The sequence below is a fragment of the Streptomyces diacarni genome, from assembly GCF_003323715.1.
In the GTDB taxonomy this organism is placed as follows: Bacteria; Actinomycetota; Actinomycetes; order Streptomycetales; family Streptomycetaceae; genus Streptomyces; species Streptomyces diacarni.
In genome coordinates, this window is record NZ_QOIN01000055.1 from 1 (window position 1) to 113466 (window position 113466).

Consider the following 113466-nt stretch of genomic DNA (forward strand, 5'->3'; position numbering starts at 1 on the left):
GTACCGGGCGGTGGCCAGCCGCTACGACAAGCGCGACTACATCTTCAACGGCACACTCGCCGTCACAGCGATCAACATCTGGCTCCGCGACACCGTCCAAGAGCCATCAGAAACGGCCTAGGTGTGTCGTCCCAGCACGTTGGTGACAGGCGACACGCCTCGGGCGGTCCTTGCATGAGCTGAGGGACCGGCGGGCCAACCGCCGGCGCGGAGGCGGCGCGGGCGGTGGCCGGCCCGCCTGATTCGACCAGGAGCATCACCGGCGCCGGAACGAAGCCGAGCTGACCGCCAGCCGGCTCGAGGAGCTCCCGGGCGGTCGCCACCCGTCACGACAAGAGAGCCTGTGTCTTCCACGGCACAGTCACCGCGGCCGCGATCCGGCTGTGGCTCCGATCATGTTCCGCCGGACAGGTCCTAGCCGTTGCGGGGTGAGGGGAGCGCGCCGGGGCGCGGATCGTGGCGGTCGAGGCGCTCGTGGCGGGGGTCCCGCCGGGGTTCGGGCCGGGGCTCGGGGGCCGGGGCCGGCGAGGCGGACTGCTGCGGTGGGATCGACCGGGCGACGGGCACGGCCGGACGCGGACCGGTCACCGCGCCGGGGGAGCCGGGGAGAGGGCGGGGGGTGGCGGGTACGACCGGCACGGCTTCCGGCTGCCGGGCGGCGGGCGCCTCGGTGTTCTCCGGGACACCTCGTGCGGCCCCGCGCCGGGAGGAACCGTACCTGCGGTGCACGGCCTGCTTGGTGACGCCCAGCGCCGAGCCGACGGCGTCCCAGGAGAAACCCAGTGAACGGTCGAAGTCGACGGCGGCGGTGACCAGCGTTTCGACGCTGTCGCGCAGCTCTTGGGCGAGCCTGACGGTCGGCGCGGGAGCGCGACCGTAGACGACGAAACCGGCGGAGGGGCCGGTACGTCGGGGGCGATAGACGTTGCCGAGCTGCGCGGTGAGGGTGCGCAGCGCGTCCACCTGGCGGCGGACCCGCTCGATGTCCCGCACCAGAAGATGCAGGCTGGCCCGCGCCTGGGCGTCGTGCGTTGCGTGGTCGGCCATGAAGAAGCCTCTCGGACCGGCTGAAAGGGGGCGTTTCAGCTGTCGTGCTGGATGGGGGTGACTGGGGGCTGGGGGGCTGGGTGACTGGGATGTGAAGTGTGGTGGGGAAGAGGGGGTGAGGAGAAAGGGGAGGGAGGGGGGAAGGGGGTGGGAGCGGGGCCGCGGCGCCTTCGCGGGGCGGGGCGGGGCGGCGACTCGATCCGGTCAATCTGACTTGACCAACGCGACGATGGGCCCTCGGGTCACGCTGCGGGGGCGCGGACGGAGTGTCGGCAGGGCGCGCGGGAGCCCGTACGCCCCCTCCGGCCCAGGCCTGACGATGACCGTAAACTGGGGCGTCTTTCCGCGTGTGAGAGGTAGTTCGCCACCGATGAGGCTCGTCTTCGCAGGCACACCAGAGGTCGCCGTCCCGGCGCTCGATGCCCTGATCGCTTCCGAGCGGCACGAGGTCGCCGCCGTGGTCACCCGGCCCGACGCGCGGGCGGGACGCGGCAGGCGGCTGGTGCCCAGCCCCGTGGCCCAGCGGGCGCAGGAGGAGGGCATCGAGGTGCTCAAGCCCGCGCGCCCCCGGGACGAGGACTTCCTGGCGCGGCTGCGGGAGATCGCGCCCGACTGCGCGCCTGTCGTCGCCTACGGCGCGCTGCTGCCCCGCGTCGCGTTGGACGTTCCCGCCAGGGGCTGGGTCAATCTGCACTTCTCGCTGTTGCCGGCCTGGCGCGGCGCGGCGCCGGTGCAGCACGCGTTGCTCGCCGGGGACGAGATGAGCGGCGCCACCACGTTCCTCATCGAGGAGGGGCTGGACTCGGGACCCGTCTACGGCGTGGTCACCGAGGAGGTGCGGCCCAGGGACACCAGCGGCGATCTGCTGACCCGGCTCGCGTTCGCGGGCGCGGGGCTGCTCGCCGCCACGATGGACGGCATCGAGGACGGCAGCCTTCAGGCGGTGCCGCAGCCGGAGGAGGGCATCTCCCTGGCGCCGAAGATCAATGTGGAGGACGCCCGTATCGACTGGTCCGCGCCCGCGCTCCGGGTTGACCGGGTGGTGCGCGCGTGCACGCCGGCGCCCGGAGCGTGGACCGTCTTCCGCGGCGAGCGGCTCAAGGTGCGCTCCCTGGCGCCGCTGTCCGCGACGGCCACGACCGCGGGCGGGGAGGGACTTCCGCCGGGTGGGCTGAGGGCCGGCAAGAACGCGGTGCACGTGGGTACGGGGTCGCACCCGGTCGAGCTGGAGTGGGTGCAGCCGCAGGGCAAGAAGCCCATGCGGGCGGCCGACTGGGCGCGGGGCAGCCGCATCGAAGAGGGTGCCGGGTTCGAGGCGTGACAGTTTCCGGTCTCCGACCCTCCGGACGCGGTGAGGGGGCGTGGGGTCGTAGGGTGGAGGTCTTGATCCCTCGTTACGCGGAGCACCTTCAGCTGTGAGCACCCCATCCCGTCACGGCGGTCAGCCGGGCAGGTCCACCACACCGGGAAGAACGGGCAAAACAGGCAAGACAGGCCAGGGTGGCAAGTCGGGCAGGCCCGGGAAGCCGTACCGGCGGCCGCGCAAGGACCCGGTCCGTATCCTCGCCTTCGAGGCGTTGCGCGCTGTCGACGAACGCGACGCCTACGCGAACCTGGTGCTGCCGCCGCTGCTGCGGAAGGCCCGCGAGAAGGACCCCGACGAGGGCGGTCTGGACGCGCGGGACGCGGCGCTGGCCACGGAGCTGGTGTACGGCACGCTGCGGTGGCAGGGCACCTATGACGCGATCATCGCGGAGTGTGTCGACCGCCCGCTGCGCCAGGTCGACCCGCCGGTGCTGGACGTGCTCTCGCTGGGTGCCCATCAGCTGCTGGGCACCCGCATTCCGCAGCACGCCGCGGTGAGCGCCACGGTGGAGCTGGCCCGGGTGGTGCTGGGCGACGGGCGGGCGAAGTTCGTCAACGCGGTGCTGCGGCGGATCACCGCCGACGATCTGGAGGGCTGGCTGGAGCGGGTGGCGCCGCCCTATGACGAGGACCCCGAGGAGCACCTGGCGCTGCGCCACGCCCACCCGCGGTGGGTGGTCTCCGCGCTCTGGGACGCGCTGCCGGCGCGGGCCCGGCAGGGCGGCGGCCGTGCGGACATCACGGCGTTGCTGGAGGCCGACAACGAGCGGCCGGAGGTCACGCTGGTGGCCCGCCCGGGCCGGGCGTCCGTCGAGGAGCTGAGTACCGGCGAGACGGCGCCGGGGCGCTGGTCGCCGTACGCGGTGCGGATGGCCGAGGGCGGTGAGCCCGGGGCACTGGACGCCGTACGTGAGGGCAGGGCGGGGGTGCAGGACGAGGGCAGTCAGCTCGTCGCGCTCGCGCTGGCCGACGCGCCTGTGGAGGGCGGGAGCGACCGGCACTGGCTGGACGTCTGTGCGGGTCCTGGCGGTAAGGCCGCCCTGCTGGGGGCGCTGGCGGCCGGGCGGGGGGCGACGCTGTTGGCGGCCGAGAAGCAGCCGCACCGTGCCCGGCTGGTGGCCCGTGCTCTTCAGGGCAATCCGGGGCCGTGGGCAGCGGTCAGCGCGGACGGGACGCGGCCCGCGTGGCGGCCCGGGAGTTTCGACCGGGTGCTGGTGGACGTGCCGTGTACCGGACTCGGCGCGCTGCGGCGCAGGCCGGAGGCCCGGTGGCGGCGCACTCCGGAGGATCTGGCGGGGTTCGCGCCGTTGCAGCGCGGGCTGCTGCGGCAGGCGGTGGCGGCGGCCCGGGTGGGTGGCGTCGTCGCGTATGCGACGTGCTCGCCGCATCTGGCGGAGACCCGCGCCGTCGTCGACGACGTGCTGCGCGGAATGGAGAAGGATCCGCGCGGCCCGGCGGCCGAACTCCTGGACGCCCGTCCGCTGCTGCCGGGTGTACCGGAGCTGGGCGAGGGTCCCGACGTCCAACTGTGGCCGCATCTGCACGGCACGGATGCGATGTACCTGGCGCTGCTGCGCCGCACGGCGTGAAGGCCGTACGGCGTGAGAGCCCCCGGGGCGCAAGCCCCCAGGGGGCGGCAGCGCCGCCAGGCAGGCGCGCTGTGGCCGCGGCGCGCCCCACCGAGTGATCACTTCGAACGTCCACACGGAATACTGGTAACCATGGCTCAGATCAACCCCAGCATCCTGTCCGCCGACTTCGCGCGGCTCGCCGACGAGGCGGAGGCGGTCTCCGGTACCGGCGGCGCCGACTGGCTGCATGTCGATGTCATGGACAACCACTTCGTGCCCAATCTGACCCTGGGCGTGCCCGTCGTCGAGTCGCTGCGCCAGGCCACGGACACCCCGTTGGACTGCCACCTGATGATCGAGGAGCCGGACCGCTGGGCGCCGGCGTTCGTGGAGGCGGGCGCGGGTTCGGTCACCTTCCACGCGGAGGCGGCCGCGGCTCCGGTGCGGCTCGCGCGCGAGGTCCGCGCCGAGGGCGCCCGTGCGTCCATGGCGCTCAAGCCGGCCACCCCGATCGAGCCGTACGAGGATCTGCTGCCCGAGCTGGACATGCTGCTGGTGATGACGGTGGAGCCGGGCTTCGGCGGGCAGGCGTTCCTCGACATCATGCTGCCGAAGATCCGCCGCACCCGGCAGCTGATCGACAAGCACGGTCTGCAACTGTGGCTCCAGGTGGACGGCGGGGTCTCCGCCTCGACCATCGAGCGGTGCGCCGAGGCGGGTGCCGACGTGTTCGTGGCCGGCTCCGCGGTCTACGGTGCCGAGGATCCGGCGGAGGCGGTGCGTGCGTTGCGGCGGCAGGCGGAGGGGGCGGGCAGCCCGGGTCAGGGGAGCTGAGGTGAACGCTGGGTGACCAGGGTCACGTTTGTCAGGGGATCTGCAAGGATGAACGCGCGGCGCGTACGTGCCGCCAGCGCGGACACGGCAAGACAGTGAGGTGAGAGCGGTGTCGTCGGGGCGAGCCACGCGAATGGGACCCGCCGAGCTCATGCAGGCGGCGGCGATGGCCCGCCGTTTCTATCTGGAGAGCAAGTCCAAGATTCAGATCGCGGACGAGTTCGGGGTGAGCCGCTTCAAGGTGGCCCGGGTTTTGGAGACCGCGCTCGAACGTGACCTGGTGCGCATCGAGATCAGGGTGCCGGCCGAGCTGGACGCCGAGCGTTCGGACGCGCTGCGTGCCCGCTTCGGGCTGCGGCACGCGGTCGTCGTCGAGTCGCCCACCGAGGCGGTCGACGACGCGGCGGACCCGGAGAACCTCGGTGAGGTCGCCGCCGACCTGCTGGGCGAGCTGGTCACCGACGGCGATGTGCTGGGTCTGGCCTGGGGGCGCTCCACCATCCACATGGCGACGGCGCTGCGCCAGCTGCCGCCGTGCACGGTGGTGCAGCTCACCGGTGTCTACGACGCGGGCACGGCCGACCGCGGTTCGGTGGAGGCCGTCCGCCGCGCCGCCGAGGTCGCGGGCGGGGAGGCGCACCCCATCTACGCGCCGATGCTGCTGCCGGACAGCTCCACCGCGGCGGCCCTGCGCCACCAGACGGGCATCGCCCGGGCTTTCGAGTACTTCGACAAGGTGACCGTCGCCGCCGTCTCCATCGGCTCCTGGGAGCCGGGGATCTCCACGGTGCACGACATGCTCAGCGCCCAGGAGCGGGAGCACTACTCGTCGCTCGGGGTGGCCGCCGAGATGTCGGCGCACCTGTTCGACGCGCAGGGCCGGCGGATCGGCCGCGACCTGGGGGAGCGGTGCATCACCGTCGAGGCCGAGCGGCTGCGGCGGATCCCGGAGGTCGTGGCCATCGCCGGGGGGCACCGCAAGGCGGCCGCCATCGGCGCCGTGCTCCGCTCCGGACTGGTGACCAGCCTGGTGACGGACACCGCGGCCGCCGACTGGCTGCTGGCCGAGGAAGAACCCGGCCCCCGTCCGGCGTTGGAGCGTACGGATCCGGACAGCACCGCCGCTTCGTAGCAGTTCGCCGCAGGACGCTCAGCGGACCTGCGTAGTCCTCGTGGAAGGTTGAGAAGGGCAGCAGCCATGACGACCAAGAGCACCAAGCTGCCGGGGTTGGGCAAGCAGTACGACATCACCACCCGGACCGGGCGCCACATCTCGGTGGTCGCCCACCAGGACGGCCGCAGGTTCCTCGGTTTCCATCCGGAGGACGACCCGGACGCCTGTCTGGCCACGGTGCAGCTCGACCGGGAGGAGGCGGGCTCCCTGGCGGAGATCCTCGCTCCCGGCGAGAGCCCGCGGCTGGGCACGTGCGAGATGGAGATCGACCTGGTCACCGTCCGCATCCCGATGTCGGGGCAGTCCCCGTACAGCGGGGAGCCGCTGGGTGCCACGCAGGCACGCAGCCGTACCGGCGCCTCCATCGTCGCGGTGCTGCGCCGTACCGGCGCGGTGCCCTCGCCGACGCCCGACTTCCGGCTGGAGGCGGGGGACACGCTCGTCGCCGTCGGTACCCGGGAGGGAGTGGACGAGCTGACACGCATCATCTCCGGCACCTGAGCCGCCGGGGCAAGCCGCTGGACAACTGAAAGGCCCTTTGTGCACGACACCACCGTCCTGCTGATCGAACTCGGCGCCGTCATTCTGGGACTGGGGCTGGTAGGCCGCTTCGCCGGCCGTATCGGGCTCTCCCCGATCCCGCTCTACCTGCTGGGAGGCCTCGCCTTCGGGCAGGGAGGCCTCTTCCCGCTGACCGCCACCGAGGGGTTCATCGAGGTCGGTGCGGAGATCGGGGTGATCCTGCTCCTGCTGCTGCTCGGTCTGGAGTACAGCGCCTCGGAGCTGGTCACCAGTCTCAAGACCCAGTATCCGTCCGGCATCGTCGACTTCGCGCTCAACGCGGTGCCGGGCGCGGTGGCGGCGCTGCTGCTGGGATGGGGTCCGGTCGCGGCGGTGGCGCTGGCCGGTGTCACCTGGATCTCGTCGTCCGGGGTGATCGCCAAGGTGCTCACCGACCTGGGCAGACTGGGCAACAAGGAGACGCCGGTCATCCTGGGTGTGCTGGTCATCGAGGACCTGTCGATGGCCCTCTACCTGCCGCTGCTGACGGCGCTGGTGGCCGGGCTCGGGCTGGCGGGGACGAGCGTGGCGATGCTGGTCGCGGTGGGTACGGTCGGCATCGTGCTGCTGGTGGCGCTGCGCTTCGGCCGGCACATCAGCCGCGCCGTCAGCTCGAACACTCCGGAGATGCTGCTGCTCGTGGTGCTGGGGCTCACCCTGCTGATCGCGGGCATCGCCGCGAAGCTCCAGGTCTCGGCGGCCGTCGGCGCGTTCCTGGTGGGTATCGCGCTCTCGGGCGAGACGGCCGAGAACGCGCGCAGTCTGCTCATGCCGCTGCGGGACCTGTTCGCCGCCGTCTTCTTCGTCTTCTTCGGGCTCAACACCGACCCCTCCCAGATCCCGCCCGTGCTGGTGCCCGCGCTGATCCTGGCCGTGGTCACCGCCGTCACGAAGGTGCTCACCGGCTGGTACGCGGCGGGGCGTGCGGGAGTGGGCGGCAAGGGGCGGCTGCGCGCGGGCGGGGCGCTGGTGGCGCGGGGCGAGTTCTCCATCGTGATAGCGGGGCTCGCCGCGGGTGTGGACTCGCGGATCACCCCGCTGGCGACCGCGTACGTGATGATCATGGTGGTCTTCGGGCCGCTGACCGCCCGCTGGACGGAGCCGGTCGTGCGCCGTCTGAAGGGGGTGGCCGACGCGCGCCGGACGCGGCGCGAGCCGGTGGCCCGCGAGGCCGAGCCCACCGGGCCCGCTTCCGCGCACGGTCAGGAGCCCGAGCCCGCTTCCCCGCAGCAGGACCGGGCCCGAGGTGAGGTGGCCCCCGACCCGGTGAGCGGCGGCGGTCACACGTCGTAGTCGCAGTCACGCGTCGTAGTCATAGGGGGCCAGCGTCCTTGTGTGATCCCACCACGGCCGGCCGTCCACTCCGGCGGATCCTCCCCTCTCGCATGGATGTGCGGACGTGGGAGACTGAAGTACGTGCGTTTTCTCAATGATCAGCGGCCCCCGTACGACCTGACGTACGACGACGTCTTCATGGTGCCGAACCGCTCGGCGGTCGGTTCCCGGCAGGGCGTGGATCTCTCCGCGCCCGACGGCACGGGCACCACCATCCCCCTGGTGGTCGCCAACATGACCGCCATCGCCGGACGCCGGATGGCCGAGACCGTGGCTCGCCGCGGCGGGCTCGTGGTGATCCCCCAGGACATCCCGATCGACGTCGTCACCGAGGTCATCGGCTGGGTCAAGCGGCGGCACCACGTCCTCGACACCCCCATCACGCTCGCCCCCACCCAGACCGTCGCCGACGCGCTCTCGCTGCTGCCCAAGCGGGCACACGGCGCCGGCGTCGTGGTGCGGGACGGGCGGCCCGTCGGCGTCGTCACCGAGTCCGATCTGACCGGCGTCGACCGCTTCACCCAGCTCTCGGAGGTCATGACCAGCGAACTGCTCGTCGTCGACGCGGACATCGACCCCCGTGACGCCTTCAACCGGCTCGACGCCGCGCACCGCAAGTTCGCGCCGGCCGTCGGACCCGACGGCAAACTCGTCGGCATCCTCACCCGCAAGGGCGCGCTGCGAGCCACCCTCTACAGCCCCGCTGTCGACGCCGAGGGCGCCCTGCGCGTCGCCGCCGCCGTCGGTATCAACGGCGACGTGGCGGCCCGTGCCCGTGCGCTGCTGGACGCGGGCGTCGACACGCTCGTGGTGGACACCGCCCACGGCCACCAGGAGGGCATGCTCGAAGCCCTCAAGGCCGTCCGCGCCCTCGACCCGGCCGTTCCGGTCGTGGCCGGCAACGTCGTGGCCGCCGAAGGCGTGCGCGACCTGATCGAGGCGGGCGCCGACATCGTCAAGGTCGGCGTCGGCCCCGGTGCCATGTGCACCACACGCATGATGACCGGCGTCGGGCGGCCGCAGTTCTCCGCCGTCCTGGAGTGCGCCGCCGAAGCCCGCAGGTTCGGCAAGCACGTGTGGGCCGACGGCGGCGTGCGGCACCCCCGCGATGTGGCCATGGCGCTCGCCGCCGGAGCCTCCAACGTGATGATCGGCTCCTGGTTCGCCGGCACCCACGAGTCGCCCGGCGACCTCCAGCAGGCCGCCGACGGGCGCCTCTACAAGGAGTCGTTCGGCATGGCCTCGGCCCGCGCCGTGCGCAACCGCACCCAGGAGGAGTCGGCCTACGACCGGGCCCGCAAGGGCTTGTTCGAGGAGGGCATCTCCACCTCCCGGATGTTCCTCGACCCGGCCCGCCCCGGCGTCGAGGACCTGATCGACTCCGTCATCGCGGGCGTCCGCTCGTCCTGCACCTACGCGGGCGCCGGCACGCTGGAGGAGTTCACGCACAAGGCTGTCGTCGGCGTCCAGAGCGCCGCGGGATACGCGGAGGGCAAGCCGCTGCACGCCAGCTGGTGACCGCGCCCGCGACCGGCGCCGCACCCCGGGCGGGGGCGCGGCGCCGGCCGTGTCCGAGGGCTTCCGCTCCACTCCGGCGCGTGGCGTGGTCGGATAACGTGCATGAGTAGGTACACGCGCCATGCGAACACGGGCACAGGGCCGGGGGAGATCACCCCGGACGGCTGCGCCGTGGAGGTCTACGCCCGGCTGCCGGACAGCGGTGAGACCGGCATCGTCGCCTCCGCCGTGGCCGAGCCACGCGGGCTGACCCTGCTCGAACTCGGTGCGGGCTCCGGGCGGATGACCCGCCCCCTGGTCCGGCGCGGCTTCCGGGTGACCGCAGTCGACGAGTCGCCGGGCATGCTCGAGATGATCGAGGACGCCCGCACCGTGCGCTCCGCCATCGAGGACCTCGCTCTCGGCGAGCGCTTCGACGTCGTCACCCTCACCTCCTTCCTCGTCAACACCGCCGACGACGACCTGCGCACCGGGCTGCTCGATGCCTGCGCCCGGCACGTCGCCTCCGACGGCTGCGTCGTCATCCAGCGCCAGCACGACAGCCGCCACGAGGACGTCAGGCCGGGGCACGGCTGGCGCGAGGAGGGAATGACCGTCACCACCACGGACGTCGAGCAGGTCGGCGACGGCCTCACGCGCTCCCGCGTGGAGTACACCAGCGAGGGGCTGACCTGGGTGCGGACGTACTACTCGCGCCTGCTGACCGAGCCCGTCTTCGCCGAGACGCTCTCCGCCGCCGGGCTGCGCGTCGACCGCTGGCTGACCGAACGGCACGACTGGGTCCGCGCCGTACCGGTCAGTTGAAGAACCCGTTCCCCGACGGCACGTCCAGCTCCTCGCGCAGGGCGCGGGCCACCGCCGAGGCGACCAGCGCGTGTCCCGCGTCGTCGGGGTGCACGCCGTCCACCAGGTGTCCCGGACCGATCAGACCGGCTCCCGGCAGCAGCGCGAGCCGGTCGTCGCCCGCGGTGATCCGGGCCCGTACGGCCTCCTCCATCGCCGCGCGCAGGCCGGCCAGGGTCGCGCCCAGGGCGTTCGGCTCGTGCTCGGCCTCCGGACGCGGCAGCGGAGAGACCACCAGCAGCGGCGTACGGGGATGTCCGGCGCGCACCAGACGCAGGAACGCCGCGACGGTCTCGCCCATCAGCCCCGTCGAATACGGCACACCCGTCCAGCAGTTGCAGCCGAACGCCAGGGTCAGCACCGAACCGGGGAGGCCCGCCAACTGCTCGGCGCTCGCCGGCTCCCCGTGCGCGGCACCCGTGTAGCCCAGATTGACGGTGTCCAGGCCCAGCGCGCGGCCCGCGAGCGCGGGCCAGCCCAGCGAGGGGGCCGACGCCGACCAGCCCTCCGTGATCGAGTCCCCGTACACCAGCCAGCGCGGTCGCCGCGGCGCGGGCCGTGCGCCGCGCACCCCCAGCAGCACAGGCGCGTACCCCTCCGGCGGGTACAGCACTCCGGGGCCGCCCGGCCACTCCACGCGCAGCACCCTCGCGCCCTCCCGCGGTCTCTCTTGGACGGCGGTGACCCTCTCGCCTTCCCGCAGCGCCTCCCACAGCCGGCTTCCCTCCCGCAGCGCGTCCACGGTGCCCAGGGCGGCCGCGCGGTAGCGCACCTCGAACGGGCCCCGCGCGACGAACTCCAGCCGCACCCCCACCGGCATCCGGGCGCGGGCCCAGGTCGCGACCGGCAGCCGGGCCGCGTCCGCCGGGTCGGCGCGCACGCACCGGTCGCCGTCCCACCACGCCACGCCCCTCAGGAACGGCCCCGCGTCCTGCCACTCGGCCACCTCTTCAGGCACCCTCGCCCGTCCTTCCGGCCGTTCCGCGGCCCCGGTTTCCTCGTGTTCTACTGGCGCCGTGCCACAGAACGATCTCGACACCCTCGACGAACGTATCGTCCACGCCCTCGCCGAGGATGCCCGTCGCACCTACGCCGACATCGGAGCCGAGGTCGGCCTGTCGGCGCCCGCCGTGAAGCGGCGCGTGGACCGGCTGCGGGAGCGCGGCGCGATCACCGGGTTCACCGTACGGGTCGATCCGGCCGCACTGGGGTGGCAGACGGAGGGCTTCATCGAGATGTACTGCCGCTCCCGGACGGCGCCCGAGGACATCCGCCGGGCGCTCGCGCGCTATCCCGAGGTGGCCTCGGCCTCCACGGTGACCGGGGACGCCGACGCGCTCGTGCAGGTGTTCGCGGCGGACATGCGGCACTTCGAGACGGTGCTGGAGAGGATCGCGGGCGAACCCTTCGTCGACCGCACCAAGTCGGTGCTGGTGCTCTCCCCCCTGCTGCGCCGCTACAACGCGGGCCCCCCGCTGTAGGAGCGCCCCGGCCCCGGACAGCGACCGGGGGAGAGGCAGCGGCGCTCTCACGCCGCCGCGCAACAGAACGTCGGCCTTCGCGGAGATCACGCAACAGATGAAGGGTGAACCCGCAAGATCGGCAGCTTGCCGCCCGCAAAGGCGCTCCGTAGCGTCGAAGGCGTGCGTATAGCCCTCCATCAGACCCGGTCCGCGGGCCCGGACTCCCTCGACGGCGCGGCCCGCGAAGCAGCGGCGCGGGGCGCCCGGCTGCTGCTGACCCCCGAGCTCTCCCTCACGGGGTACGCCCTCGGCGCCCCGGCCCGGTACGCGGAGCCGGCGGACGGCCCCGGCGCGGCGGCGGTCTCCCGCATCGCCGCCCGCCACGGGGTGGCTGTCGGCTACGGCTACCCCGAGCGGGGCGAGGACGGCGCGGTGCACAACACCGCCCGGCTCGTCGGCCCGGACGGCGAGACCCTCGCCGACTACCGCAAGACGCACCTGTACGGCCCCTACGAGACCGCGCACTACACACCCGGGACCCGCCTGCCCGTCCAGGCGCGGCTGGAGGGGCTGACGCTCGGTCTGCTGATCTGCTACGACGTCGAGTTCCCCGAGGCCGTCCGCGCGCACGCCCTCGCGGGCACCGACGTGCTGCTCGTGCCGACCGCGCTGATGCGCCCCTACGACACGGTGGCCACCACGCTCGTTCCCGCGCGGGCCGTGGAGAGCCAGCTCTACGTCGCCTACGCCAACCGCGTGGGCCGCGAGGGGGAGTTCGACTTCGCCGGACGCAGCGCTCTGGCCGCCCCGGACGGCACGGTGCCGGCCCGCGCCGACGGTACCTCGCAGGCCCTGCTGGTGGCCGACGCCGACCCGGCGCTGCTGGCCGCCTCCCGCGAGCGCAACCCGTATCTCGCCGACCGCCGCCCCGAGCTGTACCCGGCCTGAGCCCCCCTCCAGGCTCGCCCCGGGCGCCCGTCCCCGCCCCGTACCCCCCTGCCACGCCGTCCCAGGAGCACCTCCGCATGACTTCCACCGTGCCCACCGCTGCCCACGAGCAGGACGAGCGGCAGCCCGCAGGCGAGCAGCCGGCGCAGCGCCCGCTCACGATGTTCGGCCCCGACTTCCCGTTCGCCTACGACGACTACCTGGCGCACCCGGCGGGCCTGGGCGCGGTGCCGCCCGCCGCGCACGGCAGCGAGGTCGCCGTCATCGGCGGCGGCCTGTCCGGCCTGGTGGCGGCGTACGAGCTGATGAAGATGGGACTCAAACCCGTCGTGTACGAGGCCGACCAGCTCGGCGGCCGGCTGCGCACCGCGGCGTTCGAGGGCGGCGACCCCTCGCTGCACGCGGAGATGGGCGCCATGCGCTTCCCCCCGTCCTCGACCGCGCTGCAGCACTACATCGACCTCGCCGGGCTTAAGACCACGCCGTTCCCCAACCCGCTGGCGCCCGACACCCCCTCCACCGTCGTGGACCTCAAGGGCGAGTCGCACTACGCCCGCACGCTGGAGGACCTGCCGCCCGTCTACCACCAGGTGATGGAGGCGTGGAACGCCTGCCTGGAGGAGGGCGCCGACTTCTCCGCGATGCAGCGGGCGATCCGCGAGCGGGACGTGCCCCGCATCCGCGAGATCTGGTCCCGGCTCGTGGAGAAGCTGGACAACCAGACCTTCTACGGCTACCTGTGCGACTCCCCGGCCTTCTCCTCCTTCCGGCACCGCGAGATCTTCGGCCAGGTCGGCTTCGGCACCGGCGGCTGGGACACCGACTTCCCCAACTCGATCCTGGAGATCCTGCGCGTCGTCTACACCGGCGCCGACGACGACCACCGCGGCATCGTCGGCGGCTGCCAGCAACTGCCGCTGCGCCTGTGGGAGCGCGAGCCCGGCAAGCTCGTCCACTGGCCGCAGGGAACCAGCCTGGCCTCGCTGCATCCGGACGGCGCACCCCGCCCCGCCGTCACCCGGCTGCACCGCACCGCGGGCAACCGCGTGACCGTCACCGACGCGGGCGGGAACATCCGCACCTACCCGGCCGCCGTCTTCACGGGCCAGTCGTGGCTGCTGCTCAGCCGCATCGACTGCGACGACGCGCTGCTGCCCATCGACCACTGGACGGCCGTGGAGCGCACCCACTACATGGAGTCCTCCAAGCTGTTCGTCCCCGTCGACCGGCCGTTCTGGCTCGATGAGGCTGTCGACGACAAAGGCAGGCGCACCGGCCGCGACACGATGAGCATGACGCTCACCGACCGGATGACGCGCGGCACCTACCTGCTGGACGACGGACCCGACCGGCCCGCCGTCATCTGCCTCTCGTACACGTGGTGCGACGACAGCCTCAAGTGGCTGCCGCTGGACGCCAACGAGCGGATGGAGGTCATGCTCAAGTCACTGGGCGAGATCTATCCCGGCGTCGACATCCGCAAGCACATCACCGGCGACCCGCTCACCGTCTCCTGGGAGGACGAGCCCTACTTCCTCGGCGCCTTCAAGGCCAACCTGCCGGGGCACTACCGCTACCAGCGGCGGCTGTTCACCCACTTCATGCAGGACCGGCTGCCCGCGGACCGGCGCGGCCTCTTCCTGGCGGGCGACGACATCTCCTGGACGGCCGGCTGGGCCGAGGGCGCCGTGCAGACCGCGCTCAACGCCGTGTGGGGCGTCATGCACCACCTCGGCGGCGCCTGCGACCCGGCCAACCCCGGCCCGGGGGACGCCTTCGACAGGATCGAACCGGTGCTGCTGCCGGAGGACTGACCAGGGGGCCGGGGGCGGACCAGGAGGGTGGCGAGAGGGCGGCAGGGGGCGGGCTACAGACCCGCCTCCGTGACCGCCTCCCGCAGCTCCTTCGCGGACTCGATCAGCTCCTGGGCGTCGCGGCACTCCAACTGGTTGTCCAGCAGCACCTCGCTCACCCCGGCCCGCGCCGCCCCGGCCAGGTCCTCCACGATCTGCTCGACACTGCCCTGGTAGGGGCTGCGCCTCCCCTCGACGGGGCGGTCGGTGACTCGGACGAACGCCCGTACGGTCGTGGACAGTTCGGCGGGGTCGCGCCCCACCTCGCCGGCCAGTTCCCTGATGCGGGCATGGGTGGCGGACACCTGCTCGTTGGAGACCAGCGAAGGCAGCCAGCCGTCGGCCCGCCGCACCAGCCGCCGCAACGCACGGTCGTTGCCCGCCGCCAACAGCACCGGAACGTGGGACGCCGCCGGCTTGGGGCCCACGGCCGACGGGGTGAAGCGGGTGCGCCCGCCCTCGTAGGAGGCCGGGTCGGCACCCCAGACCCGGGCGCACACGTCCAGCAGCTCGTCCAGGGCGGCGCCACGCGAGGCGTAGTCGACTCCCGCCGCCGCGTACTCGTCACGCGACCAGCCCGTACCCAGACCGGCGACGAGCCGGCCCCCGCTGGCCGCGTCCAGCGAGCCCAGCGCCCGCGCCAGCAGGAACGGCGGGCGCAGCGGACCGACCAGGACAGCGGAGCCCAGCCGTACGCGCCCGGTGACGGCGGCGGCCATCGACAGGGTGACCAGCGGATCGGCGACCGACCTGAAATACGCGGACCACTCCAGACCCGGAATCAGATACATGTCGTCCACGGGCTGTTCCGGCCGCATGATCCGCTCCAGCACCCAGACGCTGTCGTACCCCATCTCCTCGGCCGCGCGCGCCACCGCCGTCACGTCCGTGGCCAGGTCGTACGTCCCCGTCTGCGGCAGTCCAAGCCCCAGTCGCAGTGCCATCTCGCCCTCCGTCAGCTGATCGCCCGTCGTCGGCGCCCCGCGCCGGGGCCGTCCCCCGCGCCCGTGGCACCACCTGCCTACGCGATCAGGTCCCTCCGGGCAATGGCGCCTCCCCGGGCCCGACGCTCAGTGCCACAGCGGTGTCAGCAGGCAGCGGCCCGTCATGGCGACCGTCGAGTCCAGCCCGTCCGCCATGTCCTCGAGCAACTCGCCGAACGGGCGCAGCCCCCACAGGGCACGGAACGCGGCCCACGCGCCGCACCGCGCCCGCTCCAGGCTCCACGCACCGATCAGATGCGTCAGCGGATCGGCGACGTCCAACAGGTCGGGGCCCGGCATCAATTCCTCGCGGATGCGCTCCTCAAGACCCGTCAGCAGCTCACCGATCCGCTCGAAGTCCGTCTCCAGGGTCTCGGGACCCACCCCGAGCGCCTGGCAGGTGTCCACCAGCGCCAGCGGCAGGTCGTGGCAGATGTGCGCGTTGATGCCCGCCAGGGCGAACTGGAGCGGATGCACGGACGGATGGCGACGGAAGCGGAAGAGCGGACGCCAGCACGCGGGCGTGCGCAGCCCCGCGGCCTCGGCGTCCACCGCGTCCAGGAAACGCCGGGCGAAGCGCGTGCCCAGCTCGCCGGTGGCGGCACGGTCGGCGAAGTGCCCCGACACCAGCCGCCGCTCCAACTCCTCGGTCACCGACAGATACACCCGGTCGAAGACGGCCACCCCGTCCTGGCGCGGCAGCGACGCGCCGATCTCCCGCATGCGAGCCGTCACTTCGGCGATCGACGCCGACGACACCGCGCGCTGCGCGGGTACCTGGTCCGTAGAGGTCATGCCACGCAGGGTGACAGCCGGCCGCACGCCACGGGGCCAGCCCGCACCGCAGGGCCCCCGGACGGAGGACGCGCGAACCCCCGTTCAATCGGCGCGCCGCCTCACTCCTTCTCGTCGTAGCCGCTGGTGCCCTCGTCCAGCAGCGGCTCCTGCGTCTTGAGATGCGGCGGGGCCAGTGCCTTGAGGACGTGGTAGCCGGTGAGGACGACGATCGTGCCCAGCGCGATGCCGCTCAACTCGAAGGTGTCGGTGAACTTCAGGGAGACGCCGCCGACCCCGATGATGATGCCCGCGGCCACCGGCACCAGGTTGAGCGGGTTGCGCATGTCCACGCGGTTGTTGATCCAGATCTGCGCGCCGAGCAGACCGATCATGCCGTACAGGATGACGGTGATGCCGCCGAGCACCCCGCCGGGAATGGCCGCGACGATCGCACCGAACTTCGGGCAGAGCCCGAAGAGCAGAGCGAAGCACGCCGCCGCCCAGTACGCGGCCGTCGAGTAGACGCGCGTGGCGGCCATGACCCCGATGTTCTCCGAATACGTCGTGGTGGCCGGGCCGCCGAACGCCGTCGAGAGCACGCTGCCCACGCCGTCCGCGGAGATCGCGGTACCGAGCTGGTCGTCGAGCGGGTCCCCCGTCATCTCGCCGACGGCCTTCACATGGCCCGCGTTCTCGGCCACCAGCGCGATCACCACCGGCAGCGCCACCAGGATCGCCGACCACGAGAAGTCGGGGCCGTGCACCGACGGCAGCCCGAACCAGTCGGCCTGCCCCACCCCGGACAGATCCAGCCGCCAGTGGTCCACGGTCTTCCCGCTCGCGTCCTGCGAGTGGATCCGGCCGAAGACCGTATCGAAGCCCCACGACAGCAGATACCCGACGACCAGCCCCAGAAAGATCGCGATGCGCGACCAGAAACCCCGCAGGCAGACCACGGCGAGACCGGTCAGCAGCATCGTCAGCGCAGCCGTCCACTGATCCTGCGGCCAGTACGTGCTCGCCGTGACCGGCGCGAGATTGAAGCCGATCAGCATGACGACCGCGCCGGTCACCACGGGCGGCATCGCCGCGTGGATGATCCGCGCTCCGAACTTCCGCACCGCCATGCCGACGAGGAAGAGCACGGCACCGACCACCAGGATCGCGCCGGTCACCGTCGCGCTGCTGCCGCCCTGGCCGCGGATGACGGCGGCCACGCCCACGAACGAGAGGCTGCACCCCAGATAGCTCGGTACCCTGCCGCGGGTCGCGAGCAGGAAGAGCATCGTCGCGAACCCGGACATCATGATGGCCAGGTTGGGATCGAGGCCCATCAGGACGGGCGCCACGAAGCTGGCGCCGAACATCGCCACCACGTGCTGGGCGCCCAGACCCGCGGTCCGCGGCCACGACAGCCGCTCGTCGGGCTTCACGACGGCACCGGGTGCGGGGACACGCCCGTCCCCGTGCACCTTCCACCGCACGCCGAGCCCACCCATGTTCGCTCCCGCTCTGTACCTGGCCGATTCTGATCGCCCCACATCCTAGTTCGACCACCACTGCCCCCTCCCCGCCCCGGGCAGTGCGGCGGAACAGCCCCCTTTGTCCCGCCGCGAAGGTGGCGTACCCCGCCGGGGCCCAGCAGGGGGCGGGCCGAGCCCCTCTGTCCGCCGCGACGGCGGCGTACCCCCGCCGGGGTGTTCGGCGGTGCCGCACGGCCGTCCGCCGGGGGCTCGCGGGGGCGGGGTGAGCCGCCTTTGTCCCGCGGCAGCGGTGGCGTACCTGCCGGGGGCTCAGCGGGGGCGGGGTGATCCCCTTTTGTCCGCCGCGACGGCGGCGTACCCCCGCCGGGGTGTTCGGCGGTGCCGCACGGCCGTCCGCCGGGGGTCCAGCAGGGGTGTGTGGCGAGGCCCCTTCTGTCCGCCGCGACGGTGGCGTACCGCCACCGGGGTGCTCGGCGGTGCAGGCGTGACCGTTCGTCGGGGGCGCCCCCAGGGGCGGAGGGATGTGAGAGGCCGGGGAAGTCGGCGGAGGCACAGTGCCGAACGTCAGGTGCGCACAACGGTGGCCATGGCCACCAGCCCCAGCAGCAGGGCGGTGACGACGCCGAAAGAGACCGACAGCGTGGTCGTCTGGGCGATCCAGCCGACGATGCCGGGCGCGGCCAGGCCGGAGGCGTAGGCCAGGGTGGCGACCCCGGCGATGGCCTGTCCTGGCGCGGCGGCGCTGGTGCGGCCCGCCGCGGCGAAGCAGAGCGGGACCACCACGGCGATGCCGACGCCGATGAGGGCGAACCCGGCGACGGCCAGGGCAGGTGTGCGGGCGGCGACGACGAGCGCCGCGCCCAGCGCGGCGAGTACTCCGCCGGTCCGCACCGTCGCCACGGGGCCGAACCGCCGCACGACCGCGTCGCCGGACAGTCGGGCGAGGGCCATGGTGCAGGCGAACGCCGTGTACGCGGAGGCGGCGAGGCCGGGTTCGGCCCCGGTGACGTCGGCCAGGTAGATGCCGGACCAGTCCATCGAGGCGCCCTCGGCGAAGACCGCGCAGAAGCCCAACAGCCCGACGGCCAGCGCACCGCGCGAGGGAAGCGCGAACCGGGGCGGCGCTTCGGTGCCGCCCTCCTCGTCGGCGGGGCCAGCAGGCGCGGCAGCGGCCTCGGTCCCGGGTGTCCAGCGCGCGGCGACCACCGCGACCGCGCCCAGCAGCGGCGCCGCCCAAGCCAGATGGACCCGTCCGTCGAGGCCCGCGTGGGCCGCCAGTACGCCGCCGGCGCCGCCGACCAGGGTGCCCACGCTCCACAGGCCGTGCAGCCCCGACATCACCGAACGTCCGTACGCCTCCTCGACGCGTACGCCCTGGGCGTTCATGGCCACGTCCATCAGCCCGAGCCCGCACCCGTAGAGGAACAACGTCAGGCACAGCCAGCCCAGCGCCGGTGCCAGCGGCGGCAGCACGAGGCCCGCGCAGCAGACCAGCGACACCCAGGCGAGGGCACGCCGCGGGCCGTACCTGTGGGCGAGGCGGGCGGAGAGCGGCATGGCGGCGGAGGCGCCCGCCGTCATGAACACCAGTGCCAGTCCCAGCCAGCCGGGGCTGAGGTCGAGGTGTTCGCGCAGCCAGGGGATGCGGGTGGCGAAGGTGCCGCTGGCGGTGCCGTGCACGGCGAAGACGACCGAGACGGCCACCCTCGTGCGCCGTACCTCCGGGCCGGGGCGTGACCTGCCAAAAGCGCCCTCCGCGGTGGTGTCCGGGTCCGGGCCGTGCGGCCGGTCGGTGCCTACGGGCGCCGTCGTGCGCCGGTCGCCGGGCGTGGTGTCCGTCCTCGACTCCGGCTCCGGCCGGCTGTCGCCCGTCTGCATCCTGTCCCTGTCTTCCCTTGCCCGCCACCCGAACCCCGTGAGGCACGGCTACCCCGTGAGGCACAGCTACTCGGTGAAGCCACCGTTACGCCGTGAGGCACCGCTACGCCGTGAGGCACCGCTACGCCGTGAGGCACCGCTACCCCTGAGGCGCCGCGCGGCCGGGGCCGCCACCGGCGCCGGCCGAGGGCGACCCCCGCTGGTGTCCCGCGCTGATCGTGCCCGGCCCGCGGTCGGTTCGAACACCAGCGCAGGGAGTGGTTACGGACGCGCTGTTTTCGGCCACTGTGAGTCAGTACACAGCGCCCGCCCGCATGGGCCCCGCTTCCGCGTGGCAGACTTGGGGATATCTCCCGGCCGAAGGCTGGGGGAGTACCAGTGACGTCAGCGCACTCCGGGGTCGGTGAAAGTCCGAACCGGCGGTTACAGTCCGCGACCCGACCGCAGCCAGCGGCCGGTTGACCAGGTGAGATTCCTGGACCGACGGTGAAAGTCCGGATGGGAGGCAGTGCGCGGCGGGCCGAAGCCGGTACGCCGTCCTCGTCGGCGGCCCCGCCCGGGCAGCAGCCTCAAAGCGGGTCCTCCGCTCCGGCCGGTGTCGCACCGGATGCGTGTCCGTCCTCGTCCGCTCGAGGTCTCTCGAGTAAGCCCCGGAGTCCGTGCCCGATGAGGCAGGAGGACCCGGTGGCCCCCCACCCCCAGGCGCCGTCCGCGCCGCAGGCCGAGCGCGAGGCCATGCGCCGCGCCCTCACCCTCGCCGCGCGGGGGCTCGGCTCCACCAGTCCGAATCCGGTGGTCGGCTGCGTCGTCCTCGACCGTGCGCGCCGGACCGTGGGGGAGGGCTGGCATCAGCGCGCCGGCGGGCCGCACGCCGAGGTCCACGCCCTCGCCGAAGCCGGCGACGACGCGCGCGGCGGCACCGCGGTCGTCACCCTCGAACCCTGTGACCACACCGGACGCACCGGACCGTGCTCGCGGGCGCTCGTCGACGCGGGTGTCGCGCGCGTCGTCTACGCCGTCGCCGATCCCGGTCCAGGGGCCGCGGGCGGCGCCCGTACCCTCGCCGCAGCCGGTGTCGACGTCGAGGGCGGGCTGCTGGCCGACGAGGCGGCCGCGGGCAACGTGGCGTGGCTGACCTCGGTGCTGCGCGGCCGCCCCTACGTGACCTGGAAGTACGCCGCCACGCTCGACGGGCGCACCGCCGCGGCCGACCGCTCCAGCCGCTGGATCACCTCCGCCGAGGCCCGCGCCGACGTGCACCGGCTGCGCGCCGAGTCCGACGCGGTGCTCGCCGGTTCCGGCACGGCACGCGCCGACGACCCGCATCTGGCCGTGCGCGGGATCCCCGGCGCCGTCCAGCCGCTCCGCGTCGTCGTCGACAGCGAGGCCGCCGCCGTCGGGGCCGGTGCGCGCGTCCTCGATTCGGTGGCGCCCACCCTCGTGGCCGTCGCCCGTGACGCGGACGCCGCGGCGCTCGAAGGTGCGCTGCGCGACGCCGAGGGCGAGGCCGCACTGCTGCGGCTGCCCCGGGCCTCCGAGGGGCCCGGGCTCGACCTGGGCGCCCTGCTGGCCGCCTTGCACGCACGCGGCGTGCGCTCGGTCCTGCTGGAGGGCGGTGCCACTCTCGCCGGCGCGTTCGTCGCCGCGGGGCTGGTCGACCGGGTGGTCGGCTATCTGGCGCCCGTGCTGCTGGGGGCCGGGCCGGCGGCGCTGGGCGAGGCCGGAATCAGCACGATCGCGCAGGCGTTGCGGCTGACCGTGAGCGAGACCGTGCGACTCGGACCCGACCTGCGGATCACCGCCGTGGGCGGCGCGGCACCCGGGACGGCACACGCCGCCGGCCATGTCGCCACTACCGCCACCGCCGGAGCGAAGAAGCCGTCCGAGCAACCTGAGGAGTCCTGAGTGTTCACCGGAATCGTGGAAGAGCTGGGCGAGGTCGTCGCCGTCGAGGACCGGGGCGAGGCGGCACGGCTGCGGCTGCGCGGGCCGCGCGTCACGGCGGACGTGGGCCACGGGGACTCGATCGCCGTCAACGGCGTGTGCCTGACCGTCGTCGAGACGAGTGACGGCGTCTTCACCGCCGATGTCATGGCGGAGACCCTGCACCGCTCCGGTCTCGGCGCGCTGAGGGCAGGCTCGCCCGTCAACCTGGAGCGCCCCATGGCGCTGGGCGGGCGGCTCGACGGCCATCTCGTGCAGGGGCACGTCGACGGCAGTGGCACCATCACGGCCCGCAGCGACGCGGACAGCGGCACCGAGATCACCGTCGGCCTGCCCGACGGGCTCGGCCGGTACCTGGTGGAGAAGGGCTCGATCACGGTGGACGGCATCAGCCTGACCGTGGTGGAGGCGGGGGAGGCCCACTTCACCGTCTCCCTCATCCCCACCACGCTCGCCCTGACCACGCTGGGCACCAAGCAGCCGGGCGACCCGGTGAACCTGGAGGTCGACGTCCTGGCCAAGTACGTGGAGCGGCTGATGGGCGCCGCACCCACCGGCCGGGAGACTCCGAGTGGCAGCCGGACCCCGCACCAGGGGGAGAGGGAAGAGGCGCGGTGAACGTCTTCGAGTGGCTCAACAGCGAGGCGTTCACCGTCTTCGGGCAGCGCGTCATCTGGTCCGACATGCTGGGCAACACCATCGGGCTGATAGCCCTCGCGCTCGGCTGGCGCCGCTCCCTCGCGACGTGGCCCGCCCAGTTCCTCTCCGGGCTGGTACTCGTCGGCGCGTTCGCCTACGCGCACCTGGCCGGCGGTGTCGGCAAGCAACTCCTGGTGATCGTGGTGGCCCTGTGGGGCTGGCGTCAGTGGCGGCGCGGCAACCAGCAGGCGCAGGACGGCTCCATCGCCGTACGGTTCGCCGGCCGGCGCGAGCGCGTGGTCCTCGCGCTGGGCACCGCGCTGGGCACGGTGGCAGTCGGCACCCTCTTCAGCCTCGTCCCTGCGCTCTCGTGGAGCCCCTGGGCCGACGCGTACATCTTCGTCGGCACGCTGGCCGCCATGGTCGCCCAGGCGCGTGGCCTGGTGGAGTTCTGGTTCGCCTGGCTGCTGGTCGACGTGGTCGGCGTGCCGCTGGCCTTCAGCAGCGGGCTGGCCTTCTCGGGACTCGTCTACGTCGTCTACCTCGGCCTGGTGCTGTGGGGCCTGCGTGACTGGTGGCAGCGGTCCCGCAGCGGTGCCCGCGCCCCGGCGGGAACCCGTAAGGAGCCCGCGCTGGGCCCGACCGGAGCCGCGCTGTGAGCGGCGCCGCGGACAGGCCGGCGCACCGCGAGCCGGCGCCCTGCAAGGAAGAAGGAGCGCGCTGATGACCTCTCTCCCCAACCGGTACGACGTGCCGGGCCCTGCCGCGGGCGCGGCGCCGCAGCCCGGCCGGACAGCCGGTCGAGCCGGCCCCGACCCGTCCGCCCGCGAAGCCGACCCCCGCCCGACCGCCGGCGAAGCCGGTGGTGGAGCGCACCTCGACCTCGTCCTCGACCCGGTCGAGGAGGCGGTCCGCGACCTCGCGGAGGGCCGGCCCGTCGTGGTCGTGGACGACGAGAGCCGCGAGAACGAGGGCGACCTGGTGGTGGCCGCCGAGCTGATCACGCCCGAGCTCGTCGCCTTCATGATGAGCGAGTGCCGGGGGCTGATCTGCACCCCGATGGAGGCCGCCGACCTCGACCGGCTGTCCCTGCCGCAGATGGTCGCCGAGAACACCGAGTCGATGGGCACGGCCTTCACCGTGTCCGTGGACGCGACCGGCGCGCACGGCGTCACCACCGGGATCTCCGCGGCCGACCGCGCCGCCACGATCCGGCTGCTCGCCGCCGCCGAGGCTACCGCCGAGGACTTCGTGCGGCCCGGGCACGCCTTTCCGCTGCGGGCCAGGCCGGGCGGTGTGCTGGCGCGGACCGGGCACACCGAGGCGGGTGTCGACCTGGCCAGGCTCGCGGGCCTGCGGCCCGCCGCGGCCATCGTCGAGATCGCGGGCGAGGACGGCGCCATGCTGCGACTGCCCGAACTGGTGCCGTTCGCGCGCAAGCACGGGCTGCGGATCATCTCCATCGAGGACCTGGTCGCCTACCGGCGCAGCGCCGAGCCGACGGTGCGCCGCGAGGCCGCCACCCGGCTGCCCACCCGGCACGGCGAGTTCCGCGCCTACGGCTACCGCTCCACCGTCGACGGGGTCGAGCACATCGCGCTGGTGACCGGCGACATCGCGGGGCCTGACGCGTCCGACGGCGCCGTCGGCGGCGAGGACGTGCTCGTGCGGGTGCACTCCGAGTGCCTGACCGGGGACGTCTTCGGCTCCCAGCGCTGCGACTGCGGACCCCAGCTGGAGGCCTCACTCGAACGTGTTCAGGAGGAGGGCCGCGGCATCGTCCTCTACCTGCGGGGCCACGAGGGGCGCGGCATCGGGCTGCTGTCCAAGCTGCGCGCCTACGAGCTGCAGGAGCACGGCCGCGACACCCTCGACGCCAACCTCGAACTCGGCCTCCCCGCGGACGCGCGCGACTACGCAGCGGCCGCGCAGATCCTCACCGACCTGGGCGTGCGGTCGCTCCGGTTGCTGACGAACAACCCCGACAAGACCGCGGCGCTGCTGCGCCACGGGCTCCGGGTCACAGGACGGGAGCCCATGCCCGTGCAGGCGGGCGAGCACAACCTGCGCTACCTGCGGACCAAGCGCGACCGCATGGGCCACGACCTGCCCTGGCTGGACGCGGACCGCACCTCACCCTGCGGCACGCAGTAGCGGCCGCGCGGTACCGGACGAGACCACCCACAGCACACCAGACACCTGCGAGGAGCACCGTGAGCGGCAAGGGCGCACCCGAACTGACCGTCAAGAACTGCCAGGACCTGCGCGTGGCCGTGGTGGCCGCGCAGTGGCACCAGCAGGTGATGGACGGCCTCGTCGACGGCGCGCTGCGGGCGCTGGGCGAGCTGGGCATCGACGAGCCCACCCTGCTGCGCGTCCCCGGCAGCTTCGAGCTGCCCGTCGTCGCCAAGGTCCTCGCCGACCGGGGCTACGACGCGATCGTCGCGCTCGGTGTCGTCATCCGCGGCGGCACCCCGCACTTCGACTACGTCTGCCAGGGGGTCACCCAGGGCCTCACCGACGTGGCGGTGCGCACCGGGGTCCCCATCGGCTTCGGCGTACTGACCTGCGACGACGACGAGCAGGCCCTGGACCGTGCCGGGCTGCCGCACTCCGGTGAGGACAAGGGCCACGAGGCGGTCACCGCCGCCGTCGCGACGGCCACGACCCTCAGGACGGTGGCCGAACCCTGGCGCTGAGCGGCCGCCGGGACCGCGTAGGGTGGCAGACACCATGGCGAACAAGACATTCGAGCAGCTCTTCACCGAGCTGCAGCACAAGGCCGCCCACGGCGACCCCGCGACCTCCCGCACCGCCGAGCTCGCCACCTCGGGCGTGCACGCCATCGGCAAGAAGGTCGTCGAGGAGGCCGCCGAGGTCTGGATGGCCGCCGAGTACGAGGGCGACGCGCGCACGGCGGAGGAGATCTCGCAGCTCCTCTACCACCTCCAGGTGCTCATGGCCGCCAAGGGCATCGCCCTCGAGGACGTATACGCTCACCTGTGAGCACTGAACGTCCCCGCTCACCAGCCCACCACTCACCGAAGGAAGCCGCCCCATGCTGCGCATCGCCGTCCCCAACAAGGGTTCCCTCTCCGGCCCTGCGGGGGAGATGCTGCATGAGGCCGGCTACCAGCAGCGCAAGGCCTCCAAGGAACTCGTCCTGGTGGACCCGGAGAACGAGGTCGAGTTCTTCTACCTGCGCCCCCGCGACATCGCCATCTACGTCAGCTCGGGACGCCTCGACATCGGCATCACGGGGCGCGACCTGCTGCTGGACTCGGGCGCGCGGGCCGAGGAGCTGCTTCCGCTCGGCTTCGCCCGCTCGACCTTCCGCTACGCGGCCAAGCCCGGCACGATCACCTCGCCCGACGACCTGCGGGGGCTGACGGTCGCCACCTCCTACGAGGGCATCGTCGCCCGGCACCTGGCTGACAAGGGCATCGACGCCTCGGTCGTCCACCTCGACGGCGCCGTGGAGACGGCCATCGAGCTGGGTGTCGCCCAGGTGATCGCGGACGTGGTGGAGACGGGCACCTCGCTGCGCAACGCGGGCCTGGAGGTCGTCGGGGAGCCGATCCTGCAGTCCGAGGCCGTGGTGATCCGCAGGAGCGGGGGCGAGGAGCAGGAGAACCCCAAGGTGCAGCAGTTCCTGCGCCGCCTCCAGGGCGTCCTGGTGGCCCGCACCTACGTGATGATGGACTACGACATCCGCGCCGAGCACCTGGAGGAGGCCGTCGCGCTCACCCCGGGGCTCGAGTCGCCGACCATCTCGCCGCTGCACGACCAGGGCTGGGTCGCCGTCCGCTCCATGGTCCGCACCAGCGACGCGCAGCGGATCATGGACGACCTCTACGACCTGGGCGCCCGCGCGATCCTCACCACCGGCATCCACGCCTGCCGCCTGTGATATCCGCCCGCCCCCGACGACCCGGCACCGGAGCCATGCCATGACCGACAGCGCCGAACTTCCCGCGCTTCCCGTCACGTTCCGGCCCACACGTACCCGTGTGGTGCTCATGACGGCCGGTGTCGTCGTGTTCGTCGCTCTGACCGTCGTCGCGCTGATGCTTCAGATGGGGGGCGGCGAGCGGGCCAGCTTCATCGTCACCGGTGCGCTCTTCCTCGCCGTACTGGCGCTGCTGAGCCGTCCACAGGTGACCGCCGACCCGCAGGGGGTCACGGTCGTCAACCTGACGACCAGGCGCCGCCTCGAATGGGCGCAGATCATCGCCGTGCGGCTGCGTCCTGGCGACCCGTGGGTGTCGCTCGACCTGGCGGACGGCACCAGCCTCCCCGCCATGGGCATCCAGCCGGGCATCGCCAAGCGGCAGGCACTGGCCCACGCCCGCGCGCTGCGTGCCCTCGTCGACCAGGGCGGCCCGCAGGAGGGCTCGGCGGCGGGCGCGGCCGGCCGAACCGACGGCTGAACCCCGGCGCGGTGCCGCGCGTCTTCGCGGGGTGAGGGCCAGTGTTTACCCTGTTGCCCACCGGCATGAGCCGCCCCGCGCTCCGAGCGCACCAGCGACCCGAGGAGTGACCACCTCACACGATGGACGGATCGTCCTGTAGTACGTGCGCCGCGTCCCGTGCACCGGGGGGCGCGGCATGACCCTCCCGCTACTGCTGCTCGGCGTGGCGTTCGCCCTCATCCTCGCCAACGGCTTCTTCGTCGCGGCGGAGTTCGGGCTCGTCACCGTCGAGAAACCCGAGGCCGAGCGCGCCGCCGCGCAGGGCGACCGCAAGGCCCGCACCGTCGTCCGCGCCCTGCGTGAGCTGTCCTTCCAGCTCTCCGGCACCCAACTCGGCATCACTCTCACCTCGCTGGTCACCGGCATGCTCGCCGAGCCGGCGCTCGCCCGGCTGCTGGACGGGCCGCTGGCCGCCACCGGCCTGCCCGAGGGCGCGGTCGGCGGCGTCGCCGTCGTCCTCGGCATGCTGATCGCCTCCGCCGTGCAGATGGTGGTGGGCGAACTGGTCCCCAAGAACTGGGCGGTCTCCAGGCCGTTGGCCGTCGCCCGGTTCGTGGCGGGACCGCAGGGCCTCTTCTCCCGGCTGTTCCGGCCGGTGATCGCGCTGCTCAACGCGGCCGCCAACCGCATGGTGCGGCTCTTCGGCGTCCAGCCCGCCGACGAGCTGGACTCGGCGCGCACCCCGGGAGAACTCGTCTCGCTGGCCCACCACTCGGCCCGCGCCGGAGCGCTGGAGCAGGACACCGCCGACCTGTTCGTGCGCACCCTCGCCCTGGGCGAGCTGACGGCGCAGCACGTGATGACGCCGCGCGTACGGGTCAGCGCCCTGCAGGCACTGGCGACGGCCCAGGACGTCCTCAACCTCACCCGCGCCACCGGGCTCTCCCGCTTCCCCGTCTACCAGGACACGTTGGACGAGGTCACCGGCATGGTCCACCTCAAGGACGCGCTCGCCGTCCCCGCCCACCTGCGCCTGCACACCCCCGCGGCCCGCATCGCGGTCCCCGCGCTGCTGGTGCCCCGCACACTGCCGGTGCGGCCCCTGCTCGCGCGGCTGCGCAGCGAGCAGCCCATCGCCGTCGCCGTCGACGAGTACGGCGGCACCGCGGGCGTCGTCACGCTGGAGGACATCGTCGAGGAGATCGTCGGCGAGGTGCGCGACGAACACGACGGTCAGCTCTACGACGAACTGCCCGAACTCGCCCCGGCGCCCCCCGGCGCGGACGGCCGCCCTGCCTGGGAGGTCGACGGCGGGTGCCGGGTGGGGGAGCTGCGCCGCATCGGCCTGGAGGTGCCCGAAGGCCCGTACGAGACGGTGGCGGGGCTCGTCGCCGACCTGCTCGGCCGCATCCCCGCACACGGGGACACGGCATGCCTGCGGGGACCGGCGACCGGGTCCCGCTCTCCCGGTGACGGCACGCGGGGCGCGGCAGGGGAGTGGCAGTTGCTGGTGCAGCACGTCGCCCACCACCGTGCCGAACGCGTCCGCGTGACCGCCCCGGCACACCAGCGCGGCGATGCGGCCCGCAGGGCGCAGACCAGTGAGGCGGCCGCCCGATGAGTTTCCTGCAACTCGTGTTCGCCGCACTGCTCGTGCTCGGCAACGGCTTCTTCGTCGGCGCCGAGTTCGCCCTCGTCTCCGTGCGCCGAAGCCAGATCGAACCCCTCGCCGCCGAGGGCTCCGTGCGCGCCCGGCGGGTGCTGCGCGGTCTTGAGACGCTGCCGCGCATGATGGCCGCCGCGCAGTTCGGCATCACGGTGTGCTCGCTCACCCTGGGCGCCGTGGCCGAACCCACCGTGGCACACCTGCTGGAGCCCGCCTTCCACACGCTGCGGCTGCCCGAGCCGCTGGTGCACCCCGCCGGATACGTGTGCGCGCTCGCCCTCGTGGTCTTCTTCCACCTGGTGGTCGGCGAGATGGTGCCCAAGAACCTCGCCATGGCCGACCCCGAGCGGGCCGCGCTGTGGCTGAGCCCGGCGCTGGTCGCCTTCGCCCGGGTGACCCGCCCGGTGACGCTGGCCCTGGGCGCGTGCGCCACCGTCGTCCTGCGGCTCTTCCGGGTCGAGCCCAAGGACGAGGTCGAGGCGGTCTTCACCAGCGAACAGCTCGGCCGGCTGGTGGCCGACTCGCGGCAGGCGGGGCTGCTGGAGGCGGAGGAGCAGGACCGGCTCGCCGACGCGCTCCAGCTGGGCTCCAGGCCGCTGACCGACGTCCTGCTGGGCCGCACCGACCTGGTCACCGTCACAACGGACGTCACCCCGCGCGCGGTGGAGGAGCTGACCGTGCGCACCGGCTACTCCCGCTTCCCCGTCCGCGCCGACGACGGATCCTTCCTCGGCTACCTGCACGTGAAGGACGTGCTCGATCTGGAGGAGAGCGAGAGCCCCGTGCCGCGGCGGCTGTGGCGGCCCATGGCGACGCTGCGCGGGCACACGCCGCTGGACGACGCGCTCACCGCCATGCGGGCCGGCGCCTCGCACCTGGCCGCCGTCGCCGACGCCTCGGGGCGGGTGCTGGGCGTGGCGGCGCTGGAGGACGTCCTGGAAATGCTCGTCGGCGAGGTCCACGACCCGGCGCACACGGAGACCGCGCTGCCCTCGGCGCGGCACGTGCAAGGCCCGGCGCCCGGGCTCAGACCGGCGGCTGCGGGCCGGGAGGAGCCCCGTCAGGCCCCCGCCCCGACAACACCTCCCCGTACGCCTGCATGAGGTCGGGAAGGCGCAGCGTCGCCAGGTCGTCCCGGGTGGGGGTGCCCGCGTACCCGGACAGCCGCAGATCGCGGTAGGCGCAGCTCTTCTCGTACAGGGTGCGCAGGAAGCGGCCGTTGCCCAACTCGTCGATCCAGCCCTGGTCGACGACGTGGCCGCTGATGCTCCGCAGTTCCTCCAGCGCCTCCTCGTCCCACACGTCGCCGCCTTCGGCGGCCAGCACCTCGCCGATCGCCGTCAGCTCCAGCGGGCGGTAGCTGGGGAAGTCGACGCGGGTGGTGAAGCGGGACGAGAGACCGGGGTTGGCCGCCAGCAGCCGGTCCATCCCCTCCGGGTAGCCCGCCAGGATGACCACGAGCTGGTCGCGATTGTCCTCGGCGCGTTTGAGCAGCACCTGAAGCGCCTCGTCGCCGTAGGCGTCGCCCTTGCTGTAGCCGGAGTTGGACAGCGCGTAGGCCTCGTCGACGAACAGCACGCCGCCGAGCGCGGAGTCGATCAGCTCGTTCGCCTTGACGGCGGTCTGACCCAGGTACTCGCCCACCAGGTCCGCGCGTTGGGCCTCCACCAGGTGGTCGCCGCCCAGCAGGCCCAGCGCGTAGAAGGCGCGGCCCAGTATGCGGGCCACCGTGGTCTTGCCCGTGCCCGAGGGGCCCGAGAAGACGAAGTGCCGCTTCGGCGGCTGCACCGGCAGGCCCTGCGAGGCCCGCAGCCGCGCCATGTGCAACTGCGCCGACAGCGCCCGCACCTGGCGCTTGACGGGCTCCAGGCCGACCATGCGCTCCAGCTCGTCCAGCGCCTGAGCCAGCAGCACCGGGTCCGAGGGACCGGCCGGCAGCCTGCCGTCCCCGCCCGCCCCCCACACCGTGCGCTCCCGCAGGACGCCGGTGTCCACCCGGATGGGCTCGGCCGGATCCCCGGAGTCCTCCAGCCGCAGCTCGTCGGCGCGCGGGTCCACCACGGGGTCGGCGGGCTCGGCCGCGTCCGCCTCCCCGGGAGCGGCACCCGCGGGCGGCTGTCCCGCGGGGACGGAGCCCGGCGCGGCGTCGCCGAACGCGCCGCCGCAGCCGGTGGGTTCCAGCGCGGCGCCGTCGGCGGCCTCGGCGGTGCGGGCCGCCTCCCCCGGGGGCTCGCAGCCGTTGTCGTAGAGCTCCAGCGCCGCGTCGACCGTCCCGCCCGGGCCGAGCGCGCCGCCCGAGAGGACGGCCGCGGCCAGATCCTCCGCGGTGCCGCCCGCCCCGTCGCTCTCGGCGATGGTCGTCAGGCGTGCCGCGGTGTCCATGAACGCGGGATCGATGCGGTGCACGGCCCGGTACAGGGGCAGCGCCGCCGCGCTGCGTCCTGTGCCCTCGCGGGCGCGCGCCAGCCAGTAGCGCAACTCCTTGCGCTGCGGCTGTTCGCTGCGGCAGCGCATGAGGGCTGCGGCCAGCAGCGGCTCGGCCTGCCCGTACATCTCCAGCCTGACCCGCGCCATCCCGGCGAACAGGCCCGCCTCGATGCCCAGCAGCGCGTCGTCCACCAGCGGCTCGGTGTGGGCGACCAGCCCCTCCCAGTCCTTGGCCAGGTAGGCGCGGCACGCGTGCAGGAAACGCACCTGCGGGTCGGTGTCGACGGGCGGGCAGCCGGCCAGCGCGCGGTCGAGCTCCGCGACGTGCCGGCCGTCGAGCCAGTGCGAGGCGTGGGCCAGCAGCAGGTCGCGTTCGTACTCCAGCACCGGCTGCACCCACCAGCCCAGCCAGTACCAGGAGTTGAGGGTGCGGCCGTGGCGGTGGCGCTGCTCGCCGAAGCGGTCGCGGTGGTGGTACATCCGCAGCAGGGCCGTGGCGGTGTCGGCCCGCAGCGCGTGCAGTCCGAGCCAGGCGTCGGCCATCCCGGGATCGAGCCGCACCGCGGTGCGGAACTCCTCCTCGGCCTGGGCGTAGCCGCCGACGGTGTAGGCGTCCACCCCGCGAAGCCACGCGAGTTCGGCCGGGGCGTGCAGGCCCTGGGGGTCCTGCGTGCCGAAGTTCCTCACGTCCCCCACGAAACGTCCCCCGTCATCTGCCGGTTATCACCCGGGGTTCCCGCGCTGTTTCGCATCGTACCCGCGCGCGGGGCACCGTCGAAGGGTGGTGTACGGGCCGAGTGGGTGCGGTGGCCAGGGGAACGCGGTGGTTCGGTCCGGCGCCCGGGGGCCTGCCGGAACGAAGGTTTCCGCAAAGCCACTACGAAGCGTGAGGCAAATGCACTGTACTGCTTCCGCTTGAGCGTTTTCGAGCAGAACGAAGCCCCCGGTCACGGGGGAACAACCGGGGGCTTCGCGTCCGCAGACGGCCTGCGTAGACCGCCTGTTGGAAAAGTAATCGGTTCGAGGCTCACGGGTCAAGCCGCGCGGTTGCACTCAGTGCCGCGGATCGGCGTCAACCGCCCTGAGCTATACGGAGGGTCATATTCACCGGAGAGACCGGAGCCTCTCCGGTGCGCCCGCACACCTCGTACCACCCCTGTCTCTCGCGACGCTCCCGCACCAGGAAGTCCGCGAACGGGCGGGACGGGTCGGCGGCGAAGTGCGCCCGCTCCGCGGGGATCCAACGGTCCCAGAACCCCCGCTGGGCGGGGCCGTCCCGCTCCTGGCCGCGCCGCCAGGCCTCCTCGGACGGCATGTCCATCCACAGCAGGCAGGCCAGCGAGGGCCGCAGCGCCGCCCGCCCGGCGCCCACGCCCTCGACCAAGACGACAGGAGCGGGCGGGAGCACCGCCTGCGTGGTGCGGGCCCTGGCCACCCAGTCGTAGACGCCGTAGCGTGCGCTGCGGCCTCGCTCCAGCGGACGCAGCACCTGCGAGGTGAGCCGCTCCGTCCAGTCGAAGAGCGCCTCGTGGCCAGCCACGTCGTCCAGGTGCAGGACCGGAGCGCCCTCCAGCAGCGCCGCCAGTTGCCGCGCGCACGTCGTCTTGCCCGAACCCGCGTGCCCGTCCACACCCACCAGCCGCACGGGGCCGCAGGAGGCGGGCAGCGCGGAAAGGTGGCGGGCGAGCGCTTCGAGGGTGCGGGGAGCGGGCATTTCTCCAGCGTACGCGGCGTCTCGCGTGGCGCCTCGACGGCGCCTCGCTCCGATGTGCGGCACCGGTACCGGCCGGCACCGGCCGGCACCGGACTCTCCGGGCCACCCTCCGGGGCGACCTCTCGGGCGGGGCCGCCCTCCGGTCCGGACCTCTCCGTGCGGCTGTCCGGTCGGTGCGCGGCTGGCCGGTCCGTGCGCGGCCGTCCGGTCTGTGCGGCTCACTACTGGGCCCGTACGGCCGTCCGGTCCGCCGCCTGCCTTCGTCCACGGCGGTCGCCCGTCTCCGGCGGCACCCACCTCGCCACTGGCCGGGCCAATGGCGACGGCGTGCCGAAAGGGCGAAGCTCTGGCACGGGCCCTTCCGAGCCGTAATAGTGGGCTGTCCGCGGACGCCCGCGCACCTGTGAGAACACCGCGCCGGACCATCGACTGACCCACCGACTGACCGACCCACCGACTGGGGGCACCCCGCATGACCAGCAGAACCGCAAACCGCCGCACTGTTCTGGCCGCCGCCGTCGCCGTGGCGGCCTCGGCCGTCGCGGCCCCCGCAGCTCTGGCAGCCGACAGCCGGTCGGGTGGCGCCACCACGACGCACGGCGGGCAGGACAAGCACAGGCCGGGCAGGCCGGGGAAGGCAGGTCACGTGGAGCTGCACACCTGGTCCTCGCGGCGGGACTGGACCGCGGGGCAGGCCAAGGGCGTCGAGGTGCGGTCAGGACACCGCCCCGGCATCGTCCTGGCGACCCCCGCGGGACGCACCGACTACACCGACCCGCACACCAACAAGACGGCCACCTGGGAGTACGCCACCTGGACCTCGCCCCGCCACACGTGCGCCGTGCCCGCCGGTGAACTCATCGCCTCCTGGAACGCCCACACCCCCGCGGGCACCTGGATCAGGACCGAGGTGCGCGGCACCTACTCCGACGGGACGGACACGCCCTGGTACACGATGGGCGTGTGGACCTCGGGCGACGGGGAGGACGTACCGCGCCGCACCTCCGTCGACGGTCAGAGCGACGGCAAGAGCACCGTCTACACCGACACCCTCTCCATCGACGACCTCGGCAGCGGGCTGCGCCTCGCCTCCTACCGGCTGCGCCTGACGCTCTACCGCGCCCCGGGTTCCGACACCTCACCGACCGTGTGGCGGGCCGGCGCGATGTGCTCTGACGTGCCGGAGCGGTTCGAGGTCCCCGCCTCCGAGCCGGGGCTGGGCCGGGCGGTCGAGCTGAAGGTGCCGCGCTACTCCCAGGAGATCCACAAGGGGCAGTACCCCGAGTACGACAACGGGGGAGAGGCCTGGTGCAGCCCCACCTCCTCCCAGATGATCATCGAGTACTGGGGTCGCAAACCCACCGCGGACGACCTGGCCTGGGTGAACCCCGACTACGCCGACCCGCAGATCTGCCACGCCGCCCGCTACACCTTCGACTACCAGTACGAAGGCTGCGGCAACTGGCCGTTCAACAGCGCCTACGCGGCCTCCTACCGGGACATGAACGCCGTCGTCACCCGCATGAGCTCCCTGAACGACGCCGAGGAGTTCGTCGCCGCGGGCATTCCGCTGATCACCTCGCAGTCCTTCATCGAGTCCGAGCTCGACGGCGCGGGATACGGCACGTCGGGACACCTGATGACCGTCATCGGCTTCACCGGGGACGGCGACGTCATCGCCAACGACCCCAACTCCCCGGACAACTCCTCGGTCCGCCACGTCTACAAGCGGCGGCAGTGGGAGAACATCTGGCTGCGCACCAAGCGCAAGGACGCCGACGGCAAGGTCAAGAGCGGCACGGGCGGTGTCTGCTACGTCTACTGGCCCCTCGACCCGACGCCCGCTCAGCGCCGGGTGCTGCGCAAGCACGGGCTGGCCTGAGACCGCACGGGACGGCCTGGGACCGACGTCAGGTGGTGTCCGCGCGCACCGCGGGCACCACCTGACGGCAGCGCTCACGCCCCCCCCGCGTCAGGTGCCCGTAGCGGTCGACCGTGCCGGTCGTTCCGGCGGCACGGCGAGCCGGATGTGTGGAAACCGAGTCAGGATCGCGCGCAAGGCGAGTTCGGCCTCTGGGCGAGCTGGCGGGGCGCCGACGCAGCGGTGAATCCCGTGGCCGAAGGCCAGGTCTCCGCCGGCGTTCCGCCCGGGGTCGAGTTGATCGGGGGAGGGGAACCGGTCGGGGGCCCGGTTGGCGGCTCCGACGGCCACCTGCACAGGGGCGTCGCGAGCGTCACGTCAGCGCCCCGGACCGCCCGCCACTGGCGCACGGTCCACCCCGTCTCACGGTGGCTGTCGCACGACGCCGACCCGCTGGCGGACGACGCCTGACCGCGGCGGCGCCCCGGCCCCGTGGCTGCCGTGCGGGCAGCCACGGGGCCGACTCGTCCGCGAACGAAACGTTTGCGTTTCGCTTGAGGGTGCCCTAACCTCCTCAAGGGGGACGGATCCGTTTCATTCCCCTTGTCGGACATCGCCGCACAGCAAGAAAAGAAATGACCTCCCTCCTCTCCGTGCCTCCGACTCCGTCTGCCGCGTCTCGCTCCGGTACGCGCCGCACCAGGCTCACGCCCGAGCGCGAGAACGAGTTGTTCACCGCCGTTCTGGACCTGGTCCGGGATGTCGGCTACGAGACCATGACCATGGAAGCCGTGGCCCTCGCGTCACGGTGCAGCAAGGCCACCCTGTACAGGCAGTGGCGGGACAAGCCCTGCCTGGTGGCGGCGGCCCTGCGGCACATGCGCCCCTTCCGCCTCGACCATCTGGACACCGGCTCTCTGCGCGGCGACCTGTACGAACTGGCGCGAAGAATGGGCGGAGCCACCAAGGACCTCGACCTGATGCGCGGCGTCGTCCTCGCCATCCGCAAGGACGCGGACCTCGCGGAGGCGGTGCACGCGGCGCTCGTCCAGCCGGAGATCGACGTGCTGAACGCGATCCTGGAACGCGCCGTCGCACGAGGGGAGACGGACCCCGGCAATCCCGCAGCCGCTTTCCTTTCGCACATGATCAGCGGAGCCGTCTTCTCCCGGCCGATGCTGGAACAACGCGAAGCGGACGCCACCTACCTGGTGCGCTATCTGGACGCCGTCATCCTCCCGGCACTGACGCGGACCCCCACCCCGTAAGGCCACACGGCAGCCCTCCGGCACGCAGCACCCCCGCGACGGGGCGGGGTGGCGCGCACGCCGCGGGACCGTACCGGCACAGCAGCGCACCGGCGCCGACCCCGATCCGACGCGGACCAACCGAACGCCTGGCCCAGCGGCCCGAGACCGCCGACTGGACCGACCCGAGAACGAGCGGGACCACGCATGCCAACGACTTCTCTCGACCCCCGCGCCGACGGCGCTCCACCGCACGAGCCGACGCCCGCGACACCGGCGGAGCCGGCCCCCCACCACGTGCCGAACCGCTGGTGGGTCCTGGTCGTGATCGGCCTGGCCCAGCTCATGGTGGTGCTCGACGCCACCATCGTGAACATCGCGCTGCCCTCGGCCCAGCAGGACCTGGGCTTCAGCAACGACGGCAGGCAGTGGGTCGTCACCGCGTACTCCCTGGCCTTCGGCAGCCTGCTGCTGCTCGGCGGGCGGCTGGCCGACCTGCTCGGGCGCAAGACCACCCTGCTCGTCGGTCTCGTCGGCTTCGCCGGCTCCTCGGCGCTGGCCGGGGCCGCCGGCGACTTCTCCGTGCTGGTCATCGGGCGGGCCCTGCAAGGCGTCTTCGGCGCCGTGCTGGCGCCGTCGGCGCTCTCCCTGCTGACCACGACCTTCATCGACCCGAAGGAACGGGCCAAGGCCTTCGGCGTCTTCGGTGCCATCGCCGGCTCCGGCGGTGCGCTGGGAATGCTGCTGGGCGGCGTGCTCACCGAGCACCTGAACTGGCGCTGGACCCTGTACGTCAACCTCGTCATCGCCGCGATCGCCCTCGTCGGCACGCTGCTGTTCGTCCGCCGCCCCGCCGCCGCGCAGCGGCCCAGGCTGGACCTGCTGGGGACGCTGCTGATCTCCGCAGGGCTGTTCTGCGTCGTCTTCGGCTTCTCCAACGCCGAGACGCACTCGTGGGGCAACTGGATGTGCTGGGTCTTCCTCGCCGGCGGCGCCGTGGTGATCGTGCTGTTCGGCCTGTGGCAGACGCGCGCGAAGAACCCGCTGCTGCCGCTGCGGGTGTTCGCGGACCGGAACCGGAGCGCGTCCTTCGCCTCGGTGTTCATCTCCGGCGCCGGCATGTTCGGCGTCTTCCTCTTCCTCACCTACTACCTGCAGCAGGTCCAGGGCTTCACGCCCGTCAAGACCGGCCTCTCCTTCCTGCCGATGATCGGTCTGCTGATGGTGGTGGCGCAGGTCTCCACGACCGTGCTCATCCCCAAGATCGGCCCCAAGCCGATAGTGCCGCTCGGTATGGCGCTCTCCGCCGGGGGCCTGGTCCTGCTCACGGAGCTGGACCTGGGCAGCTCCTACGCGCCGCACGTCCTGCCGTCCCTGCTGCTGCTCGGCGCGGGCCTGGGCCTGGTGATGCCGCCGGCGATGAGCCTCGCCACCCTCGGCGTCGCACCCAACGACCAGGGCGTGGCCTCGGCGGCCATCAACACCATGCAGCAGGTGGGCGGTTCGATCGGCACCGCGCTGTTCAGCACCGCTGCCTCCAGCGCGGTCACCGACTACATGAAGGGCCGCGCGCCGACGAAGCTCAACGTCGTCAACGCGAGCCTGCACAGTTACGCCACGGCGTACTGGTGGGCGACCGGGTTCTTCGCCGCGGGTCTCCTGGTCACGCTGTGCCTCTACCGTCGCGGCCGTCCGCACGCGGCGCCGCAGGAACAGCCGGCGCAGGCAGCCCCGCCGGAAGACCGGACGGCCCCGGTGGCCGCGCCGTCGTCCCCGGCTCCGGCCACGCCGGCTCCGGACGCCTCCGCCGCGACGGCCCCGCCCGGGGCCGACCCGGCCGGGATGTCCGGGCCGGGGATCCGGGGCCGGGTAGTGGACGAGGCCGGCTCTCCGGTGCCCGGTGCTGCGGTCACCCTCATCGACCCGTCGGGCCGCCAGCTTGCCCTGGCCACCGCCGGGCACGACGGCCGGTACGGAGTGCAGGCGCCGGACGCCGGCAGCTACATCCTGGTCGGCTCCGCCACGGGCCGGCAGCCCCGGGTGATCACCCTCACCGTGCAGACGGTGCCCCTCGACCACGATGTGGTGCTGGCCGGCGGCAGCGGCCTGACCGGCAAGGTCCTCGCCGGTGCTGAACCCGTCGCGCAAGCACTGGTGGTGGTCACCGACGCCCACGGGGAGGTCGCCCAGGCGGTCACGTCCGCCGACGACGGCGCCTACCGGCTCACCGAACTGGTTCCGGGCAGCTACACGTTGACGGCCAGCGCGACCGGATTCCAGCCCTTCACCAGCGCCGTGGAGGTCGGCGCCGGCGCCTTCACCCAGCAGGACGCTCACCTGCGGTCGGCTGCGCTGCTGCGCGGCATCGTGCGCGGCCCGGACGGCGCCCCGCTGGCGGACGCCCGGGTCACCCTGCTGGACACGGCGGGCAACGCGATCGCGCTCCGCACGACCGGCAGCGACGGCGTGTACGCCTTCACCGACCTGATGGAGGCGCAGTACACGTTGGTCGCCAGCGGCTACCCGCCGACCGTCACGCATCTGACGGTCACCGGCGGCAGCAGGGACGGCTTCGACCTGGAGCTGGAACACACCGACTGACGACACGTCGCACGCACGACGACAGGGGGCGGACCCCAACGCACGGGTGTCCGCCCCCTGTCGTCGTCCCGCGGCTCAGAAGCGGGGCGTGCGGCGCTCGCGGTGCGAGGCGAGGCCCTCGCGCACCTCGGGCCAGGCGAAGCCGTAGAACTCCAGGGCGAGCGAGGCGTCGAAGATCGAACCCGCGACCTGGCGGTACCAGTTCATCCGTACCGCGGTGGCACTGATCCTCAGCTACGGGAGGGCTTCTCCCGCCGCATGAGGTTCCGCCCGATGAACAGTCTCTGGGCCCCGCTGGTGCCCTCGTACAGCCGCAGCACGCGCACGTCGCGGTAGATCCGCTCCACCGGCACCTCCCGCATGTAGTCGCTGCCCCGTGTATCCGATCCCGGACTTGGCAAGCGCCGCATTCGGAGCGTCCCCGCCGGGCCGGGGCGTCGGTTGGGAGAGATCACCGATTGGGATGGGCTATCTGGTGATTTCCGATTAAAGTCTCTTCGTCACTGCTGGTTATAGGGCCGGAGCCGGTGCGCGGGGGTGCGCCGGTGCCGGCGGGGGAGGGCCTGTCGGGCATGAGCCGTCGCTCCAACGGGTTGGTCGGGATCTGGGCTGAGGCGCAGCGTCAGCAGCAACGTCGGGCGGAGGCGCAAGCCAGGTTCCAACGGGAGCAGGAGCGGCGAGAGCGGTCCTACCAGCGGGAGCTGGCGCGCAGTTATCGGGAGCAGCGAGCGGCGTACCGGCAGCAGCGGGACGCGGACGCCAGGCGGCGGACCGAGGAGCTGGACGCGCGGGTCGCCGCCTTGCAGGGCATGTTGGCGGCGGGGTGCCGCGCTCCCGCGTTCCGCGCGGGTGTCCTCACCCGTGCCGAGTCCGTCGAGGCCTTCGCCCCCGGCAGGCTGGCCGAGCCCCTCCGCATGCCCGAGCCCCACCAGTACCAGGCGCAGGGCGGTTGGACGGCCGGCCGGCGAGCCCAGGCGCAGGTGGAGGCGCGCGCCCGGTTCGAGCGGGACTGGCACGCCGCGCAGGCCGCGGAGAGTCGGCGTCAGCGGCAGCTGGCGGAGTACCGGCAGCAGTACGAGCAGTGGGCCCAGGCGCAGCTTGCGGAGATCCGTCGGCACAACGCGGGCATCGCCGAGATGACGGAGGCGCTGCGCCGCGGTGACGCCGACACCGTGGTGGAGTACTTCTCGGCCGCGCTGTACGCGTCCACGGGCTGGCCGGAGGACCTGCCGCGGCAGGTGACGGCCGCGTACGACGCCGGTGCGCGGCAGTTGGTGCTCAACTGGGAGCTGCCCAGGTTCGACGTCGTTCCCGAGGCCAAGTCGGTGCGGTACATGCCGACCGCCGACCGGGACAAGGAGACGGCCCGGCCGGTGACCCAGCGCCGCGCACTGTACCGGGACGTGCTCGCCCAGTGCGTCCTGCTGGCGCTGCACGACCTCTTCGCGGCGGACGAGTCCGGCGTACTGGAGTCCGTCGCGTTGAACGGCTTCGTGGACGACCACGAGCCGGCGACGGGCAGGCGGGCCCAGATCTTCCTGGCCACGGTCATGGCGTCGCGCTCGTCCTTCGGCCGGCTGCATCTGGAGCAGGTGAGCGCCCTCGACTGCCTGGTGGACGAGTTGCGGGGGCAGCTGTCCACGCGTCCCGACCAGCTCGGTGCGATACGTCCGGGCCGGGTTCCCGAGGACGTCGGCAACGGCGTCGTCACACACGGAGGCGGTGAGGAGCCCGACCTGTACACGATGGACCCCCTCGCCTTCGAGTCACTGGTCGCGGACCTGTTCCGTGCCATGGGCATGCAGGCCGTGACGACGCAGCGGTCGAACGACGGCGGTGTGGACGTCGACGCGCTCGATCCAGCGCCGATCCGCGGCGGCACGATCGTCGTGCAGGTCAAGCGCTACCGCAACACCGTGCCGCCGACCGCCGTACGCGATCTGTACGGCACCGTGCAGGACGCCGGAGCCAACAAGGGCGTACTCGTCACCACCTCCCGGTTCGGGCCCGGCTCGCACACCTTCGCCAACGGCAAGCCCCTGGAACTGGTGTCCGGTACCGACCTGGTCGACCTGCTGCACCGGCACGGCCTGCGCGGCCGCCTCGGCGGCAGCGGACGTACGGCGGCGGTGCCCGGCGCCGGTGACGCGCTCCCGGACACCGCGGAGCCGCGGGAAGAGCCCGGTGACGGCGCCGCCCTCACAGAGCACAACATGCTGGGCATGTACTGGTCTGGCGGTGTCGCCCTGGACGTGTGCGCGCTCGTCTGCCACGGCAACCGGGTCCTCGACGAGGACCACTTCGTCTTCTTCAACAACCACCAGACGCCGGACGGCGTGGTGCGCGCGCTTCCGGCCGTCCCTCCGGACAAGGCCGCGCTTCAGGTGACCTTCGACGCGCTGCCCCGCCGGGCGGATCGGCTCGTGATCGTCGCCGCGGTCGATCCGGTGGCCAATCCGGGGGCCGATCTGTCCGGCTTCACCAAGGCGGGCATCCGCCTGCTGGACGCCGAGGGCACCGAACTCGACCGGCTGGAGGTCTCCGACGGCCGTGCAGCCGAAACCGCGCTGGTGCTCGGCTCCTTCCGCCGCCGCGCGAGCGGCGACTGGGAATTCGTCGTCGGCGGCAAGGGGTACGGGGGCGGCTTGGAGGAACTGGTCCAGGACTACGGCATCGAGGTGGCCTGACGCCTCCCCTTCCGCCGTCGTGCCGCCTCCCCTTCCGCGGTGGTGCCGACGGGTTTCCCGCCGTGGTGCCGGCGGAGTCGCCGTGCCGGATGTGCCAGGCGGCTCAGGGCCTGAACTTCAGCACGGCGCCGTCCTCGTTCTGTGCGACGACGGTGATGGTCAGGTCGTCGCCGAACTCGGCCACACCCCCCCCCGAGCCGCCCAACTGCATCACACTGCCCCCGGTCCGGAAGGTGACGGAGTCCTTCGCCACGGTGACGTGCAGGTTCAGCCCGTTCGCTGCGATGTCCTTCGTGCCGGTCACCAGCACCTCGCACGTGCCGTCCGCGCAGGCCCCGGTCTTCTTGCCGTCCGCCGCCTTGGGAAGCGGCCCCGACGACGCGGGAGCGGGGGACTGTGTGGTCTCGTCGGGCTTCCAGCCCGGTGCGCACTGTTCGGCACGCTCGTGTGCGGCCGCGACCTCGCGGTCCTTCTTCGTCAACGCGGTCAGGCCCGGCTCGGGTGAGGTGAGGGACTGGATGAGCTTGTCGACGTCCTCGGCGCCGCTCTTGGGGTCATCGAGGGCCGCGGTCGGGAACACCTCGTCGAGCTTGGTCCCGACGTCCCCCAGCTTCTTCAGCCAGGCGGCTTGCAGCCGGTCGGCCGCGGGAGGGCCGGACGGGGCGAGCTCGGCCAGATCGCCCTCGACTTCGCGCACCTTGGACGAGGCCCCCGAGATGTAGCTGAAGGCGAGGAAGTCGGCTGTCTCCATTCCCTCGCCCGCGTTCTGGATCTCTGCCACGTCCTTCGTGCTGTCCTTGCGGATGTTCTTGAGCGCGGTCGTCGACGCGCACATGGCTCCGACCCACTTCACCAGCTTCTTGGACGGCGGACGGGCCGATGCCGGCTTCGCCGACGCCGTGGACTCGCCCTTCGCTCCGCCGGCCTTCTCGTCCGCCCCTCCGCAGCCGCTGAGTACCAGCACCAGTCCGGCGGCCACCACGCCGACGCTCCCCGTCTTGAACATCCCACGACCTCTCTCCGCGCCGCGGCCCCTTCCGTGCGGGGCCGACTGCCGACTTCCCGGAGCGAGTCCATCCCCGCACGGATTGTTCAGCCACCCCTGCGCGGCGGCGAACAAGCCGGTGGGGGAGGTGAGTGGCCGGCAGCGCGCTTGGCGACGGTGCCACGTCCGTTCTGTTCGGAATCCGAGGTTCCGAACGGATCTCTTCCTCCCCGGATGCGGGCCGAGCCCCTGGTCATTCAGGTCTCAACTACTTAGAGTGCCGACCCATGAGGTCCCCACAGGTTCCGAACGGGGGACTGCTCAGCCGCTCCCGTACGGTCGCACCGGCCGGCTGGAGCCGCTGGCTCGTCCCGCCCGCCGCGCTCTCCGTCCACCTGTCCATCGGCCAGGCGTACGCCTGGAGCGTCTTCAAGCCACCGCTGGAGAAGGCACTCGGTCTCTCCGGGACGGAGAGCGCGCTCCCCTTCCAGCTCGCCATCGTGATGCTCGGTCTCTCCGCCGCGTTCGGCGGCACCCTCGTCGAACGCAAGGGCCCGCGCTGGGCGATGGCCGTGTCGCTGCTCTGCTTCGCCAGCGGGTTCCTCCTCTCCGCGCTCGGCGCGGCGACGGAGCAGTTCTGGCTGATCGTCCTCGGCTACGGCTTCGTCGGCGGCATCGGCCTCGGCATCGGCTACATCTCGCCCGTCTCGACGCTGATCAAGTGGTTCCCCGACCGTGCGGGACTGGCGACCGGTATCGCCATCATGGGCTTCGGCGGAGGCGCGCTCATCGCCTCGCCCTGGTCGTCGCGGATGCTGGAGAGTTTCGGGGCGGACAGCGGTGGGATCGCGACCGCGTTCCTGGTGCACGGCCTCGCCTACGCGGTCTTCATGGCGCTCGGCGTCCTCCTCGTGCGGGTCCCCGCGGACGGCTGGCGTCCGGCGGGCTGGACGCCGCCGACCGAAGAGCGCGCGATGGTCTCCACCGCACAGGTGTCGGCCCGCAACGCCCTGCGCACGCCGCAGTTCTGGTGTCTGTGGGTCGTCCTGTGCATGAACGTGACGGCGGGCATCGGCATCCTGGAGAAGGCCGCCCCGATGATCGGGGACTTCTTCGCCGACACCAGTACCCCGGTCTCCGTCTCCGCGGCCGCCGGGTTCGTCGCGCTGCTCTCGCTCACCAACATGGGCGGGCGCCTGGTGTGGTCGGCCACCTCCGACGCCATCGGGCGGAAGAACATGTACCGCGTCTACCTCGGGGTCGGTGCCCTGCTCTACCTGCTCATCGCCACCACGGGGGGCTCCTCGAAGCCGGTCTTCGTCCTCTCCGCGCTGGGGATCCTCTCCTTCTACGGCGGCGGGTTCTCCACCGCGCCCGCCTATCTGAAGGACCTCTTCGGCACCTACCAGGTCGGCGCCATCCACGGCCGTCTCCTCACCGCCTGGTCCACCGCGGGCGTGCTCGGCCCGCTCATCGTCAACCGGGTCGCCGACAGCCAGGAGGCGGCCGGGCGCAGCGGGCCCGGGCTCTACAGCCTCTCCCTCTTCATCATGATGGGTCTCCTCGTCGTGGGCTTCGTCGCAGGCGAGTGCATCAGGCCGGTGCATCCGCGCTTCCACGAGCCGGCCGCGGAGGGCGGCACGGCGGACGCGCCCGCAGGATCCGAGAACGGAACGGAGGTCCCCGATGGCTCCCAGCAGCGCCTCGCCTGACCCGGCGGCGCCCCGCCGCACCTGGCTCGCCGTCCTCGTCTGGCTGTGGGTGGGCCTGCCGTTCGCGTACGGCCTCTACGAGCTCGTCCTGAAGGCCACCCAGTTGTTCACCGACTGACCAGCTGTCACCGACCGGCCGGTTGTCCACCGACCGACCGGCCACGGCTCAGCGCTCGCCGGGGGAGGCGGCAGTGCGGCAGGCGCGTCCCGTCGTGAGCACGGCTTCGCGTCTCACGGCTCCGGCAGGCGGCTGAGGTCGAGTTCGGTACCGGCGATCTCCGTGCGCAGGGCGTTGAGCTGCTGGTAGTGGTCGACGGCTGACGCGTGCTGTGCCTGGACAAGTTCGAGCACGAGCGCGTGCAGGATGGTCAGTGGCGCGAGGAGTTCGTTGGCGGCTCCCTCGGTCGAGTCGGGCAGCGGCAGCACCGTTTCGGCCCTGGTCTCCCTGCCCTCGTCGGTGGCCTCGGTCAGCAGGACGCTGTGCGCGCCGACGCGGTGCGCGTGGTCGAGGACGATGCCGATCTCGCGGAAGACGCGCAGCGGCGCGATGACGACCACGGCGTGTGCGGGCCGCAGCCGCAACAGGTCGTCGGCGAGCCGGAATCCGGTCGCCGTCCAGGAGTCGGATGCCTTGCCCGTGCGGCGGAGGCTCAGCGCGAACTGGTCGGCGAGGGCGGCGCCGGGGCCGATGCCGTAGGCCCACACGTGCGTGGCCTCGTTCAGCACCTCCACGGTGCGCGACCACGCGGTGGTGTCGATGAGCGCCGGCACCTCGCCGAGCAGCCCGCGTCCCGCGTCGATCACGGGGTGCAGCGCGGCGTGCGCCGGGGGCAGCCGCTGCACCCGGTCGTCGAGGACCTGGGCGGGGTCGCGGCGCCGTGCCAGGTGGTGGACGAGGCTGCGCTTGAGGTCGCCGAGGCCCGTGAAGCCGAGCTTGCGTGCGGTACGGATCACCGTGGCGTCGCTGGTCGCCGTGGCCTTGCCGAGCTTGGCCGCCGAGGAGACGGCCGCCTCCTCGGGGTGCCGTTGCAGGTACTCGGCCACCGCCCGTTCGCCGCTCGCCAGGGGCTCCGCCCGGCGCACGCGCTGGGCCAGCGTGTCAGATGAAGTATTCACGTCGTCCATTGTCCATCCATGAAGTGAATGCTACGTTCCTCGGGTCAACGCTCCCGACCCCGCGGAGACAGCGATGAAACCACCCCCGCAGCCGCGCGTCGCCGTCATCGGCGTGGGCACCATGGGGAGCCAGGTCCTCCACCAACTCGCCTCCCGCGGCGTGCCGGTGACCGGTTTCGAGCAGTTCGACATCGGACACGCGCGAGGCGCGGCGGGCGGTGAGACGCGCATCTTCCGCATCGCCTACAAGGAGGGCGGAGGTTACGTCCCGCTGCTGCGCGAGGCACGGCAGGCGTGGGAACGGCTCGGCGCCCAGGCGGGCACCCCGCTGCTCACCCCGTGCGGAGCGCTGACCATCGGCTCCGCGCAGGACCCCGATGTGCGCACCGTGCTCGGCGTGGCCGAGGAGTGGGGCCTCGACGTCGAACAGCTCGACCGCCCCGAGGCGGAGCGGCGCTTCGGGCAGCACCGGCTCTTCGAGGACGACGTCGTACTGCTCGACCGGGAGGGCGGGCTGCTCGACCCGCACCGCGCGGTGGTCGCGACCGCCCGGCTCGCCGAGCAGGCGGGGGCCGCGATCCACACCCGCACCACCGTCCTCGACGTCGTCCAGACCGGTACGGGCGTGGCCGTCCACTACCGGGCCCAAGGCGACGTCGAGGTCGCCAAGTTCGACCAGGTCGTCCTGTGTACAGGACCCTGGATCGCCCGCAGCGTGCCGAGGCTCGCCGGTGAGGTCGAGATCCGCCGGGCCGTGCTGTGCTGGTTCGACGCGGGCGGGAAATGGGCCCCGGAGCGCTTCCCCGTCGGCATCCGGCGCAGCGGAGCGGACAACAGCTTCTCCTTCTTCCCCGACGTCGGCGGCGGAGTGAAGGTCAACCTGCACGTGCCCAAGTCGCCCGTGGCCGACCCCGACCGGCTCGACCCCGTGGTCGAACCGGACTACGCCTCGCGGGTGTCGGCCGCCGTGGCGCGGTGCCTGCGGGGCCTGCCGGACCGGCCCACCGCCAGGCGCACCTACATGGACGGCTACACCGCCGACAACCACGGCATCATCGGCCGCGATCCGGACCGGCCCGACGTCCTGGTGATGGGCGGGTTCTCCGGTCACGGCTTCAAACTGGCGCCGGTCTTCGCCAGGTCGGCGGCCGACCTGCTGCTGACCGGCCGTACCGACATCCCCATCGCTCACCTGTCGCTGTCGCGGCTGTCCTGATCCTCACGCGGAGGAGGGTTCCATGCTACGTATCGGCATCGACGTCGGCGGCACGTTCACCGACGTGACCGCCCTGGACACGGCCGACGGCCGGTTCCACATCCACAAGTTGCCCTCGACCACCGACGACCAGTCCGTCGCCGTCGCCGAAGGTGTCCGCGCGATCCTGCGCAGGACCGGGGCGGCACCGGGTGACGTCGGTTATCTCGGGCACGGCACCACCGTGGCCACCAACACGGTGCTGGAGTCCGACGGGGCACGCACCGCGCTGGTGACCACCGCGGGGCTGCGGGACGTACTGGAGATCGGCCGCCAGCAGCGCCCCGATCTCTACGACCTGGACGCCGACAAGGCGCCCGGGCTGGTCCCCAGGTCGCTGGTGCACACGGTCGCGGAGCGGATGACCGCCCAGGGCACGACGCTGGTCCCGCTGAGTGAGGAGGACGCCGACGCCGTGGTCGACCGGATCCGCGCGGCGGACCCGGAGGCGGTCGCGGTCTGCTTCCTGCACAGTTACCGCGACGACGCGCACGAGCGGGAGGTCGTCGAGCGCCTGCGAGCCGCGCTGCCGGAGGCCTACGTGTGCGCGTCGGCGGACGTCGCCCCGGTCTTCAGGGAGTACGAACGGTTCTCGACAGCCGTGGTCAACGCCTACGTCGGACCGCGGATCAACCGGTACATGTCGCGGCTGGCCGAGCGGATCGAGGCGACCGGCGTACCGGTCCGGCCCAAGGTGATCGGTTCGAGCGGCGGCATGATGTCGCTGGAGTCGGTCGCCCGCCACCCGGTGAGCACACTGCTGTCCGGGCCCTCGGCCGGTGTCGTCGCGGCCTCCCACGTCGCGGGCCAGGCCGGCTTCGGCAACCTGATCACCTTCGACATGGGCGGTACGAGCACCGACGTGTGCCTCGTGCGCGACGGGCAGGCCCTGGTGTCCACCCAGCGCCGGATCAACGGCCGTCCCGTGCGCACCCCGTCGCTCGACATCCACACCGTCGGCGCCGGCGGCGGCAGCATCGCCAGGGTCGATCCAGGGGGAGCGCTGGAGGTCGGCCCGGCCAGCGCGGGCTCCCAGCCGGGACCTGCCGCGTACGGGCGGGGCGGCGACCAGCCCACCGTCACGGACGCGAACGTGCTGCGCGGCAGGTTGAACCCGCGGTACATCCTGGGAGGCGCGCTCGCGGTGGACCAGGAAGCGGCAGGACGCGCGGTGGACGGCGTCGCGAAGGCGATGGCGGCCGACCGTGGGGTGGCCGCGCGCGGTATCGGCCGGATCGCGTCCGTGAACATGGCCTCAGCCGTGCGCAAGGTGTCGGTCGAGGCGGGCGAGGACCCGCGCGGTTACGTCCTGGTCGCCTTCGGCGGCGCCGGGCCCCTGCACGCGGTCGAAGTCGCCAGGGAGGTCGGCATGAGCACCGTCGTGGTGCCGCCGAACCCGGGCACCCTGTGCGCCCTGGGCCTGCTCGTCACCGACATCCGCGCCGAGTTCGCCAGGGCCGTACTGGAAGAGGCGGACGAGCACAACCCCGAGAAGCTCGACGAGACGCTGCGCGAGGCCCACGACTCCGCGCGCGGCTGGCTGGCGGCCGAAGCGCCGCCGGGCGCGCGGACCAGGATCACCGGGGAGGCCAGGTTGCGCTACGCACGCCAGAACTTCGAGCTGTCGGTTCCGCTGCCGCAGCGGGTGATCGACACGGCACACTTCGGCTCCGGCGCCGTGGCCGAGATGGTGGCCTCCTTCCACGAACAGCACACGAAGAGCTACGGCTACGCACACGCCGACGCGCGAGTGCAGATCGTGGAGATCCAACTGACCGCCGCCGCCGTGGTCGACAAACCGGACCTGCCGTCCGTGGAAGCGGGATCCGACCCGGACGAGGCACTGGTGGGCCGCCGCGAGGTCGACTTCGACGAGACGGGCCCCCTCGACACGCCCGTCTACGAACGCGCCGGGCTGCGCGCCGGAACCGCGCTGCCGGGCCCGGCCATCGTCGAACAGCTCGACACCACGACCGTCATCACCCCCGACGCCACCGCGCTCGTCGACGCGTACGGCAACCTCATCATCGAAGTGGAGCAGCGTTGAGGAACCAGACGCACACCCCCGACCCCATCACGGTGCAGGTCATCGGCGCGTCCCTGGTGACCATCGCGGAGGAGATGGGCGCCGTGCTGCGCAGGGCGAGCTACTCGACCAACATCAAGGAGCGCTCCGACTGCTCGACCGCGCTGTTCGACGCGCAGGGCAAGCTGGTGGCGCAGGCGGAGAACATGCCCATCCACATGGGGTCGATGACCGGTCTGATCGACGCGCTGCTCGCCTCCGAGCTGACCGTGCGGCCGGGAGACGTCTTCCTCACCAACGACCCCTACCGCGGCGGCGGCACCCACCTGCCGGACCTCACCATGGTCAAGCCGGTCTACGTGTACGGGGAGGCAGCCGGGGAACCGGACGCGGAACTGGTCGGCTACAGCGCCAACATCGCGCACCACTCCGACATCGGCGGCCGGGTCCCCGGCAGCAACGCGGGCGACTCGGACTCGCTCTTCCAAGAAGGGCTGCGCATCCCGCTGGTCAGGTTCGCCACGGCCGACGGCGTGGAACAGGCGCCGCTGGCCTTCGTCGAACTCAACTCGCGGCTGCCGCACGAGCGCCGCGGCGACATGCTCGCGCAGCTGGCGTCGGTGGAGGTGGGCGAGCGGCAGCTGCGCGAGGTGCACAGGCGCTACGGCACGGCGACGGTGCACGCGGCGACCGCGCACCTCCTGGACCACTCCGCGAAACGGCTGGCGGCCGCGCTGCGCGAGGTCCCCGACGGTACGTACCGCTTCAGCGACCTGATGGATCCCGAGCAGGCCGAGGGCGAGGGCGAGGACGCCGACCTCGGGCCCGGTACCCGGATCGAGGTCGCGGTCACCGTCAGCGGCGACCGCGTCGCGCTGGACTTCGCCGGTACGGGCCCGCAGTCGCCCGTGGGGATCAACGTGGTGCGACCGGCGTTGGAGGCGACCGTCTACTACGCGCTGAAGGCCGTCCTCGACCCCGGCATCCCGCCCAACGGCGGCTTCTTCGACGCGGTCGGCATCACGGCCCCGCGGGGCAGCATCGTCAACCCGCGCGAGCCCGCACCCGTCACGGCCCGTACGGACACCTGCCAGCGGGTGGCCGACGTCGTCCTCGGCGCGCTGGCCGCCGCGCTGCCCGACCGGGTACCGGCCGCGAGTCACAGCACCGTCACCTACGTGACGTTCTCGGGGGAGCACGGGGACGGCTTCTTCGTCTACCCCGAGGTGGTGGCGGGCGGTGGCGGTGCCAGGACCACGAAGGACGGCATGGACGCCGTCCAGGTCCACATCACCAACTCCTCCAACCTGCCGATCGAGGCGCTGGAACAGGAGTACCCGCTCCTCGTCGACAATTATGAGCTCATCCCCGACTCCGGCGGCGCCGGCACCCACCGTGGCGGGCTCGGTGTGCGCAGGGACGTACGGGTCCTCGGTGACGGCGCCGAGTTCTCCGCGCACGCCGACCGGCAGGCCACCCGGCCCTGGGGGCTGAACGGCGGACACGACGGCAGCCCGGGACGCTTCGTGGTCAACCCGGGCCGGGACGGCGAGCGGCAGCTGCCGGGCGGCAGGCTCTCGGGCGTACGGCTTCGCCGCGGCGACGTGCTCAGGGTGGAGAGCCCCGGCAGCGGGGGCTTCGGGCAACCTGCGGCCCGCGACCCCGAACAGGTGCGCGAAGACCTGCGCAACGAACGCATCACCGCACGTGCGGCACACGACCTCTACGGGCTCGGACGGGCAAGCGACCACGACCGGCAGTGACCGAACGGAGTGCAGGCATGACCACCACATCGGCACCCCACCAGCCCCCGGCGGTGGACAGGTCTCTCGCCCGCCGCGTCACCTGGGCGACCTGGACAGGCTGGGGCCTGGACGGCTTCACCAACCAGATGTTCCCCCTCGCACTCAGCGGCATCATCGCCGCCTTCGGCCTGACGACGGCACAGGGCGGCCTGGCCACCTCCGCGGCGCTGCTCAGCTCGGCCGCAGGCGGCGTGGTCGGCGGCAGGCTCGCCGACCGCTTCGGCCGGGTACAGGTCCTGGTCCTGGTCATCTGCGGATACGCCCTGTTCACCGGACTGACCGCCACTTCGCGCAACTTCGAGTCCCTCCTGCTGTGGCGCACCCTCGAAGGGTTCTTCTTCGGCGCCGAATGGCCGGTGGGCGCCGCGCTCATGGCCGAGTTCGCCGCACCCGAACGCCGGGGGAGGGCACTGGCGTGGGTGCAGTCAGCGTGGGCCGTCGGCTGGGCGGGCGCCAACCTCTCCTACCTGCTCAGCCACGTCTGGCTGCCGGACACGGTCGCCTGGCGGGTCATGTTCGCCGTCGGCGTCCTGCCCGCACTCGTGGCACTGGTCATCAGGCGCAACCTCCGCGACCTCCCGCGGAAGCGCACCGCGCCCGCCGCCGCGGACGCGGCCCCTGGGAACCCGCGGAAGAAGGGCGCGTTCGCCGAGCTGTTCTCCCCGGGCCTGCGCAAGGTCACCGTCCTCGGCACGCTGTTCGGCGCGACGGGGCTGGGCAGCACCTACGCGATGCAGACCTGGATCCCGCTCTATCTGAAGGACGAGCGCGGGCTCAGCGTCAGCAGTACGGCGCTCTACGTGTGGTTCATGATCGTCGGCAACTGGCTGGGCTACGTGCTGGGCGGCCACCTGCACGACCGGATCGGACGCCGCTGGGCCTTCACCGTCTTCTACCTGGGGACCGCGGTGTTCGGCTTCCTGTTCATGGCGATACCCGTCGACGCCCTCTGGTACAACCTGGTGCTCGCCCTCGTGGTCGGCTTCTTCATCGCGGCCCAGGCCTCGGGCAAGGGCGCCCTGTTCACCGAACTGTTCCCGGCACACGCGCGGGGCACGGGCGCGGGCATCACCTACAACGTGGGGCGCGGCGCCGCGGCGTTCAGCCCCGCGCTCATCGGCTGGGCGGCGGCGGGCAGCGGCCTGGGCATGGCGATCGTCATGGTGGTCATGGCCTGCACCCTGCTGACCCTGCTGTTCATCTGGCTCATGCCGGAGACCAGGGGCCGGGTCCTGGACTGACGCCGGCCTGCGGCTCCAAGGCCCGCGCCCGGCGCGTTTGACCTCCCCCGACAGGCGCTCGTCTACTGGGAGGACGCATGGCCGCCGAACCGCCCAGGAGACCCCGTGAGCAACGACGAGCGCCGCGAACGGTACGCGAGGGCGCTGTACGCGACCCTCGGATACAGCGCGGAGCGCCATCCCTGGGCGGGCCTGTCCCCGGCCAGGCGCGAGGTCTGGTACGTCCGCGCCGACGCGGCCATCGCCGTGGCCGACGAGGAGATCGCCCAGCGGGCCGGCACGCGGCAGACGTGACGAGCGGCGCCCGCGCCCCTCCCGGAGCGCGGACGCCGCTCGGCCCCCGGCACCCGGCCCGGCGCAGGGGCCGCGTCCTACGCGGGCTCGGTGCGGATGCCCAGTTCCCCGTCCGCCACCTCGACCAGCAGCCGGGTGTGCGGCTGGAGTTCGCCGCCCAGCAGCATGCGGGAGAGCCGGTTGTCGACCTCGCGCTGGATCGTGCGGCGCAGCGGCCGGGCGCCGTACTCGGGCTGGTAGCCCTGCCGGGCCAGCCAGTCGACGGCCTCGGGGGTGAAGTCGATCGACAGGTCCTGGGCGTGCACCCGGCGCCGGGTCTCCTCCAGCAGCATGTCGGTGATCTGGCGCAGCTGCGTGTCGTCGAGCCGGCGGAAGATCACGATCTCGTCGATGCGGTTGAGGAACTCGGGACGGAAGTGTTCCCGCAACGGGCGCAGCACCCGCTCGCGCCTGGCCTCCTCGTCGGCCTCGTCGCCCTGGCCGAAGCCGAGGACGGCGCCGCGCCCCGTGACGGCCTCGGAGCCCAGGTTGCTCGTCATCACGATGACGGTGTTGGAGAAGTCCACCGTCCGGCCCTGCGAGTCGGTCAGCCGCCCGTCGTCCAGCACTTGGAGCAGCATGTTGAAGACGTCGGGGTGGGCCTTCTCGATCTCGTCCAGCAGGAGCAGCGAGTACGGGTTGCGCCGCACCGTCTCGGTCAGCTGCCCGGCCTCCTCGTGGCCGACGTACCCGGGCGGGGCGCCGACGAGCCGGCTGACGGTGTGCCGCTCCTGGTACTCGCTCATGTCCAGCCGCACCATCTTCTCGTCGCTGCCGAACAGGGCCTCGGCCAGCGCCCGCGCCAGCTCCGTCTTGCCGACGCCGGTGGGGCCGAGGAAGAGGAAGCTGCCGATCGGCCGCTGCGGGTCGGCCAGCCCGGCGCGCGAGCGCAGTACGGAGTCCGCGACGGCGGTGACGGCCTCGTCCTGGCCGATGACCCGCCCGCGCAGGTGCTCCTCGAGGCCGAGCAGCCGGTCCTTCTCGTCCTGCGTCAGGTTGCTGAGCGGGATGCCGGTCTGGCGGGAGATGATGTCGGCGATGTCCTCCACCGTGACCTCGGCGATCCGGTGGTCGCCCCGGCTCTCCTGCTTGCTCTCGTCGCGGCCGATGGACTCCTCCAGCTCGGTGAGCCGGTCGCGCAGCTGCTTGGCCTGCTCGTAGTCCTCGGCGGCGACGGCCTGGTCCTTGTCCCTGCGGGCCTGTTCGGCCTCGCGCTCCAGCGCCCGCACATCGGTCCCGCGGGTGGCCGTGCGCAGCCGCACCCGGGCCCCCGCCTGGTCCAGCAGATCGATGGCCTTGTCCGGCAGGAAGCGTCCGGTCAGATACCTGTCGGACAGCTCCACCGCCGCGACCAGCGCCTCGTCGGTGTAGCGGACCTGGTGGTGCGCCTCGTAGCGGTCGCGCAGCCCGCGCAGGATCTCGATGGCGTCCGCGACGGTGGGCTCGGGCACCAGCACGGGCTGGAAGCGCCGGGCGAGCGCCGCGTCCTTCTCGATGTGGCGGCGGTGCTCCTCCAGCGTCGTGGCGCCGATGACGTGCAGCTCGCCGCGGGCGAGCGGCGGCTTGAGCATGTTGCTCGCGTCCATCGAGCCGCCCTCGGAGCCGCCGCCCGCGCCGACGACGGTGTGCAGCTCGTCGATGAAGACGATCAGGTCGTCGGTGTGGGCGCGGATCTCGTCGATGAGCCCGGTCAGCCGCTCCTCGAAGTCGCCGCGGTAGCGGGTCCCGGCGACGATGCTGCCGAAGTCGAGCTGGACGACGCGGCGGCCCAGCAGGTTGTCCGGCACGTCGCCCTCGGCGATGCGCTGGGCCAGCCCCTCGACCACGGCGGTCTTGCCCACCCCCGCCTCGCCGATCAGCACCGGGTTGTTCTTGCCCCGGCGGGCGAGGATCTCGATGGTCTGCTCGATCTGCTCGTCCCGCCCGATGACCGGGTCGATGCGGCCCTCGCGGGCCAGTTCCGTCAGGTCGCGGCCGTACTTGTCGAGGTTGGGGGTGTTGCTCTCCCCCGTCTGCCGCGTCCGCCCCGCCGGTGCCTCGGGCCCGCCCTGGCTTGCCCCGCCGGATCCGCCGCCGGCGCGTGCGGAGCCCGGATCGAACCGGGCCGCGTTGAGGATCCGTCCCGCCGTGGAGTCGCGGTTGGCCGCCAGCGCGACGAGGACGTGCTCGGCGCCGATGTAGGAGGCGCCGCGGGAGCGGGCGATCTCGTGCGCGTCCAGCAGGGCCCGCTTCACCGCGGGGCTGACGGATATGGAGCTGCGTGGCGGGCCCTCGTCCGCGACCCGGTCGATCTCGGCGGCCAGCGCGTCGGGGTCGGCCCCGGCCCGCTCGACCATGCTGTGGGTCGGCTCCGCCGCGAGCGCCGCACGCAGCAGGTGCTCGGTGTCCAGATCGCTGCTGCCGTGCTGGGCCGCGTACGAGGCCGCGTCGGTGACGAGCTGCCGGGCCGGCTCGCTCATCAGGCGGAAGAAGTCGAAGTGGCGCGGGTCCCCGCGCTGCCCGCCGGCCCCGGACGGAGTGCCCCCGAGGAAACGCGCGACGAACTCTTCGAACGGGTCCCGACCGAAGCCTCCGGGACCCATGTACCCGCTGGTCATGGAGTATCCGTCCCGCTGACCCGACCGAGCCGGGCCACGCTGTGTCGACTGCGAAGTGGCTACCGACCGGGGTTCCCGTGAACGCCCGCACCACACGCGTACGACGGCACCGACCGTGACGACCCCGCGTGCGCGGGCGCTCACGTCCGGTGTGCCGGGTCTGGCCGCCCCTCACCGCTCCAGGAGGGTTCCCAGCGGGCCGAGGTCGAGATTCAGGTCGTCCCGCGTCAGCCCGTGCTGGACGCACAGTTCGTCCATGCGCTCGTCCAGCAGCATCAGCGTCGTCCCGATCCGCTCGATCTGGTCGTCCGAGACGTCCCCCAGATCGCAGCGGTGCAGCGCCTGGCGCTCCATGAGCTGACGCAGCAGTTCGACGACGGTCAGCACGAGGCACACCAGGTCCCGGCCCACCCGGTCGGGGTCCAGCTCCAGCCGGCCGGTCCGGCCCTCGGACGCGGGGCGGTGCACGGCACCGGGCGGATCGCGAGGGTCCGACGTTGTCACAGCGGCCCCCCGTCTCCCCAGGGAGCCGCGACCCGCTCGTTGACGGACGAGAGCAGCGCGTTCAGCGAGAGCCGCACCAGCGGCACCTCCGCGATCGCCAGCACCAGGTCACCGCTGACCACCACTCCGGTGTTGAGCACCCGGTCCAGCAGATCCACCAGCGGAACGCCGAGCGGCGCCCCGCTGTCCGGGCCCTCCCACCGCACCACCTCGCCCACGTGCTCACCCACGGGCATCGCGCTCACCTCCGTCCACGAACGAGTACGGCACCCACGGACCGGTCAGCTCCACCTCGACGCCCCGGCACTCCGGACGCTCCCGCACGGCCCCGACGGCCTCGGCGACCTCGTCCCGCCGCCCCTCGGCCACCAGATACGCCGCGTTGAGCAGCTGCGCTCCACGGCCGCCGGTGACGGCCGTGTCGTGCGAACGCAGCCGCCGGCTCGCCACGGCGAGGCCGCCCAGCGCCCGGTCCACCGCCTCGGCGGCGCCCAGACCCGCCTCCTGCCGCTGCTCCCGCTCCTGCCGCACACCCCGCAGCCGCTCCAGGTAGGCGTGCCCTGGGCGTGCGGCGGTGCCTCGCGCGGCTTTGTCGTCGGGGCCGTCGGGCGCCGCCACACGCCCGGGCGTGCCCGTACCGGCATTCCGCCGCTCCGTGCCCGGGCCGCGCCGGACCTCCCGGCCCGCGTAGACCTTCACGCCCCATTCGACCCGCCCGGCGATCCGCCGCAACGCGTCCAGGAAACGGCTCGCGTCGGCGCTCAGTGCGGCGCGTGCCCGCCCGTCACCCAGGTAGAGCGTGGCGAGAGGCAGCGGAAGCGTCGCCGCGGTGGCGGCCGCGGCGGCGATCACGGCGTGATGGGCGCGGGCGCAGCGCTCCAGCTCCGCCCGGTCACCCAGCCGCTCCCGCAGGGCTTCCTCGCCGAACGAGGCGGCGGGCACGTCCTGCACCACGGCCTCCAGCGCGCCGAAACGCAGCAGCCGCACGGGAGCGCCCGGTGCCTGCCCCGGCAGCCCGGCGAACACCTCCGGGTCACAGCCCCGGCAGACGGCGTAGACGTAGGTGGCGGACAGGGCGGCGGGGGAGGAGGCGGCGGCCGGTGAGGTCTCCGGTCCTGGCCCGGTGCCGCGTACCGTCTGCGTCATCTGCGCTGCCCTTCCTTGACGTGGTGCCAGCTGTGGCTGCGGCTCTCGTCCCAGCCCGCGTCCCCGCGCCGGCCCTGGTGGCTCTCCCCGTCGGCCTCCGCCGCCCCCTGCTCCTCCTGGGGCCCGCCCGCCTCCAGTTCGGCGACTCGTTGCCGCAGCCGCTTGTTCTCGTCCTCGACCGCGTCCCGGTGGGCGCGGGTGGAGAGGGCGGGGTCGGTCTCCCACCAGTTGATGCCGGCTTTCTTCGCCGTCTCGACGGAGGAGACGAACAGGCGCAGCCGGATGGTCAGCAGTTCGATGTCGAGGAGGTCGATCTTGATGTCTCCGGCGATGACGATGCCCTTGTCGAGGACGCGTTCGAGGATGTCCGCGAGGTTGGTCGGCCCCGAGGGCGTGGACGGCGCGTGGTTGAGCGGGCGTTCCGCGGTGTGTTCGGTCACGGCCGGCCGGCCCCCTCAACGCCGCCCATCGTCGTCCTCGTCGTCTTCGTCGTCCCCTTCGTCCCCTTCATCCTCGTCGTCGTCTTCGTCGTCCTCGTCATCGAACTCGTCCCCCTCGTCCTCACCTTCACCGTCGTCCTCGTCCCGGTCGGCACCGCCGTCGTCGTTCTCGTCTGCGTTCTCGTCGTCCTCGCCCGGCTCCCGGCCCTCGCCGTCGTCGTTTTCCGAGGATTCCTCGCGCTCCCGTCTCTCCTTCTCCTGCTCTTCCTCCTGCTGGACCACCTCGTCGTGGCCGCGGGCGACCTCGCCGTCGCGGATCTCGCCGCGCCAGCCGTCCACCTCGTCGGACTGGAGCGTGACGTAGCGCTGGAAGTGCTTGAGGTCGAGGCGGAGCCGCCTGCCCTGGGCGCGCCAGATGTTGCCGGTCTTCTCGAAGAAACCGGACGGGTAGTACTCGACGACCACCGCGACGCGGGTCAGGTTCTCGTCGATGCGGTGGAAGCTGACGGCGCCGTTCGTGGTGCCCTTCGACCCCTCGGACGACCACACGATCCGCTGATCGGGGATCTGCTCCGAGACGGTCGCCTCGTAGCTGCGGGTCGAGGGCCAGACGCGCACCTTCCAGGTCGTCTTGGTCTCGTCCTCCTCGTCCTCCTCGTCGCGCGAGACGCTGGAGACGCCGTTCATGAAGCTGCCGAAGTCCTCGAACTGCGTGAAGTGGTTGTAGACCACGCGCAGCGGCCGCCCGATGTCGACGTGTTCGATGATGTTGATGGCCTTGAGGTCCCCGGCCTTGCTGCCCCCGCCCATGCCGACCGCCTCCTTGGCCTTGCCGGCCACCTTGTCCTTGGCGCTCTTGGCCTTCTCGGAGACCATCGCCTTGACCGGGTTCTCGCCCTTCATGGCGCGGGCGGCCGTGCCGGCCAGGTCGCCGCCGCCGACTTCCTTGAGTTTCTCCGGGTCGGCGAGGTCCGTGAGCTTGTCGGTGACCTTGCCGACGACCTGTTTGCCCGACGCGCCCAGATACTCCATGAGCTGCTCACGCAGCTGCTCCAAGGGCGAGCTGCCGCCGCCGCTGTTGCCGCTCTGCTCAGCCACGGCGCTCCCTCCTGCGGTCCGAGCGGTCGGCGGATGTCCGCGCCGAACTGCTCGAGGACGCCTTCTTTCGCGGCCTGCCGGCGGATGAGCCGTCGGAGGATGTGCTCTGACGTGCGCGTCCTCCGCCGCTGTCCTTGGAGGCCGCCGCCCGTCGGGGGCGCTCGCGCCGCGCCCCGTCCGACGCGCCGGAGCTCTCCCCGCCCTCTCCGCCGTCCTCGGACCGCTGCCGCTCCCGGGAGCTCTTCTGCCACCTCGCGCCCTCGGCCTCGCCGCTGTCCTCGTCCTCGCCCTCGCCCCGGCCCTCTTCCCGGCCTTCGCCCCGGCCCTCTTCCCGGCCTTCGCCCCCGTCCTGCTCTCCCTGCCCTCCCTGCCCGTCGTGGCCGCCGAGGCGGTCCGTACGGGCGCGCAGGGAGTCGGTCAGGCTTTCGATACGGCGGTTGGCGACCGAGCCGGCCGCGGTACGGGCCGCGGCCATCATCTGGTCCTTGACCTGGTCGGCCAGCTCCTCGAACTGCGGCGTCTCGGTGATCTTCCGGACGCCCTTGCTGATCAGTTCCTGCGGGTCGAGGCCGAGACGGCGTCCCGCCACCAGCGACCCGACGGCGAGGGCCAGCTTGGCCTTCTTCGTACGGCCGAGGAGGTAGCCGCCCGCCACCCCCGCGAGGACGGCCGTTTTGCAACTGTCGTTCATGCCTGATTCCTTGCGTTCGGTGACGTCTCGGTCATGTCGGACGCGGTGCGTGCGGTGGACGTGGTCACGGTGCGGGTGCCGGCCGCGGCGCTCGGTCCGGGCTGTTCCAGCAGGTCGAGCAGGCGTTCCTCCTCCCGCTCGAACTCCTCCTCGGTGAGCTCCCCCTCCTCGTACGCCCGGTTCAGTTCGCCGAGCTGTGCCCGGACCGTCGCCGGGTCGTACAGCTCCTGCTCCGCGGCGTCCAGGAGCCGGCCCGCCACCCACTCCACGCCCCGCACGGGCGCCAGCGGCAGGAGCAGTACCCCGCTGAGCAGCCCCACGTCAGCTCCCCACGGCGGAGGGCCGGACGGCGGGGCCGTCGGGGGAGCCGGGCGCTTCCCCTTCCTCGGACGCCGGGGATGCCGGAGACCCCGGTGGCTTCGGAGAGCTCCGGGATTCCTCGAACTCCTCCGGCTCCCGGGGGACGAAGCTGTAGCACGGCAGCGGGCCCGTCAGGCGCAGCTCCACCCGCTCCTGGTGCGCGGCCGCGAACTGTTCCACCGCCGCCCTGAACCGCTCGCCGCGCGCCTGGGGGACGAGGAACGAGGCGTTGAGGACGCATCCGGGGACCTCCGGGCCCCGCACGACCTCCTCGGCGAGCCGGACCAGCGTGCGCAGCGCCTCGTCGGCGGCCTCGGTGGCGCGGCGGGCCAAGCCCTCGGCGACCGCCTGCCCGAGCCGCACGTTGCCCTCGTAGGACGGTCGGCGCCGCACGTCCGCCGCGAGCCGCCGCACCCCCGCGTCGTCCCGCACCAGGGCTTCGACTGCGGACTGGACCGGCATCGCCTTGAGGTTCATCTCGGTGCGGCTCTCCAGGCGCCCGAGCGCCGCGAGGTGGGTCGGCGCCGCCGCACGCACGGCCCGCTCGACCGCGGCCGCGTCCTCGGCGACCATGCCGAACCGCATCGGCAGCACGGGCCCCTCGGTCCCCAGCGCGGTCAGCAGCTCCTGGTGGGCCATCAGGTCGCGGCGGCGCGCCCGCAGGTCGGGCGGTACGTCGCTGACGAGGGCCGCGAGCGCGCCCACCGGGAGCAGCCCGACCCGTGCCGGAGGCCTGCCCACGCCCCGGGTGGAAGGCGGGAGGGTGCGGTCGGCGTGCACGATGCCGTAGACGTAGAGCCGGGACCCTGTGCTCATGGTCACGCCTCCTGGGTGCGCCGGGCGGCGCGGGAGCCCGCCCGCGAGGCGGAAGCCGTCCGGGAGCGGGAGCCGGAGCCGCGTCGTGCCCGGGGTGCCTCCTCGGGTTCCTCCTCGTCGGGCGCGTCGTAGTCCTCGCGCTCGACGTCGTCGTCCTCGTCGCCCATGCCGATGGCGTCCTTGACCTTGCCGCCCACCGACTTGGCGGCCTTCTTGGCGCCGCCCCTGGCCACGCCGCCTGCCATGCCGGCGAACAGGTCGGGCACCGTGCGGCTGGAGGCGTCCTGGTTGAGGTCGAGCCGGTTGCAGACCTCGGCGAAGCGGAGGTAGGTGTCGACGCTGGCGACCACGATGCGGGCGTCGATCTTGAGGATCTCGATCCCCACGAGCGAGACCCGCACGAAGATGTCGATCACCATGCCGCGGTCGAGGATCAGTTCGAGGACGTCGTAGAGGGTCCCGGCGCGCGGGACGCAGACCGCGGCCTCGTTGTAGGTGGTGGTCGTCATGGCTGGCTCTCCCTCTCGGACGGGCACGGAGCCGTCAGTCGTCGCTCGCGCCGCGCCGGTAGCGCCGGATCCGTCGGTACTGGGCGAGGTGGCCCTTGCTGTCGAGTTCCACCTCGTAGGTCGCCAGCAGGCTGGTGGTGTCGGGGATGCGCGGCACCTCCAGCACGTCGACGTGCACCCGCCAGCCGTTCTCCGCTCTGCGCACGGCCGAGATGCCCTCGGTCTCGTGCCCGATCAGCCGGGTGAGGCTCCGCGACGCGCGCCGCGCGGCCTCCTCGGGCCCCTTGGACGCGTTGGCGGACGCCGAGGTGGAGCCGCTCCTGGTGGCGCCCTTCGCAGCGGACTTCGACGCGGGCTTCGACGTGGACCTCGAGGCCGTCTTCGCGGCGGACTGAGCGGATGTCGCGGCGGGTCGGGCCCGCTGTTCACGTTGCTCCGGCATGAGCACAGTCTGTTCAGCAGCGGTCACCCCCGGCATCCGGTGCTGACCCATCCGGGTCCCGGGATCGCGCGGGCGGCCCGTCGTCACGAGCTCCGGGGCGTTTTCGGAAGCCGTCGTGGCCCGGCACCCCGGCTCCCTCTCCGGCCCTGCGTCCCCTGGCGGGGCCGTGCCGGGCGGGGGCCCCGGTGTGTCTGGTGGGGCTCGCCGAGGAGTCGTGCGTACGGTTTCCCCGCATAACGGGCATATGGCGCGGTGCGGGAGGAGCCAGCATGGAACAGCGGCGCGTCTTTGCTCAGGTCCTCACCGTCGAGACGGTGATCGCCTCAGTGGTCTTCCTCCTGGTGCTGACGGCGCTGCTCTACTCGCTGATCCGGCGCCGCGCGGGGGCCGGAGTCGGCCCCTCGCCCCGCTCGGAGCGTCCGCGGCTGGAGGTGAGCTACCTCGCGGCGCTGGTCGTCATCGCGGCGGGCCTCGTGGTCTACACGGCCTCGGCCAACGACTGGATGCACCCGGGCGGGGACGCCCAGGCAGCGGGGCGCGGCGGGGGGAAGGCCGCCCCCGTGGAGGTGGACGTGACCGCCTTCCAGTGGTGCTGGAAATTCACCCACCCCGCCCCGGGCGCCCACCAGGCCGCCCGCAGCGGCCACGGGCCCGACGCCCGCCCCGCCGCAGACGCACACCACGCCGCGGAGGCACACCACGCCGCGGACGGCGGCCACGGTTCCGGCGGCGCGCACGGGCAGCGCTCAGACGGCGCGCGGGCGGCCACCACCACGGCGAACTGCCGCGACGGTCGGCTGCCCACCCTCGTCGTGCCCACGGGGCGGACCGTGCGGATCAACCTGACCTCACTGGACGTGATCCACTCCCTCTGGGTCCCCGCACTCCGCTACAAGATGGACGCCTTCCCCGACCACACCAACAGCTTCACCTTCACCGTCGACAAGGAGGGCCGCTGGATCGGCCGGTGCGCCGAGTTCTGCGGTGACCGCCACCACGCCATGGAGTTCTGGCTCAAGGCCGTCTCCCCCGAGGAGTACGACGACTGGGTGTCCCAGCACCAGCAGGACGGTCCCACCGGGGGAGCGGCGGCATGACCCTGGCCCCCGACCCGCCCGCCGACTCCCCACCGCAGGCCGCCCAGCCCACCGGCGCTTCCCGGCCGGTACGGCCCGCCTCCTGGCTCGGGTGGCTGACCACCACCGACCACAAGCGCGTCGGGCTGCTGACCATGGCGACCGCGATGGTCCTGTTCTTCCTGATGGGCGTCCTCGCGCTGCTGATGCGCAGCCAACTCGCGCAGCCGGGGCAGAACTTCTTCGGCTCGTCGATGTACAACCAGATGTTCAGCATCCACGGCTCGGGCATGATCTACATGGTCATGACCCCGTTCGCCATCGGGCTCGGGGTCTACCTGGTGCCGCTCCAGATCGGCGCGCCCGCCGTCGCCATGCCGCGCGCCACCCTGTTCGGCTACTGGCTCTACGCGCTCGGGGCCGTCCTGATGCTCTCCGGCTTCGCCATGCCGACCGGCGCGCACGCGGACGGCTGGTTCTCCTACCCGCCGATGGCCAGTTCGACCTACTCGCCAGGCGACGGCACCCCGCTGTGGATCGTCGGCGTCTTCATGGCCACCGTCGGGGCGCTGCTGATGGGCTGGGCGGTGCTGTGGACCGCGCTGCGCAAGCGGGCCCGGGGTATGACGATGCTGCGGATGCCCGTCTTCACCTGGTCGATGATCGCCGCCACCCTGATGGTGATCGGCGCCTTCCCCTCGCTGCTGGCCGCGCTGGTCATGCTCGCCGTGGGAAGGGCCGACCCCACGGTCTTCGACTCGAACGCGTGGAACATCGGCTACCAGCACCTGTTCTGGTTCTACGGCCACCCGGTGGTCTACGTGATGTTCTTCCCCTACCTGGGGGCCGTCGGCGAGGTACTGGCCGTCTTCTCCCGGCGCAGGTTCTTCGGCTACAAGGGCACCGTCATCTCGCTGCTCGTCTTCGCGGCGCTGTCGATGAGCGTGTGGGGCCACCACATGTTCGCCACGGGACAGGCGACCAACGACTACTACTCGCTGACCTCGATCGCCCTGCTGGTGCCCGCGGGCATCGAGTACTTCGCCCTGGTGGGTACGGTGCTCGGCGGGCGCCTCGTCTTCCGCACCCCCATGCTGTTCGCGCTGGCGTTCATCCCGCAGTTCCTCATCGGCGGCCTCACCGGCATCATGGTCGGCACCCCGGCGCTCGACTACCACGTGACGGACAGCTACTTCATCGTCGCCCACCTGCACTACGTGCTCTTCGCCGGCAGCGCCTTCGGCCTCTTCGCCGCGCTCTACTTCTGGTTCCCGAAGGTGACCGGGCTGATGCTGGACGAGCGGCTCGGACGCGTCCACTTCACCCTGATGGTCATCGGCACCAACCTGACCTTCCTGCCGATGTTCGGCCTCGGCTACCTGGGCATGCCGCGCCGCGTCGCCACCTACCCCGAGTGGGCGGGCTTCGGGCTGCTCAACCTGCTGGCCTCCATCGGCGCGGGGTTCCTCGCCGCCGCGATGATCGCGTTCGCCCTGAACCTCCAGCAGGCTTTCAGACGGCGCGTCCCGGCCCCCGCCGACCCCTGGCAGGGCAACTCGCTGGAGTGGGCCGCCCCCTCGCCGCCGCCGCGGTACAACTTCACCACCACGCACCCGCTTCCCCCTCTCACCAGCAACGCGCCCCTCCTCGACGCCCGGATGCGGCAAGGGCGGCACCGGGCACCGCATCGGACCCCGAACGGGGAGCGCGCGTGAGCGGGCCGGTGCCGCGCTGGTTGCGGCGCCACCCCGGTGCCGTGGTCGTCGGCGGCTGGGCGTGCCTCAACGCCGTGCTGCTCGGTGTCCTGACCGCGTACGGCGAGAGCGAACTGGCGCTGCTGCTGTGGGCGGATGCCTTCCTCGTGCTCGTACTGGCGTGCTGCGCCGTGCTGGTCTCCTGCTCCCGCGGCCCGCTGGAGCTGACGCGCTACCGGGTGCCGAGCACCGGCGGGGCCGTCGTCTTGCTCACCGCGTGCGGGCTCGCCGTGGGCGGGCTGATGTTCGTCTTCGGCTCCTGGCTGGCCGCCCTCGCGGGACCGCTCCTGCTCGTCGCCGCCGTCCTCGCCCTCAGGCGGCGGAGCCGGGGGAGCGTATGACGGCCGACCAGCATGCCGGAAGCATCTGGACGATGGCCGGGACGGGACTGCTGCTGTCCGCCGTGCTGCCGGGGCTCCTGCTCGCCGCGCGGGGCTGGCTGCCCTGGGACGGTGCTGCCCGGCGGCTCTCCCCGCCGCCGGGCGCCGCGCTGAGCGGGTTCGTCCTCGCGCACGCGGCGGTCACGCTCGCGGAGAGCTTCCTGGCGCCGGGCACGGTGGCCCGCTCCGCGATGTACGCCGTACTGGTGGCCGCCGGGCTGGCGTTCTGGCTGCCCGTTCTCGGTCCGGGGAGGCGGCTGAGCGACGCGGAACGCTGCCTCTACCTCTTCGTCGCGGCCCCCCTCCTGGACGTCCCCGTGGTGGCGACGCTCGCTCGCGGGCACGCGGCCGGCGGCCTGGCCATGATCGTCGGCATGCTGCCGGTCGGACTCGCCGCGGCGGCCCTGACCTGGCGGTGGGTCACGGCCGAGGAACGCGGGCGGCAGCGGGAGGAGAGCGCCCCTGTACCGGCACGTGCACGGGCGGCCCACGTCGCCGAACCCTGAGCGCACCCCGCGCGCCCCGCAAGGTCCCAGGGCGCGACCTCGTTGGGGGAACGCGGCGTTTGAAGGCTTCGCCGCACCGGGACCGCTGCAAGGGCGACCGGTAGGAGTCCCGCGGGAGATGCCGGCGCCACCACCACGGGACAGCGGCCAGGAGGCGAGCGCAGGTGCTGCTCTTGCGACGGAAGGCGCGGCAGGCGAGACGGCGGGAGCGGGCCCTGGGGGCCTCCCGGGTGCTGGACAGACGCCTGCCGCTGATGGAGGCCGGAAAGGAACTCCTCCGCAAGGCGTTCCCCGACCACTGGTCCTTCCTGCTCGGTGAGATCGCCCTCTACAGCTTCCTCGTCCTCGTGCTCACCGGCAGCTACCTGACGTTCTTCTTCCATCCCGACATGGCGGAGGAGCCCTACCACGGGGCGTACATCCCGCTGCGGGGCGTCAACGCCTCCGAGGCGTACGCGTCGGTGCTGCGCATCTCCTTCGAGATCCGGGGCGGCCAGCTCATCAGGCAGATCCACCACTGGGGCGCACTGGTGTTCGTGGCCGCCATCGGGATCCACCTGTTGCGCATCTTCTTCACCGGAGCCTTCCGGCGGCCCCGCGAGGTCAACTGGATCATCGGCGTGACACTGTTCGGACTCTCGCTCCTGGAGGGGTTCGCCGGCTACTCCCTCCCGGACGACCTGCTGTCCGGCACGGGACTGCGCACCTTCCAGGGCATCATGGTCTCGATCCCGATCGTCGGCACCTATGTCAGCTTCTTCGTCTTCGGCGGCCAGTTCCCCGGGCACGAGATCGTCCCACGGCTGTTCATCTCGCACGTCCTGTTCATCCCCGGCCTGCTCATCGCGCTCATCACCGTGCACCTCTTCCTGGTCGTCTACCTGAAACACACCCAGTGGCCGGGAAAGGGCAGGACGAACCGCAACGTGGTCGGCAAGCCGATGGTGCCGCAGTACACGGCGAAGTCGATCGGGCTCTTCCTCGCGGTGTTCGGCGTGCTGACGCTGCTGGCGGCCACACTGCAGATCAACCCCATCTGGACCTACGGGCCCTACCGCGCCGACCAGGCGAGCATCAACTCCCAACCCGACTGGTACGTCGGTTTCATCGAGGGATCGCTGCGGCTGATGCCGCAGGCGGAGACCAGGCTGTGGGGGCACACGGTGGTCTGGGACGCCTTCATCCCCGGGGTCGTCATCCCCTCGCTGCTCCTCCTCGTCCTGTACGCGTATCCGTTCCTCGAACGGTGGGTCACCGGGAACTGGAAGGAGCACCACCTGTGCGACCGGCCGCGCGACCAGCCCACGCGCACGGGCCTGGGCGTCGCCGGTGTCACCACGTACGCCGTGCTGCTGGGCGCGGGCGGACAGGACGTGCTGTCCGTGCTGTTCACCTGGCCCATCGAGTCGATGACGTGGATCTTCCGGGGCGCGTTCTTCCTGGCGCCCCCGCTCGCCTTCTGGCTGACCAGGAGAGTCTGTCTCGGGCTGCAGGCCCAGGACCGGGTGCGGCTGCGCGCCGGGGACGGTACGGGAGAGGTGGAACAGGTCGCCGGCGGCTACCAGGAGGCGCGTACGCCGCTGGCCGGTGCCGAGCAGCACACGATCCTGGTGAAGGACGTCCCGCCCCGGCTCACGGCCGACGAGGCCCGCCGCACGGGAGCCCTGCGCCGGCGGCTGTACTTCTGGTACTACGGCGAGCGCGTGGAACCCGACCGCACACCGAAGCAGCGGCGCGTCGTGAAGAAGATCCTCACCCCGCCGGAGGAGCCGGAGGAGCCGGGGGCGAAGGAGAAGCAGCAGGCGGGCGGGAAGTAGTCCCGCCGCGCGTCCGCGCCGGCCGGAGCCGGCCCGGCTCCGGCAGGGTGCGGGCCAGCAGCCACGCCAGCGCGGGCATGACGATCAGCGGCGTCAGCGCCGTCCGCAGCGACGTGGCGTCGGCGAGGGCCCCGATGGCGGGCCCGGCCAGGCCGCCGACGCTGACCGCCAGACCGAGGGTGACGCCGCTGGCCGTTCCCACGCGGCTGGGCAGGTAGTCCTGTCCGAGGGTGACCTGGAGAGAGAAGGGGACGTACAGCCCCGCCGAGGTCAGCGCCACGCACACGTACAGGAGCGGGCCCGGAACAAGCACCGTTCCGGCGACGGCCGCCACCGTGACCAGGTAGGCCCGGCGGACCACGGCCACCCTGCCCCACCGGTTGGCCAGGCTGCCGCCGAGCACCGTGCCCACCGCGCCACCGAGATAGAGCACGAACAGCGCGGCCGTACCCGCGGCCGCGCCGCCCCCGGTGCGCTGCTGCGCGTACAGCGAGAGGAACGTGCTCAGCCCGACGAACGCCACCGAGCGGCAGACCACCACCAGCGACAGGCGGACGAAGGAGCGCCTGTCGTCGCTTCCCGGGCGCGGCGCGGCACCGTCCGCGCTCCGGCCGAAGGTCCTCAGCGCACGCGCGACGGGCAGATACAGCGCGCCGCCGAGAACCGCGGGCAGCACGAACAGGGGCGAGTAGCCCAGCCCACCGCACGCGACGACGGCCGTCACCATGAGCGGAGCCGCGGCGAAACCGAGGTTGCCGCCCAGGGAGAACCAGCCCATCGCCGAGTGCCGCCCCCGGCTCGCGTGCCGCGCCACGCGAGCCGACTCGGGGTGGTAGGCCGCCACGCCGATCCCGGAGACGGCCACGCACAGCAGCGTCAGCGCGTAGGACGGACTCAACCCGCTCAACGCGATCCCCAGGCCGCCCAGGAGCGTGCCGGCGGGCAGCAGCCACGGCAGCGCCCGCCGGTCGGTGAGCGCACCGAAGAGGGGCTGGGCGACGGAGGAGAGGAGGGAGGCGGCGAGGACGAGGCCCGAGGCCGCGGCGTAGGAGTAGGCGCGCTCGGCGACGAAGAAGGGGACCAGGGCCGCCACGGCGCCCTGGTAGACGTCCACGCAGCCGTGCCCGACGGACAGCAGGGGGATGGCCGACCTGCCCGATCCCTCGCCCGACGGGCTGCCCGGCGTGCTTCTCGGCATGTTTCCCGGCGTGTTTTTCGGCACGGCGCCCACGATCCGCGCCCGAGGGGCTGTCCCGCTTTCGATAAGCTGCCAACCACTGATGGAAACCCGCCAGATCGCGCCGGCACCCCGGGCAGGCCACGACCGCGAGGTCCGCCACGAGGCCGGGGCGCCCACCCGCTCCCGGTGGCTGACGCCGGGCGAGGTCATCGACGCGCACCGGCACGACGACCACCAGATCGTCTACGCCGCCCGCGGTGTCGTCCTGGTCACCACCGACGGCGGGTCCTGGGTCGCGCCGGCCAACCGCGCCCTGTGGATCCCCGCCGGCACCGTGCACACGCACCAGGCCCGCGGCGACCTGGAGCTGCACCTCCTCGGCCTGCCCGCGGCCGTCAACCCGCTCGGCCTCGACGAGCCGACGGCGCTGAGCGTCAACCCGCTGCTGCGCGAGCTGCTGCTCGCCTCCACGCGCTCCCCTGGGGACGGCAGCGCCGAGCGGCGACGGCTGCGGGCCGTCCTGCTGGATCAGCTGCGCGCCTCCCCGCAGCAGCCGCTGCACCTGCCCGCGCCCACCGTCGCGCGGCTGCGCGCCGTGTGCGACCTGCTGTACGCGGACCCGGCCGACAACCGCACCCTGGCCCAACTGGGCAGCCAGACCGGTGCGAGCGCCCGCACCCTCTCCCGGCTCTTCCGCAGCGACCTGGGCATGACGTTCCCGCAGTGGCGCACCCAACTGCGCCTCCAGCACGCCCTGCTGCTGCTCGCCGAGCACACCCCCGTCACCACGGTGGCGCACCGGTGCGGATGGTCCTCGGCGAGCGCCTTCATCGACGTCTTCGGACGCGTCTTCGGCCACACGCCGGGCGCGCACACGGTCTGAGAGGCCGGGGCCGCCCCGGCTTCACCCGGCGACGACCCACGCGCGCTCCCGTGCCGTCAGGGGTGGCCGGCGCAGACGATGGCGATGAGCTCGTGCACCGGCCGACTGCCACACGCGTCGTCCGTTCGCCACAGCTCCTCGTTCCCCCGGCTCCCACTCCCGTGAACCGGCCGATTTCGCGCGCCAGTTCTCCGAGGCGGACAGTGCGCACCGGGCGGCGCCCGCGGACAACTCGGGCGCGGACGCCGGAACTTCGGGTGCGGGCGCCCGGCGCTCAGTCGCGGAACGAGCCGTCCGCACGCCGGGCGTGGCGGGACAGCAGATGTCCGCACTGCGGGCAGTGGCGCCGCAGCCCCCGTTTGAGGACGTAGCCGATGCCCAGCGTGCACAGGTACACCAGGCCGACGACGGTGTGCTGCACCAGTTTTCCCAGGCCTGATTTCGTGCAGGTCGCGCAGTCGCGGCAGCCGGAAGCCATCGGGTCCCCCTCGTGATCGGGTCTTCGCTCTCTCGCTGGTCAGGACGCACGAGGGGTGCGGGCGGGGTGCCTCGCGGGGCGCGCGGGGACAGAGCGGGGACGCGACGGCTACCCGGCTGTGACGAAGTGCGCGCCCCGCGCGGCGGCGAGTCCCGCGCGGTCAGTCCGTACGGTCCTCCGTGCGGTCGCCGCCCCATTGGGTGTGGAAGGTGCCCTCGAGGTCGTCGCGCCGGTAGGTGTGGGCGCCGAAGTAGTCACGCTGGGCCTGGGTGAGTGCGGCGGGGAGCCGGGCGGCGCGCAGCCCGTCGTAGTAGGCCAGCGCCCCCGACATCCCCGGCGCGGGCACCCCGTGCCGGGCCGCCGCGGCGACGGTGCCGCGCCAGGCGTCCTGCGCCTCGCCCAGCTCCTGTGCGAACTGCGGATCGGCCAGCAGCGTGGGAAGGGCCGGCCGCTCGGTGAAGGCGCCACGGATCCGGTCGAGGAACGCCGCACGGATGATGCAGCCCGCCCGCCAGATCGCGGCGACGGACCCGAGGTCGATGCCCCAGTCGTAAGCCTCGCTTCCCGCGCGCAGCATGTCCCAGCCCTGCGCGTAGGAGACGACCTTCGAGGCGTACAGACACTGTTCGACCTGGGCGGCGAAGCGCTCCGCCTCGTCGGCGGCCATGCGCGAGGGTGCCCCCTCGGCCGTTTCCGGCCCCGGCAGCGATTCCGCCGCCCGGCGCAGCCGGGCGTGGCCCGACTGCGACCGCGCGAAGACCGCCTGGGCGATTCCGGGCACTGGGACGCCGAGATCGAGCGCCGTCTGGACGGTCCAGCGTCCTGTGCCCTTCTGCTCGGCACGGTCCGCGACGACGTCGACGAACGGCCGGCCCGTCCTCGCGTCCGTGTGGGTGAGCACCTCGGCGGTGATCTCGATGAGGTAGGAGTCCAGACGCCCGGTGTTCCAGCGCCGGAAGACCTCGGCGATCTCGGCCGGCTCCAGCCCCGCCACCCCGCGCAGCAGGTCGTAGGCCTCCGCGATCAGCTGCATGTCGGCGTACTCGATGCCGTTGTGGACCATCTTCACGAAGTGTCCGGCACCGTCGGTGCCCAGGTGCGTGGTGCACGGTGCGCCGTCCGGGGCGCGGGCCGCGATCCGCTCCAGCAGCGGGCCGAGCGAGCGGTACGCCTCCGCCGAGCCGCCCGGCATGATGCTCGGGCCCAGCAGTGCGCCCTCCTCGCCGCCCGAGATCCCGGTGCCGACGAAGTGGACACCGCGTTCGCGCAGTGCGGCCTCGCGGCGCCTGGTGTCCTCGAAGTGCGCGTTGCCGCCGTCGACGATCACGTCGCCCACCTCGACGAGCTGCGCGAACTGTTCGATCACCGCGTCCGTCGGCCCGCCCGCCTTGACCATCACGACCAGGCAGCGCGGCGGCTGGAGGGCGGCGACGAACTCCTCGGGCGACCTCGTGGGGACGAAGGTGCCCTCGTGCCCGAACGCGTCCACCAGGTCCCGGGTGCGGGCCTCGGTCCGGTTGTGCAGCGCGACGGTGCAGCCGCTCCGGGCGAAGTTGCGGGCGAGATTGCGCCCCATGACGGCCAATCCGGTGACGCCGATCTGGGCTGTCGCTGTCATGTGCGTCCCTTCCGGCATGTGCGTCCTTCCGGGGTTTCCCCGTGCAGGTGTCGGTGGCGGGGCGCTGTCCGGCCCCGGGTCAGGGCACGGCTGCCCTCTCGATCGTCTCCCGACACTCCCGCGTCCGCTCGCCGTGCCGTCGGCCCTCACTTGGCGTCGGCGTAGCACCGGACGACGGCGGTGGTGAAGGGGAAGCGGACCGGGGTGTCGCCGAAGGCGGCGCGGGCGGCCTGCCGGCCTGCGGCGTCGATGGCCTCGCGCACCGGGTCGGCCTCCTCGGCGGGGCAGTGCACGATGACCTCGTCGTGCTGGAAGAACACCAGTTCGGCCGTCAGCTCCGCGAGCCGCTGCCGCAGCCCGGCCAGCATCAGGACCGCCCAGTCCGCCGCGCTGCCCTGCACCACGAAGTTCCGGGTGAAGCGGCCTCTCGCCCGCACCGCGCCCGCCGCCCGGGCGCCGGCCGTGCCGGATTCCCCCTCCGTCCCCGCGAAACCCTCGCCGGCCTCCGGGCCCGTTCCGGACGCCTCGTCCGCCGGCGCCCCGCCGTCCTCGCGCCCCACGGGCGGGCACGTACGGCCCAGGTGGGTACGGACGAGGCGGCCCTCCTCGCCCGCGCGGGCCGCCTCGTCCACATAGGCGACGGCTGCGGGGAACCGTCTTCGCAGGGCGGCCAGGTTCCGCAGGCCGTCGCCGCTCGTCTGGCCGTAGACGGCGCCGAGCAGGGCCAGCTTGGCCTGGGCGCGGTCACCGGAGAACGCCCGCTCCGAGAGGGCCGTGTACAGGTCGCGTTCGCTGCCGGCCACCGCCATCAGGCCCGGATCGCGGGAGACGGCGGCCAGGACGCGCGGCTCCATCTGGTCGGCGTCCGCGACCACCAGGCGCCGGCCGGGATCGGCGACCACGGCGCGGCGCACCACCTTGGGGATCTGCAACGCCCCGCCCCCGTTGGTGGTCCAGCGCCCCGAGGCGGCACCACCGGGAACGTACTCGGGACGGAAGCGCCCCTCCCGCACCCACGAGCGCAGCCAGCTCCAGCCGTGCGCGGTGTAGAGCCGGTACAGCTTCTTGTACCGCAGCAGCGGCTCGACCGCCGGGTGGTCCACCTTTCTCAGCTCCCAGGCCCGCGTCGAGCCCAGCCGGATCCCCTGGCGTGCGAACGCCTGCAGGACGTCGGCGGCCAGGTCGGGCCGCACCCGCTCGTGGGGCCCGAACGCGCGGGACACCTCTTCCTCCAGCTCCACCAGCCGGCGCGGCAGGCCACCGCCCGCGTACCGCTCGCCCAGCAGCTCGGCCAGCAGTTCGCGGTGGATCTCCGCGCTCCACGGCACCCCCGCGTGGCCCATCTCCCCGGCGACGAGCGTGCCCGCCGACTCCCCGGCGAGCAGCAGCCGCATCCGTGCGGGATGCTCGGCCCGCTCCGTCCGCTCCACCTGCGCCGCGTACACCTCCAGCAGGGCGTCGAGGGGGTCGACACCGTCGGGCAGCGGCACAGGGCCCGTCTCGAACAACGAGGGCTGCGGGTCGGTTTCGCGGTGGACGGGCTGCCGGTCGGGCGGCACGGGCAGCCCGCGCAGCCGTGCCAGGGCCGCGGGCAGCGCATGCGGGTCCCCCGCCCGGCCCTCGTGGCCGAGGAGCAGCGCCTCGGCGGCCTCCACGTCGTAGCACCGCTCCACCCGCACGCCCGCGGCGAGCAGGCCGGGCTGGACCTCGGTCGTCGCCCGCCACACCCACCGCGTGACCCCTTCACCGGCGCGCACCGCGGCCGCCGCCGACTCCTCGGTCCGCACGGGGCCCGCGCGGCCGCCCCGCGCGTCCAGCGGACACACCCGCACCCGGCCGCCGCCCGCGGGGGCCAGCGCCCACCGGCGGGCGTCCCGCGCCCGCCGCGTGGTGTGCGCCCCTCCCGCCCCCGCCTCCGTACCGTTCGCCCCCGTGCCGTTCGTCATGCCGCGAGTCTTCCAGCCGCCTGTGACAGCGTCCCCGCGACCGGTCGGCCTCGCTCCTGTGCCGGGTCCGCCGCCGGCGGGGGAGGGGCCCGTGCGCCGGCGTGCGTGCCGGTGTCCCTCCGCCGGCCCCGCAGCGGCCGACATATCCGCACCGTTGCGGGACACTCGGAGGCGGAGGAGTTCCTCCCGGCTGAGAGGTGGGCCATGGACATATCCGGTGTCATCAGCGCGCTCGTCGTCGGCGTGGTCATCGGCGCGCTCGGGCGACTGGTGCTCCCGGGCAGGCAGCGGATCGGGATCCTGTGGACGCTCCTGGTCGGCATCGTCGCCGCGTTCATCGGTACGGCGATCGCCGGTGCCGTGGGTGTCGCCGACACCCGGGGTTTCGACTGGATCGAGCTGATCATCCAGATCGTTCTCGCCGCGCTCGGCGTCAGCCTGCTCGATCGTGCGCGCGCGGGCCGAGGCGTCCGCAGGTGAGGCGCGGACAGCGAACGGGTGGCGGGCCGGCGGCCCGCCACCCGGGGTGCGGAGCGGGGCGTGCCACGCGTGCACGCCCCGCTCACACGCCTACTTGATGGCCTTGATCAGTTCTCCGTTCTCCGTGTCGCCGCTCAGCTCCCAGAAGAAGGTGCCGCCGAGCCCCTGCTGTGCGGCCCAGTCGCCCTTGGCGGCGATCGTCTCGGGGGTGTCGTAGCTCCACCACTGGTTGCCGCAGTGCGCGTAGGCGGTGCCGCCGACCTTGCCCGTGACCGGGCACCGGGTCTTGAGGTCCTTGTAGTCCTCGATGCCCTGCTCGTACTTGCCCGGTGCGGGACCCGTCGCCGTGCCGCCGGGCTCGGACTGCGTCACGCCGGTCCAGCCGCGGCCGTAGAAGCCGAGCCCGTACAGCAGCTTGCTGCCGGGAACGCCCATCTCCTTGAGCTTGGCGACGGTGGCCTCGGTGTTGAAGCCGTCCTTCGGTATGCCCTCGTACGAGGTCAGCGGGGAGTGCGGGGCCGTGGGGCCCTTGGCGTCCCAGGCGCCGAAGTAGTCGTAGGTCATCGGCAGGTACCAGTCGACGTATTGTGCCGCGGTCTTGTAGTCGGTGGCCTCCAGCTTGCCGCCCGCGGACGCGTCGGCGCTGATGGCCGCTGTCACCAGTTGGTCGCCGAACTTGCCGCGCAGTGCCTTCGTCAGGTCGGCGAAGGCGTCGGGGCCGCTGGTGTCGCAGGTCAGGCCGCAGGCGTTGGGGTACTCCCAGTCGATGTCGATGCCGTCGAAGAGGCCCTCCCAGCGCGGGTCGTTGACCAGGTTGTAGCAGGACTCGGCGAACGCGGCCGGGTTCTGGGCCGCCTGCCCGAAGCCGCCTGACCAGGTCCAGCCGCCGAAGGACCACAGGATCTTCAGGTCGGGGTGCTTCTTCTTGAGCTTCAGCAGCTGGTTGAAGTTGCCGCGCAGCGGCTGGTCCCAGGTGTCGGCCTTGCCGTCGACGCTCTGGTCGGCCGTGTAGGCCTTCTCGTAGTCGGCGTAGCTGTCACCCACGGTGCACTTGCCGCCCTGGACGTTGCCGAAGGCGTAGTTGATGTGGGTCAGCTTGTCCGCCGAGCCGGAGGTCTCGATGTTCTTGACGTGGTAGTTGCGCTGGTAGACACCCCAGTTGGTGAAGTAGCCCACGGTCTTGCCCGCGGCCGTCTGCGACCCGGCGGCCTGAGTGGAGGCCTTCGAGGCGGCGGCCGGTGCGGCGGCCTCCCTGGGCCCTGCCGACGCCGTGGCCGACAGCAGTGTCGTGGCCAGGACGGCGGTGCAGAGGGCACCGAGGAAGGCGAGGATTCCGCGACGCCTGGAGGGCGGCGACGCCTGGCGCCTGGTGCGACGGGTGGGAGAAGACCCGGGGTGGTGGGTGGGAGCGAAGGGACGTCTTTCCGGTCCGAGCATGGTTCACCTCGCGTGTGGGGTGCGGGGGGACGGGGTGCTGCGGCCGTGCCTTGCGTACGTTCCGGGAATGTAGAAGGACTAGACCAGTGCGTCAATGGTTCGGACCAATTTCCGTTCAGGTGGCGCCGCCGCCCGTTCACCCCCGCCCCCCGGCCAGTCCACACCCCTACGCCGGTGACGAAGGGCGCGCGATCGGGCATACTCCAACTCGCCGCAGCCGCTGGTCAGCCACCGTCGCGACCCGACGGTGCAGTATCACGGCTGAGGCAGCGGCACTCCCGGCCCGCGCGGGCCGGCACCCACGGCGGCCCGCCACACCCCGGCGCGACCGCCGCAGTTCCCCGATCCGAAGGAGAGCGCGCACCATGCCCCAGGACGGTCCCCAGCCGGTGGAACGCGAACTGCCCACTGACGAGGCGCGCGATCTGCTGGGCCTCGTACGCGAGTTGGTGCAGCGCGAGATCAAGCCGGCGGCCGCCGAGGAAGAGGCGGCCGGCACCTTTCCGCGTGAGACCTTCCGCCTCCTGTCCCGCTCCGGCCTCCTGGGCCTCCCCTACGCCGAGGAGCACGGCGGCGGAGGACAGCCCTACGAGGTCTACCTCCAGGTCCTCGAAGAGCTCGCGGCGGCGCGCCTGACCGTCGGGCTCGGCACCAGCGTCCACTCCCTCTCCTGCCACGGGCTCGCCCACTTCGGCAGCAAGGAGCAGCGCACCGAACGGCTGCCCGACATGCTCGGCGGCGGTCTGCTGGGCGCCTACTGCCTGTCCGAGCCCGCCTCGGGCTCGGACGCCGCCTCCCTGCGCACCCGCGCCGTCCGGGAGGACAGGGACGGCGGGGCCGGCGGGGGCTGGGTACTCAACGGCACCAAGGCGTGGATCACCCACGGTGGCGTCGCCGACTTCTACACCGTCCTGGCCCGCACCGGCGAGGACGGGTCCCGCGGCATCACCGCCTTCCTCGTCCCCGCGGACGCGGAGGGGCTGAGCGCCGCACCGCCCGAGCGCAAGATGGGGCTGAACGGCTCTCCCACGGCCCAGGTCCACTTCGACGAGGTGCGTGTCCCCGACACGTGCAGGCTGGGCGAGGAGGGGCAGGGCTTCACCGTCGCCCTCTCCTCCCTGGACGCCGGGCGCCTGGGCATCGCGGCCTGCGCCGTCGGCCTCGCCCAGGCCGCGCTGGACGAGGCGCTGGTCTACACCGCGCAGCGCGAGCAGTTCGGCCGCCCCCTCGCCGACTTCCAGGGGCTGCGCTTCGCGCTGGCCGACATGGGCACCCAGATCGAGGCCGGGCGCGCCCTCTACCTCGCGGCGGCGCGGCGCGGCGACGCGGGCGAGCCGTTCTCCCGGCAGGCCGCGATGGCCAAACTCTTCTGCACCGACGCCGCCATGCGCGTCACCACCGAGGCCGTGCAACTGCTGGGCGGCTACGGCTACACGGCGGACTTCCCCGTCGAGCGGTACATGCGCGAGGCGAAGGTCCTGCAGATCGTGGAGGGCACCAACCAGATCCAGCGCATGGTGATCGCCCGCCACCTGGCGGGCCCGGAGAGCAAGAGCTGAAGCCCCTGCGGGGCGCGCACGAGAACCACCCAGATCCACTCAGGACACCGGGAGGACTCACATGTCGTCAGCCGCACCACGCTTCACTCGCCGAGGCGGTATCCGCACCGCCGCGGCGGCGGCACTCGCCGCCCCGCTCGCTGCCACCGGCGCCGCCGGCGCGCACGCCGCCACCGCGCGCGCCGTACCCGCCCAGGTGAGCAGCCCCGGCGGCGGCCGGAGCCGGACGCTCCGTGTCATGTCCTTCAACCTGCGGTACGCCTCCGCGACCCCGCCCCACAGCTGGCCCGAGCGGCGCCCGGTCACCCGGGCGCTGCTCCAGCGCGAGCGCCCGCACCTGATCGGCACCCAGGAGGGGCTCTACGGGCAGCTGAAGGACATCGCGGCGGACCTCGGCAGATCCCGCTACGACTGGATCGGCACCGGCCGGGCCGGCGGCAGCAGGGACGAGTTCATGGCCGTCTTCTACGACGTCCGCAGACTGCTCCCGCTCGCATACGACCACTTCTGGCTCTCCGACCAGCCCGCGCTGATCGGTTCGACGACGTGGGGCAACACCGTCATCCGGATGGTCACCTGGGTACGGTTCCGCGATCTGGCCACCGGCCGCGAGCTGTACCACCTCAACACCCACCTCGACCACCAGAACCAGTACTCCCGCGAACGTTCGGCGGCGCTCATCACCGACCGGCTCGGCGGGCTGGACGCGGCGCTCCCGCGGCTGGTCACCGGCGACTTCAACGTGCCAGCGCACGCCAACCCCGTCTACGACACGCTGCTCTCGGACGGGAAACTGACCGACACCTGGGACGCGGCCGAGAGCCGCAGCAAGCTGTACGGCACCTTCCACGGCTACGAGCCGCTGGTGCCGGACGGCGACCGCATCGACTGGATCCTCGCCTCGCCCGGGGTCCGCACACGCCGCGCGGAGATCATCACCTACGCGCGCGACGGGCAGTACCCGAGCGACCACCTGCCGGTGCAGGCGGTGGTGGAGCTGTAGCCGCCGCGCCCGCGTCTCAGGTTTCCGCGGCCTGACGCACCTCGTCGGCCACCTTCGAGCTGAGCGCCGCCCGCACCAGCCCGGCCGCCAGCGGCGCCAGCTCGTCCTTCCGCACCATGTCGGCCAGCTTCCCGGCCGACTCCGGCAGCCCCAGCTTCCGCGCCCCCTGGAGCGCCTTGCCGTCCAGGTAGGGCTGGTATTCAGGCCACACCGCCTGGGCCTCGCGCAGGAAGATCGAGACGCCCATGGGCCCGATGCCGGGTACCTCGCGCAGGGCGCCCTCGGGGTCGTCGCTCCTGCGCAGCCTGCGCAGGTCGCCGCCCCACCGTTCGAGCACCAGTTCCGCGCCCTCGCCGAGCATCGTGGAGGTCCGCTCGTCGTAGCGGCGGTAGCCGCCCACGCCGAGCGCGTCCACCCGCTGCTGCCAGGTGGCGTCGGCCATCCGCCGCGGGTTCTTCATGCCCGCGTCCGCGAGCGCCCGCGCGCTGGCGACCGCGATGTCCGCGCGGATCCGGGCGGACAGCAGCATGGAGAGGACCAGCAGCTGGTACAGGGGCATGGGGGTGTCGCGCAGGGTGATGCCCGCGTCGTGCGCGTAGGTCGTCCCGTGCCGCTTCAGCAGCTCCCTGACCAGCGCCCGCTGCCGGCCGGAGCCGCTGTCGGTGCCGCTCTTCGTACCCGTCCTGCTCTTCGTGCTCGCCTTCGCCATGGCTGCCTCCTCGGGTTCCCGGGTCCCCAGCCGTACGCGATCCACGCGGGCCCGTGCGGCGCTGTGCGCTCAGCTCTTCCGCGGAGGCGAGGGGGAGGAAACACCCGCTCCGCCGCCTCACCACGGATGCCCTGTCATGCACCGCGGCCCGCTGGAGGCGGTGCTGGAGGACCGCTACCGGAGCGGAGTGGAGGCCGGTTCGGGGGAGTGGCGCGCGGTCACTCGACCCCGGCGTGCGCGCGCTTGGCCGGGCGCGAGCCGGGGAGCACCACATGGGAGAACGGCTGGGTGCGCCAGTCCAGGCTCTCGGGCAGCCGCAGCAGCTCGCCGACCGTGTGCTCCTTCGGCTCGCGGTCCCACGGCTCGGCGTCCCGCACCGGGCGGCCGGATCCCTGGCACACCGTCAGGCCGAACGGGTTCCACGGTGAGGCGCACAGTCCGTGGCGCGGCAGCTCCCGCTCCTGGGAGAAGACCGCGATCGCCTGGGCGCAGTCGGGACACCGGACGCGGAGGGCTTCGTACATCTCGTCCTCGAAAACGGATCCGGGCGGCTCGTCGGAGATCTCGGAGCCGTCCAGGAGGGCAGTCGCTTCGCCCTGGTGAGCGTCGCTCAGGTGAGCGGTGTCCTGGCGAGCGGAGCGGGACTTCGTCGTACGCATGTGATCCCCCTTGATGGAACGGCCGGGCTCTCGGCTCCGGCCACAGCAAGCACTTCCCGTCGTGCCACACGCGTAATCGCCCCGTGCCGTTGGACGCCGGTGCATAAGTGTGGCCTTCATCACATACCTCATGGTTCCGTGCTTCCGGTGCTGCCCCGCGTGCCACGGCGCGCCGTCCCCGTGCGCCGGGGCGCACTCGCTGCGCGGACGGCGCGGGGCCGCTACGGTGATCCGCTGTGGAGGAACTCGACCGTCAGATCGTGGAACTGCTCGTCAGAGACGGGCGGATGAGCTATACAGACCTGGGCAAGGCTACCGGCCTGTCCACCTCGGCCGTGCACCAGCGCGTGCGCCGCCTCGAGCAGCGCGGCGTCATCCGCGGCTACGCCGCGCTCGTGGACGCCGAGGCCGTCGGGCTGCCCATGATGGCCTTCATCTCCGTCAAACCGTTCGACCCCAGTGCCCCGGACGACATCGCCGACCGGCTGGCCGACGTGCCCGAGATCGAGGCCTGCCACAGCGTCGCGGGCGACGAGAACTACATCCTCAAGGTGCGGGTCGCCACCCCCATCGAGCTGGAGCACCTGCTCGCCAGGATCCGCACCCTCGCCGGGGTCTCCACCCGCACCACCGTCGTCCTCTCCACGCCGTACGAGGCCCGCCCACCCCGCGTCTGAACCCCCTCACGGGCGCGCTCCACCCCGCGCACCGGCGCGGCGCCCGTAAGCGGGAGACTGTCCCCATGAGCGACAGCACAAGCCCCGCCCCGCCCCGCACCCTGCTGCTGCGCGGTGGCGAGGTCCACAGCCCCGCCGATCCGTTCGCGACCGCGATGGTGGTGGAGGGCGAGCGCATCGCCTGGATCGGTTCGGAGGGCGCTGCCGACTCGTTCGCCGAGAACGTCGACGAGGTCGGCTACCTCGACGGCGCCCTCGTCACCCCCGCGTTCACCGACGCGCACGTCCACACCACGGCGACCGGACTGGCGCTGACGGGCCTCGACCTGTCGGACGCGCGCACGCTCGCCGACGCGCTCGCCCGCGTCCGCGCCTACGCTGAGGACCGGCCGCACGACCGGGTGCTGCTGGGCACGGGATGGGACGCCAGCGCCTGGCCCGAGCAGCGCCACCCCGGCCGTGCGGAGCTCGACGAGGCGACCGGCGGACGCCCGCTGTACCTGACCCGGATCGACGTCCACTCCGCCCTCGCCACCACGGCGATGCTCGACCTGGTGCCGGGCATCACCACCCGCGCGGGGTACAGCGCCGACGCGCCCCTGACCGGCGACGCGCACCACGCCGTGCGCGAGGCCGCGCACGCCACCCTCACCCCGCAGCAGCGCGCCGAGGCCCAGCGGGCCGCCCGGGAGCACGCCGCCTCGCTCGGCATCGGCGCGGTGCACGAGTGCGCGGGCCCCGACATCTCCGGCGAGGAGGACTTCACCTCCCTCCTCGCGCTCGCCGCGGAGGAAGCCGGACCCCGGGTCTTCGGATACTGGGCGGAACTCGTCACCTCCGCAAAGGACGCGGACCGGGTCAGGGAGCTCGGGGCGCTCGGCGCGGCGGGTGACCTCTTCGCCGACGGCTCCCTCGGCTCCCACACCGCGCACCTGTGCTCCCCGTACGCGGACGCGCCCCGCACCACGGGCAATGGGCAACTGGACGCCGCCACCGTCGCCGCGCACGTCGCCACCTGCACCGAGGCCGGGCTGCAAGCCGGGTTCCACGCCATCGGCGACGCCGCCGTCCGGTCCGTCACCGACGGCGTACGCCGCGCCGCCGAGAACGTCGGCACGGCCCGCGTGCGGGCCGCCCGGCACCGCGTCGAGCACGCCGAGATGCTGACGGAGGCGACCGTCGCGGACTTCGCCGACCTCGCCCTCACCGCCTCCGTGCAGCCGGGCTTCGACGCGGCCTGGGGCGGCACGGACGGCATGTACGCGCGGCGCCTGGGCGCCGAACGGGCCGCCACCCTCAACCCGTACGCGGCGCTGCTGCGCGCCGGGGTGCCCCTCGCGCTGGGCTCCGACAGCCCCGTCACCCCGCTCGGCCCCTGGGAGGCCGTCAGGGCCGCCGCCTTCCACCGCACCCACGCGCACCGGATCTCCGTGCGCGGCGCCTTCACCGCGCACACGCGCGGCGGCTGGCGCGCGCTCGGCCGTGACGACGCGGGCGTCCTCGTTCCGGGCGCACCGGCCGACTACGCGGTGTGGCGCACCGGGCCGCTCATCGTCCAGGCCCCCGACACGCGGGTGGCCAACTGGTCCACCGACCCGCGCTCCGGTACCCCGGGGCTGCCGGATCTGACGCCGGGCCGCGAGGTGCCCGTCTGCCTGCGGACGGTGGTCGGCGGACGTACGGTCTACGCACGGCCGGACGAGTGATGTCCGCGGCGCGATACGGCTGAACGAGACCCCTCCGTCCGCCGTGCCGTGGTCCTCACCTCGCTACTGACCTGCTGATTTGGAGAAACACCCCAGGTAGGCGGGCTGTTGACAACGAACGCCCGGAGCCGGGTAGGTTCGGCCGCGTCCACCAACAGGACGTCCGACCGGGGAGCTTCCGCGCTGTCGTCGAACCCCGCTGGGCCAGGGGTGGTGTACCGCACCGGCGCACCACCGCTGCGAGCCAGGTCCAGCGCCGACGGCACGGGGAACAGATGCGCTCCGCCGGCCGGCGGGTGTGACCCGGTACGGGGCCCGGACGCTCAGTAGACAACGGCTTTCGGTAGATCCGCAGCCAGCGGGTCCCAGGTCGGCCCGAAGGGCGCCGGGCCCCGATCCGCAGATCCGCCCTCCGGTCCCCGGATCTCCTGCGCCCCCGCGCGCCCACCGCTTTCCGCCTCCCGGGCCCCCTGGCGGCCCCCGCGCGTTGTACGGTCACCTCACCACCGCACCGCACGACCCGCACCGCACGACCTGCTAGGAAGGCCGCGACCTTGGCATCGGGCCCCGACACCACCCCCGCCTCCTCCCCGGACGGCTCCCGGGAGCGCACGGCGAAACCCGCCGCGCCCCGCAGCGCGCCCGAGGGCGTCAGCGCGGCACCCGCCGAGCCGCAGCCCGCCGAGGAGAGTGCGACCGCGCCGGCGGAAGAGCACGCCGCGCGCAGTGACGTTCCGCCGGACTCCGAAGGGCCCGGAAGGCCCGAACGCCCCGGCAGACTGCGGCGGCTGGCGGCGCTGGCACGGCGGGAGTGGCGCCGCACGGCGCTGGCGGCCCTCAGCGGGGTGGCGCTCGCGCTGGCGTTCCCGCCGTACGACCTGTGGCCGCTCTCCCTGGTGGCCGTCGCCGCGCTGAGCCTGCTCACCCGGGGCCGGACCGGCCGCCAGGGCGCGTGGTCGGGGCTGGCGTTCGGCTGGCCCTTCTTCCTCGTCCTGCTCAAGTGGCTGCACGTCGTCGGCTGGGACGCGGTGATCGGGCTCGCCTTCCTGCAGGGCCTGTTCGTGCTCGGCCTCGGCGCCGGGCTCGCGCTCACCTCGCGGCTGCCGGCCTGGCCGCTGTGGGGGGCCTGCCTGTGGGTGACCGAGGAGTTCCTGCGCGACCGCCTCCCGTTCGGGGGCTTCCCCTGGGGACGTCTCGCCTTCGCGAACACCGGATCGCCCTTCACCCCGCTGGCCGCACTCGGCGGCGCCCCCCTCGTCACCTTCGCGGTCGCGCTGACAGGGACCCTGCTGGCGGCCACCGCGCTCACCGCCTGGCGGCTGCGCCGGGCCCCCGCCCGCGCCGCCCGCACCCCACGCGCCTACGTCACCGGGCTCGGTGCCCTCGCCCTCGCGGCGGCCGTCACCCTCGCCGGGTTCGCCGTGCCGGTACCGACCCAGGCCGCCGACACGGCCCGCATCGCCGTCGTCCAGGGCAACGTGCAGCAGCCGGGCATGGACTTCCTCGGCCGGCCCATGCAGATCCTCAACAACCACGTCGAGGCCACCCTCGACCTCGCCGAGCGGATCAAGCAGGGCAAGGAGCCGAAGCCGGACCTGGTGATCTGGCCGGAGAACTCCTCCGACCTCGACCCCTACACATACCCCGAGGCGGGCGACCGCATCGACGAGGCCGTCAAGGCCGTCGGCGTTCCCGTCCTCGTCGGGGCTCTCGTCGACCACCCCACCAAGCAGGGCTACGTCGAGAACCAGGGCATCGTCTGGGACCCGGAGAAGGGACCAGGGGCCTCCTACACCAAGCAGCACCCGGTGCCGTTCGGCGAGTACGTGCCCTTCCGCGACCAGCTCAGCAAGGTCATCACCCGCCTCCAGCAGATCCCCAGGGACTTCTACCCGGGTGACCACACCGGGGTGCTCCAGACGGGACCCGCCCGGCTGGGCGACGTCATCTGCTTCGAGGTCGCCTACGACGAGATTCCCCGGGACACCGTCAAGGACGGCGCCCGCGCACTCGTCGTCCAGACCAACAACGCCACCTACGGCAACACAGGCCAGCCCGAGCAGCAGCTGGTGATGTCCAAGCTGCGCGCCATCGAGCACGGGCGCGCCGTGGTGACGGCGGCGACCAGCGGCATCAGCGCCATCGTCGCGCCCGACGGCACCGTCACGCAGCGCACGCAGGAGTTCACCCAGGACGTGCTCACCGGGACGCTCCCGCTGCGCGACGATCTCACCGTCGCCGACCGCGTCGGTGCGGCTCCCGAGTGGGCGATCGCTATCGTGGGCGTGCTCGCCTGCGCCGGGGCCTGGCTCCTCGGCCGCAGAAAGCGCGGTGCCCGCGCCGGGGCGGCCCCGACCACGGCCGCCGCGGGTGCCGACGGGCAGGGGGAAGCACCGCAGGGCACCGACCACGATCAGCACGACCGACAGGCTCAAACGGAGGGGCAGCACCAGTGAAGGACGGCGGACAGCGGCGGTACGGCCCCCTCGGCACAGCCCTGGTCATCATTCCGACCTACAACGAGGCCGACAACCTGGGACCCGTCGTCTCCCGGGTGCGGGAGGCCGTGCCCGAGGCGCACATCCTCGTCGCCGACGACAACAGCCCGGACGGCACCGGCAAGATCGCCGACGAGATCGCCGCCGAGGACGCCCACGTGCACGTGCTGCACCGCAAGGGCAAGGAGGGCCTGGGAGCCGCCTATCTGGCGGGCTTCCGCTGGGGCATCGAGGCCGGCTACGGCGTGCTGGTCGAGATGGACGCCGACGGCTCCCACCCGCCCGAGGAGCTGCCCCGGCTGCTGACCGCGCTGAGCGGCGCCGACCTGGTCATCGGGTCCCGCTGGGTGCCCGGCGGCCGCATCGTCAACTGGCCCAAGTCCCGCGAGTTCCTCTCCCGGGGCGCCAGCACCTACTCGCGGCTGCTCCTGGACGTGGACGTGCGGGACGTGACGGCGGGCTTCCGCGCCTTCCGCAGGGAGACGCTGGAGGGCATCGACATGGACGCCATCACCTCCCAGGGCTACTGCTTCCAGGTCGACCTCACCCGGCGCACCGTGCACGCCGGCTACCACGTGGTGGAGGTGCCGATCACCTTCGTCGAGCGGGAACGCGGCGACTCGAAGATGAGCCGGGACATCATGGCGGAAGCCCTGTGGCGGATCGCGGCGTGGGGCGTCGAGGACCGGGTCAAGAAGGTCACCCACCGCAAGGAGCACTGACCCCTTCCCTACGCGCCGCCAGGCACACTGGAGACATGACGACGCGCGCACCCTTTCCGTACGGGCCCTCAGGACAGGACTCGGGCGGTGGAGGCGGCGGTCCGGGGCGAGGGGACGGTCCCGGCTCCGGTTCCGGTGGCACCCCGCCGCCCAGGCCGCCCCGTTCCCGTGCCCGGACGCTGGTTCCGCTGGCCGTCGCGGCGTGGATCGTGCTGGAGATCTGGCTGCTGGTCCTGGTGGGGGAGGCGGCCGGCGGGTTCACCGTGTTCCTGGTGCTGGTCGCGGGCCTGGTGCTGGGGTCGGCCGTGATCAAGCGAGCGGGCCGCCGCGCCTGGAACAACCTCGCCGAGACGGTGCAGCGCGCCCAGGACCAGGCCAGGGCCGGTGGCCGGCCCGACGGCACGTCCCCCGACGAGAAGATTGGGGCGCACGGCCGCGGTGGCAACGGCACGGCCATGCTGGGCGGTCTGCTGCTGATGATTCCGGGCCTGCTGACGGACGTGGCCGGACTGCTGTGCCTCTTCCCGCCGACCGCCAAGCTGCTGCGCGGCACCACCGAGCGGTTCCTGGAGCGGCGCAGCGGTTTCCCGCCGGGCGGCCTCGGCGACACCTACCAGCAGGCACGGGCGGCCGAGCAGCAGGCGCGCATGCACCGCCCCGACGGCAAGGTCGTCCAGGGCGAGGTCGTCCACGACGACGAGCCACAGGAGCGCGGCGGGGGACAGGGCCGTGACGCGGAGCGCGGGCGCGGCGGCGAGCGGGGGCGCTGAGCTCCGTGCCGTGACCGGTCCGGGCGCACAGGTCCGGACCGGACGGACGTACGAGAGCGGTCCACGCGGCCGGGACGCACGAGAGGGCCCGCCCACGCTGTGCTCGCGTGGGCCGGGCCCTCTCGTCGTGTACTCGGCGCCTTGGCCGACGCGGGTCAGGCGGACTTGCGCTTGTTCCCGCTGTCGTCACGGGGGTGCACCGCGAGGTTCATGGTGCCCGAACGCAGCACGGCGAGCCGCTCGGCGAGGACCTCCTCGAGCTCCTCGCGGGTGCGCCGCTCCATGAGCATGTCCCAGTGCGTACGCGCGGGCTTGCTCTTTTTCTCCTCGGGACCCTCGCCGTCGACCAGGAGAGCCTGTGCGCCGCACACCTTGCACTCCCACTCGGACGGAATCTCGGCCTCTACCGAGAACGGCATCTCGAATCGATGTCCGTTCTGGCATGCGTACTCCACGGCCTGGCGCGGAGCCAGGTCGATACCGCGGTCGGTCTCGTAGCTGGTCACCACGAGTCGCGTGCCGCGAAGAGCTCGCTCACTCATGAATTCGTGCCTCCCGGGCTGGTCGCCCACAGGACAGGTGTCGCTGTCGTCGTCATCCGGTCAACGTCCGGCCGCCGGTGAAGATTCCCGCGTGGGGAGATCACCCACCCGTCACGTACCTCCACTCGTGACGGAGGGGCCGCACGCCGCTGCTCCTCGTGCCGCCGCTTCGTTGATCTGCGGTACCCGCCGATGACCGGTTTGTCACAAATGACAGGAGATGTCACCCACTGTTCGCATCTCTTCTGCACGCAGTAACGGGTCAGTCCGGTGGGCCAAGGGCGTACACTACCGGCCCGGCACCCCTAGGTCTAAATCAGGTCTAAATCCGGCCCGGTGCGACGTTGCCCACGGCCGCCGCCGCGCGCCGGACGGGTACCCGCGCCAGCAGGACGAAACCGAGGACGAAGAAGACCACCAGCGACAGGATCGCGTACCGGTAGTCGCCCGTCAGCTGGAAGGCGAGACCGAACACCAGCGGCCCCAGCCAGCTGGTACCGCGGTCGCTGATCTCGTACAGCGCGAAGTACTCCGCCTCCCTGCCCGCGGGCACCAGGTGCGAGAAGAGGGAGCGGGACAGCGCCTGGCTGCCGCCCAGCACGAGACCGATGCCCACCGCCAGCGCATAGAACCACACCGGCTCCTCGCGGGGCAGGAAGTAGCCCGCGGCCACCGTCACCGTCCAGGCCACGAGCGAGCCCAGGATGGTGCGCTTGGCGCCGTACCGGGCCGCGAGCCTGCCCAGCAGCAGGGCGCCCGCCACGGCGAGCACCTGCACCAGCAGGATGGCGCCGATGAGCGTCGTCTGGTCCAGGCCCAGGCCCTCCGAGCCGTAGACCGACGCCTGGGTGATCACGGTCTGGATGCCGTCGTTGTAGAGCAGGTACGCCAGCAGGAAGAGCAGGGTCAGCGGGTAGCGGCGCAACTGCCTCAGCGTTCCGGCCAACTGGCGGAACCCCTGCCCGAAAGGAGCACGCCCCGCCCCGTGCCGTGCGGCGACGGGCCGCTCCCGCAGGCGCAGCAGCGGTACGACGGTGAAGACGGCCCACCACAGGCCCGCCGAGGCCAGGCAGATCCGGACGGCCACCGACTCGGCCACGCCCAGCGCGTCGTGGCCCAGGAACAGGCCCAGGTTCGCCACCAGCACGAGCGCCCCGGAGCCGTAGCCGAACGCCCAGCCGCGCGAGGAGACCGCGTCGCGCTCCTCGGGCGGCGCGATCTGCGGCAGGAAGGCGTGGTAGAGCACGACCGAGACGGCGAAACTGACGTTGGCGACCACCAGCAGCACACCGCCGAGCAGATAGCGGTCGCCGTCCAGGAAGTACATGCCCGTCGTCGCCCCGGCGCCCAGGTAGGCCGCGGCCCCCAGCAGCGGCTTCTTGCGTCCTGTGCGGTCGGCGAACGCGGCGGCCAGCGGCATCACCAGCACCGACAGCAGCACGGAGGCCGAGACCGCGTACGGGAAGAAGGAGCCGGCGCGCACCGGGATGCCCAGCGGGTGCACGTACCCGTCCGCGTCCGCCGCCGCCTTGGTCACCTCGGTCAGGTACGGGCCGAGGAAGACGGTGAGTACGCTGGTGGAGAAGACGGAGTTGGCCCAGTCGTAGAAGTACCAGCCGCGCTGCTCGCGCCGCCGCTCCCGTATGTCGCCGAACGCGCCGGGCTCCGCGTCGCCTTCGCCCTGTGGTGCCTGTGCCGTGACCGCGCCCATTCCGTTCCTCCCCGTACCCCGCTTCACGGCCCGTGCCGATCGACGGGCGATCCTGTGCTGATCGTCCGACGATCTTCGAAACCGGTGCGGGGAGACTACAGTCCGCCGCTCCGGCGACGGGAAAGCCCCCGAGCTCCCGCCCGGGCGTCCGGCAGGCTGAGCGGCGCCCGCACGCCCTCGCGGGCCCGCCTCCCTCCCGGGGACCTGCTGATAGCCGCTGATTCCCGTGCCGTTGAGCCGCCCCGTAGCGCGCCTTCGCCGGGCCCCCGAGCGCCTGGTGGCGGGCTTCCTGGCAACCAGCGCTGCCGATGCGCGCGGGCCGTCGGGGGCTTCCTCGGCCGCGCCGTCGGCTGAGGGCCGCCCTCCCGGCCGGGCCTCCGGTACCCGGACCGCCCGGCCGGACGTCCGGGGCCGCCTGCCCGTTCAGTCCCGCGGCCAGACGCCGCGCTCGGTGAACACCTCGCGCACCATCTCCAACTGGTCGGTCATGATGCCGTCGACGCCCAGGTCCAGCAGCGCCTCGGCGCGTGCGCGGTCGTTGACCGTCCACACGTGCACCTGGAGCCCGCGCGCGTGCGCCGCCCGTACGAAGGCGCGGTCCACGACCCGTATCCGGCCGTGCCGCTCGGGCACCTGTGCGCATCCGGCACCTCTCGGCAGCCGCCAGGGCAGGCGGTAGGCGCGCATCCGCAGGGCCAGGACCCCGCCGGTGCCCAGCGAGGTCAGCAGCCGCGGGCCGGCCAGCGCCCGCGCCCTGGCGACCCGCGCCTCGTCGAACGAGCCGACGCACACCCGGTCCCAGGCGTCCTCGCGCTCCAGCAACTCCAGCAGGGGGACGAGCGCCTCCGCGGCCTTGACGTCGATGTTCCAGCGCACGCGGGGCAGCGAGCGCAGCAGGTCGGCGAAGAGCGGTATCGGCTCCCGGCCCGCCACCCGGGCCCTGCGCACCTCGGCCAGGCTCAGCCCGGCGATCGGGCCGCCGGCGTCCGTCGTGCGGTCCAGCGTCGCGTCGTGGAAGGCCACCAGGGCGCCGTCGGCGGTGGTGTGGACGTCGGTCTCCATGTAGCGGTAGCCGAGCTCGGCGGCGCGGGCGAAGGCCGCGTGGGTGTTCTCCAGGCCCGAGGCGGCACCGCCCCGGTGCGCGAAGGCCAGCGGCGTCGGGTGGGCCAGGAAGGGATGCGCGGGGCCGGGGGAACGGCCGTGCGTCGGTCGTACGTTCGTCACCGCCGCAGTATCGCGCGCCGCTGGCGGCCGCCACGGGCCACCACCCGGGAGGCGCCCTGAGTACCCTTCGTGGTCTCCGTGCTGTCCGTGCTCTCCGCGCCGGAGACTGTGGCACTCTCTGCGCCCGAGCCCGCGGCGCCCTCCACACCGGTGCCCCCGGTGCCCCGCTGCTCGGGCAGGGCGAAGACGCGGAGGAAGAACTGGGCGAGCGGGCCGATGGCCAGCGCGTACAGCACCGTCCCCACGCCGAAGGCGCCGCCCAGCAGGATGCCGCTGATCAGCACCGCCACCTCGATCCCCGTCCGCACGAGCCGGATGGAGCGGCCCGTGACCTTGTGCAGCCCCGTCATCAGCCCGTCACGGGGCCCCGGGCCGAAGCGGGCCGAGATGTAGAGGCCGGTCGCGGCGCCGTTCAGCACCACACCGGCGACCAGCAGTCCGATCCGGAAGGCGAGCGCGTCCGCGTGCGGCAGCAGCCACAAGGTGGCGTCCATCGACAGGCCGACCAGGAAGACGTTGGAGACCGTGCCCAGTCCGGGGCGCTCCCGCAGCGGCCACCACAACAGCAGCACCAGCGCCCCGACGACGATCGAGACGGTGCCGATGGACAGGCCCGTGTGCTCGGACACTCCCTGGTGGAAGACGTCCCACGGGTCCAGTCCCAGCTCCGCGCGGACCATCAGTGCCGCGCTCGCCCCGTACAGCACGAGACCCACGTACAGCTGGACGAGCCGACGGGGCAGACGCCTGATGGAACCGCCGGGACTGCCGGAACCTCTCGATGTGGACAAGACCTACCCCTATCTCGTGCCGGTGGATCGTCTCGTGGCACTCTGTGGCATGGAAGCAGGCCATTTCTATGGCCAATCTCGGAGAGGTGGACCGAAGAGATGGCGCACTGGAACTCCGCGGTGGGCGCCGTGCAGCTCGCACGGCTCCTGGGCTCGCAGCACTCGGTGCGGCGCGAGGCGCAGGGAGCGGCGAGGGACCTGCTCGCTCCGGGAAGCGTGCTTGCGGGCGGGAGCGCCGCCGGCGCGGCGCGCAAGGTGCCCGCTTACCGTTCCCTGGCCGACGGACTGCGGCTGCTCGTCCTGGAGGGCCGTATCCCCGTCGCGACCCGGCTGCCCGCCGAGCGGGAACTCGCGTCCGCGCTGTCGGTGAGCCGTACCACCGTCGCCGCGGCCTTCGAGGCGCTGCGCACTGACGGATTCCTCGCATCGCGCCGCGGATCCGGCAGTTGGACCACCGTGCCGGCGGGCAAGCCGCTGCCCACCCGTGGACTCGACCCCCTCCCGCCGGAGAACGAGGGCACCGTCATCGACCTGGGCTGCGCCGCGCTGCCCGCCCCCGAGCCGTACATGAGCGAGGCGTTCCAGCGGGCACTGCCGGCCCTGGCCCCCTACGCGCACACCCACGGCGACTACCCGGCGGGGCTGCCCGTGCTGAGGGAGACGGTCGCCGCGCGCTACACGGCGCTGGGCGTACCCACCATGCCGCAGCAGATCATGGTCACCACAGGCGCCATGGGCGGTGTGGCCGCCCTGGCCCGGCTGCTGGTGCCGCACGGGGAGCGCATCGCCGTCGAACACCCTTCCTACGCCAACATCCTGCAACTGCTGCGCGAGACCGGCGGCCGCCTCGTCCCCGTACCCATGGCCGACCGGCTCGCCGGATGGGACCTGCCCGCCTGGCACCGCACCCTGCGCGAGGCCGCGCCCCGGCTCGGGTACGTCGTCGCGGACTTCCACAACCCGACGGGCGCCCTGGCCGACGCGGAGCAGCGCCGCGAACTGATCGGCGCGGCCCGCGCCTCGGGCACGGTCCTCATCGCCGACGAGACCATGGCCGAACTGCCGCTCGGACCGCCGGGGGCCACCGGCATCCCCGCCACCGGGTCCCCGGGACTGGAGATGCCCCCGCCGATGGCGGCCTACGACCCGGGCGGCTCGACCGTCATCACCGTCGGCTCCGTCAGCAAGTCCATCTGGGCCGGGCTGCGCATCGGCTGGATCCGCGCCGCACCCGAGGTGATCCGGAGCCTCACCGCGGCCCGCGCCTACGCCGACCTGGGCAGCCCCGTCCTGGAACAGCTCGCCGTCAGCGAACTGCTGTCGGGCGACGGCTGGGAACAGGCCGTCACGCTCCGCCGCGAGCGGGCCAGGGAGAACCGCGAGGCGCTCACCGCCGCCGTGCGCGACCTGCTGCCCGACTGGGAGTTCACCGTGCCGCACGGCGGCCTCACCCTGTGGGTGCGCACCGGTGGCCTGTCCGGGTCCCGGATCGCCGAGGCGGGCGAACAGCTGGGCGTGCGCGTGCCGTCGGGCCCGCGGTTCGGTGTGGACGGCGCCTTCGAGGGGTTCGTCCGGCTCCCGTTCACCATCGCCGAGCCGCTCGCCCGGGAAGCAGCGGGACGGCTCGCGGCCGCCGCCGACCTCGTACGCTCCGGTGCCCCCACCCCCTCCGACCTGCCCCGCTCCTACGTGGCCTGACCCTCCCTCGGAGGCGCGACCCGGAACGCGGTGGCCGCCGCGCCCCCGCCCGAAGAGGGCTCGTGTACGGACGCCGGCAGCAACTCGCCGACCGCCAGCCGTTCGGGCTCGCCCACCGTCTCGTCCAACGGGTCGGGGGTGGCGGGCACCTGGAGCCGCAGCACCGGTCCCTGGCCCAGCCTGGCGAACCCCCGGCCGCCCGCCACGTGCGCTCCCGCACCGGTCTGCGGCGCCTCACCGAGCACGGCCCCCGCCTGCCCGGGCGACACGGGACCGAGCACCACCCTGGCCCTGGTGTGCGCGAAAACGGTGTCCGTGAGCATGTCCAGATCGTCGAACTGCTCCGCCACCACGACGGTCACGCCGGCGGCGCGGCCGTGCCGCAGCGGAACCCGCAGCAGCTGCTGCGGGTCGATCCTTCCCTCGGCGTCCGCGAGATGGCTGAGCGCCGCGGGCCGGTCCAGCACGATCCACAGCGGCTGCCTGACCTCCTCGGGCACCGGCTCACCGCGCTGCCGGGCCCTGCTGGTCACCAGCAACCGCCGCTCGGTCTCCCGTGCCGCCCACTCCAGCGCGGACAGCGCGCCGGGCAGCGTCGACTCCACGCCCAGCACCCCGTGGCGCGCCGCGAAACAGGAGAACTCGCCGCCCCCGTCGCCGTCGACGAACAGCACCTCGCCCCGGTGCAGCGCCTGGAGCGCGAGCGAGCGCAGCAGCGAACTCGTCCCGGCCCCCGGCGTTCCCACGGCCAGCAGGTGCGGTTCCGTCGCGCGGTGCCCGGTGCGCCACACCACGGGCGGCACGTCGAAGGGGGCGGCCGCGCCCAGGAAGTGCACGGGAACGGTGCGCCGGACCTCGTAGCCGTCCGTGAAGCCGAGCACCGTCTCGCCGGGCGCCGTGACGACCGGCCGCGCCAGTACGCCGCAGGGCAGCGGTGCGAGTGCCGCCATCTCCAGCCGGTTGCCCTCCTGATCCCAGCTGAAGCGGTACTCGCGCCCCCGGCCGGTCTTGGCCGCCAGCACCCGCTCGACCCGCAGCCGCTCCTCGGGCTCGCCGTCGAGGAACGCGGCCGGGTAGCTCAGCAGCAGGTCGCTGATCCGCCCGTCGCGGAACGCGAACTCCTCGAAGACGCGCTCCCACGCGCCCCCGGGGACGTACAGCGGCTCGTGGTGCGAATCCTCCGCCGGCGCGAAGTAGGGCACCAGCGCCTCGTAGAGCGCCCTAAGGCGCGCGCGCTCCTCGCCGCTGGGTCCCGTGCGCGCGGCGGGTCTCGCCGCGCCCTCCCTCCCGTACCACCCGGCGGCGGCCAGCAGGCCCAGCGCCGCCAGCACGGGACCGAAGGGCAGCACCCACACCAGGGCACCGCACGCCGCGACGACGAACAGCGCGGGACCGCGCCGTTCCCCCGGCGTGCGGTCCCACCAGGCTCTGCCGCGGACCGCGAGGTACCGCACCCCGCGGCAGAGCACCAACACGGGGTGCAGCACGTCGAGGACCCCGTCGATCCCCGCCCGCGCCGCGCCCCGCCCGGCCCCGCGTGCACCGCGTGCGCCGCGCCACGACAGCGGCCGCATCTTCGGCGGTTTCAGCGGGTGCGGCGTTTTCGCCACCTTCAGCGTCTTCGGCGTCTTCGGCGTCCTCGCCCACCGGCCCACGCCCAGCTCCTCCCTGGCCTGCTCGCCGCGGGTCCGCCGCGTCGGCTGCGGACCCGCGCCGACGACTAGAACTTGATGCCGCCGAGGAGGCTCGCCAGGCTTTCACCTCCCGCTTTGATGCCGGGTGCCATCGCGGTGCCCGCGATGTAGAAGCCGAAGAGGGCGCACACCAGCGCGTGGGAGACCTTGAGATTGTCCTTCCGGAAGAACAGGAAGACGATCAGGCCCAGCAGCACGACACCCGAGATCGAGAGAATCACCAGTACTCCTGATGTAGGGGACGGTCACCATGAGTTTCACCAGCTTCACAGATCGTGTGCTTGGTAGGAAACTCGCATTTGGGTGATTTACTGCCTAACGCCCCTGAACGGGTCGTGTCGCTGCCGGGCTCACGGTGGAACCCCCTTCTCGTGGCACACCGCGCACCGCCCGCCGAAGCGGGCACCGGGACCGGACCCGACCGCTGGCCTTCGCCCCGTCACCCCCGTTACCCCTGGCGGCCCCGCCGTCCTTCGGCCGACCAGTGCGAGCCTGCCCGTGCCGCCGGCAAGGCGGTGCCGCCCGCGCCGGCCCGCTGGCAGGCCAGCGCCGCCAGAAGCAGCACAGCAGGACACGCGAAGGCCGCGGGCGCCGCCACGATCCGCAGACCGGAGGCGGCCGCCCCGCCTCCCACGACGGCGACCAGCCGGAGTCCGGCCCAGGTACTGGGCGGCGGGCCGCCCGCGGGCAGTTGGGCGAACAGGGCGGTGAGCGTGCCGGTGAAGTACGTGCTCGGCGCCGCCATGGAGCCGCCCGCGAGCATGGCCGAGGACTGGAGGCCCATCGCCGTCGCCGCCGTCACCAGCAGCACCGTCCGCCACTCTCCCTCGGGCGCGCCGCCCGAGGCGGCCGCCACCCCGGCGAACCCGCCCAGCAGCAGCACCTCCAGCCACAGGCACCCCACCACCCGCTGCGGCCAGCCGCCGGGCCGGGTGCCGGTGTCCGCACCGCGGCACACCCTGGCGGCCAGCACGGTGCCCACCACGTACCCGGCGAGGGCGAGCGCGGCGGGCAGTCCGCGTGCGCCGCCGCTGCCCGCGGTGACCCCCATCAGCACGAGATTGCCTGTCATCACGCCTGCGAACACGTGGCCGAGTGCGGTCAGCGCCAGCGCGTCGACGGAGCCGGACGCCGCTGCCAGGAACAGCACCGAACACTGCGCACGGGCGTTCATGCTCTCGGCCATCCCGTCACGGTAGGCCGCGCCCCTGCCGCCCCGGCCGCCGAACCGCCGCGCAGCCAACACCCCCACGCCCGCCCCGACGCCCCCCGGGGCACATCCCTCACGGAAAGGCCCCTCCCATGACCGACGCCAGCGCCACGACCGCGTCCGGCGGCTCCTCCGGGTCCGCCGGCTCCGGCTCCACCGACTCCACCGACACGGTGACGGCCTCGGCCGCCGAAGCCGTACTGTCCGGGCTCGGGGACATCCGCGAGAGCCTGGAGAGTTTCTACAAGGACCTGCACCAGCACCCGGAACTCGGATTCCAGGAGCACCGCACGGCGGGCCACGTCGCCCAGGCGCTGAACGAGTGGGACTACGAGGTCACCGAGGAGGTCGGGCAGACGGGCGTCATCGGCGTGCTGCACAACGGTGAAGGGCCGACCGTCCTGCTGCGCGCGGACATGGACGCGCTGCCCGTGCGCGAACAGACGGGCCTGCCCTACGCCTCCGCCGCGACCGGCACCGACAGCGACGGCGTCGAGCATCCGGTGATGCACGCGTGCGGCCACGACGTGCACGTCACCTGTCTGCTGGGCGCGGCCCGGCTGCTGGCTGCCGGCACCGACGCCTGGCAGGGCACGCTGGTCGTGCTCTTCCAGCCGAACGAGGAGAACGGTTCGGGGGCGAGGGCGATGGTCGACGACGGTCTCGCCCAGCGGATTCCGCGCCCCGACGTGGCGCTGGGCCAGCACGTGCTGCCCGCGCCCGCCGGATCCGTCCTCACCAGGTCCGGCGTCATGATGGCCGCCTCGGACAGCCTCCGCGTCACCCTGCACGGGCGGGGCGCGCACGGCTCCATGCCCGAACGCGCGATCGACCCGGTGGTGTTGGCCGCCATGGTGGTCATCCGCCTCCAGACCGTCGTGGCGCGCGAGATCTCCGCCACCACGCCCGCAGTGGTCACCGTCGGTTCGATCAGGGCGGGCAGCGGGCCCAACATCATCCCGGACACCGCCGAGCTCCAGCTGAACATCCGCTCGTTCGACGAAGAGGCACGCACCCGCATCCTGACCGCCGTCCGCAGGATCGTGACCAGCGAGTGCGCCGCCTCCGGCGCGGACCGCGACCCGGAGTTCGAAACCCTGAGCGAATTCTCCGTCACCGACAACGACGAGGAGGCGACCAACCGGATCGCCACCGCGTTCGAGGCGTCCTTCGGGCGGGACCGGGCGCTGACGGTCGGCCTCGTCCCGGCCAGCGAGGACTTCGGCGAACTCCCCGCAGGCCTCGGGTGCCCGTCCAGCTACTGGGGCCTCGGCGGCATCGACCCCGACACCTACCGCAAGGCCGAGCGCGCCGGGACCGTCGACAGGGACATCCCCAGCAACCACAGCTCCCGCTTCGCGCCGGTCGTCCAGCCCACCCTCGACATGGGCGTCCGCGCCCTGGTCACCGCCTCCCTGGCCTGGCTGGCCCCGCGGCCGAAGGGCAGCTGACCCGTCCTTGTGACCAGTGGACGGCATAACCATCGGCCATCGGACGTGTCTCCTTGCGACGGAGGCGTCAGCAGAGCACGCTCATGGGCCCTGGTTGGCTGAAATCACCGGACCAGCCGTTTCCCGCTGTCATCGGCATCGACTACGGTCAAAGATTCCTCAACGGGAGAATCTTCCGGTTGAGGCCGACAACGGGGGGTTCATGGACACATCGCCGCCGCGCCACACCCGGAGCGAGGCCACCCGGCTGCTGTGCGCGGGCAGCTACCTGAGCCCCGACTTCCGCAGGCAGGTCGTCGACGAACTCGTGGCGCACGAGGAGCGAACGGTCGCTCCCTCCCTGGGGGTCGATGTCCTGCCCGTTCTCGGACACGCGTTGCGCGCACGTCGTCTGGAAGCCGTAGCGGCGGTCGCGCTCCTGACGGCCTGGGCCGTCTTCTTGACCGCGGACAGGGAACCGCTGCTCTCCGTCCCGGACGCCTTCCAGGCGTTCCTGCCGTTCGGCCTGTTCGCGGCGGTGAACGAGTACTCACCGTGGGCCTGTTGGTATGCCGTGGTGTGCCTGGGCATGCTGCTGGCCCGCTACGTATCCGGCCTGCCGCTCGCGAGTTACATGGGAGCGCCCCTGCTCTCCGGATTCCGGAAGCTGGGCCTCATGCGGAGGGTGTTCGGCATCGCCCTCACCTTGCTGTCCTGGGCGCATGGCGCCGTCTACTGGTTCTCCGCGCTGATTCTCTGGCGAGGAGGCCCCGTTGCCGTGGTCTGCCCGCTGCTGATCGCCTGCGTGGTCTGGGCCCACCGGGTGCGGGTGACCCGGATCCTGCGGTCCGAACTGAGCCGGGAGACCTTTGCCCACCGGCACGAGGAGAGCCGTGGAGTCCGGCTGCCCGACACCGCGCGCTACCGCAGGCTGCGGCGCTTCATCCTGCGCGAACAGCACGCGCCCGGATCGGTCTACAACCCGCAACTCCCCTTCATCGGTGCAGGCACACCGCACCAGCCCTGGTCCCTGGCCCTGGAACTGCAGCACTCGGGAGAACACGGCGCCGTCGGCGAAGGCGAGCGCGCCCTTCCCACGCAGAGCACGGGCACCGATTCGGCCCTCACGCCACGGCACGTCATCGACCTCATCACACCGCGTCTCGCATCGCTCCGTGCTGCGGCTGCCCGTACCGGCCGGGACCGGCTCAAGGACCTGGAGGTCCAGGAATTCGTCTACCTGCCCGCCGGTGTGCCCCGAAGCAGCGACGTGGTCTTCTGGCCCGAGCAGCTGCAACAGCACCTGGACGATGCGGTGAACGAAGGTGCGGAAGCCCGCCGCCACTTCCTGCGCATCAGAGTCGGTGCCTGGGACGAGCAGATCGTCGTCACCGTCTTCGTACGGGTGCACACCCAGGGCGGGATGCTGATCCTGGAGGTCGCCCCGCATGTGCTCGGGCCGATCAGAGAGGACTTCGCGGAGGTCGACGCGGTCGCTGCCCGCTCCGGGGCGGTACGGGACGTTCCACGCACCGTGTTGCGGGCACTGACTCTCGGACCGAGCACGTCGATGGCCGCACGTGACTGGCCGAGCGAACTCGTCCGGTCCGTCTTCGCCGCCCCGAGCGTAGCTCCGGCCACCGGCATCTCGGCGCTGTGGACCGTTGTCATGGTGTTGCGGACCTGGCTGCTCGAGCCGGAACACGCGACGCCGGGCGCACCCGTCAAATCCGTGCGTGAAATGGGTAGTGCGGCGGTCTCCTCGCTCTTCCAGGAGATGGACGTGAGCCGGTACGTGAAGACCGTTCAGGACCGTATCGCCTCAGGTGTCAGAGACGCCCTGGAACAGCGGGGTTACCGGACGGACAGGTTCGAGCAGCAGATCGTCAACGTAGGAGAGGGCGGTCTGTTCATCGGTGAGATGAACGGGGGTACCGCGCTCGGCCAGGTGACCGGGGGTGCGGTCGCCACCGGCGAGAGGGGCCGTGCGCGCAGTGCCGCCGCAAACGCCGCCAAGGACAGGAGGGTCGCGCAGTGAGCCAGCACGAACAGTCGGACCAGCCGGCGGGTCGACACGATGAAACGCGCGCCGGCGGTGGGGACGTGCACATCGGCACCATGACCGGAGGCGCCGTCGCGACGGGTTCGCACGGGCGGGCCGTGCACCGGGCGGCGCCGGTCGGTTCTCCGAGCGAGGACGTCACACGGGAACTGGTCGCGGCCCTGGCCATGCTGAACGAACACCTGCGACTGCTGACGCCCACGGAGGAGACGGCCGGAGTGCGCTCCGAGATCGAGACCATCAGAGCCGACATCGACCGCTCGGGGACCCCGCCCGCCTCAAGCCTCGAGCGGCTCCGCGCTTACCTGGAAGTGGGTACGACGGCCGTTGCGGGGCTCTCTTCGGCTCTGCCGGTGGTCCAGGCCATCGAACGAGTCCTCGGCTGAGGCGCACGGGGTGCGCTACGACCCGGAGAGCCAGCGATGGGTGGTCGAGGACGACATTCCGCCGTCCCGGGGCCTGGACTCGCCGCAGGAACCTCTCGGGCGCGAGATCTCGCGCTGGCCGGTCCGGCGGCGTTCCTCGCAACGATGGCCGGAGGCGGCACAGTTGGCGGTTGTCCTCGCGTTCTGCGGAGGGGCCATGGCCGGGCTGTGGGCCGGACACGTCCGTGACGGCCACGGCGACGGACAGTCCCAGCCGCCCGCGACGCACAGCGGGCAGCCGGGACCGGACGCGTCGCAGTCCCCCGGATCGTCCGATGAGGACGATGCGGCCCCGGGAAGCCCCCAAGGCCCGGAAGGTCCCGAAACCGGCGCCGTCGCGGGCCCGGACGGCTCCCGCACCGAGGTGCCACGAGGCTGGAAACGCTTCGACGCGTTCCGTGAGCCGGACAGGGTCAGCTACGAAGCGCCGGCTGGAAGAGCAAACCGCGTCATCATCTTCAAGGTGCCCGAACAAACCCTCGCCGCCTCGCTGCATGCCGCTTCGCAGCGCGGCAGAAAAACCCTCACCGCATACCACCAGAACGCCTACCGGGTAGGTCCCGGGACCGCCATGCGCGAGTTCACCTACATCCATCAGAAGTTCGGCGAACAACTCGCCGTGGACCACCGCTTCGCCACGAACGACAAGCGCTACGCGGTCATCGCCTACGGGCCACCCGACGCAGCCGAGGCGACCAGACAGGTGGCCCACCGTGCCGTAACCACCTTCCGGAGCACCGACTGAGGGCCGCGCCCGGCGGCGCGTCCCGAAGGGCTGGCCCCGGGCCGTGCGTTGAGCTGTCGGTCATCGCCCGGGACGGCGTGCGCTGCCGCCGTGGGAGAGGACATGTCCCCAGAGGGCCTTTCGCGGCACCGACGAACCCACTCTCGCCCCCTCCGGCCCGTGCAAACGAGGTGAGGGAGGACCGGTGAAAGGGACGGCGACGGGCCTTCGCGCCCACGCGGTCATTCCCTTGTGGTGAAACGCGTTCTACTCTGTGCGCCGCTACGGGGACCCGTCGTGGAGCGGAGGGGCCGTGTATCTGGACTACACAGCGGAACAGCAGGAGCTGCGCGCACAACTGCGCGAGTACTTCACGCGGCTCGTGCCCGAGGACGCGCACGCGCGCTACGCCGAGCCGGCCGCCCAGAAGGAGTTCTACCGCCGCACCGTGCGGCAACTGGGCAGGGACGGATGGCTGGGCGTGGGATGGCCGCGCGAGTACGGCGGCCGGGGGATGAGCGCCGTCGAACAGTTCGTCTTCTTCGACGAGGCGGCGCAGGCGGGTGTCCCGCTGCCGCTGATGGCGCTCAACACCGTCGGCCCGACCCTCATGCGCTACGGCACCGACGAACAGAAGGCATACTTCCTGCCCCGCATCCTGGCGGGCGAGCTCGACTTCGCCATCGGCTACAGCGAACCCGAGGCCGGCACCGACCTGGCCTCCCTCACCACCCGCGCCGTACGCGAGGGCGACACCGAAAGCGGGCACTACCTCGTCAACGGGCAGAAGATCTGGACCACGAACGGGGACACCGCCGACTGGGTGTGGCTCGCGGTGCGCACCGATCCCCACGCCAAGCCGCACAAGGGCATCACCCTGCTGCTCGTGCCGACCAGCGACCCCGGCTACTCGTGCACCGTCATCACCACGCTCGCCTCCCACGACACCACGGCGAGCCACTACGAGAACGTGCGGGTGCCGGCGAGCCGCCGCGTCGGGGAGGAGAACGGCGGCTGGCGGCTGATCACCACCCAGCTCAACCACGAGCGCGTCACGCTGGCCGCACACGGCACCATGGCAGTGCGCGCACTGGCCGACACCCGGCGCTGGGCGCGGCGGACCACGCTCGCCGACGGCCGCCGCGTCATCGACCTGGGCTGGGTCCGCACCCGCCTGGCCCGCGCGCACGCCCGCCTGGACGCGATGAAACTGCTCAACTGGCAGATGGTGGACGCGCTCGACAAGGGCGCGCTCACCCCGCACGACGCCTCGGCCGTGAAGGTCTACGGCAGCGAGGCGCGCCGTGACGCCTATGCCTGGCTGATGGAGGTCGTCGGCGCGGCGGGGCCGCTCAAGGAGGGATCGGCGGGCGCGGTGCTCGGCGGGGAGCTGGAGCGCGGCTACCGCAGCGCCGTCATCTTCACCTTCGGCGGCGGAAACAACGAGATCCAGCGCGAAATCATCTCCTGGATCGGTCTCGGCATGCCGCGGGTGCGGCGCTGAACGTCCGTACGGTCCACCCGTGCGGTCCGTTCGGTGTACGAACACGTCACTAGCGCGCCGAACCAGTCAAAGGCGTACACCCTGTCCGCAGATGGCATACACGGGCAGGAACGAGGCAGCCATACTGGGCAGAGAGGGAGGAACGCGCACCAGGACGTGACGACGGGGGCGAGACGGGGATGGTTCCAAGCACCCTGATCCATGACCGTTACCGGCTGCTCGAGCTCATCGGGCGCGGCGGTATGGGGGAAGTGTGGCGGGCGCACGACGAGTCGCTGGGCAGGAGAGTGGCGGTCAAGTGCCTCAAACCACTGGCACAGCGCGGGGACGCCGCGTTCCTGCGCGTGGTGCGCGAGCGCTTCCGGCGCGAGGCGCGCGTCGCGGCCTCGCTGCAGCACCAAGGCGTCACGGTGGTGCACGACTTCGGTGACGACGAGGGCCTGCTCTACCTGGTCATGGAGCTGCTGGAGGGGCGCAACCTCAGCCAGCTGCTGGAGGAGGGCAAGCGGCAGCCGCTGCCGGTGCCCGAGGTCCTCGATGTCGCCGAGCAGGTCTCGGCGGCCCTGGCCTACACCCACGCGCAGGGTGTCGTGCACCGCGATCTGAAGCCGGCGAACGTCATGCGCACGGCGGACGGCACCGTCAAGATCTGCGACTTCGGCATCGCACGCCTGGCCCACGACATCGGCTTCACCGCCAAGTTGACCGGCACCGGCATCGCCATGGGCACCCCGCACTACATGTCGCCCGAACAGATCGCCGGAACCGCGGTCGACCACCGCAGCGATCTCTACTCGTTCGGGTGCGTCCTGTACGAACTGGCCACCGGCGCGCCGCCCTTCACAGGAGGAGACGCCTGGTCCGTCCTGGTCGGCCACCGCGACGCGCCGCCCGAGCCGCCCCGCAGCCACCGCCCGGAGCTGCCGGCACCGCTGGAGGAGGCCGTCCTGTGGCTGCTGTCCAAGGCGCCGGAGGAGAGGCCGGACGACGCCGCGGACCTGTCGGCGCGACTCGCGGCCGCCAGGGCGTGCCTCCCCGCCTGGTCCGCAGGACCGGCGGGTTACGTGGGGCCCATGGGGCCGGCGGACTCCGCGGGCCGGGCGATCCCCGTCAGTGCGGCGGTCTCCGCGGGCCAGGCCGCGGGCGAGCCTGCGGAATGGGGCGGCGCGGCGGCGCGGGAGGGCCTGGCGGTGTGGGAGGACGCGGCAGTGCGAGACGGCCGGTGGCCGGGGGGCTTGGGCACGGACGACGCGCGGGACGGCGAGGCCGCCGCGAAAGGGCCGGCCCCCGGCCCGGCGCCCGGCCCCGGGGAAGCCGCCTCCCTGTGGATGCCCGGGTGGGCCCGCGGCATGGGCGGTGGGCTGCCGGCCCACGGTCTGCTCGCGCGACGGACACCGCCGTGGATCAGGGCAGAACCGAGCGGACTCTCCGGGCAGTGGACAGGCGGCGGCGCCGCTGGGCCCCCGACCACCGACGTGGCGTTGGCGGCGGCCTTTGCGGTGAGCGGGGGCGGCCCTCGCGCGCTGTCCGCGGAGCCTCGCGGGCTCACCGTCCAGCCCCGTACGCCCGGCGCGAGCAGCGGTGCCGCACCCGCCGACCCCCGCCACCTCGCGCCGGACTCTGCCACCCCGCGCCGCCCCGCCCTCCACCCACCCGAGCCGACCCACCCGCCCCATGCCACCCACCCGTCTGACGGCGCCCACCCGTCTGACGGTGCTCACCTGCCCGGCGGTGCCCGCCCGTTCGGTGGCGCTCAACCGTCCAGCAGCGCCGACCTGCCCGGTGGCGCCCGACCGTCCGGCAGCGTTCGCCCGCCTGGGGCAGTCGACCCGTCCGATGCCGCCTTCCCGCCGGGTGGTGCCTTCCCGCCGGGCGGTGCCCAACCGCCCGGCGGCGCGCACCTGCCCGCTGGTGCGCGCCCCGCGTTGCTCGCCGTCCTGGCGAGCAGGCACAGCGCAGGGGAGAGCCTGGGGCGCCTCGGCTGTTGGGAAGAGGCGTACGAGGCGCACGCCGCGGTCGCCGCCGAGCGGCACGATCTGCTCGGCGCGTGCCACCCCGACACGCTCACCAGCCGGTTGGCGGCCGGTCACGCGCTGGGCCGGCTCGGCCGCTGGGAGGAGGCCTGGGAGGTGTGCCGCGGTGTGGCGCTGGACCGTGCCCGGATCTTCGGGGACGAGCACCCGCACACGCTGTCGGCCCGCGAGGAGAGCGCCGGCTGTCTGCGTCGGCTCGGCCGTGCCACCGAGGCCGTGGAGCTGAGCCGCGACCTGGTCGCGGCGCGGACCAGGGTGAGCGGCCCGGCCGCCCCGGCGACCCTGCGGGCCCTGAGCGGACTGGGCGCCGCACTCGGCTGCCTCGGCCGCTGGGAGGAGGCGCTGGACGTGTACCGGCACGTGACCTCACTGCGCCACCGTGTGCTGGGTCCCGCCGATCCCGAGACGCTGGCCGGCAGGAACGAGGAGGCGCACTGTCTGGAGCGGCTGGGCCGCGGCGAGGAGGCCGCGCGGGTCTACCGGGCGCTGGCACTCCAGTCGTGAGGGAGCACGGAGGGCCGCTCAGATCGCGAGGGGGTAGGCGCGGCACCGGCGACAAAAACTGATGCCGCGTCAGGAAAAGTCTTCCCTCCGGCATCCGGCTGCGGCATCCTGCGCCCATGCAGACGGAGCTGAGCACCCAGCTGGGAGCAGAGCACGCACTCTTCGGGTTCACGCCCTTCCCCGCCGTGGCCGCCGCGCTCACCCGCGCGGGCGGCTTCGGCGTGCTCGGCGCCGTGCGGTACGGCGCCGCCGACGACCTCAGACGCGATCTCGACTGGATGGCGGCGCACACCGGCGGGCTGCCGTGGGGGCTCGATGTCGTGATGCCGGCCAAGAAGGTCGAGTCGGTCACCGAGGCGGACGTCGAGGCCATGATCCCCGAGGAGCACCGCCAGTACGTGCGCAAGGTCTTGGACAGGTACGACGTCCCCGACCTGCCGGACGGCCAAGACGGCGGCTGGCGCATCACCGGATGGATGGAGGAGGTCGCGCGCAGCCAGCTCGACGTCGCCTTCGACTATCCCGTCAAACTCCTGGCCAACGCGCTCGGTTCGCCGCCGCCCGACGTGATCGAGCGGGCCCACCGGCACGACATCCCCGTCGCCGCTCTCGCCGGCAGCCCCCGGCACGCCGAGCGGCACAAGGAAGCGGGCATCGACATCATCGTCGCGCAAGGCTATGAGGCCGGCGGGCACACCGGGGAGATCGCCACCATGGTGCTCACCCCCGAGGTCGTCCGCGCCGTCGCCCCCCTCCCCGTGCTCGCCGCAGGCGGCATCGGCAGCGGCGAGCAGGTGGCCGCGGCCCTCGCGCTGGGTGCCCAGGGCGCCTGGCTGGGTTCCGTGTGGCTGACCACCACCGAGGCCGACCTCGGCTCGCGGGCCCTCACGCGCAAGCTGCTGGCCGCCACGGCCGGGGACACGGTGCGCTCCCGGGCGCTGACGGGCAAGCCGGCGCGGCAGTTGCGGACCGACTGGACGGACGCCTGGGAGCCGGGGGAGGGGCCGGGACCGCTTCCGATGCCGCTACAGGGCCTGCTGGTGGCGGAGGCCAACTCGCGGATACAGCGGTACGAGGTGGAGCCGCTGCTCGGCACGCCCGTCGGGCAGATCGTCGGGTCCATGAACAGCGAGCGTTCGGTCCAGGCCGTCGTCGACGACCTGACCCGCGGGTTCGAGGCGGCCGTCGCGAGGCTGGGCGGCATCGCGGGTGCCGGCTGAGGACGGCCCGCGGGGGGCCCACAGGACGGGCCCACAGGACGGGCCCACAGGGCGGGGAACGGGGGACAGGGAGACGGAGCGACGCAACCCAGAAGGGAGCCCGAGATGAACGCACCCAACGGGTTCTGGGCGCAGGCCCAGCAGGACCCGGAGCGTACGGTTCTGATCGCACCGGGCGGTGACTCGTGGTCAGCCGACCGCCTGCGCGCGGAGTGCGACAAGCTCACGCACGGCCTGCGGGCGGCGGGCCTCAAGGAGGGCGACGCGTTCGCCACGGTGCTGCCCAACGGCCCGGAGTTCATCGTCGCCTACCTCGCCGCCACCCAGGCGGGCTTCTACATGGTTCCGGTCAACCACCACCTGGTGGGCCCCGAGATCGCGTGGATCCTCGCCGACTCGGGGGCGAAGGTTCTCCTGGCGCATCCGCGGTTCGCCGCCGCCGCGACGGCGGCGGCGGACGAGGCCGGATTACCGCCAGGCCGGCGCTACGCCGTGGGCGGCGCCGTCGACGGCTTCCGCGCCTTCGACGACCTCCTGCGGGATCAGCCGGCGACGCCACCGCAGGAGCGCACCAGCGGCTGGGTCATGAACTACACGTCCGGCACCACGGGCCGCCCCCGCGGCATCCGCCGCCCGCTCAGCGGCAAGCGGCCCGAGGAGACGTATCTGGGCGGTTTCCTCGGCATCTTCGGGATCCGGCCCTTCGACGGCAACGTGCACCTCGTCTGCTCGCCGCTCTACCACACGGCGGTCCTCCAGTTCGCCGGCGCGGCGCTGCACATCGGCCACCGGCTGGTGGTGATGGACAAGTGGGAGCCGGAGGAGATGCTGCGGCTCATCGACCGGCACGGGTGCACACACACCCACATGGTGCCCACCCAGTTCCACCGGCTGCTGGCGCTGCCGGACGCGACCCGCCGGGCCTACGACGTCTCCTCGATGCGGCACGCCATCCACGGCGCCGCGCCCTGCCCCGACCACGTCAAGCGGGGCATGATCGAGTGGTGGGGCGGCTGCGTGGAGGAGTACTACGCGGCGAGCGAGGGCGGCGGCGCGTTCGCGACGGCCGAGGACTGGCTGAAGAAGCCCGGAACGGTGGGCAGGGCCTGGCCGATCAGCGAGCTGGCCGTCTTCGACGACGACGGCAACAGGATCGGCCCGGGCGAACTGGGCACCGTGTACATGAAGATGTCGACCGGCGGGTTCGCGTACCACAAGGACGAGGACAAGACGCGCAGGAACCGGATCGGCGACTTCTTCACGGTCGGGGACCTGGGCTACCTGGACGAGGACGGCTACCTGTTCCTGCGGGACCGCAAGATCGACATGATCATCTCGGGCGGGGTGAACATCTACCCGGCCGAGATCGAGGCGGCGCTGCTGACCCATCCCGCCGTCGCGGACGCCGCCGCCTTCGGTGTGCCGCACGACGACTGGGGCGAGGAGGTGAAGGCGGTCGTCGAGCCCGCCGCCGGGCACGAGGCGGGGGAGCGGCTCGCCGAAGAGATCCTGGCCCACTGCGCGGACCGGCTCGCGGGGTACAAACGCCCCAAATCCGTGGACTTCATCGCCGAGATGCCCCGCGACCCGAACGGCAAGCTCTACAAGCGCCGCCTGCGCGACCCCCACTGGCCGGCCCGCCCCTGAGGCGTCCCGCGGTCCGCCGCGACGAACGATGCGCAAGAGAGACCTCGTGGCCACTTTCCACCCCTTCCTGTCGCGGCCATGATGATCACGCGTGGTCGCGGGCCACCTGTCCGCGGCGGCGGCGTCATCGGCAATCCACGGCAGGAACAGGAAGAGGTCCTATGCCCGGGCTCTGGAGCGGGGAAGGCGTACTGCGCCGCAAACCCATCGAGCAGATCGAGGAACCGGAGGGAGGCTCAGGACAGCAGCTCACCCGCACGCTCGGCCTGCGCCATCTGACGGCGATCGGCGTCGGCGGCATCATCGGCGCCGGCGTCTTCAGCCTGGCGGGCACCGTCGCCAACGGCAAGGCAGGCCCTGCCGTGCTGATCTCCTTCCTCATCGCGGGCCTGGCCAGTGCCTGTGCGGCCCTGTCCTACGCGGAGTTCGCCGGCCTGATCCCCAAAGCGGGCTCCGCCTACACCTACGGCTACGCGGTGCTGGGCGAGCTCGGCGGCTGGTTCATCGGCTGGGATCTGCTGCTGGAGTACACCGCGATCGTCTCCGTGGTGGCCATCGGCATCTCCGGATACTTCTCGTTCCTGATGGAGGAGATGGGCGCCTCACTGCCCTCCTGGATGCTGGGCGCGCCGGGAACGGGCGACGGACACCGGGTCGACCTGTTCGCGGCGCTGCTGTGCCTGCTGATCGCCTACGCGCTGACCCGCGGCATCAAGAGCGCGGCACGGTTCGAACTGGTCGTCGTGGTCCTGAAGGTCGCCGTCGTCCTGCTGGTGATCGTCGTCGGCGTCTTCCACATCAAGTCGAGCAACTACGAGCCGTTCTTCCCCTTCGGCCTCTCCGGCGCGTTCACCGGCGCCGCCACCGTCTTCTTCGCCGTCTTCGGCTACGACGCGATGAGCACGGCGGCCGAGGAGTCGCAGGACGCCCAGAAGCACATGCCGAAGGCGATCATCTACTCGCTGGTCATCTCCATGGTGCTGTACGTGGCCGTGTGCCTGGTGCTGACGGGGATGCAGAACTACAAGGACATCGACCCGGACAGCGGCTTCTCCACCGCCTTCAAGTCCGTGGGTCTCAGCAGCGTCGCCGACATCATCGCCGTCGGCGCCATCATCGGCATCCTCACCGTGATGTTCACCTTCATGCTGGGCGTCACCCGCGTGTGGTTCTCCATGAGCCGCGACGGACTGCTGCCCAAGTGGTTCGCCAAGACCGACCCGGTGCGCCACGTGCCCGTCCGCGTCACCTGGATCGTGGGCGTCGCCTCCGCGGTGCTGGCCGGCTTCCTGCCCATCGAGGAGGCAGCGGAGATGACGAACATCGGCATCCTGCTGGCGTTCGTCGTCGTGTGCGTCGCCGTGATCGTCCTGCGGTACCGGCAGCCCGACCTGCCGCGCAAGTTCAAGGTGCCCGGCATGCCCGTCGTCCCGCTGCTCGGTGTGGTCTTCTCCATCTGGCTGACGACCTACCTCTCCTGGCAGACCTGGGTGCGCTTCGGCGTGTGGTTCGCCATCGGGCTCGTCGTGTACTTCGGCTACTCGTACCGCAGGTCCGAGCTGGCCAAGCGGCCCGGCGGCACCGCGCCGCCGTCCTTCGAGAAGAAGGACTCCTAGGGCCTCTCGTCTGGCTCTTGCCGGGCTCGCGGGGTCCGGCACGCACTCTCGGTGACCGAGACCGGACCCCGGGGGCGGCGGGGAGTGGCGCCCTCAGCCGGCGGCGGGGTCGAGAGGGACGGGCCAGTGGCGGGAGCGCAGCAGCGCTTCGGTGCCGCCGTCGGCGCACAGGACGGTGCCCACGCAGAACGACGCGGCGGGGGAGAGCAGGAAGCGGACTGCCGCGGTGACCTCCGCGGCCCGCCCCGCGCGGCCCAGCGGAACCGGGTAGGCGGCCATGCCGTCCGCGGTCAGCGGGTCGGTGCGGCCCGCCGCGGTCATCGGTGTGTCGATGAGCCCGGGCGCCACCGCGTTGAGCCGGACGCCGCTGCCCGCCCACGCGTGGGTGCCCGCGTGCTCGCGCACGTACCAGGCCAGTGCCGCCTTCGTCGCCGGATAGGTGGCCACGCCGCCCGCGCGGTCGGCGAGGGCGCGCGCCTCGTCCTCGTCCCCGGCCAGGCACGCCGTCGCCAGCCCCGTCGGCCAGCCGGGCTGGCACGTCGCCGAGTTGGAGGAGACCAGCACGGCCGCGGGGCCGCGGGACGAGCGCAGGAGCGCGGGCCGCAGCCCCTCCAGGAGCCGTACGGCGCCGAAGTGGTTCACCGAGACCATCAGCGACCCGGGGCGCCCTGTGGCCGCCGCGAGACCCGCGAAGGGGACGAAGCCGTCGAGGGCACCGTCCGGGAGGAGTTCGCCGATCCGCCGCAGCGCCGCGCGGCGGCCGTCGTCCGTCGCGAGGTCGGCGGTCACCTCGGCGTGGGCCAGGTCGACTCCGATGACGCGGTGGCCCTCCTCGCACAGTTCGGCGGCGAGTGCGGCGCCCATGCCGGAGGCGGCGCCGGTGACGACGTAGGTGGACACGGTTGCGGCCCTCCGGGCTCAGGCGACGGGATCGACCAGCGCACACCTGCTGCGGCCGTAGCCGGCCAGCAGGCACATGCCGCACGGTACGCAGGCCGACCGCACGGTCTCGCCCGCGCGTTCCACCTGCCGGGACGCCGCTTTCCGCCTCCGGTTCGGGGCGGTCAGCGCGTCGCTGACCAGGGGGCCGCCTCCTCGGCCGTGCGCCGGGCCCAGCGGTAGTCGGCCTTGCCGCTGGGGGAGCGCTGGACGAGGTCGCAGAAGACGACCGTGCGCGGCACCTTGTAGCCCGCCAGCCGCTCGCGCGCGTGCGCGCGCACGGCGTCGCCGGTCAGCGCCGCGGCGCCGGCCCGCAGCTGGACGACGGCCGCGACGCGGTTGCCCCAGCGCTGGTCGGGGACGCCCGTCACGAGGGCGTCGTAGACGTCGGGGTGCGACTTGAGCGCCTCCTCGACCTCCTCGGGGAAGACCTTCTCCCCGCCGGTGTTGATGCACTGCGAGCCGCGCCCCAGGACGGTGACGACACCCGCCTCGTCGACGGTGGCCACGTCGCCCAGCAGCACCCAGCGGGCGCCGCCGGCCTCGAAGAACGTCTCGGCGCTCTTGGCGGGGTCGTTGTAGTAGCCGAGCGGAACGTGGCCGCGCAGGGCGATGCGGCCGGTGCCGCCGGGTGGCACCGGCTCGCGGGTGGCCGGATCCACCACCGCGGTGCCGTCGTTGACGGTGAGGCGGAAACCCTTGCCGGGGCCCGAGTCCGCCGTCGCCGTGCCGTTGAAGCCGGACTCCGAGGAGCCGAAGTTGTTGAGGAGCAGGGCGTGCGGCACCAACCGCGCGAACTGGTCCCTTACCGCCTCGGAGAGGATCGCGCCGGAGCTGGAGACCGCCAGGAGGGAGGAGCAGTCGGTGCCCCGCAGCGGTCCGGCGAGGGCGTCCACCAGGGGGCGCAGCATCGCGTCGCCGACCAGGGAGACCGCCGTCACCTTCTCCCGCTCGACGGTGCGCAGCACCTCCTCGGGGGCGAACTTGCGGTGCAGCACCACCTTCTGCGCGTAGTTGAAGGCGATGAGGAGGGTGAGCGTGGAGGTCCCGTGCATCAGCGGGGGAGTGGGGAAGAAGACCAGGCCCTCGCCGCCCGCCGCCGCCCGCTCGGCCAGTTCCTCAGGTCGGCCGACGGGCTCCCCTGTGGGCGCCCCGCCGCCCAGCCCGGAGAAGAAGAGGTCCTCGGCCCGCCACATCACACCCTTGGGCATGCCGGTGGTGCCGCCGGTGTAGATGAGGAACAGGTCGTCGGCCGAGCGCGGTCCGAAGCCCCGCTCGGGTGAACCGGCCGCCAGAGCCTGCGTGTACGGGACGGGGGCCAGGGGCGGTTCGGGTGCTCCCCGCGGTGCCTCCCCGACACGCACGAGGTGGCGGAGTGTCCGGGTGTGCGCCAGGGCGCCCGCCACCCGTGCGGTGAACTCGCCGTCGAAGACGAGCGCGACCAGGTCGGCGTCCCGGTAGAGGTAGGCCAGTTCGTCCTCGACGTAGCGGTAGTTCACGTTGACGGGAACAGCACGGATCTTGAGGCAGGCCAGCAGGGTCTGCACGTATGGGACACCGTTGTACAGGTGCAGTCCGACGTGGTCGCCCGCGTGGACGCCGCTGTCGGCGAGGTGGTGCGCGAGGCGGTTGGCCGAACGGTCCAGCTCGGCGTACGTCAGTCTGCGTTCCTCGCCCGTGCCGGGGTGGTCCAGGTGGACCAGCGCCTCGCGCTCGGGAACGGTGTCGGCGATCGACTCGAACAGGTCGGCAAGGTTGTACTCCACGGCGCGCTCCTCCATGCCCGGGCCCCGGCGTACGTGCTCGGATCGGCGTACGGCGTTGGTGCGTTCCCCCGCGCGTGGCGTCCGGTGCTGCTCGCGGCACCGTGCGTCCGGCGCTCATCAGAGCACCGGGGCGCGGAGACGGGAAGGGGCCCGGCACAAGAAATATGACGGCCTGTCAGAAAACTCTTGAAGTCCGCGCTCCGCTACTGCAACCTGTTCCAGGTCCGCGAGGCCGCGCCTCGGCCCTGGAGACAGGAGGCCCCACGATGGGCGGCACCGAACATCTGTCCGTGGAGCGGGTGGGGGCCACCCTGGTGCTCACCCTCAACCGCCCCGAAGCCAAGAACGCCCTCTCCCTGGCCATGCTCGTCGGGCTCTACGACGGCTGGCTCGAAGCCGATGCCGACGACGCCGTACGCTCCGTCGTCCTCACCGGCGCGGGCGGCACCTTCTGCGCCGGCATGGACCTCAAAGCGCTGGCCGGCGACGGGATGGACGGTCAGCAACACCGCGCCCGCCTGCGCGACGACCCCGACCTGCACTGGAAAGCCATGCTCCGGCACCACAGGCCGCGCAAACCCGTGATCGCGGCAGTCGAGGGCCACTGCGTGGCAGGCGGCACGGAAATGCTCCAGGGCACCGACATCCGCGTGGCCGGCGAGAGCGCCGTCTTCGGCCTCTACGAGGTACGCCGCGGACTGTTCCCCCTCGGCGGCTCCACCGTGCGGCTGCCCCGGCAGATCCCGCGCACCCACGCCCTGGAGATGCTCCTGACGGGCCGCCCCTACAGCGCCGCCGAAGCCGAACACATCGGCCTGATCGGACGAGTCGTCCCCGACGGGACCGCGCTGGACGCCGCCCTGGAGACCGCCGAACGCGTCAACGCCTGCGCCCCGCTGGCCGTCGAGGCCGTGAAGGCCTCCGTCCACGAGACGTCGGCCATGACGGAGGAAGAGGGGCTCGCCGCCGAGTTGGAGCGCGGCTGGCCCCTCTTCGACACCGCCGACGCGCGGGAGGGCGCACGCGCCTTCGCCCAGAAGAGGCAGCCACGCTTCAAGCGGGCATGACGGCTCCTCTCCCACCCGGCACACCGGAAAGGATCCTCATGGACGACGTGCTGACCGCCCCCATGGTCGTCGAGTTCCCCTTCACCCGCTCGCTCGGCCCCGTCCTCAGCGCCTTCCTCACCGGCCTGCGGGAGCGGACCGTCCTGGGCGTCACAGCGGCGGACGGCCGCGTGGTCGTACCGCCCACCGAGTACGACCCCGTCACGGCCGAGGAGATCCGCGACCTGGTGGAGGTCGGCCAGAGGGGAACCGTCACCACGTGGGCGTGGAACGGCGCCCCCCGCAGGGGACAGCCGCTGGCGCACCCGTTCGCCTGGGTACTGGTCCGCCTCGACGGCGCGGATACCGCCCTTTTGCACGCCCTCGACGCACCCGAGGGACCCGACTCGGTCACCACCGGCATGCGGGTGCGCGTCCGGTGGGCCCAGGAGCGCACCGGCGCCATCACGGACATCGCCTGCTTCGAACCCGCGCCCCACGACACCCCGCTCCGAGGCCGGCCCACGTCCCACCCCGGGACGTTCGCCGAGCCCGTCACCTCCCTCGTCGCCGCCGCCCGCCTCGACTACACCTACTCGCCAGGACGGGCCCAGACCCGCTACCTCAACGCCCTCGCGGAACACCGCACGAAGGGCGAACGCTGCCCCGAGTGCCGCAAGGTCTACGTGCCGCCGCGCGGCGCCTGCCCCACCTGCGGGGTGGCCACCGGCGAACAGGTCGAGGTCGGCCCGGCCGGCACGGTCACCACCTTCTGCGTCGTCAACATCAAGGCCAAGGGCCTGGACATCGAGGTGCCCTACGTCTACGGGCACATCGCCCTCGACGGTGCCGGACTGGCGCTGCACGGCCGCGTCGCCGGCATCCCCTACGACCAGGTGCGCATGGGGCTGCGCGTCGAACCGGTATGGACCGAGGGCGGCCGCCACCCGGACCACTACCGGCCCACGGGCGAACCCGACGCCGCCTACGAGACCTACAAGGAGCTGCTGTGACCAGCACGGAACCCGACCCCGGCCAGGTCGCCGTCGTCGCCTTCGCGCAGTCGCGCCACGCGCGCGCGACCGAGGGGCTGTCCGAGGTCGAGATGCTGCTCCCGGTACTGCGCGACGTACTCGGCCAGACAGGACTGTCCACCGGCCAGATCGACTTCACCTGCTCAGGCTCCTCCGACTACCTGGCGGGCCGCCCCTTCTCCTTCACGATGGCACTCGACGGGGTGGGCGCCTGGCCGCCCATCGCCGAGTCCCACGTCGAGACGGACGGTGCCTGGGCGCTGTACGAGGCCTGGGTGAAGCTCCTCACCGGCGAGGCGGAGACGGCCCTCGTCTACTCCTACGGCAAGTCCTCAGTCGGCGACCTGCCCGAGGTCCTCACCCGCCAGCTCGACCCCTACTGCCTGGCGCCCCTGTGGCCCGACTCCGTGTCCCTGGCCGCGCTCCAGGCCCGCGCGCTGCTCGACGCGGAAGCGACCAGCGAGCGCGAGCTGGCCGGTATCGCGGCACGCAGCCGCGCCGCCGCGGCCGACAATCCCCACGCCCAGGTGCGCGGCACCTCCCCGGACGCCGCCACCCTGCTGGCGGACGCCTACGTCACCCAGCCGCTGCGCCGACACGACCTGCCGCCCGTCAGCGACGGCGCGGCCGCCGTCGTGCTCGCCACAGGGCGCACCGCGCGCCGGCTCACCTCACGCCCCGCCTGGATCCGCGGCATGGACCACCGCATCGAGGCGCACAGCCCGGGCGCACGCGACCTCACCCGCTCGCCCTCGACCCGGCTTGCCGCCGAACACGCAGGCCTGTTCGACCCCGGGGCCCCGCCCGTCGACGTCGCCGAACTCCACGCGCCCTTCACCGCGCAGGAAGTGGTGCTCCGCGACGCGCTGCGGCTCGGCGAGGGCACCGCGGTCAACCCCTCGGGCGGCCCGTTGACGGCCAACCCGGTGATGGCGGCGGGGCTCATCCGCATCGGCGAGGCCGCGGCACGGATCGCCCGCGGCGAAGCCCGGCGCGCCGTCGCGCACGCCACCTCGGGGCCCTGCCTCCAGCAGAACCTCGTCGCGGTCCTGGAGTCCGACGGCCCTGCCGAAGACGGCTCCGCCGCAGGAGGCTCCGCCGAAGACGGCCTCGTCAAGGACGGCTCCGTCGAAGACGGCCAAGGAGGAGAAGGCGTATGAGCAACTCCGAGGTTCCCAGCGGTCGAGGGCGGGGCAAGGAGCCCGTCGCCGTCGTCGGCGTCGGCCAGACCAAGCACGTCGCGGCACGCCGCGACGTGTCACTCGCGGGGCTGGTACGGGAGGCGGCGCGGCGCGCGCTGGAGGACGCCGAGCTGACCTGGGGCGACGTGGACGCCGTCGTGATCGGGAAGGCGCCCGACTTCTTCGAGGGCGTCATGATGCCCGAGCTCTACCTGGCCGACGCGCTCGGCGCCGTGGGCAAGCCCATGCTGCGGGTGCACACGGCGGGTTCCGTCGGCGGCAGCACCGCGCTGGTCGCCGCCAACCTGGTCGCGGCCCGCGTCCACCGCACCGTGCTGACCCTCGCGTTCGAGAAGCAGTCCGAATCGAACGCCATGTGGGGCCTCTCCCTCCCCGTCCCCTTCCAGCAGCCCCTGCTGGCGGGCGCGGGCGGCTTCTTCGCCCCGCACGTTCGCGCGTACATGCACCGCACCTCGGCGCCCGGCCACATCGGCGCGCTGGTGGCCTACAAGGACCGCCGCAACGCGCTGAAGAACCCCTACGCGCACCTGCACGAAGAGGACATCACCCTGGAGAAGGTGCGCTCCTCACCGATGCTGTGGGACCCCGTCCGCTACTCGGAAACCTGCCCCTCCTCCGACGGGGCGTGCGCCATGGTGCTGACCGACCGCGCGGGCGCCGCCCGCACCCCGCGCCCACCCGCCTGGATGCACGGTGGCGCGATGCGCAGCGAACCCACCCTGTTCGCGGGCAAGGACGCCGTCTCGCCGCGCGCCGGCAGCGACTGCGCCGCCGACGTCTACCGGCAGGCCGGCATCACCGAACCGCGCCGCGAGATCGACGCCGTCGAGATGTACGTGCCCTTCTCCTGGTACGAACCGATGTGGCTGGAGAACCTCGGCTTCGCCAAGGAGGGACAGGGCTGGACGATGACCGAGTCGGGGGCGACCGAGCTGGACGGAGACCTGCCCGTCAACCCGTCCGGCGGTGTGCTGTCCACCAACCCCATCGGCGCCTCCGGCATGCTCCGCTTCGCCGAGGCGGCGCTCCAGGTCCGCGGGCTGGCCGGCGCCCACCAGGTCGAGGGGGCGCGCAGAGCGCTCGGGCACGCCTACGGGGGCGGCTCCCAGTTCTTCTCGATGTGGCTGGTCGCGGCCGACCCGCCCACCTCCTGACCCGGCCCGGGGCCGGACCCGGCTGCCTGACTGCTTGCAGAGAACACACGCCACCGCCTCCTCCCGCTGGCGTAGGCTCGGCGGGTCAGCCCGAGAAGCGAGGACGGCGAGGACACGATCGTGGCGCTGTGGGAGCGGGAAGCCGAATTCGCCGCCATCGAGCGGCAACTGGCCCGCTTGTGCGCCGCCTCCCCGAGCACCTGTGACGACGGCCGGGCCCGGGTGCTCGCCCTGACCGGAGCCACCGGGCTCGGCAAGACCGCGCTGTTGCACGAGACCGCCGCGCGCGCCTCGGCACGCGGGTGCACCGTCCTGTACGCGCGCGGCAGCGAGCAGGAGCAGGAGAGCGGCTTCCACGTGCTCCGGGCCCTGTGGGAGCCGGTGCTGCCCCTGCTCGACGCGCACGCGCGGGGCGGCGGCACCGACCTCGCCGCCGCGGCCGTCGGACTGAGCGCGCCGGCGTGCGCCGTCGGGCCTCCCCCGCACGCCGTGTACCGGGCGGTCGACCAGCTCGTGGCCCGTCT

General features: G+C 72.8%; 100 protein-coding genes, 2 pseudogenes and 1 riboswitch (1 of these 103 only partly in view). Of the genes and pseudogenes, 62 read left to right on the forward strand and 40 right to left on the reverse strand.

From position 1 onward, the window contains the following. Positions 1-176: 176 nt before the first annotated feature. Positions 177-432: pseudogene (locus DTL70_RS34470) on the forward strand (hypothetical protein); the annotation flags it as partial. On the opposite strand, the gene DTL70_RS27285 reads toward DTL70_RS34470, so the two are convergent. Beyond that, positions 415-1047 carry a hypothetical protein gene (locus DTL70_RS27285; protein ID WP_114024678.1) on the reverse strand — a complete coding sequence of 211 codons (633 nt, stop codon included), beginning with the start codon at positions 1045-1047 and terminating at the stop codon, positions 415-417. The pseudogene DTL70_RS34470 and the gene DTL70_RS27285 sit on opposite strands and share 18 nt — an antisense overlap. A 370-nt stretch (positions 1048-1417) precedes the next feature. Between DTL70_RS27285 and fmt the strand changes: the two genes are divergently transcribed. The 8 genes from fmt to DTL70_RS27325 all read left to right on the forward strand — a co-directional run bounded on the left by fmt (position 1418) and on the right by DTL70_RS27325 (position 10209). Beyond that, complete coding sequence (gene fmt / locus DTL70_RS27290) at positions 1418-2368, forward strand: methionyl-tRNA formyltransferase (RefSeq protein WP_114024679.1); 951 nt, start codon at positions 1418-1420, stop codon at positions 2366-2368. A 94-nt stretch (positions 2369-2462) separates the two neighbouring features. Then, positions 2463-4001: an RsmB/NOP family class I SAM-dependent RNA methyltransferase gene (locus DTL70_RS27295; RefSeq protein WP_114024680.1), complete on the forward strand. Its 1539-nt coding sequence runs from the start codon at positions 2463-2465 to the stop codon at positions 3999-4001. Between the two features lie 132 nt (positions 4002-4133). Continuing rightward, complete coding sequence (rpe, locus tag DTL70_RS27300; protein WP_114024681.1) at positions 4134-4817, forward strand: ribulose-phosphate 3-epimerase; 684 nt, start codon at positions 4134-4136, stop codon at positions 4815-4817. Positions 4818-4950: 133 nt separating this feature from the next. Further along, positions 4951-5949: a sugar-binding transcriptional regulator gene (locus tag DTL70_RS27305; RefSeq protein ID WP_181861109.1), complete on the forward strand. Its 999-nt coding sequence runs from the start codon at positions 4951-4953 to the stop codon at positions 5947-5949. A gap of 66 nt (positions 5950-6015) precedes the next feature. Beyond that, positions 6016-6492, forward strand: a complete 477-nt coding sequence (locus DTL70_RS27310) for a cation:proton antiporter regulatory subunit (RefSeq protein WP_114015639.1) — start codon at positions 6016-6018, stop codon at positions 6490-6492. Between the two features lie 39 nt (positions 6493-6531). After that, positions 6532-7845, forward strand: a complete 1314-nt coding sequence (locus DTL70_RS27315; protein ID WP_114024683.1) for a cation:proton antiporter — start codon at positions 6532-6534, stop codon at positions 7843-7845. A 123-nt stretch (positions 7846-7968) separates the two neighbouring features. Beyond that, positions 7969-9405 (forward strand): GuaB1 family IMP dehydrogenase-related protein, encoded by a 1437-nt coding sequence (locus tag DTL70_RS27320; RefSeq protein WP_114024684.1) that lies wholly within the window; start codon positions 7969-7971, stop codon positions 9403-9405. A gap of 102 nt (positions 9406-9507) precedes the next feature. Next, positions 9508-10209: a class I SAM-dependent methyltransferase gene (locus DTL70_RS27325; RefSeq protein ID WP_114024685.1), complete on the forward strand. Its 702-nt coding sequence runs from the start codon at positions 9508-9510 to the stop codon at positions 10207-10209. Here the strand turns inward: DTL70_RS27325 and DTL70_RS27330 are convergent. Then, on the reverse strand, positions 10202-11206 hold the full coding sequence (locus DTL70_RS27330) for a GDSL-type esterase/lipase family protein (RefSeq protein ID WP_114024686.1): 1005 nt from the start codon (positions 11204-11206) through the stop codon (positions 10202-10204). The two genes, DTL70_RS27325 and DTL70_RS27330, sit on opposite strands and share 8 nt — an antisense overlap. Before the next feature lie 58 nt (positions 11207-11264). Here DTL70_RS27330 and DTL70_RS27335 point away from each other — a divergent pair, with 58 nt between their 5' ends. From DTL70_RS27335 to DTL70_RS27345, 3 genes are all read left to right on the forward strand, one after another. Beyond that, positions 11265-11729, forward strand: a complete 465-nt coding sequence (locus DTL70_RS27335) for an Lrp/AsnC family transcriptional regulator (protein WP_114024687.1) — start codon at positions 11265-11267, stop codon at positions 11727-11729. Positions 11730-11891: 162 nt separating this feature from the next. Then, positions 11892-12659, forward strand: a complete 768-nt coding sequence (locus DTL70_RS27340; protein WP_114024688.1) for a carbon-nitrogen hydrolase family protein — start codon at positions 11892-11894, stop codon at positions 12657-12659. A gap of 77 nt (positions 12660-12736) precedes the next feature. Continuing rightward, positions 12737-14473 (forward strand): flavin monoamine oxidase family protein, encoded by a 1737-nt coding sequence (locus DTL70_RS27345; protein WP_114024689.1) that lies wholly within the window; start codon positions 12737-12739, stop codon positions 14471-14473. A 53-nt stretch (positions 14474-14526) separates the two neighbouring features. Here DTL70_RS27345 and DTL70_RS27350 read toward each other — a convergent pair whose 3' ends face one another. The 4 genes from DTL70_RS27350 to DTL70_RS27365 form a co-directional block, all read right to left on the reverse strand. Next, on the reverse strand, positions 14527-15456 hold the full coding sequence (locus DTL70_RS27350; RefSeq protein WP_114024690.1) for a TIGR03619 family F420-dependent LLM class oxidoreductase: 930 nt from the start codon (positions 15454-15456) through the stop codon (positions 14527-14529). Between the two features lie 126 nt (positions 15457-15582). Beyond that, the gene (locus DTL70_RS27355) at positions 15583-16290 is read right to left on the reverse strand and encodes a DUF5995 family protein (RefSeq protein WP_114024777.1); all 708 of its coding nucleotides are present in this window, start codon (positions 16288-16290) and stop codon (positions 15583-15585) included. Between the two features lie 101 nt (positions 16291-16391). Next, the gene (locus DTL70_RS27360) at positions 16392-17771 is read right to left on the reverse strand and encodes a uracil-xanthine permease family protein (protein WP_114024691.1); all 1380 of its coding nucleotides are present in this window, start codon (positions 17769-17771) and stop codon (positions 16392-16394) included. 549 nt (positions 17772-18320) lie between these two features. Next, positions 18321-19634 (reverse strand): MFS transporter, encoded by a 1314-nt coding sequence (locus tag DTL70_RS27365; RefSeq protein ID WP_114024692.1) that lies wholly within the window; start codon positions 19632-19634, stop codon positions 18321-18323. 385 nt (positions 19635-20019) lie between these two features. Further along, positions 20020-20150, forward strand: a riboswitch (FMN riboswitch). 150 nt (positions 20151-20300) lie between these two features. Here DTL70_RS27365 and ribD point away from each other — a divergent pair. The 10 genes from ribD to DTL70_RS27415 all read left to right on the forward strand — a co-directional run bounded on the left by ribD (position 20301) and on the right by DTL70_RS27415 (position 29398). After that, positions 20301-21539: a bifunctional diaminohydroxyphosphoribosylaminopyrimidine deaminase/5-amino-6-(5-phosphoribosylamino)uracil reductase RibD gene (gene ribD / locus DTL70_RS27370; RefSeq protein WP_114024693.1), complete on the forward strand. Its 1239-nt coding sequence runs from the start codon at positions 20301-20303 to the stop codon at positions 21537-21539. After that, a complete protein-coding gene (locus DTL70_RS27375; protein ID WP_245979848.1) occupies positions 21540-22196 on the forward strand; it encodes a riboflavin synthase in 657 nt (218 codons plus the stop codon). Next, positions 22193-22876: a nicotinamide mononucleotide transporter family protein gene (locus tag DTL70_RS27380; RefSeq protein ID WP_114024694.1), complete on the forward strand. Its 684-nt coding sequence runs from the start codon at positions 22193-22195 to the stop codon at positions 22874-22876. Before DTL70_RS27375 ends, DTL70_RS27380 begins: the two co-directional genes overlap by 4 nt. 64 nt (positions 22877-22940) lie before the next feature. Further along, positions 22941-24371 carry a bifunctional 3,4-dihydroxy-2-butanone-4-phosphate synthase/GTP cyclohydrolase II gene (locus DTL70_RS27385; RefSeq protein WP_114024695.1) on the forward strand — a complete coding sequence of 477 codons (1431 nt, stop codon included), beginning with the start codon at positions 22941-22943 and terminating at the stop codon, positions 24369-24371. Positions 24372-24430: 59 nt separating this feature from the next. Continuing rightward, the gene (gene ribH / locus DTL70_RS27390) at positions 24431-24916 is read left to right on the forward strand and encodes a 6,7-dimethyl-8-ribityllumazine synthase (RefSeq protein ID WP_114024696.1); all 486 of its coding nucleotides are present in this window, start codon (positions 24431-24433) and stop codon (positions 24914-24916) included. A 34-nt stretch (positions 24917-24950) separates the two neighbouring features. Beyond that, complete coding sequence (locus DTL70_RS27395) at positions 24951-25223, forward strand: phosphoribosyl-ATP diphosphatase (protein WP_114024697.1); 273 nt, start codon at positions 24951-24953, stop codon at positions 25221-25223. A 52-nt stretch (positions 25224-25275) separates the two neighbouring features. Continuing rightward, the gene (gene hisG / locus DTL70_RS27400; RefSeq protein WP_114015622.1) at positions 25276-26127 is read left to right on the forward strand and encodes an ATP phosphoribosyltransferase; all 852 of its coding nucleotides are present in this window, start codon (positions 25276-25278) and stop codon (positions 26125-26127) included. A 40-nt stretch (positions 26128-26167) separates the two neighbouring features. Beyond that, entirely contained in the window at positions 26168-26647 is a 480-nt protein-coding gene (locus tag DTL70_RS27405; RefSeq protein ID WP_114024698.1) for a PH domain-containing protein, read from the forward strand. Positions 26648-26825: 178 nt separating this feature from the next. Then, positions 26826-28250, forward strand: a complete 1425-nt coding sequence (locus DTL70_RS27410; RefSeq protein WP_114024699.1) for a hemolysin family protein — start codon at positions 26826-26828, stop codon at positions 28248-28250. Further along, the gene (locus DTL70_RS27415; RefSeq protein WP_114024700.1) at positions 28247-29398 is read left to right on the forward strand and encodes a hemolysin family protein; all 1152 of its coding nucleotides are present in this window, start codon (positions 28247-28249) and stop codon (positions 29396-29398) included. Before DTL70_RS27410 ends, DTL70_RS27415 begins: the two co-directional genes overlap by 4 nt. Here the strand turns inward: DTL70_RS27415 and DTL70_RS27420 are convergent. Then, entirely contained in the window at positions 29322-31418 is a 2097-nt protein-coding gene (locus tag DTL70_RS27420; protein ID WP_114024701.1) for an AAA family ATPase, read from the reverse strand. The two genes, DTL70_RS27415 and DTL70_RS27420, sit on opposite strands and share 77 nt — an antisense overlap. Before the next feature lie 376 nt (positions 31419-31794). After that, positions 31795-32436, reverse strand: a complete 642-nt coding sequence (locus DTL70_RS27425) for a uridine kinase family protein (protein ID WP_114024702.1) — start codon at positions 32434-32436, stop codon at positions 31795-31797. 472 nt (positions 32437-32908) lie between these two features. Here DTL70_RS27425 and DTL70_RS27430 point away from each other — a divergent pair, with 472 nt between their 5' ends. Then, a complete protein-coding gene (locus tag DTL70_RS27430) occupies positions 32909-34318 on the forward strand; it encodes a peptidase C39 family protein (protein WP_114024703.1) in 1410 nt (469 codons plus the stop codon). A 90-nt stretch (positions 34319-34408) separates the two neighbouring features. Here DTL70_RS27430 and DTL70_RS27435 read toward each other — a convergent pair. Continuing rightward, positions 34409-34660, reverse strand: a pseudogene (locus DTL70_RS27435) (cytochrome P450); the annotation flags it as partial. A 272-nt stretch (positions 34661-34932) separates the two neighbouring features. Here DTL70_RS27435 and DTL70_RS27440 point away from each other — a divergent pair. Beyond that, on the forward strand, positions 34933-35565 hold the full coding sequence (locus tag DTL70_RS27440; protein WP_114024705.1) for a TetR/AcrR family transcriptional regulator: 633 nt from the start codon (positions 34933-34935) through the stop codon (positions 35563-35565). A 186-nt stretch (positions 35566-35751) separates the two neighbouring features. Further along, complete coding sequence (locus DTL70_RS27445) at positions 35752-38145, forward strand: MFS transporter (protein WP_114024706.1); 2394 nt, start codon at positions 35752-35754, stop codon at positions 38143-38145. 75 nt (positions 38146-38220) lie between these two features. Here DTL70_RS27445 and DTL70_RS34840 read toward each other — a convergent pair whose 3' ends face one another. Next, positions 38221-38352, reverse strand: coding sequence for a hypothetical protein (locus DTL70_RS34840; RefSeq protein ID WP_281278731.1), 132 nt, complete (start codon positions 38350-38352; stop codon positions 38221-38223). Positions 38353-38375: 23 nt separating this feature from the next. Then, positions 38376-38507, reverse strand: coding sequence for an acyl-CoA dehydrogenase family protein (locus tag DTL70_RS27455; RefSeq protein WP_281278732.1), 132 nt, complete (start codon positions 38505-38507; stop codon positions 38376-38378). Positions 38508-38717: 210 nt separating this feature from the next. Between DTL70_RS27455 and DTL70_RS27460 the strand changes: the two genes are divergently transcribed. After that, positions 38718-40832, forward strand: a complete 2115-nt coding sequence (locus DTL70_RS27460; RefSeq protein ID WP_181861110.1) for a restriction endonuclease — start codon at positions 38718-38720, stop codon at positions 40830-40832. A gap of 103 nt (positions 40833-40935) precedes the next feature. On the opposite strand, the gene DTL70_RS27465 is transcribed toward DTL70_RS27460, so the two are convergent. After that, complete coding sequence (locus DTL70_RS27465; RefSeq protein WP_114024709.1) at positions 40936-41838, reverse strand: hypothetical protein; 903 nt, start codon at positions 41836-41838, stop codon at positions 40936-40938. A gap of 266 nt (positions 41839-42104) precedes the next feature. On the opposite strand from DTL70_RS27465, the gene DTL70_RS27470 reads away from it, so the two are divergent. Together DTL70_RS27470 and DTL70_RS33735 are read left to right on the forward strand one after the other, a co-directional pair. Beyond that, complete coding sequence (locus DTL70_RS27470) at positions 42105-43529, forward strand: L-lactate MFS transporter (protein WP_114024710.1); 1425 nt, start codon at positions 42105-42107, stop codon at positions 43527-43529. Further along, entirely contained in the window at positions 43504-43647 is a 144-nt protein-coding gene (locus DTL70_RS33735; RefSeq protein WP_181861111.1) for an MFS transporter small subunit, read from the forward strand. Before DTL70_RS27470 ends, DTL70_RS33735 begins: the two co-directional genes overlap by 26 nt. 113 nt (positions 43648-43760) lie before the next feature. Here DTL70_RS33735 and DTL70_RS27475 read toward each other — a convergent pair whose 3' ends face one another. After that, on the reverse strand, positions 43761-44654 hold the full coding sequence (locus tag DTL70_RS27475; RefSeq protein WP_114024711.1) for a MurR/RpiR family transcriptional regulator: 894 nt from the start codon (positions 44652-44654) through the stop codon (positions 43761-43763). A 64-nt stretch (positions 44655-44718) separates the two neighbouring features. Here DTL70_RS27475 and solA point away from each other — a divergent pair, with 64 nt between their 5' ends. From solA to DTL70_RS27500, 5 genes are all read left to right on the forward strand, one after another. After that, positions 44719-45861, forward strand: a complete 1143-nt coding sequence (solA, locus tag DTL70_RS27480; protein WP_114024712.1) for an N-methyl-L-tryptophan oxidase — start codon at positions 44719-44721, stop codon at positions 45859-45861. A 22-nt stretch (positions 45862-45883) separates the two neighbouring features. Beyond that, positions 45884-47947, forward strand: a complete 2064-nt coding sequence (locus DTL70_RS27485) for a hydantoinase/oxoprolinase family protein (protein WP_114024713.1) — start codon at positions 45884-45886, stop codon at positions 47945-47947. Continuing rightward, positions 47944-49689, forward strand: coding sequence for a hydantoinase B/oxoprolinase family protein (locus DTL70_RS27490; RefSeq protein ID WP_114024714.1), 1746 nt, complete (start codon positions 47944-47946; stop codon positions 49687-49689). Before DTL70_RS27485 ends, DTL70_RS27490 begins: the two co-directional genes overlap by 4 nt. A gap of 17 nt (positions 49690-49706) precedes the next feature. Then, positions 49707-50972, forward strand: a complete 1266-nt coding sequence (locus DTL70_RS27495; protein WP_114024715.1) for an MFS transporter — start codon at positions 49707-49709, stop codon at positions 50970-50972. A 105-nt stretch (positions 50973-51077) separates the two neighbouring features. Beyond that, on the forward strand, positions 51078-51266 hold the full coding sequence (locus tag DTL70_RS27500) for a hypothetical protein (protein WP_114024716.1): 189 nt from the start codon (positions 51078-51080) through the stop codon (positions 51264-51266). Between the two features lie 77 nt (positions 51267-51343). On the opposite strand, the gene DTL70_RS27505 is transcribed toward DTL70_RS27500, so the two are convergent. From DTL70_RS27505 to DTL70_RS27555, 11 genes are all read right to left on the reverse strand, one after another. Then, the gene (locus DTL70_RS27505; protein ID WP_114024717.1) at positions 51344-53902 is read right to left on the reverse strand and encodes an ATP-dependent Clp protease ATP-binding subunit; all 2559 of its coding nucleotides are present in this window, start codon (positions 53900-53902) and stop codon (positions 51344-51346) included. A 171-nt stretch (positions 53903-54073) separates the two neighbouring features. Next, positions 54074-54370 carry a gas vesicle protein K gene (locus DTL70_RS27510; RefSeq protein ID WP_114024718.1) on the reverse strand — a complete coding sequence of 99 codons (297 nt, stop codon included), beginning with the start codon at positions 54368-54370 and terminating at the stop codon, positions 54074-54076. Between the two features lie 32 nt (positions 54371-54402). Beyond that, positions 54403-54642: a gas vesicle protein gene (locus tag DTL70_RS27515; protein WP_181861112.1), complete on the reverse strand. Its 240-nt coding sequence runs from the start codon at positions 54640-54642 to the stop codon at positions 54403-54405. Continuing rightward, on the reverse strand, positions 54629-55552 hold the full coding sequence (locus DTL70_RS27520) for a GvpL/GvpF family gas vesicle protein (RefSeq protein WP_114024719.1): 924 nt from the start codon (positions 55550-55552) through the stop codon (positions 54629-54631). The genes DTL70_RS27515 and DTL70_RS27520 overlap by 14 nt, the downstream gene beginning before the upstream one ends. Further along, positions 55549-55992, reverse strand: a complete 444-nt coding sequence (locus DTL70_RS27525; RefSeq protein ID WP_114024720.1) for a gas vesicle protein — start codon at positions 55990-55992, stop codon at positions 55549-55551. Before DTL70_RS27525 ends, DTL70_RS27520 begins: the two co-directional genes overlap by 4 nt. Positions 55993-56007: 15 nt before the next feature. Further along, positions 56008-57090: an SRPBCC family protein gene (locus tag DTL70_RS27530; protein WP_342776514.1), complete on the reverse strand. Its 1083-nt coding sequence runs from the start codon at positions 57088-57090 to the stop codon at positions 56008-56010. Then, entirely contained in the window at positions 57083-57781 is a 699-nt protein-coding gene (locus DTL70_RS27535) for a hypothetical protein (RefSeq protein ID WP_114024721.1), read from the reverse strand. The genes DTL70_RS27530 and DTL70_RS27535 overlap by 8 nt, the downstream gene beginning before the upstream one ends. Next, on the reverse strand, positions 57778-58101 hold the full coding sequence (locus DTL70_RS27540; RefSeq protein ID WP_114024722.1) for a gas vesicle protein GvpG: 324 nt from the start codon (positions 58099-58101) through the stop codon (positions 57778-57780). The genes DTL70_RS27535 and DTL70_RS27540 overlap by 4 nt, the downstream gene beginning before the upstream one ends. A 1-nt stretch (position 58102) precedes the next feature. Next, positions 58103-58957 (reverse strand): GvpL/GvpF family gas vesicle protein, encoded by an 855-nt coding sequence (locus DTL70_RS27545; protein ID WP_114024723.1) that lies wholly within the window; start codon positions 58955-58957, stop codon positions 58103-58105. 2 nt (positions 58958-58959) lie between these two features. Continuing rightward, a complete protein-coding gene (gvpJ, locus tag DTL70_RS27550) occupies positions 58960-59466 on the reverse strand; it encodes a gas vesicle protein GvpJ (protein WP_114024724.1) in 507 nt (168 codons plus the stop codon). A 34-nt stretch (positions 59467-59500) separates the two neighbouring features. Next, positions 59501-59908 (reverse strand): gas vesicle protein GvpO, encoded by a 408-nt coding sequence (locus tag DTL70_RS27555; RefSeq protein WP_114024780.1) that lies wholly within the window; start codon positions 59906-59908, stop codon positions 59501-59503. 269 nt (positions 59909-60177) lie between these two features. Between DTL70_RS27555 and DTL70_RS34475 the strand changes: the two genes are divergently transcribed. From DTL70_RS34475 to qcrB, 5 genes are all read left to right on the forward strand, one after another. Next, positions 60178-61005 carry a cytochrome c oxidase subunit II gene (locus DTL70_RS34475; RefSeq protein ID WP_245979851.1) on the forward strand — a complete coding sequence of 276 codons (828 nt, stop codon included), beginning with the start codon at positions 60178-60180 and terminating at the stop codon, positions 61003-61005. Beyond that, positions 61002-62699, forward strand: coding sequence for a cytochrome c oxidase subunit I (locus tag DTL70_RS27565; protein WP_114024725.1), 1698 nt, complete (start codon positions 61002-61004; stop codon positions 62697-62699). Before DTL70_RS34475 ends, DTL70_RS27565 begins: the two co-directional genes overlap by 4 nt. Next, positions 62696-63079, forward strand: a complete 384-nt coding sequence (locus tag DTL70_RS27570) for a hypothetical protein (protein ID WP_245979854.1) — start codon at positions 62696-62698, stop codon at positions 63077-63079. Before DTL70_RS27565 ends, DTL70_RS27570 begins: the two co-directional genes overlap by 4 nt. After that, entirely contained in the window at positions 63076-63624 is a 549-nt protein-coding gene (locus DTL70_RS34480; RefSeq protein WP_245979856.1) for a hypothetical protein, read from the forward strand. The genes DTL70_RS27570 and DTL70_RS34480 overlap by 4 nt, the downstream gene beginning before the upstream one ends. Positions 63625-63788: 164 nt before the next feature. Then, the gene (gene qcrB / locus DTL70_RS27580) at positions 63789-65441 is read left to right on the forward strand and encodes a cytochrome bc1 complex cytochrome b subunit (RefSeq protein ID WP_245979859.1); all 1653 of its coding nucleotides are present in this window, start codon (positions 63789-63791) and stop codon (positions 65439-65441) included. Here qcrB and DTL70_RS27585 read toward each other — a convergent pair. Beyond that, a complete protein-coding gene (locus DTL70_RS27585) occupies positions 65377-66639 on the reverse strand; it encodes an MFS transporter (protein ID WP_114024726.1) in 1263 nt (420 codons plus the stop codon). The two genes, qcrB and DTL70_RS27585, sit on opposite strands and share 65 nt — an antisense overlap. Before the next feature lie 82 nt (positions 66640-66721). Here DTL70_RS27585 and DTL70_RS27590 point away from each other — a divergent pair, with 82 nt between their 5' ends. After that, positions 66722-67504 carry an AraC family transcriptional regulator gene (locus DTL70_RS27590; protein ID WP_114024785.1) on the forward strand — a complete coding sequence of 261 codons (783 nt, stop codon included), beginning with the start codon at positions 66722-66724 and terminating at the stop codon, positions 67502-67504. A 274-nt stretch (positions 67505-67778) separates the two neighbouring features. Here the strand turns inward: DTL70_RS27590 and DTL70_RS27595 are convergent, their stop codons facing one another. The 3 genes from DTL70_RS27595 to DTL70_RS27605 all read right to left on the reverse strand — a co-directional run bounded on the left by DTL70_RS27595 (position 67779) and on the right by DTL70_RS27605 (position 71432). Next, positions 67779-67982 (reverse strand): hypothetical protein, encoded by a 204-nt coding sequence (locus tag DTL70_RS27595; RefSeq protein ID WP_114024727.1) that lies wholly within the window; start codon positions 67980-67982, stop codon positions 67779-67781. Between the two features lie 160 nt (positions 67983-68142). Further along, a complete protein-coding gene (gndA, locus tag DTL70_RS27600; RefSeq protein ID WP_114024728.1) occupies positions 68143-69600 on the reverse strand; it encodes an NADP-dependent phosphogluconate dehydrogenase in 1458 nt (485 codons plus the stop codon). Between the two features lie 146 nt (positions 69601-69746). Beyond that, a complete protein-coding gene (locus tag DTL70_RS27605) occupies positions 69747-71432 on the reverse strand; it encodes a bifunctional 3'-5' exonuclease/DNA polymerase (RefSeq protein WP_425470414.1) in 1686 nt (561 codons plus the stop codon). Positions 71433-71750: 318 nt separating this feature from the next. Between DTL70_RS27605 and DTL70_RS27610 the strand changes: the two genes are divergently transcribed. Continuing rightward, positions 71751-72026, forward strand: a complete 276-nt coding sequence (locus DTL70_RS27610) for a GlsB/YeaQ/YmgE family stress response membrane protein (protein WP_114024730.1) — start codon at positions 71751-71753, stop codon at positions 72024-72026. 90 nt (positions 72027-72116) lie between these two features. Here DTL70_RS27610 and DTL70_RS27615 read toward each other — a convergent pair whose 3' ends face one another. Then, positions 72117-73463, reverse strand: a complete 1347-nt coding sequence (locus DTL70_RS27615) for a glycoside hydrolase family 18 protein (protein WP_114024731.1) — start codon at positions 73461-73463, stop codon at positions 72117-72119. A 365-nt stretch (positions 73464-73828) separates the two neighbouring features. Between DTL70_RS27615 and DTL70_RS27620 the strand changes: the two genes are divergently transcribed. Together DTL70_RS27620 and DTL70_RS27625 are read left to right on the forward strand one after the other, a co-directional pair. Continuing rightward, the gene (locus DTL70_RS27620; RefSeq protein WP_114024732.1) at positions 73829-75022 is read left to right on the forward strand and encodes an acyl-CoA dehydrogenase family protein; all 1194 of its coding nucleotides are present in this window, start codon (positions 73829-73831) and stop codon (positions 75020-75022) included. 61 nt (positions 75023-75083) lie between these two features. Continuing rightward, positions 75084-76025 carry an endonuclease/exonuclease/phosphatase family protein gene (locus tag DTL70_RS27625; protein ID WP_114024733.1) on the forward strand — a complete coding sequence of 314 codons (942 nt, stop codon included), beginning with the start codon at positions 75084-75086 and terminating at the stop codon, positions 76023-76025. A gap of 16 nt (positions 76026-76041) precedes the next feature. Here the strand turns inward: DTL70_RS27625 and DTL70_RS27630 are convergent, their stop codons facing one another. Together DTL70_RS27630 and DTL70_RS27635 are read right to left on the reverse strand one after the other, a co-directional pair. Next, positions 76042-76734 (reverse strand): HhH-GDP family DNA glycosylase, encoded by a 693-nt coding sequence (locus DTL70_RS27630; RefSeq protein ID WP_181861113.1) that lies wholly within the window; start codon positions 76732-76734, stop codon positions 76042-76044. A 218-nt stretch (positions 76735-76952) separates the two neighbouring features. Further along, positions 76953-77393, reverse strand: a complete 441-nt coding sequence (locus DTL70_RS27635) for a hypothetical protein (RefSeq protein ID WP_114024734.1) — start codon at positions 77391-77393, stop codon at positions 76953-76955. A gap of 236 nt (positions 77394-77629) precedes the next feature. On the opposite strand from DTL70_RS27635, the gene DTL70_RS27640 reads away from it, so the two are divergent. From DTL70_RS27640 to fxsA, 5 genes are all read left to right on the forward strand, one after another. Next, positions 77630-78070: an Lrp/AsnC family transcriptional regulator gene (locus tag DTL70_RS27640; RefSeq protein WP_114024735.1), complete on the forward strand. Its 441-nt coding sequence runs from the start codon at positions 77630-77632 to the stop codon at positions 78068-78070. A gap of 65 nt (positions 78071-78135) precedes the next feature. Beyond that, entirely contained in the window at positions 78136-79776 is a 1641-nt protein-coding gene (locus DTL70_RS27645; protein ID WP_114024736.1) for an amidohydrolase, read from the forward strand. A gap of 554 nt (positions 79777-80330) precedes the next feature. After that, positions 80331-82232 carry an apolipoprotein N-acyltransferase gene (gene lnt, locus DTL70_RS27650; protein ID WP_114024737.1) on the forward strand — a complete coding sequence of 634 codons (1902 nt, stop codon included), beginning with the start codon at positions 80331-80333 and terminating at the stop codon, positions 82230-82232. Beyond that, entirely contained in the window at positions 82229-82996 is a 768-nt protein-coding gene (locus tag DTL70_RS27655; protein WP_114024738.1) for a polyprenol monophosphomannose synthase, read from the forward strand. The genes lnt and DTL70_RS27655 overlap by 4 nt, the downstream gene beginning before the upstream one ends. A 35-nt stretch (positions 82997-83031) precedes the next feature. Further along, positions 83032-83766, forward strand: a complete 735-nt coding sequence (fxsA, locus tag DTL70_RS27660; protein ID WP_114024739.1) for an FxsA family membrane protein — start codon at positions 83032-83034, stop codon at positions 83764-83766. Positions 83767-83921: 155 nt separating this feature from the next. On the opposite strand, the gene DTL70_RS27665 is transcribed toward fxsA, so the two are convergent. The 4 genes from DTL70_RS27665 to yczE all read right to left on the reverse strand — a co-directional run bounded on the left by DTL70_RS27665 (position 83922) and on the right by yczE (position 88034). Next, positions 83922-84308, reverse strand: coding sequence for an RNA polymerase-binding protein RbpA (locus tag DTL70_RS27665; RefSeq protein ID WP_114015047.1), 387 nt, complete (start codon positions 84306-84308; stop codon positions 83922-83924). A gap of 322 nt (positions 84309-84630) precedes the next feature. Continuing rightward, positions 84631-86019 carry an MFS transporter gene (locus DTL70_RS27670; RefSeq protein WP_245979861.1) on the reverse strand — a complete coding sequence of 463 codons (1389 nt, stop codon included), beginning with the start codon at positions 86017-86019 and terminating at the stop codon, positions 84631-84633. Between the two features lie 423 nt (positions 86020-86442). Further along, the gene (locus DTL70_RS27675; RefSeq protein WP_114024740.1) at positions 86443-87243 is read right to left on the reverse strand and encodes a glycerophosphodiester phosphodiesterase family protein; all 801 of its coding nucleotides are present in this window, start codon (positions 87241-87243) and stop codon (positions 86443-86445) included. Then, positions 87240-88034, reverse strand: a complete 795-nt coding sequence (yczE, locus tag DTL70_RS27680) for a membrane protein YczE (protein WP_245979863.1) — start codon at positions 88032-88034, stop codon at positions 87240-87242. The genes DTL70_RS27675 and yczE overlap by 4 nt, the downstream gene beginning before the upstream one ends. A gap of 99 nt (positions 88035-88133) precedes the next feature. Here yczE and yczR point away from each other — a divergent pair, with 99 nt between their 5' ends. After that, the gene (yczR, locus tag DTL70_RS27685; RefSeq protein WP_114024741.1) at positions 88134-89732 is read left to right on the forward strand and encodes a MocR-like transcription factor YczR; all 1599 of its coding nucleotides are present in this window, start codon (positions 88134-88136) and stop codon (positions 89730-89732) included. Here yczR and DTL70_RS27690 read toward each other — a convergent pair. The 3 genes from DTL70_RS27690 to DTL70_RS27700 form a co-directional block, all read right to left on the reverse strand. Next, positions 89720-91306, reverse strand: coding sequence for a hypothetical protein (locus DTL70_RS27690; RefSeq protein ID WP_245979873.1), 1587 nt, complete (start codon positions 91304-91306; stop codon positions 89720-89722). The two genes, yczR and DTL70_RS27690, sit on opposite strands and share 13 nt — an antisense overlap. 146 nt (positions 91307-91452) lie before the next feature. Continuing rightward, positions 91453-91647 (reverse strand): hypothetical protein, encoded by a 195-nt coding sequence (locus DTL70_RS27695; protein ID WP_114015052.1) that lies wholly within the window; start codon positions 91645-91647, stop codon positions 91453-91455. A gap of 227 nt (positions 91648-91874) precedes the next feature. Further along, complete coding sequence (locus DTL70_RS27700; RefSeq protein WP_114024742.1) at positions 91875-92612, reverse strand: YoaK family protein; 738 nt, start codon at positions 92610-92612, stop codon at positions 91875-91877. 116 nt (positions 92613-92728) lie between these two features. On the opposite strand from DTL70_RS27700, the gene DTL70_RS27705 reads away from it, so the two are divergent. The 9 genes from DTL70_RS27705 to DTL70_RS27745 all read left to right on the forward strand — a co-directional run bounded on the left by DTL70_RS27705 (position 92729) and on the right by DTL70_RS27745 (position 105801). Then, positions 92729-94087: an amidohydrolase gene (locus DTL70_RS27705; RefSeq protein WP_114024743.1), complete on the forward strand. Its 1359-nt coding sequence runs from the start codon at positions 92729-92731 to the stop codon at positions 94085-94087. Positions 94088-94289: 202 nt separating this feature from the next. Then, complete coding sequence (locus DTL70_RS27710) at positions 94290-96104, forward strand: hypothetical protein (protein ID WP_114024744.1); 1815 nt, start codon at positions 94290-94292, stop codon at positions 96102-96104. Next, the gene (locus tag DTL70_RS27715) at positions 96101-96514 is read left to right on the forward strand and encodes a hypothetical protein (protein ID WP_114024745.1); all 414 of its coding nucleotides are present in this window, start codon (positions 96101-96103) and stop codon (positions 96512-96514) included. The genes DTL70_RS27710 and DTL70_RS27715 overlap by 4 nt, the downstream gene beginning before the upstream one ends. Positions 96515-96710: 196 nt before the next feature. Further along, on the forward strand, positions 96711-97298 hold the full coding sequence (locus tag DTL70_RS27720) for a hypothetical protein (protein ID WP_147266827.1): 588 nt from the start codon (positions 96711-96713) through the stop codon (positions 97296-97298). A 292-nt stretch (positions 97299-97590) separates the two neighbouring features. Beyond that, the gene (locus DTL70_RS27725; RefSeq protein ID WP_114024747.1) at positions 97591-98781 is read left to right on the forward strand and encodes an acyl-CoA dehydrogenase family protein; all 1191 of its coding nucleotides are present in this window, start codon (positions 97591-97593) and stop codon (positions 98779-98781) included. A 179-nt stretch (positions 98782-98960) separates the two neighbouring features. After that, entirely contained in the window at positions 98961-101318 is a 2358-nt protein-coding gene (locus DTL70_RS27730; RefSeq protein WP_114024748.1) for a serine/threonine-protein kinase, read from the forward strand. Positions 101319-101434: 116 nt separating this feature from the next. Continuing rightward, positions 101435-102538, forward strand: coding sequence for an NAD(P)H-dependent flavin oxidoreductase (locus tag DTL70_RS27735; protein ID WP_114024749.1), 1104 nt, complete (start codon positions 101435-101437; stop codon positions 102536-102538). Positions 102539-102643: 105 nt separating this feature from the next. Beyond that, positions 102644-104185, forward strand: coding sequence for an acyl-CoA synthetase (locus DTL70_RS27740; protein ID WP_114024750.1), 1542 nt, complete (start codon positions 102644-102646; stop codon positions 104183-104185). 161 nt (positions 104186-104346) lie between these two features. Next, on the forward strand, positions 104347-105801 hold the full coding sequence (locus DTL70_RS27745) for an amino acid permease (protein WP_114024751.1): 1455 nt from the start codon (positions 104347-104349) through the stop codon (positions 105799-105801). Between the two features lie 93 nt (positions 105802-105894). On the opposite strand, the gene DTL70_RS27750 is transcribed toward DTL70_RS27745, so the two are convergent. Then, positions 105895-106701 (reverse strand): SDR family oxidoreductase, encoded by an 807-nt coding sequence (locus tag DTL70_RS27750; protein ID WP_114024752.1) that lies wholly within the window; start codon positions 106699-106701, stop codon positions 105895-105897. A 164-nt stretch (positions 106702-106865) separates the two neighbouring features. After that, entirely contained in the window at positions 106866-108506 is a 1641-nt protein-coding gene (locus tag DTL70_RS27755) for an acyl-CoA synthetase (protein ID WP_114024789.1), read from the reverse strand. Positions 108507-108772: 266 nt separating this feature from the next. Between DTL70_RS27755 and DTL70_RS27760 the strand changes: the two genes are divergently transcribed. From DTL70_RS27760 to DTL70_RS27780, 5 genes are all read left to right on the forward strand, one after another. After that, the gene (locus DTL70_RS27760) at positions 108773-109573 is read left to right on the forward strand and encodes a crotonase/enoyl-CoA hydratase family protein (protein ID WP_114024753.1); all 801 of its coding nucleotides are present in this window, start codon (positions 108773-108775) and stop codon (positions 109571-109573) included. Between the two features lie 38 nt (positions 109574-109611). Next, positions 109612-110565 (forward strand): Zn-ribbon domain-containing OB-fold protein, encoded by a 954-nt coding sequence (locus tag DTL70_RS27765; RefSeq protein ID WP_114024754.1) that lies wholly within the window; start codon positions 109612-109614, stop codon positions 110563-110565. After that, positions 110562-111746, forward strand: a complete 1185-nt coding sequence (locus DTL70_RS27770) for a thiolase domain-containing protein (RefSeq protein ID WP_245979865.1) — start codon at positions 110562-110564, stop codon at positions 111744-111746. The genes DTL70_RS27765 and DTL70_RS27770 overlap by 4 nt, the downstream gene beginning before the upstream one ends. Then, entirely contained in the window at positions 111743-112942 is a 1200-nt protein-coding gene (locus tag DTL70_RS27775) for a thiolase domain-containing protein (RefSeq protein WP_114024756.1), read from the forward strand. The genes DTL70_RS27770 and DTL70_RS27775 overlap by 4 nt, the downstream gene beginning before the upstream one ends. A gap of 120 nt (positions 112943-113062) precedes the next feature. Next, positions 113063-113466, forward strand: partial view of an AAA family ATPase gene (locus DTL70_RS27780; protein WP_114024757.1) — the start only. It continues 1120 nt past the right edge of the window; the window shows 404 of its 1524 coding nt (coding positions 1-404); it begins with the start codon at positions 113063-113065; its stop codon lies beyond the right edge, outside the window.

What these genes read in the sequence shown, in the direction of transcription:
- DTL70_RS27285 (WP_114024678.1), bottom strand. Translation starts at nt 1,047, where the DNA reads ATGGCCGACCACGCAACGCACGACGCCCAGGCGCGGGCCAGCCTGCAT.
- fmt (WP_114024679.1), top strand. Translation starts at nt 1,418, where the DNA reads ATGAGGCTCGTCTTCGCAGGCACACCAGAGGTCGCCGTCCCGGCGCTC.
- rpe (WP_114024681.1), top strand. Translation starts at nt 4,134, where the DNA reads ATGGCTCAGATCAACCCCAGCATCCTGTCCGCCGACTTCGCGCGGCTC.
- DTL70_RS27305 (WP_181861109.1), top strand. Translation starts at nt 4,951, where the DNA reads ATGGGACCCGCCGAGCTCATGCAGGCGGCGGCGATGGCCCGCCGTTTC.
- DTL70_RS27310 (WP_114015639.1), top strand. Translation starts at nt 6,016, where the DNA reads ATGACGACCAAGAGCACCAAGCTGCCGGGGTTGGGCAAGCAGTACGAC.
- DTL70_RS27325 (WP_114024685.1), top strand. Translation starts at nt 9,508, where the DNA reads ATGAGTAGGTACACGCGCCATGCGAACACGGGCACAGGGCCGGGGGAG.
- DTL70_RS27345 (WP_114024689.1), top strand. Translation starts at nt 12,737, where the DNA reads ATGACTTCCACCGTGCCCACCGCTGCCCACGAGCAGGACGAGCGGCAG.
- DTL70_RS27350 (WP_114024690.1), bottom strand. Translation starts at nt 15,456, where the DNA reads ATGGCACTGCGACTGGGGCTTGGACTGCCGCAGACGGGGACGTACGAC.
- DTL70_RS27355 (WP_114024777.1), bottom strand. Translation starts at nt 16,290, where the DNA reads ATGACCTCTACGGACCAGGTACCCGCGCAGCGCGCGGTGTCGTCGGCG.
- DTL70_RS27360 (WP_114024691.1), bottom strand. Translation starts at nt 17,771, where the DNA reads ATGGGTGGGCTCGGCGTGCGGTGGAAGGTGCACGGGGACGGGCGTGTC.
- DTL70_RS27365 (WP_114024692.1), bottom strand. Translation starts at nt 19,634, where the DNA reads ATGCAGACGGGCGACAGCCGGCCGGAGCCGGAGTCGAGGACGGACACC.
- ribD (WP_114024693.1), top strand. Translation starts at nt 20,301, where the DNA reads ATGAGGCAGGAGGACCCGGTGGCCCCCCACCCCCAGGCGCCGTCCGCG.
- DTL70_RS27385 (WP_114024695.1), top strand. Translation starts at nt 22,941, where the DNA reads ATGACCTCTCTCCCCAACCGGTACGACGTGCCGGGCCCTGCCGCGGGC.
- DTL70_RS27395 (WP_114024697.1), top strand. Translation starts at nt 24,951, where the DNA reads ATGGCGAACAAGACATTCGAGCAGCTCTTCACCGAGCTGCAGCACAAG.
- hisG (WP_114015622.1), top strand. Translation starts at nt 25,276, where the DNA reads ATGCTGCGCATCGCCGTCCCCAACAAGGGTTCCCTCTCCGGCCCTGCG.
- DTL70_RS27405 (WP_114024698.1), top strand. Translation starts at nt 26,168, where the DNA reads ATGACCGACAGCGCCGAACTTCCCGCGCTTCCCGTCACGTTCCGGCCC.
- DTL70_RS27410 (WP_114024699.1), top strand. Translation starts at nt 26,826, where the DNA reads ATGACCCTCCCGCTACTGCTGCTCGGCGTGGCGTTCGCCCTCATCCTC.
- DTL70_RS27415 (WP_114024700.1), top strand. Translation starts at nt 28,247, where the DNA reads ATGAGTTTCCTGCAACTCGTGTTCGCCGCACTGCTCGTGCTCGGCAAC.
- DTL70_RS27425 (WP_114024702.1), bottom strand. Translation starts at nt 32,436, where the DNA reads ATGCCCGCTCCCCGCACCCTCGAAGCGCTCGCCCGCCACCTTTCCGCG.
- DTL70_RS27430 (WP_114024703.1), top strand. Translation starts at nt 32,909, where the DNA reads ATGACCAGCAGAACCGCAAACCGCCGCACTGTTCTGGCCGCCGCCGTC.
- DTL70_RS27440 (WP_114024705.1), top strand. Translation starts at nt 34,933, where the DNA reads ATGACCTCCCTCCTCTCCGTGCCTCCGACTCCGTCTGCCGCGTCTCGC.
- DTL70_RS27445 (WP_114024706.1), top strand. Translation starts at nt 35,752, where the DNA reads ATGCCAACGACTTCTCTCGACCCCCGCGCCGACGGCGCTCCACCGCAC.
- DTL70_RS34840 (WP_281278731.1), bottom strand. Translation starts at nt 38,352, where the DNA reads ATGAACTGGTACCGCCAGGTCGCGGGTTCGATCTTCGACGCCTCGCTC.
- DTL70_RS27455 (WP_281278732.1), bottom strand. Translation starts at nt 38,507, where the DNA reads ATGCGGGAGGTGCCGGTGGAGCGGATCTACCGCGACGTGCGCGTGCTG.
- DTL70_RS27460 (WP_181861110.1), top strand. Translation starts at nt 38,718, where the DNA reads ATGAGCCGTCGCTCCAACGGGTTGGTCGGGATCTGGGCTGAGGCGCAG.
- DTL70_RS27465 (WP_114024709.1), bottom strand. Translation starts at nt 41,838, where the DNA reads ATGTTCAAGACGGGGAGCGTCGGCGTGGTGGCCGCCGGACTGGTGCTG.
- DTL70_RS27470 (WP_114024710.1), top strand. Translation starts at nt 42,105, where the DNA reads ATGAGGTCCCCACAGGTTCCGAACGGGGGACTGCTCAGCCGCTCCCGT.
- DTL70_RS33735 (WP_181861111.1), top strand. Translation starts at nt 43,504, where the DNA reads ATGGCTCCCAGCAGCGCCTCGCCTGACCCGGCGGCGCCCCGCCGCACC.
- DTL70_RS27475 (WP_114024711.1), bottom strand. Translation starts at nt 44,654, where the DNA reads ATGGACGACGTGAATACTTCATCTGACACGCTGGCCCAGCGCGTGCGC.
- solA (WP_114024712.1), top strand. Translation starts at nt 44,719, where the DNA reads ATGAAACCACCCCCGCAGCCGCGCGTCGCCGTCATCGGCGTGGGCACC.
- DTL70_RS27485 (WP_114024713.1), top strand. Translation starts at nt 45,884, where the DNA reads ATGCTACGTATCGGCATCGACGTCGGCGGCACGTTCACCGACGTGACC.
- DTL70_RS27495 (WP_114024715.1), top strand. Translation starts at nt 49,707, where the DNA reads ATGACCACCACATCGGCACCCCACCAGCCCCCGGCGGTGGACAGGTCT.
- DTL70_RS27505 (WP_114024717.1), bottom strand. Translation starts at nt 53,902, where the DNA reads ATGACCAGCGGGTACATGGGTCCCGGAGGCTTCGGTCGGGACCCGTTC.
- DTL70_RS27515 (WP_181861112.1), bottom strand. Translation starts at nt 54,642, where the DNA reads ATGCCCGTGGGTGAGCACGTGGGCGAGGTGGTGCGGTGGGAGGGCCCG.
- DTL70_RS27520 (WP_114024719.1), bottom strand. Translation starts at nt 55,552, where the DNA reads ATGACGCAGACGGTACGCGGCACCGGGCCAGGACCGGAGACCTCACCG.
- DTL70_RS27535 (WP_114024721.1), bottom strand. Translation starts at nt 57,781, where the DNA reads ATGAACGACAGTTGCAAAACGGCCGTCCTCGCGGGGGTGGCGGGCGGC.
- DTL70_RS27545 (WP_114024723.1), bottom strand. Translation starts at nt 58,957, where the DNA reads ATGAGCACAGGGTCCCGGCTCTACGTCTACGGCATCGTGCACGCCGAC.
- gvpJ (WP_114024724.1), bottom strand. Translation starts at nt 59,466, where the DNA reads ATGACGACCACCACCTACAACGAGGCCGCGGTCTGCGTCCCGCGCGCC.
- DTL70_RS27555 (WP_114024780.1), bottom strand. Translation starts at nt 59,908, where the DNA reads ATGCCGGAGCAACGTGAACAGCGGGCCCGACCCGCCGCGACATCCGCT.
- DTL70_RS34475 (WP_245979851.1), top strand. Translation starts at nt 60,178, where the DNA reads ATGGAACAGCGGCGCGTCTTTGCTCAGGTCCTCACCGTCGAGACGGTG.
- DTL70_RS27565 (WP_114024725.1), top strand. Translation starts at nt 61,002, where the DNA reads ATGACCCTGGCCCCCGACCCGCCCGCCGACTCCCCACCGCAGGCCGCC.
- DTL70_RS34480 (WP_245979856.1), top strand. Translation starts at nt 63,076, where the DNA reads ATGACGGCCGACCAGCATGCCGGAAGCATCTGGACGATGGCCGGGACG.
- DTL70_RS27585 (WP_114024726.1), bottom strand. Translation starts at nt 66,639, where the DNA reads ATGCCGAGAAGCACGCCGGGCAGCCCGTCGGGCGAGGGATCGGGCAGG.
- DTL70_RS27590 (WP_114024785.1), top strand. Translation starts at nt 66,722, where the DNA reads ATGGAAACCCGCCAGATCGCGCCGGCACCCCGGGCAGGCCACGACCGC.
- DTL70_RS27595 (WP_114024727.1), bottom strand. Translation starts at nt 67,982, where the DNA reads ATGGCTTCCGGCTGCCGCGACTGCGCGACCTGCACGAAATCAGGCCTG.
- gndA (WP_114024728.1), bottom strand. Translation starts at nt 69,600, where the DNA reads ATGACAGCGACAGCCCAGATCGGCGTCACCGGATTGGCCGTCATGGGG.
- DTL70_RS27610 (WP_114024730.1), top strand. Translation starts at nt 71,751, where the DNA reads ATGGACATATCCGGTGTCATCAGCGCGCTCGTCGTCGGCGTGGTCATC.
- DTL70_RS27615 (WP_114024731.1), bottom strand. Translation starts at nt 73,463, where the DNA reads ATGCTCGGACCGGAAAGACGTCCCTTCGCTCCCACCCACCACCCCGGG.
- DTL70_RS27620 (WP_114024732.1), top strand. Translation starts at nt 73,829, where the DNA reads ATGCCCCAGGACGGTCCCCAGCCGGTGGAACGCGAACTGCCCACTGAC.
- DTL70_RS27625 (WP_114024733.1), top strand. Translation starts at nt 75,084, where the DNA reads ATGTCGTCAGCCGCACCACGCTTCACTCGCCGAGGCGGTATCCGCACC.
- DTL70_RS27630 (WP_181861113.1), bottom strand. Translation starts at nt 76,734, where the DNA reads ATGGCGAAGGCGAGCACGAAGAGCAGGACGGGTACGAAGAGCGGCACC.
- DTL70_RS27635 (WP_114024734.1), bottom strand. Translation starts at nt 77,393, where the DNA reads ATGCGTACGACGAAGTCCCGCTCCGCTCGCCAGGACACCGCTCACCTG.
- DTL70_RS27645 (WP_114024736.1), top strand. Translation starts at nt 78,136, where the DNA reads ATGAGCGACAGCACAAGCCCCGCCCCGCCCCGCACCCTGCTGCTGCGC.
- fxsA (WP_114024739.1), top strand. Translation starts at nt 83,032, where the DNA reads ATGACGACGCGCGCACCCTTTCCGTACGGGCCCTCAGGACAGGACTCG.
- DTL70_RS27665 (WP_114015047.1), bottom strand. Translation starts at nt 84,308, where the DNA reads ATGAGTGAGCGAGCTCTTCGCGGCACGCGACTCGTGGTGACCAGCTAC.
- DTL70_RS27670 (WP_245979861.1), bottom strand. Translation starts at nt 86,019, where the DNA reads ATGGGCGCGGTCACGGCACAGGCACCACAGGGCGAAGGCGACGCGGAG.
- yczR (WP_114024741.1), top strand. Translation starts at nt 88,134, where the DNA reads ATGGCGCACTGGAACTCCGCGGTGGGCGCCGTGCAGCTCGCACGGCTC.
- DTL70_RS27690 (WP_245979873.1), bottom strand. Translation starts at nt 91,306, where the DNA reads ATGCGGCCGCTGTCGTGGCGCGGCGCACGCGGTGCACGCGGGGCCGGG.
- DTL70_RS27700 (WP_114024742.1), bottom strand. Translation starts at nt 92,612, where the DNA reads ATGGCCGAGAGCATGAACGCCCGTGCGCAGTGTTCGGTGCTGTTCCTG.
- DTL70_RS27705 (WP_114024743.1), top strand. Translation starts at nt 92,729, where the DNA reads ATGACCGACGCCAGCGCCACGACCGCGTCCGGCGGCTCCTCCGGGTCC.
- DTL70_RS27710 (WP_114024744.1), top strand. Translation starts at nt 94,290, where the DNA reads ATGGACACATCGCCGCCGCGCCACACCCGGAGCGAGGCCACCCGGCTG.
- DTL70_RS27720 (WP_147266827.1), top strand. Translation starts at nt 96,711, where the DNA reads ATGGCCGGGCTGTGGGCCGGACACGTCCGTGACGGCCACGGCGACGGA.
- DTL70_RS27730 (WP_114024748.1), top strand. Translation starts at nt 98,961, where the DNA reads ATGGTTCCAAGCACCCTGATCCATGACCGTTACCGGCTGCTCGAGCTC.
- DTL70_RS27735 (WP_114024749.1), top strand. Translation starts at nt 101,435, where the DNA reads ATGCAGACGGAGCTGAGCACCCAGCTGGGAGCAGAGCACGCACTCTTC.
- DTL70_RS27740 (WP_114024750.1), top strand. Translation starts at nt 102,644, where the DNA reads ATGAACGCACCCAACGGGTTCTGGGCGCAGGCCCAGCAGGACCCGGAG.
- DTL70_RS27745 (WP_114024751.1), top strand. Translation starts at nt 104,347, where the DNA reads ATGCCCGGGCTCTGGAGCGGGGAAGGCGTACTGCGCCGCAAACCCATC.
- DTL70_RS27760 (WP_114024753.1), top strand. Translation starts at nt 108,773, where the DNA reads ATGGGCGGCACCGAACATCTGTCCGTGGAGCGGGTGGGGGCCACCCTG.
- DTL70_RS27765 (WP_114024754.1), top strand. Translation starts at nt 109,612, where the DNA reads ATGGACGACGTGCTGACCGCCCCCATGGTCGTCGAGTTCCCCTTCACC.
- DTL70_RS27775 (WP_114024756.1), top strand. Translation starts at nt 111,743, where the DNA reads ATGAGCAACTCCGAGGTTCCCAGCGGTCGAGGGCGGGGCAAGGAGCCC.